Raw genomic sequence first — 113658 nt, 5'->3', positions numbered from 1 at the left:
GCGTGAAGACCAGCCGCGCCTCCGTGACGCCCGGCACCGAGTGCACGACGCGCAACGTCTCCTCGGCCGACAGCGTCTGTTCGAGCATGCCTCGCATCAGCGCCTCGTCCTCGACGATGCCGACCCGTGTGACAGGGGCCACCATGTCGTCGATCCTAGGCAGGGGACCCGCCTGTCCGCCCGGGCGGCGCCGCGCCGGGGCGGACAGCACCGCCGCGCGTCACCGACGGGGCACGAGGACGGGGCACAGCGAGCGGCGCAGCACCGCCTGGCTCGTCGACCCCAGCACCAGCCCCCGGATGCCGCCCCGCCCGCGCGACCCGACGACGAGCAGGTCCGCGTCCCGGGAGGCGGCGACGAGCACGTCGACCGCGTGCCCCTCGACCACGTCGGTGCGGGTCACGACGTCGGGGTAGGTCGTGCGGAGCCGGTCGCGCAGACGGTCGGTGTCGGCCCGCGCGGCCTCCATGACGCTGTCCCGGAAGCCGGTGTCGAGCCACGGCGAGTGGCTCCAGCCCACCATCGTCACGGCACGCGCGACGACGACCTCCGCGCCCCACTCCTGCGCCTGGGCGACCGCGGCCTCGACCGCGGCCTCCGACGACCGTGAGCCGTCCGCACCGACGACGATGCGCCGCCCGCGACGGCCCGGGTCACGGCCATCGGCGCCGTCGTCCCTCGCGTGGAGGGGGACCACGACGGTCGGGCACTGCGCACGGACGGGCAGGTTCGCGGACACCGTGCCGAGCAGGCGCTCCACGAAGCCGCCCGCACCGCGGGCGCCGATCACGACGAACCGGTGGGCGGCCGACCGTTCCGCGAGCACCGTGGTCGCGTCACCGGTCGCGACCTCGGTCGTGGCGGGGACGCCGATCTCCGCGACGCGCTTGTGCGCCCGGTCGAGAAGGTCCTCGACGTAGCGGCGCGCGTACGGGTCGTCGACCATCGGGATGTCGTGGGCGAACGTGTAGCTGCCCGTGAAGCCCGGGAGCATGAAGCTGCTGACGATGTGCAGCGTGCACCCCGTGTCGCGGGCGTACCAGGCGGCCCATTCGAGGGCGTGCATGCTCTCCTGGGTGCCGTCGACGCCGACCATGAGGCTCTGCTGGTCGGCCGGCGGCCGCTGGTTCGTCTGCTGCGCGGTCATCTCGTTCTCCTTGTCGTGGCGGGAGCGTCGCGCTCCGCGATGTTGTCGTTCGTCGTCCACGGTCCCGCGGCGCTCGGGCCCGCAGGGCCGGGCGTGCGTGGTACCTCGCAGAGCGGGCCCCGCTGCCACGGCTCTCGGGTCACGACCACCGGTCACCGGCCGGTCCCGGCGCCGAGCGGGCGACGGGCAGCAGCCCGCCGAGCCCGAGCAGCTCGAGCACGTCCGTGACGGCGGCGGCCGGGTCGAGCAGCGTGACGGGGACGCCGGCGGCGCGGCACCGCCGGCGCACGCGGTCGAGGAGCGTGACGCCCGCCGAGTCCATGAAGGTGACGTCGTGGGCGTCGACCACCACGCGGCGACAGCCCGCCGACGCGAGCAGCGCGAGCGCCCCGCGCGCGTCGTCCAGGCAGGCGGCGTCCAGGGCCCCGGACAGCCGGAGGACGACGCCCTCCGCCTCCTGGCTCGCTGCGACCGCGGCCGGCGCGGCCGGGCGGGTCACGAGGGAGGTCAGGGGACGACCTGCCCGGCGACGGGGGTCCGTCGCGACGGTGCGGAGCTGGATCTCGACCGCGGGGTCGCGGTGGCCCTCGCCGCGCGCCCCGGACACCCGCACGACGAGGCGCAGGGTCCGGTACCCGCCGGGCTCCGGCCCGGAGACGCCGTCGCGCTCCTCCACGAGGGTGACGCCCGGCAGCGCGAGGAGCGCGTCGCGCACGCGCGCCAGGTCGGAGGGGGACGCGCACGTGAAGCGCACTCCCGCCAGGTCGAGCATCCGCTCCCGCAGCGCGTCGGGCGTCAGCGCGATGCCCTCGCGGAGCGCCTTCGCGACGATCGAGTCCCACGGCTTGAGCCGCCAGGAGACGTGCTCGACGGGATCGTGGCGGGCGGCACGGCGGAGCCGCTCCCGCATGCCGTCCATCCGCGACAGGAGGTCCACGAGGGCGAGCTGGTGGTCCAGCACGAGACGGTCGAGCTCGACGGGTCTGCGCGGCGCGACGGCGGGGATCGTCGTCATGCCGACACCCCCCGCCCGTTCCGACGACCGACGGCCTTGGCGGCCTCGGTCGCGAGGAAGACGACGACCGACAGCGCCAGCGCCAGCGCCCACTCCCGGGCGCCGATCGGGGCGACGTCGAACGTGCGCTGCATGAAGGGCAGGTAGAGGAACCCGACCGGAGGAGCACGAGCGCGGCCGCCGACCACCAGATCGCCCCGTTGCCCCGCAGCACGGCGGGCGTGAGGCTCGACCGGTCCAGGAACCGGCAGCTGAACAGGTAGGCGAGCTGGCCGAGAGCCAGCGTCGTCACCGCTGTGGCCTGGGCCTTGGCCAGCGACGCGCCCTGCGCGACCTCGAAGGCGAACATAGGCCGAGGGTGGCGCCTCCGATGAGCACGGACACCAGCGCGATCCGCCGCAGGAACGCGGCGGTGACCAGCGGGGCGGCGGGGTCGCGCGGCGGCCTGGACATCACGTCGGACTCGGCCAGCTCGCGCGCCAGCGGCAGCGAGAGGGTGACCGAGGTCACCATGTTGATCCACAGCACCTGCGTGGGCTGCAGCGGCAGCGCCATGCCGAACAGCACGGCCACCAGCAGCACGAGCGACTGCGCACCGTTCGTCGGCAGCAGGAACAGGATCGCCTTGCGGATGTTGTCGTAGACGCGCCGGCCCTCCACGACGGCGCGCTCGATGGTCGCGAAGTTGTCGTCCGCGAGGACGACGTCGGCCGCCTCCTTGGTGGCCTCCGTGCCCTTGATGCCCATGGCGACCCCGACGTCGGCCTGCGTGAGCGCCGGGGCGTCGTTGACGCCGTCGCCGGTCATGGCCACGACCTCGCCCCGCGCCTGCAGGGCGCGCACGATGCGGAGCTTGTGCTCGGGGCTCGTGCGGGCGAACACGTCGACGTCCGTGACACGCTCCCGCAGCTCGGCGTCGTCCATCCCCTCCAGCTGCGTCCCGGTGAGCACGGCGGCGCACGGCGCGGCCGTCCCGCCGCTGACGTCGCCGTCGGCGATGCCCATCTCGCGGGCGATGGCCAGGGCCGTGCCCGCGTGGTCCCCCGTGACCATCGCGACGCGGACGCCGGCCCCCCGTGCCTCGGCGATCGCGTCGATCGCCTCGGGCCGCGGAGGGTCGACGATGCCCACGAGCCCGACGAGCTCCAGGTCGGCCAGGTCCGACGGCGTCAGGGAGGTCGCGCCGGGACGCGGCCACGCGCGCGCGGCGGCGAGGACGCGCAGTCCCTGCCCGCCGAGCTCCTCCAGCCGGGTGAGCCACAGGTCGGCGTCGAGCGGCTCGGTCCCGCCGTCGGGGCCGGTCTGGACGGTGCAGCGCGGGAGCACGCTGTCGAGCGCCCCCTTGACCATGACGTGCCGGATGCCGTCGGGGTCCTCGTCGAGCGTCGCCATGTACTTCGCGGCCGAGTCGAAGGGGATCTCGGCGAGGCGCCGCCAGCCCTCATCGGTGAAGCCTGCCTTGGCGGCGAGCACCGTGATGGCGCCCTCGGTGGGCTCGCCGAGCACCTGCCAGTGCCCGTCGCGCTCCACGACGAGCGCGTCGTTGCACCGGCCGAAGGCCTCCACGAGGCGCGCCAGGTCGCGCTGCTCCGCGGTGGTGGCGGCGCGCCCGTCGAGCGTGAGGTCGCCGTGCGGGGCGTACCCCGTGCCGTCGACCGCGAACCGGCGCGCCCGTGTCACGACCGTGCGCACGGTCATCTCGTTCTGGGTCAGGGTCCCGGTCTTGTCGGAGCAGATCGTGGAGACCGCGCCCAGCGTCTCGACGGCGGGCAGTCGGCGGGTGATCGCCTTCCTGCGCGCCATCTGCTGCACGGCGAGCGCCAGCGTGATCGTCACGACGGCAGGGAGTCCCTCGGGGATCGCCGCCACGGCGAACCCGATGACGGCGGCCGCCAGCTCGGGCAGGGCCCAGCCGTGCAGCGCCCAGCCGACCGCGACCATGACGGCGGAGGTCGCACCGATGAGCAGGGCCAGCCGCCGGCTGAACCTCGTGAGCGTGCGGGCCAGCGGCGTCTGCAGGGACTCGACGTCCGAGACCATCGACTGGATGCGCCCGAGCTCGGTGTCCGCGCCGGTGGCGACGACCACGCCCGCGCCGCCCCCGGCGACCACGAGGGTCCCCGAGTACAGCATGCTCGCGCGGTCGCCCAGGCCGGCCTCGGCCGGCACCGGGTCCACCTGCTTCGCGGCCGCGAGCGCCTCCCCGGTGAGCGCGGACTCCTCGACCCGCAGCGCGTGCGACTCCAGCAGGCGGACGTCGGCGGGCACCCGGTCTCCCGGCCGGACGCGCACGACGTCGCCGGGCACGACCTCCTGAGCGTCGACGTCGGCCCAGGTACCGCCCCGGCGCACGTGCGAGCGCGTCGAGAGCATCCGCGAGATCGCGTCCAGCGCGCGCCGCGCGCGTCCCTCCTGGACGAGGCCGATGCCCGCGTTGACCACCGCGACGGCGAGGATGACGGCGACGTCGACCCAGTCCCCCAGGACGGCCTTGAGCGCGGCCGCGACCAGGAGGATGTAGATGAGGACGTCGTCGAAGTGCGTCAGGACCCGACGCCACAGCGGGCGACGGCGGCCCTCGGGCACGCGGTTGGGTCCCGCGGCGGCCCGCCGGTGCGCCACCTCGGCGGGGTCGAGTCCGTCCGGGTGCGACCCCAGGGCGTCGAGCACGTCCGACGCGGCCACCGACCACGGCGCCGTGGGCGGCGAGCCGTCGGCGGCGTGCGGGTGTGCCAGCGGCTCGACGGTCGGCGGACGATCGCCGGTCTCGGAGCGGGTGGACGGCGGAACGGTCACGAGGGTGCGTCCTTCCAGGACGTGGTGAGGTGAACGACCCCCATCCCACGCGCGCCCACCCGACCGCCCCGTGCCGCCTGCGTGTTTCCACGCACGTCGGGTCCGGGAGCCCGCAGCGGGAACAGTGGCGTCATGGTGCTCGCGGGTGATTTTCGCGGCTTGGCCGCGCCGCGATGGGAGCGCTTCCCTAGCCTGTGACCCATGACGACACGGGGGTCGTCCTCTGTCGCTCCCGGGCTGGGGACACCGCCCCGCCCGTCACCGACCGCGACCGGCTGCCCGCGGACACACGGCGTTCATCGATTCTCTGCGAGGGGCCACCACCCATGAGCGACATGACCGGAAACAGCGCGCCAGACACCGTCGTCCTCGTCCACGGCTTGTGGATGACCCCGCGGAGCTGGGAGGGCTGGGTGCACCGCTTCCAGCAGCAGGGCTTCACCGTGGTGACGCCCGCCTACCCAGGGTTCGAGGTCGAGGTCGAGGCCCTCCGGGAGAACCCGCAGCTCATCGCCGACCTGACCGTCCCGGAGACCATCGAGCACCTCTCCGACGTCATCACCGCCCTGGACCGACCGCCGATCATCATGGGCCACTCCTTCGGTGGCGCCCTCACCCAGATGCTCCTCGCCCGTGGGCTGGGGGCGGCCGGGGTCGTCATCGACTCGGCGCCCACCGAGGGCGTCCGGGTCAACCCGCCGTCGCAGGCGAAGTCCCTCTTCCCGGCGCTCAAGAACCCCGCGAACCGGCACCGCGCCGTCGGGTTCACGCCCGAGGAGTTCCACTACGCCTTCACCAACACCCTCTCCGCCGAGGAGTCGCGCGCGGTGTGGGACCGGTACGCGATCCCGGCACCGGGACGCTGGGTGTGGGACTACGGCCTCATCGCCAACTTCAAGCCGGGCCACCAGGAGACCTGGGTGGACTTCTCGACCGACCGGGCGCCGCTCCTCTTCATCGCGGGCGGGCAGGACCACATCATGCCGGCGTCGGTGAACCGGTCGAACGCCAAGCACTGGGAGAAGTCTCCGGCGCTCACCGAGTACCACGAGTTCGAGGACCGCGACCACTGGACCTGCGCCGCGCCGGGGTGGGAGCGCGTCGCCGACCACGCCCTGACCTGGGCGCTCGAGCACGCCGCGAGCCCGAGGCCCACCACAGCCTGACCGACGTCTGGCGGCAGGTGGAACGTGCGGACGAGCCGGTCTGTACGCCGGGTTCTGTTCCCGTGCCTGGTTGCCCGGGCACGGGCGACGGTCATCCATCTAGGCCCTGCGTTGCCGCAGGGCTCGAGCGGTCTACCCGACTGTGCTTCTCCGAAGAGAATCGGGCGGGCCGCCCTCGAACACAATCTGTCTGACCTTGCTCCAGGTGGGGTTTACCGAGCCACGACCGTCACCGGCCGTGCTGGTGGTCTCTTACACCACCGTTTCACCCTTACCGCCACCGGTCTCCCGGCGACGGCGGTCTGCTTTCTGTGGCACTGTCCCGCGGGTCACCCCGGGTGGCCGTTAGCCACCACCTCGCCCTTCGGAGCCCGGACGTTCCTCGGCGACGGCGCCCGAGGGCACCGCCGACGCGACCGTCCGACCGACTCGTCCGCGTCGCACAGTCTATGCGCGGTCGAGCCGGTCGGACGCCGCTCACCTCGGTGCGGTCAGACGTCGACCTTGTAGCTCAGCGACAGCTCGTCGCCGGACCGGCCGCGGATGCCCCAGCTCTCGGCCGGCGACTCGAGGACGACCAGCTCCACGTCGTCGGCCGCGACGCCCAGCGCGGGCGCGACGTCGTCGTACACGCGGCGGATCAGCTCCCGCTTGGCCTCCCGCGTGCGGCCCGCGAAGGCGACGATCTCGATCATCAGGTAGTCGTCGGAGCGCGGGGCGACGAGGTCGCCGTCCTCCAGCAGCAGGAACCGGTGGAACCGCTTGTCCTCGGGGATCCGCCAGGCGCCGACCAGCGCCGCGTGCAGCGCGTCGGAGACCTCCCCGCGCCGCTGACCCCACACCCGTCGGTTGCCGTAGACCTTCACGTGGACCATGCCCGACGACGCTAGCGGTGACGGACCGCACCGTCGCCGGGAGGTCCGACTGCCGAGACCCGCCGCGCCCCGCCATAGGGTGTCGGGGTGCTGATCTGCCTGCCGCCCTCCGAGGGCAAGACGTCCGCGCCCGACGGCGCCGCCTCGGTCGACCTGACAGGGCTCACGGGAGCCGGCCACCTGACGGACCAGCGACGGGTCGTGCTGGACGCCCTGGCCGCGGTGAGCGCGCGGCCCGACGCGACGCAGGTCCTCGGGGTGGGCGCGTCGCTCGGCGCGGAGGTCGCGCGCAACACCGAGCTCAAGGACGCGCCGACGGCGCCCGCCGCCCACGTCTACACCGGCGTGCTGTACGCGGCCGCCGGCCTCGCGGACCTGCCCGACGACGCCGCCCGCCGCGCCGCCGACGACGTCCGCGTCTTCTCCGGCCTGTGGGGCGCCGTCTCTCCCGCCGACCGCATCCCCGCGTACCGCCTCTCGATGGGCGTCGACCTGCCCGGCGTCGGCAAGCTCGCCACGGCGTGGCGCCCGCACCTCGCGGCCGCCCTGGACGCGCGGGCCGCGGGCGACGTCGTCGTCGACTGCCGCTCGGCCGCCTACCTCGCCGCGTGGAAGCCCGCCACCACCGGCGACGCCGCGGCCGACTGGGTGACCGTCCGGGTGGTGCGCGAGTCCGGCGGGAAGCGCACGGTGGTGTCGCACAACGCCAAGCACACGCGCGGCGTGCTCACCGGCCACCTGCTGCGCCGCACCGGCCCCGCGCCCACCAGCGCGGCCGAGCTGCTCGACGCCGCCCGCGAGCTCGACGGCCAGGTCATCGGCACCGAGGTCGGGACCGGCCTGTCGTACCGGATGGTCGAGGCGACGCTGCACGACGCCGCCACCCGCCGCGGGCCACGCACCCTCGAGGTCGTCATCGCCTGACGGCGCCCCGCGACACCCTGCGCAGCGTCGGCGGCCGGGCCACACTGGCCGCATGGCCTACGACGAGGCGCTCGCCGCCCGCGTCCGCGACGCCGTCGCCGAGCGCGCGGACTTCGTCGAACGGCAGATGTTCGGCGGCCTGGCGTTCCTGGTGAATACCCGCATGGCCGTCGGGATCACCCGCGACGAGCTGATGGTGCACGTCGGCGCGGAGGGGTACGACGCGGCCCTCGCGGACGGGGGGCACGAGTTGCGGATGGGCGAGCGCGTCATGCGCGGCATGGTCGGGGTGGCGGCATCGGTGACCGACGACGACGACGCGCTGCATGCCTGGGTCGACCGCGGGGTGGCCCTCGCCCTCGCGCTGCCGCCCAAGGCGCCGAAGCGCTGACGCGGCGGAGGCTCAGACGTCGGTCGGGAAGCCTGCCGCGGTGATCTCCGCGAGCGCCGGCTCGCCGTCGTCGCCGAGGCCGAACCGCAGCACGGTGAGCGAGCACGGCGGCACGCGCAGCAGCCGCCACGACGGCACGGGCGCCCCGAGGGACCGCCCCAGCAGGGCGCGGATCGTCACGGTGTGGCTCACGACGACGGTCGTCGCCGCGGGGTCCGCCGCCGTGACCACGTCGCGCAGCCCGGCCCACGCCCGCTCGCCCACGTCCGCGTACGACTCGCCGCCGGGCGCCCGGGCGGTGCCCGTCGTGGAGAACGCGGCGAGCTCGTCGGGCCAGCGGGCGGCGATCGCGTCGGGCGCGAGGCCCTCCCAGTCGCCGAACACGCACTCCACGAACCTGTCGTCGGTGCGCACGTGCTGGCCGGTGCGCCGTCCGACCGCGGCGGCCGTCTCGAGCGTGCGCACCAGCGGCGACGCGACGACGGCGCCGACGCGCGGCAGGTCGGGCCACAGGTCCTTGCCGAGGCGGAAGACCGCGTCCGCGGCCAGGGCCGCCTGGGTGCGCCCGCGCGTCGTCAACGACGGCCCGGGGACGCCGCCGCCCGAGTAGGCGCGCACCTCGGTCAGCTCGGTCACCCCGTGCCGCACCAGGACGACGGTGCGCAGGTCGGCGCCCGCCGCCGGGCTGGCCCCGGACGGACGGGCCATCAGGCGCCGGCGCCGTCGTCCGCCAGGCGCACGAGGATGCGGCCGCACTCCTCGCACCGCACGACCTGCTCCGGCGGGGCGGCCTTGGCGGCGGCGAGGTCGGTGGGGTTGAGGTCGAGGCGGCAGCCCTCGCACCGGCCGCCGCGCAGCGCCGCGGCGCCGACCCCGCCGAGCTGGGCGCGCAGCTTGTCGTACAGGGCGAGCAGCCCGGCGTCGAGACCGGCCGCGACCGCCTCGCGTTCCGCCTTGACCTTCGACCCGGTCGCGTTGATCTCGGCCCAGGCCTCGTCCCGCTCGGCCGTGGCCTTGGCCTTGGCCGCCTCGAGCTCGGCGTGCGCCGACTCGACCTCGGCGAGCGAGCCCTGGTGCGCCTCCAGGCGCTCCATGACCTCGATCTCGGCGTCCTCCAGGACCGACTGGCGGCGGGCGAGGGACTCGAGCTCGCTCACCAGGGCCTGGGAGTCCTTCGCCGAGAGGGCGCCGGAGTCGAGCTTCTGCTGGTCGCGCTCGGCGCGCGTGCGCACCTGCGCGACGTCGGACTCGGCCTTGGCGAGCTCGCGCTCGAGGTCGGCCACGGCGGTGCGCGAGTCGACGAGCGAGGTGTGCAGGTCGCCGATGCGGCCGTCGAGCTCCGCGATGGTCGCGAGCGCCGGGTGGTTGCGGCGCTGGTGGACGAGCTGCTGCATCCGCGTGTCGAGGGCCTGGACCTCGAGCAGTCGGCGCTGGTCCTCGGGGGGTGCAGTGGCCACGGGCGGTCCTCTCGCAGTGATTCAGATGGTGGGGCGGTCGGTCTCGCGCTCGGTGCTCGCCACCCGCGCGGTCCACGGGTCGGTGCCGATCGTGCTCACCCTCGTGGTCACCGTACCTTCTCCGAGAGCCTCCCCGGTGCCCGCTGCGGCCCGCTCCCCCAGCCGCGTGACGACGTCCTCGGCGGCGTAGGCGAGCCACGGCCACTCGCTCGCGAAGTGGGCGACGTCGACGAGGAACGGCGTCGCCGTGCCGCCCGGCCCCGCCTCGAAGTCCGCGCGCTCCTGCAGCTCCGAGGCGGGGTGGTGGCGCAGGTCGGCGGTGACGTACACGTCGACGGCGGCCGCGCGGACGGCGTCGAACAGCGAGTCCCCGGAGCCGCCCACCACGGCGGCGGTCGCGACCGGGGCGTCGAGGTCGCCCGCGACGCGCACGCCCTGCGCCGTCGCGGGCAGGACGGCGGCGACGCGCTCGGCGAACGCGCCCAGCGTCGTGGGCTCGGCGAGCCGGCCGACCCGCCCGATCCCGCGGACCACGCCGTCGCCGTCGTCCCCGACGACCAGCGGGCTCCGGTCGGTGATGCCGACCAGGTCCGCGAGCGCGTCCGCGACGCCCCGGGGAGCCGCGTCGGCGTTCGTGTGCGCCACGTACAGGCCGCAGCCCGCGCTCACCAGCCGGTGCACCACGTCGCCCTTGAACGTCGTCGCCGCGACCGAGTGCACGGGCCGCAGGAACAACGGGTGGTGCGTGACGAGGAGGTCCGCGTCCCAGGCGATCGCCTCGTCGACCACCGCGGCCACCGGGTCGACGGCGAACAGGATCTTGCGCACGGGCGCCGCCGGGTCGCCGACCACCAGGCCGACCGCGTCCCAGCCCTCCGCCGTCGACGGCGGGTAGAGGCCCTCGAGGGCGGTGACGACGTCGCGCAGGACAGGGCTGCTCGGTGCTGTGCTGTCTCCGGTGCCGGTGGTCATGGCCCGACCCTAAAGCCGGGGCCGGTCACTTGGCGTCGGCGTAGGAGTCGACCGCCGCGACCGTGAGGGGGAAGTCGACCGGGAAATCCCCGAACAGCAGGCGGCCCGCCTCCTCGGCGGCCGCGCGCACCTCGGCGGCGACGACGTCGGCCAGCTCGCGGGGGGCGTGCACCACCACCTCGTCGTGCAGGAAGAACGCCAGGTGCGGACGGTCGGCGAACGGGGCGGGCGCCCGGCCCGGCCGCACACTCTCCGCGACCCCGAGCGACCACAGCCGACGGCGGATCGACGCGAGCCAGCACAGCGCCCACTCCGCCGCCGTGCCCTGCACCACGAAGTTGCGGGTGAACCGCCCCCACGACCGCGTCGCCGACCGGGCCCGCGCCGCGGCGTCGGCCCCCGCGTCGTCGGCGAACGCGCCCGCCTGCGCCTCGTCCCACGCCGAGCCCGGCGCCGGGGACGACCGGCCGAGCCACGTCGTCACGACGCCCCCGCGCTCCCCCGTGCGGGCCGCCTCCTCCACGAGCGCGATCGCCCGCGGGTATTCGCGGCCGAGTCGCGGCAGCACCTGGGCGCTCGCCCCCGTGGTGCCGCCGTACATCGCGCCGAGCATGCCCACCTTGGCCAGCTCGCGGGTCGGCACCGCCCCGGACGCGACGATGCCGGCGTACAGGTCGCCGGCGCGGCCCGCGGTCGCCATCGCCTCGTCACCGGCCATGCCCGCCAGGACACGCGGCTCCAGCTGCGCGACGTCCGCCACGACGAGGCACCAGCCCGGGTCGGCCACCACCGCACGTCGCACGCCCTTCGGCAGCTGCAGCGCACCCCCGCCCGTGGACGACCAGCGCCCCGTCACGACGCCGCCCACCACGTACTCGGTGCGGAAGCGGCCGTCGGTCACCCACTCGTCCAGCCAGTGCCAGCCGTTGGCCGTGAGCAACCGGTAGAGGTTCTTGTACTCCAGCAACGGTGCGACGACGGGATGGTCGAGCTTTTCCAGCTCCCACTTGCGCAGGCTGCGCGCCCCGACGCCGGCGTACTGCATCGCCTTGAGCAGGTCCGGGTGCGAGTCGGGGTTGAGGGACGGCGGGGCGTCGAGGGCAGCCCGGATCCGCCCCACGAGCTCCTCGAGCCGCGCGGGACGCTGCCCCTCGCGCGGCCGGGGGCCGAGCGCCTCGGTGAGGATCGCGTCGTGCACGTCGGCGCGCCACGGCAGTCCCGCGTGGTGCATCTCCGCCGCGACGAGCGCGCCCGCCGACTCCCCCGCCGCGAGCAGCCGCAGCCGCCCGGGCACCGCCGAGCCGCCGACCGCCGCCTCCTGGAGCCGCAGCTCCGCGACCGGGTCCGTCCCCGCACCCTCGACCGCCGGTGCGGGGGCGGCCGGCGGCGGCAGCGCAAGGTCGAAGAGCGCGTCGTCCTGCGGCGCCCGGCGGGCGCCGACGGCCGGGGCGACGCCGGCGGGCGTCGGGGCCATCGCGTCCCACGCCCCGGAGGGCGCCGTCGCGAGCGCGGAGCCCGCGGCCGCCGTGGAGTGCCGCAGGATGCGGTGCACGAGCCGCAGGTCGTGCGACCGCTCCACGCGGACGCCCGCGCGAAGCAGGTCGAGGTACCAGCGGTTCGTGTCGTCCCACGTCCACCGCGGGGCGCGGCCGCCGTCCGGGTCGGACTCGCGGGCCGCGACGAGCGCGCGCAGGTCCGCGGCGGGCACGGCGCGAGGCGCGCCGTCGTGCACGCGGACCGTGCCGCCGGGCTCTCGGGTCAGGACGACGTGCACGCCGTCATCCTGCCGTGCGCCACCGACGCGCCGCTCGCCGCGCGGCGACCCCGCCGATGTGGTGCGCTGGCCGCGGGGTCGGCGCACCGGACCGTCGCCTGACCGCGTACCTCAGCAGGCACAGCAGGCACCCATCCAGGAGGACCGCATGACGACCGAGCAGCACGCCGAGACCGTCGACGTCGTGGTGATCGGCACCGGCCCCGGGGGCGAGGACGCGACCGGCCGGCTGGCCCGCGCCGGGCTGGACGTCGTCGCCGTCGAGGCCCGCCTGGTGGGCGGCGAGTGCCCGTACTACGGGTGCATCCCGACCAAGATGATGGTGCGCGCGTCGGACGCGCTCGCGGAGGCCCGTCGTGCCGGCAGGCTCGCCGGCCGGGTGGACGTCACCCCGGACTGGGCGCCCGTCGCCGCGCGCGTGCGCGACGAGGCCACCGCCGACTGGGACGACACGGCCGCCGTCGAACGCCTGGAGAAGGCCGGCGCGCGCGTGGTGCGCGGCCGGGGCCGCGTCGTGGGCCCGGGCGAGGTCGTCGTGGCGACCGCCGACGGCGAGCGCCGGTTCCGGGCGACGCGCGGCATCGTCCTCAACCCGGGCACCGAGCCGGCGGTGCCGCCGGTCGATGGCCTCGCCGACACCCCCTTCTGGACCAACCGCGACGCCGTGCGCGCCACCGAGGCGCCCGCGTCGCTGACCGTGCTGGGCGGCGGGGCCATCGGCTGCGAGCTGGCGCAGGTCTTCGCCCGGTTCGGCACCGCCGTCGAGGTGGTCGAGGCCGGGCCGCGGCTGCTGGCCCTGGACGAGCCGGAGGCGAGCGCGCTGCTCGCCGACCGCTTCGCCGCCGAGGGGATCGGGGTGCGCGCCGACGCCAAGGTCTCGTCCGTCTCGCACGACGGCAGCGGCTTCACCCTGACCCTCGGCGACGGCACGCAGCTGGTGTCCGAACGGCTGCTGGTGGCCGCGGGCCGGCGCACCGACCTCAAGGCGCTCGGCGTCGCGACGGTCGGCATCGACGACACCGGCCGCACGATCCCCGTCGACGACCGGCTGCGTGCGGCGGACGGCGTCTGGGTGATCGGGGACGTCACGGGCAAGGGCGCGTTCACCCACGTGTCCATGTACCAGGCGCGCATCGCCGTGGCGGACATCCTGGCGACCACGGGCAGCGGCGAGGGCGGCGACGAGCAGGAGCGCGCCGACTACCGCGCCGTCCCGCACGTGACGTTCACCGACCCCGAGATCGGCGGGGTGGGCCTCACCGAGGCCGGGGCGCGCGACGCCGGCCTGACGGTCCGCACCGGGAGCACCGACCTCGCGGCGTCGTCGCGCGGGTTCGTGCACGGCCCCGGCAACGAGGGGCTCATCAAGCTGGTCGAGGACGCGGACGCGGGTGTGCTCGTCGGCGCGACGGCGGCAGGACCCGCGGGCGGCGAGATCCTCGCGGTCCTCGCGCTCGCCGTGCAGGCCCGGGTGCCCGTCACCGAGCTGCGCCACCTGATCTACGCCTACCCCACCTTCCACCGGGCCATCGAGAGCGCGCTGGCGGACCTCCAGGAGTCGTGACCGGGCGCACTGCGACACGGTCGACCACCACTTATCCTGTGATGGCCCATGACTGAAATGACCGAGTTCGCCACCCTCACGCCCGTCCGTCCGCCCCTCCGTCACGACGGCCCGCTCGCCCCGCGGTGCACGGCATGACGCCGGAAGAGGTGCCCGCGGGCGGGCACGTCGTGCTCGGCGGCAGGTACGTGCTGGGCGACATCCTCGGCACGGGCGGCACGTACACCGTCTACGAGGCGTCGCTCCTGCCCGGGGCGGAGATCCCGCGGCGAGAGGCCGGCGACGCGGAGCGCACGGTCGAGCCCGCCGCCGAGCCCACGGACGGGCCCACGGACGAGCCCACGGACGAGCCCACGGACGAGCCCACGGACGAGCCCGCCGTCGAGCCCGATGCCCCGGCCGCCCCCGACGTGCCGCCGCTCCTCGTCAAGGTGCTCCACCCGCACCTGGTCGACGACGAGGTGGCGCGAGCGAGTCTCGCCCGCGAGATCGCGGCGTCGGACCTCGTGGACCACCCGGGCGTCTCGAAGGTCCTCGACACCGGAGAGGACGAGGTCGCCGGCGCGACCGTCCCCTGGCTGCTCATGCGGCGCCTGCCCGGCACACCCCTGTCGGAGCTGGCCGCCGGCGCCGGGCTGGTCTGGCCCGAGGCGCTCACCGTGGTCGCCGGGCTGCTGGAGGGGCTCGAGGCCGTGCACGCGGCAGGGCTGGTGCACCGCGACGTCGGCCCGCGCAACGTCGTGGTCGAACGGCGCGACGACGGCGGCATGACGGTCGGCCTGCTGGACCTCGGCCTCACCGCGCCGGGCGGGGGCGACGGCGACGGAGAGCGCGTGGCCGGCTCGGCGTCGTACATGTCGCCCGAGCAGGCCCAGGGCCGTCCGCTCGACGCGCGCAGCGACCTGTACTCGGTCGGGGCGCTCGCGTACTTCGCGCTCACCGGCCACCCGCCGTACGAGCGCGCACGGCCCGGCGACGTGCTGCTCGCCCACGTCGGGGCGCCCGTGCCCGCGCCGTCGGCGCGGAGGGCCGCCGTCCCGACCGCCGTCGACCGGTTCGTGGCCCGCGCGATGGCGAAGAACCCCGCGCGGCGGTTCGCGAACGCCGGCGCGATGGGCGAGACGGTCGCGACCCTGCTCGCGGGTGCGCCGAAGGTGCCCGTGACGCCCGCCGTCACGGGGCCGGCCGAGCCGGACGGCGACCAGACCATGACCATGGGCCAGATCGCCGCCCAGGACCCGCACCGGACGGCGGCGCTGGGGGCGGCGGCCGCGGTCGCCGCTGCCGCCGCCGAGGCGGAGCTCCAGCGCACCCGGATGCTCGGCGCCGTCGACGCGACCGAGCCCCTGACGCCCACGCCGGACGACGCCGCGCCGACGCAGGACCTCTCCGGCGCCGAGGAGGCGCCCACCGAGGTGCTGGGCGGGCCGCCGTCCGAGCCGCCCACCGCGACGCCCGTCGACGGCGTGCCCGCGGCCGAGGAGCCTGAGCCGTCCCGGGCACGCCGCGTCTGGCTGATCGTCCTGGCCGCCCTCCTGGTGCTGGCCCTCGGCGCAGGGGCGTTCTGGCTCTTCCGCGACACCGACGGTTCGGCCCCGGTCGCCCCGGTCACGCAGAGCCCGTCGCCGTCCCCCACGCCGTCGCGGACGCCGACCCCGACCTCCACGCCGACGCAGGCGCCGGCCGAGCCGACCTCCCGCCCCGACCGGACGTCGACGCCCACGCCGACCAGCACGCCCACGCCGACGGAGACGCCGACGGAGACCTCGACGCCCACGCCGACCCCCACGTCCACCCCGACGCCCACCGACGAGCCGACGTCGACCCCGACGCCCACCGACGAACCGACGTCAAACCCGACCCCGACCGACGAGCCGACCGAGCCCGAACCGGAGCCGACGGACGAGGAGACGACCACTCCCCCGGAGCCCGAGCCCACCGGTGAGGCCGCCGGCAGCAACGGCGGAACGGGGTCCGGCACGGCGCCCTGACGTGCGCAGCACGTCGTCGGCGCCGGTCGTGGTCCTCACTCCTTGTGGAGCGCGTCCTTGACGGCGCCGGTGGCCTTCTTGAGCCCCGAGGCACCGGGCACGGTGCCGTGCAGGCGCTCGTCCGGCTTCGTGGGGGCCGGCATCGGGACACCGGCGGGCGGCTCGGGGACGTACTCGAACTCGCCCTTGCCGTCCGGCGTCGGCCCGCTCGCCCAGGTGCCCTCCGACGCCTGCTCGCCGTCGGAGAAGTTGATGTACTGGTAGGCCACGTCACGGTCCTCCTTGCCGAGCGGGAAGGTGCTCGGCACCGGCAGGTCCTCCACCCCTTCGTCGCGCAGCTCCTGCGCCGCGGCGAGCCACTGGTTCTGGTGCATCGTGTCGCGCGCCAGGAGGAACGCCAGCAGGTCCCGCACGCCCGCGTCGTCGGTCATGTGGTAGAGCCGTGCCACCTGCAGCCGGCCCTGCATCTCGGCGTTGGCGTTGGCCGTGAAGTCGGCGAGCAGGTTGCCGCTCGCCGTGACGTACCCGGCCGACCACGGGTTGCCGTTGGAGTCGACCGGGCGCGCGCCCGCGCCGGCGACGATCGCGTGCTGGGGATCGGTACCGCCCACGATCGCGGCGACGGTCGGGTCGTCCTGGACCGCGCCCTCGACGGTGCCGATCGGGGCGTCCTCGAGCAGCTGCGCGATCATCGTCGCGAGCATCTCGACGTGCCCGAACTCCTCGGCCCCGATCCCGTACAGCAGGTCGCGGTACTTGCCCGGCAGGTGGGCGTTCCACGACTGGAAGCCGTACTGCATGGCGACGGTGATCTCGCCGTACTGCCCGCCGAGCACCTCCTGCAGCTTGCGGGCGTACACGGCGTCCGGCTTCTCGGGCTTGGCCGCGTGCTGGAGCTCTTGTCGATGGAAGAACATGGATCGCTCCCGTCCGAGGGGCGGTGCGCCCTCGATCTGGTCGGGGTGCACGCCGCTGCTCGACGCGAACACCACCACCCTGGTCCGGGCCTCTCCTGCACGCACCTGGTCGTGGTTCGTGCCCACCTGTCCCGCCGTGGACGGGCCCTGGCCCGTCGACGGCGCGGGGACCTCAGGTCGTCGTCGGGGCGAGATCCGCGAAAGAGTACGGCGGCCAGGGCCCGACGAAACGGATGCGGGCGGCGGGCTCCTCGTCGCGCACCCGCGCGAGCTCGACCCCCACGCGCTCCACGCCGTCCGACGGCACCAGGAGGGCGACGGCCAGCACGGGCACGACGCCGGCCGGCGGATGCGCGCGGCGGGTCTCCGTCACCTCTTCGGCCGTCGCGGCGAGGCGGCGGCGCAGCGCGGGGTACAGCTCGTCGGCGAGAGCGTCGGTCACCTCGCGCTCGAGCTGCTCCACCCGCTTCGTCAGCAGGCGCCGGACGCCGGGCGGCCGGGACTCGAGCTCGTCGCGCAGCGCGCCGACCCGGGCGTCCCCCGCCGCCGCCTCGTGCTGGTCGATCCCGATCTCCACCTGGAGCTCGCCGCGGCCGGCGAGCTGCGCCAGGCGAGCGTCCAGCCGCTCGGCGTGCTCGCCCAGCCAGGCTTCCAGCCGGTCCCGTGCGGGATCGGCGGTGGTGCCCGCGACGATCACGTTGAAGCTCATCGGCAGCACCGCACCCGCGGCCTGCCACAGACGGTCCACGACGTCGCTGTGCTCCACGACCCACCGGCGCACGTCGTCGTCCGGGCCGGAGTACGGCGTCGCGTCGTGCCGGTGCACGACGGCCGTCAGGCCCTGGACCGTGACCCGCTCCAGCGGGGCCCCGTCGATGCCCGCGCCGAGCTCGTCCGGGGCGCCGCGGGCCACCGCGTACACGTACAGGCCCTCGGTCGAGGTCGCGGTCGCGCTGTCCGTCCCGGCGGTCATGCACGACCCCGCGGCGTGCCCCCGGACTCGTCCTCGACCCACTGCGAGGGGTTCACGAGCTTGTCCAGGACGTCGTCGACGACGTCGTCGAGCCCTCGGCGCAGGTCGGCCACCGAGGCGGTGAGGCCGTGGTCGGCCTTGATGGACTCGAGCGCGTCGTCGAGGTCGAGCAGGGCCTGGCCGAGCCGCTCCTGCTCCTCCTCGGTGAGCTCGCCGCCCTCGAGGCGGCGGAGCGCCTGACCTTCCAGAGCCTCCTGGATCACCTCGACCAGCGTCACCACCAGGGTGAGCACGCCGTTCTTCAGGCTGTGCTCGTCGATCGTCAGCGTCATGCGTCGCCTCCTCGGGGAGCGTGGGCCGCCGCGGCGAGGGCACGCGCCCACGCGGCGTCGCGGGTGGCCAGCCGCACTGTGCCTGTCTCGCCCGTGACCAGCAGCACCTGCCGGCCCACGGGGGCGCGGCCGGTCCGCACCTGCACGTCCCGGACCTCGCGGAGACGGAGAGCGGGCCGCGCGTCGCCTGTCCCCTGCCACGTCAGCCCGCCCGGGCCAAGGCTGCCGGTGCCGCCCCTCCAGACGGACGGGCCGGCGCGCTCCTCCCGGTACCAGACCGGGGCCTGGTGACCCGCGGCGGGTCGCGCGGGGCCGCCGGTGCCGCCGCGGCGCATCAACGCCGCGAGCCGGTCCGGCGCGGCGGCGGACAGCAGCGCGGTGCCCGCGGGCGTCGTGACGGCCAGGCGCTCACGCTCCTCGCCGCCGACCGCGAGCTCGGTGCGCACCTCGACCTCGGTCACGTCGTCCAGCGCGGTCTGCCACAGCAGCTCCCGCGGGTCCGCGCGCCAGACGAACAGGCGCCGCGTCGTGAGGTACACCGTGCCGGGGCGCCAGATGGTCGCAGGCTCGTCCTGGCGGTGCCCGCCCGCCATGCGGGCCACGACCTCCTCGTCCGGCTCCAGCGGTACGTGCCGCGCGAGGGACTGCCGCACCCAGGCACGGGTCTGCTCGTCCCAGCCGCGCATCATCCCGTGCTCGAGCATGGTCTCGATGCCGGCGACGGCGGCCCGGAGGTTCACCCCGATCAGCGGGATGTCCGCCACCGTGATGATGAGGTCGAGGTCGAGGAACACGCCCTTGTTCAGCAGCGCGTCGAGCAGGTCGGGCAGCGTGGCATGCAGGTCGCGGGACGGCTGCAGCGCGCCTGTCTCGTCCGGGGCCGCACGGAGCGACGGCGTGGTGCGGGCGAGCGTCTCCGTCATCGTCGGCCCCTGCCCGAGGCCCGATCGTCGGCCCCGTCGTCGGCCCCGTCGTCGGCCCCGTCGTCGGCCGCGTCGTCGGCCTCGTCGTCGCCGGTGGACGTCGTGCCCTCGACCTCGGCCCGCGGGGCGTCCCCCCGCTGCGTCAGAGCGCTCTGCCACCCGCACCACGGGCAGTACTCCTCGAGCAGCTGCTTCGTCGGGGCGGTCTTGCCGCAGCTCGGGCAGGTCTCCTTGGGCTCGATCGCCTGCTGCCACGCCACCGTGTCCCGGTCCGTGCCTGCCGGGAACTCCAGGCCGTACCGGGCCGCGGTGTCGAACGAGGCGAGCGCGGCCCGGATCCGGATGCCGAGCAGCTCCACGCCCGCGACGGACACCATGATGTCGGCGTTGACCACCAGGCCCTTGTCGAGCAGTGTCTCGACCACCTGCATGAGGGTGCCCTCACGCGCGCGCTGCGGTTCGACCGGGCCGCCTGAGCCGGGGACCACCGTCATGCTGCGTCGCTCCCTCCTGGTTCACCTCGGGACTGGTTCTCCTCGGGACGTCTCGTCGCGGCGGCGGTCACCGTTCCGTCCGCCCGCGGACGTACCGGCGCCCGCGCGTCACGCCACGCAGCCCGCCGTCAGCGTCGAGGCGCACCTCGTACTCCGCGAGGACGTCGGACGTGCTGGGCACGTGCGCGTCCTCCAGGACCTCGACGGTCACCGTCCAGCCCTCCTCGTCGCGGTCGATGCCCACGACCCCCTCGGGCCGGTGGTGGGTGAGCTCCCGCAGGTGCTGGACGGCACGCCGGGCCGCGCCCTGCGCGTCCAGCCCGCCGGACGGCGGCTCGGGTGCTCCCGACGTCGAGTCCTCGTCCTCGTCGTCGCCGGACTCCTCGCCCTCAGGCTCGTCGTCCACGGCTTCGTCGTCCACGGGCTCCTCGCCCTCAGGCTCCTCCTCCGCGGGCTCGTCGTCCGTCGCGTCCTCGCCCTCTGGCTCCTCGTCCGCAGGCTCGTCGTCCGTCGCGTCCTCGCCCTCAGGCTCCTCGCCCTCAGGATCCTCGTCCGCGGGCTCGTCGCCCTCGGGCTGGTCCTCGGGCTGGTCCTCGGGCGACTCGTCCGAGGACGACTCCTGCTGGGCGTCCTCCGGTTCGTGGGTCGCGGGCGGTCGGCGGCGCCGCGCCGGGGTGTCGTGCGCCTGCGCCTTGCGTGCCGGGCTCATGCTCCACCTCCTCGGCGTCGTCGGCTCGACTCCATGAGCCGGGCGACCAGCTCACGCTCGGTCGCGTCGGCCTCGGCGTCGTCGATCGTCCCCTCCTCACGAGCGCGGGCCACCTCGTCGAGGTGGCGCCGGATCGTGCCCGGGTCGTACAGCTCGCGCTCAGCCTCGGAGCGGACCTGCTCGGCCACCCAAACGACGCCGCGCACCGGGGCGAGCGGCAGGGTGACGAGCGCGGAGAGGAGACCCACGGCTCACACCTCCTCGGCGAAGTCGTACGCCGCCTGCGGTCCCACGAGACGCACGCTCACACGGTCGGCGACCTGAGCGGCGAAGGCCTCGAGAGCGTCCTCGAGCGCCCCCACCTCCTCGCGCCGCACCAGCAGCGCGAGCTCCGCCACGTCGCCCGTCCGTGTCACCTCGTGGTCGCTGGTCGCGCGTGCGAACGGCTCCACGGTGCGGGCGAGCAGCTCGGCGTCGGCGGGTCGCCGGGCGTCGAACCCCGCGACGACCAGCTCGCCGAGCCGGATCCGCTCGTCATACGTGGCCATCTCGTCCCGCCCTCGCGTCCGCTCGCGCAGCCGACGGATCTCGGCGTCCTCGGCGACGAGCTCCGCCAGCACGGCCTCCTCGCGGTACCGGGCCGACACGGTCATCTGGACCAGACCCGCGAGGGCGCGGAGGTCCGCGGCGTGGCGGTCCTGCTGGTCGGCCGGCACCGCCTCGTCGAGCGCGCCCGCCGTCGCCAGCGTGCCGAACTGCACGGGCAGCACCGGGACGGTCTCGGCGACCGCGTCGAGGACGCGGGCGTGGTCGCGCACGTCGTCCGGCAAGCCCACCTCCCGGTCGTCGGGGGCCTCCGAGACGACCGCTCGGAGGCTCCCCAACGGCTCGGCACGAACGGCCCGCCCGGCGATCCCGGTCAGCCCGGACGGCAGCCGGGCGTCGCCGGGTGCGAGCCCGTACAGGTAGAGACCGTGCGTCCGGACCACGGGATCCTCGTCGGTCCGCACCGTCACGAGGCCCCCTGGCGGCTGGTCCGGCGGCGGGACCGCTGCGGCTTCTCGTCGTCGTCGCCGTCATCGTCGTCCTTGCCCCCGGTCAACGCCTCCTTGGCGCCGGAGACCATGCCCTTGGTCTTGCCCTTGGAGCCGCTCTCCGAGATGTCGTCGATCAGCTCGGGCAGCTCTCGGCCCCCGGTCTGCTCGAGGTCGAGACGGTTCGTGGCCTCGGCGAAGCGCAGGTACGTGTCGACGCTGGCGATGACGATGCGGGCGTCGATCGTGATCAGCTCGATCCCGACGACGGACACCCGGACGAACGCGTCGATCACCAGCCCCTTGTCGAGAATGATGTTGACGACGTCGGCCAGCGACGACGACTGGGGGCGGTCCAGGTAGCCGCCCGAACGGCGGGTTGCGACCTCACTCATGGTTCCTCCTCGCTGCGTGCTCGGTCAGATGCGGTCCGCGCTCAGCGGGAACGGCGACGCCTGGCCCGCGGCCTCTCCTCCTCGGGCTGCTCGTCCTCGGGCTGCTCGTCCTCGGACTCCTGATCGGACTCCTGATCGGACTCCTGATCGGACTCCTCGTCGGACTCCTCGTCGGACGCCTCGTCCGCGGCGTCCTGGTCGCCCTCGCCCTCCTCCTCGCCCTCGCCCTCTTCGCCCTCGCCCTCCGACTCGCTCTCTTCCTGCTCGGCGACGACGTCCTCGTGGGACCGGACGATCTCCTCGTCCTGGATCTCCGCCCGGTAGCCCTCGAGGTCGTCCGGGTGGAGCACGACGTCGGTCATGACGTGGTGCACGAAGAACTTGAGCTCCAGCCGCAGCCGGCGCCCGACCGGCCGCCACACGTTGGCGACCTTCTCCATGAAGCCGCGCGGGCGGTACTCCACGACCACGACGATGCGGGTCAGATCGTCGGCCAACGGGTGGAAGGTCACCGCGCCGCTGAGCGTCCCCTTGTCGCCGGTCGAGTCCCACACGACCCGCCGGGTGGCGATCTGGTCGACGATCGTCGCCTCCCAGCTGCGGTTCGACCAGAACACCTTGCCCTCGAAGGAGACGGTGCCCTCGTCCTCGTCGAGCTGCGCCTTCTCGACCTTCTTCATGAAGTCGGGCCAGGTGTCGTACTCCGTCCACGCGTTGTAGACCACGTCGATCGGTGCCCCGACGTCGATCGCCTCGACGAAGTTGATGAACCGGTGTCCACCACCGCTGCCTCCGCCGTCGCCCCCGCCGCCGAAGATGCCGGACACCTTGTCCTTCACCGCCGCCACGGCGGACTTCGCCCCCGCCTTGAGCGGCGACCCGCCCTCCGCGAGGGTCTTGGCCCCCTCCGCGACCGCGGAACCGCCCGGGTTCTGGGCGTAGTCGGTCAGCTTGTCCGTGACCGAGCCGACCTTGTCGCTGACGGTGCTGACCGCGCGATCGCCGAACGCCCGCGCGAGGCCGCCGATGGATTCCATCAGGCCGCCGACGCCGTCGGACGTGGCGGACTTGGCACTTTCGCTCATGTCTCTCTCCGCTCCGCTCGAGTTCAGGACGACGTGCGCGAGGATCGCGAGCCGGTCGACTTCGAGCCCGACGACTTCGAGCCGGATGCCTTCGAGCCGGACGAGCGCGAGCCGGACGCCTTCGAGCCGGACGAGCCGGACCCCGACGACGAGCGCGAGCCGGACGAGCGCGAGCCGGACGAGCGTGAACCGGACGAGCGTGAACCGGACGACGCGGAGCGCGTCCGCGTGGAGCCCGAGCCGGAGGAGCTCGCCGCCGACGTCCCGCTCTGGGCGGACGCGGAGGTCTTGCGTCGGCGTGCCGGCGCCTTCTTCTCCTCGGGCTTCTCCTCGGGTTCCTCCGCGGGCTCCTCAGCCTCGTCGTCGGCGCCCTCGTCGCCCTCGTCGTCGGACTGGCCGGCCTCGTCCTCAGGGGCCTCTTCGTCCGCAGGTGCCTCCTCGTCGTCAGGAGCGGCCTCGTCCTCAGGAGCCTTTTCGTCCTCGGCGGCAGCCTCGTCCTCGGGAGCGGCCTCGTCCTCGGGAGCTTCCTCGTCGACGTCGTCGGACTGGTCGGACTCGTCGTCCTTGCCCCGTCGGCCGCCGGCCTCGAGCCGGGAGGTGAGATCGTCGACCCTGCTGGTCACGGCCGCGAGCGCGGCAACCTTCCCCGCATCGACGAGCCGACCTGTCACGTCGCCCGTCAGGCGCTTGATCTCCGGCGAGGACGCGAAGTCGCGCAACCCGCCCAGGCCGTCGAGCAGCGCTCCGCGCGCCGACTCGTCCCGCAGGCGGTTGCCCGCCACGGCCGCGCTGAGCATCACGGCCGTCTTCAACTTCTTGGTCCTGCCGAGGAGATACCCGCCGAGGAGTATCCCTGCAAGCTTCAGCTTGTCGTCCATCGCAACCCCAGGGGTGGTTGGTAGGAAGCCAGCACGCTGCTCGACTGGTTCGAACAACGTGGCACAGACACGACCTGCTCGCCTGATCGTTGCCGCCCGCACCGGAACGGACGGCGAGCGGCGGCAGTCTGTCCCCCGGGCGCCCCGCCCGCCGGGCCGACAGAAGCGCAGGTCACGGCGGCGTCGATGCCCGCGACGCGTCACTTCGACACGTCCCCGCCGCCCGGCTCTCGCCGCCCGTCGACCCGCCGTCGGGCCCGGTCCGGGGGGGGTGGCTCGACGCGCCGGCGCTCACCGGTGCCGGGCGGTTGCGAGCATCAGTGGCGGACCAGATCCTGGCTGCGCGGTACCGGACATCACCTGTGCGGTACCGCGCCAAAGTCTCCTCCTCGACGCACGAGGCGGGGCTCGGACCCTGGTCGTGAACGGCCAGGGTCCGGGCCGATCCCTTGGCCGTGCGGGCCGACGTCGCCTCGGCCTGCGCGCCGTCCCTACCCCTGGCCGCCCTCCGGTGAGGTCGCCGAGGTGCCGTGTCTCGTGAGCTGGCCGAGGAACTCGTGACACCGGTGTGCCCGCTGCGAGTCCTCGGCCATCACCTGCTCGAAGAAGGCCGCGATCTCCTCCTGGCCCGCGTTGCGCGCGTCGCGCACGTACTGCCCGTAGTCGTGGCCCGCCTTGAGCGAGTGGTACTGCACCGACACCAGGTCGTAGGTGACGTCGTCGAAGCCCGTCTCTCCGGTAGCCATGGTCGTCCTCCGATGCGTGAGAGGGGACGGCCCGCTGCTGGACCTCTGTCCACCGTCCCAGCCCGGCCCGTGCTCGCAAACCGACGACCCGGACGCGTCCGGCACCTACCTCGAGGCCGACCCGCCGGTCGGGATCATGCCCTCTCGTCGCGCGCGCGAGCCGTGCGCGTGGCCCAGCGCGTCACGAGATAGACGACGAGCCCCACCGCGACGAGCACGCCGGCGAGCGCCCAGTGCTGTGCCTCCTGCTGGGTCAGGAGCACGACGCAGGTGGCGATCGCGAGCACCGGGAGCGCCGTCGGCGACCGGAAGTGGTCGTGGTCGACGTCGTCGCGGCGCAGGACGAGCACGGCGACGTTCGTGGAGAGGAACACGAACAGCAGCAGGAGGACGACGGTCGAGGCCAGGTCGACCAGCTCCCCTGTCGCGGCCAGCACGACGGCGACGGCGGTGGTCACCAGGATGGCCACACCCGGCGTGCGCCGGCGCGGCAGCACGCGCGCGAGCGGGGCGGGCAGCAGTCCTTGCTTGGCCATGCCGTAGGAGAGCCGGCTGGTCATGATCATGGTCAGCAACGCGCCGTTGGCGACGGCGACGAGAGCGATGACGGCGAACAGCTCGGGCGAGACCGCACCGGCTGCGCGGACCACCTCCAGCAGGGGTCCGGACGACGCGGCGAGCTCGGACGGCGGCACGACCGCCGGCGCGACGAAGCCGAGGAGCACGTACACCGCACCCGCGGTGGCGAGCGCACCGAACAGGGCGCGGGGATAGACCCGCGAGACGTCGCGGACCTCCTCGGCGAGGTTCGCGGACGTCTCGAAACCGACGAACGAGTAGAACGCCACCAGCGCGCTCCCCAGCACGGCGAGGCCCACCGACGAGTCCTCCGGAGGGATGAACGCCCCGCCGAGGTCGGCGTCCCCACGCCCGATCACCCAGGCGCCCAGGACGATGACCAGCACCAGGCCGCTGGCCTCGATCACCGTCATCACGACGTTCGCGCGCAGCGACTCCTTGATGCCCCAGGCGTTGACGAGCGCCACGACCAGCAGGAAGACGACCGCCGCGGGGACCTGAGGGACGTCGAGAAAGGCGGTGAGGTACTCCCCCGTGAACGCCAACGAGAGCCCGGCGGCGCTCACGACTCCCGCGGCCAGCATGCAGAACCCCACGAGGAAGGCGACCAGCGGGCTGCGGAACGCCTTCTCGGCGAAGACCGCCGACCCGCCGGCCCGCGGGTACTTGGTGACGAGCTCGGCGTACGAGAAGGCCGTCAGCAAGGCCATGGCGAGCGCGATCGCGAAGGACAGCCACACGAGGCCGCCCGCCTCGCCGGCCATCTCCCCGATGAGCGCGTACACACCGGCGCCGAGCACGTCGCCGAGGATGAACAGGTAGAGCAGGGGCCCGGTCACGGCACGGCGCAGTCCGGAGGCCTCGGTGGTCGTGGTGCTTGCCATCTGGCGAGTCTGGGGTCGGGTCGACTTCTACGCCCGGCGGCACCCGGCGGCCGAGGCGAGCCCCCGCGACCTCGCGCTCGAGACGGGAGCATCACCACCACCTCGTGGTCTCCCAGGGGGACGCGGCCGAGCCCCTGACAGGCCCACGGAGGCTTGATCCTCCGCGGCTCTCGACCGGCCCAGCGCCCCATACGCCCAGGTCAGCGGTTGCGAGGCACTGCCACCGCCACGACGCTGGGGGCGGTCCAGAGGCGGCCACATCACCGGCACCATCGGAGGACGGCGAGGTCATGCCCGTACGCACCCACCAGACCCCTCTCGGCGCGGGAGGACTTCCTGCACCCGGCGACACGCGGCCGGGCGGCCTGCTGGACGGCGAGGACCTCGCCGTCGTCGGCGGGCTCGGGACAGACGTGCCCGCGACGCTCGCCTGGGTCACCGAGACCGCACGACGCCTGCCCGGTCCGGGCGAGGGGCGGACGGCGGAGCTGTGGGCATCGCTCGCGGCGGTCGCGGCCGTGGACGTCGGCGTCGCGCGGGCGCTCGAGCCGCACCTCGACGCGCTGGCGATCCTCGCCCAGGCCCCGGGATCCGTCGCGCTCGACGTGGTCGGTGCTGGGCAGGACAGCACCTGGGGCGTGTTCGCCGCCGAGGCGCCGACGGCCCGCCTCGAGGCGAGCGGCACCGACGGCGCCGGCTGGTCCCTCGACGGGACCAAGCCGTGGTGCTCGCTCGCGGGCCGGCTCAGCCACGCGCTCGTCACCGCGTGGACCGACGACGGGCGCCGGTTGTTCGCCGTCGACCTGCGCCAGCCTTCGGTGGACCCCGCCGACGGGCCCTGGGTGGCTCGCGGCCTGGCGCAGGTGGTCAGCGCGCCCGTCCGGTTCAGCGCCGCACGAGCAGTCCCCGTGGGGGCGGCAGGCTGGTACCTCGAGCGACCAGGCTTCGCCTGGGGCGGGATCGGGGTCGCGGCATGCTGGTGGGGCGGCGCGGTGGGCCTCGCGCGGACCCTGTGGGAGTCGCTGGGCCGTCGAGAGCCGGACCAGCTCGCGCTCGCCCACCTCGGCGCGGTGGACGTGGCGCTGGGCGCGGCGCGCGCGACGATCGCCGAGGCGGCCGCGGCGGTCGACGACGGTGTGGACGGTGCGGCCGCGGCCGTCATCGCACGCCGGGTGCGGACCGCCGTCGCCGACGCCGTGGAGGAGGTCCAGCGTCGGTGCGCCCACGCCTTGGGTCCCGGCCCGCTCACGACCGACGAGGCGTTCGCCCGCAGGGTCGCGGACCTCAGCCTGTACGTACGCCAGCACCACGCGGAGCGCGACCAGGCCGCGCTGGGCCGCGACCTGCTCGCGGCCGGGGAGCGGCCATGGTGAGCTTCGACCACCGCGAGCCCGGCACGTCGGAGGACGCATGGACGCGAGCCGGCATCCTGGACCGGCCGCGGGACCTCGACCTCGCCGACGTCGGCGCTTGTGTCCTGCTCGCCGCGCACCCCGACGACGAGACGCTGGGCGCGGGAGGTCTCCTGCACCGTCTGGCCGCCCGCGGCGTCCCCGTCACGCTGCTGGTGGCGACCGACGGGGAGGGCTCCCACCCCGGTTCCGAGACGACCCCGAGGCAGCTGCGGGCCACGCGGCGACGGGAGCTGCTCGACGCCCTCGACGTGCTCTCCCAGGACGTGCGCGTCCTGCTGCTCGGACTCCCCGACGGGGGGCTGCGCGAACACCGGGACACGCTCCTCGCCGCCGTCACGTCCGCCGTCGACCTCGCCGGGTCCGACGGGGTGCCTCCCCTCCTCTGCGCCCCGTGGCGCGGAGACGGGCACCGTGACCACCGCATCGCCGGCGAGGTCGCGGCCGAGGTGGCGGGGGCCCGCGCGGTCCGGCTCCTCGAGTACCCCCTCTGGCTCTGGCACTGGGGCGATCCGGCCGGCGACGACGTGCCGTGGGACGCGCTGCGCGGGCTGCGACTCACGGACGAGGAGGCCCTTGCGAAGGAGAAGGCCGTCGCGGCGCACGCCTCGCAGACCCGAGCCCTCTCCGAGCGGCCCGAGGACGCCCCGGTCGTCGGGCACGAGATGGTCCGGCACGCGACGCGGCGCGTCGAGGTGCTCGTGGAGAGCGGCCCGGGTGCCGCCGCCGCACCCTCCCTCGACCGAGGTTTCTTCGACCGTTTCTACGAGGGTCGTACCGACCCGTGGGGGTTCGAGACCCGCTGGTACGAGGAGCGCAAGCGTGCCGTGCTCCTCGCGTCGTTGCCCCGCCCCCGGTTCCGGGCCGTCCTCGAGATCGGCTGCTCGACCGGTGTGCTCACCGCGGAGCTCGCCCGGCGGGCCGACTCGACCGTCGGGGTCGACATCGCGGACGCGCCCCTCGACGCCGCCCGGCGTCGCCTCGGCCCGGGACCACGCCTGCTGCGCCTGGACACCCCCGCGCAGTGGCCTGACGGGACGTTCGACCTCGTCGTCCTCTCAGAAGTCCTCTACTACTACGGCCGCGAGGACCTGGACCGCACCCTCGACCTCGCCGTCGGCTCCCTCGCCGCGGACGGGGTCCTGGTGGCGTGCCACTGGCGGCACCCCGTACCCGAGTACCCGCTCGGCGGCGACGAGGTGCAGGCACGCGTCACGAGCCGGCCGGAGCTGAGCGTCGTCGCGCACCACGAGGAGGAGGACTTCCTCCTCGACGTGCTGGTTCCCGGCCCCGCACGTTCCGTCGCGCGCGAGACGGGTCTCGCATGAACAGCGTGGATCGGGCCCGCGCCGACGCCCCGACCGAGGCCGTTCTGGTCGTCGTCCCCGTGCACGACGAGGAGGACCTCCTCCCGGCGTGCCTGGCCTCGGTCCGAGGCGCCGTCGAGCAGCTGGGGCGCGAACGGCCCGCGCTGCGGGTCGCGACCCTCGTCGTGCTCGACGGGTGCACCGACGCGAGCGCCGACATCGCGCACGGGGCCGGGGTGCCGGCGCTCGTCACGGACCGGACGGGCGTCGGGCGCGCCCGCGCCATGGGGGTGACGGCCGGCCTCGCCCTCCTCGACCCGACCACCCTCGCGCGCGCCTGGATCGCGTGCACGGACGCGGACTCCGTGGTGCCACGGCACTGGCTCGTGCGTCAGGTCGAGCTCGCCGACGCGGGCGCCGACGTGGTGGTCGGCACGGTCCGTCCCCGCCTCGGCGACCTCTCCCCCGACCGTGCCGCCGCCTGGCAGGCACGGCACGTGCCGGGACGGGCGAACGGCCACGTGCACGGCGCCAACCTCGGGATCCGTGCGGCAGCGTACGACGCCGCTGGCGGGTTCCCACCCGTCGACGTGCACGAGGACGTGGACCTCGTCCGCGCCACCCGGCAGGTCGGCGCGCGGGTGGTCGCCGACGCCGGCGCCGAGGTGCTCACCTCGGCCCGCCTCGTCGGGCGCGCTCCGGGTGGCTACGCCCGTCATCTGCGCGAGGACCTCGTGCCGCTCGACCGTCTGGCGTGACAGGCCGCCTTCCCCCCGCCCCGGAACGCCTGTGTCGCCGCGGCGGTCCAGGGACGGTTTGGATTCCGGTGCTTGCGGAGTCCGTGGTTGGCGGGCGCAAAGACCCGATCCTCGGCGCCCGGCGCACCATGCCTACCGCCGCTGGGCTGCTGACAGCCAGACGGTCGAGCTCCGCCCCAAAGGGGCCGACCTCACGCTCTTCCTCACGCGCCGTACGCCGCCGATGTGCCCCAACGCATGCGGGGCTTCCAGGGCATCTCCAGCATCGCCGCGAGGACACCGGTCTTGTTGTCCTCCATGACCGTGCCGTCGGGCATCGGGACGCGATACGAGCGCACCCTGCGCCCCGTGCCGACCTCAACTCGTCCGGCCGCTGCAGCATCAATGATCGCGCGCACCACGACCACGCTCTCCAAGGTCCGCGGCAGATCCCACCCCGGGCACCCGTCCAGTCCGACGGCGACGCTGTTGGCGTCGTGCATCAACCAGACCTCCACCGATCCGTCCGTCGCCGAGCTTACGGTGAGGCCCTCGACCCCGCCGTCGACCGTCGGACCTGAGATCTCCGCGCTGTCACCCAGTTCAGTCCGCAGCGCCGACGCCAGCCGGCGTAGCTCCGTCGTCACCTCATCGTTGGGGAGCTCGCCGCCTCCGCGCTTCATGCAGGAATGATGCCGCAAACGGCCCGAGAGCTCAGGATCCCGCCAGCGCGGACTCGACCAGCCTCGGGCGCCAGACGTGACCCCCCTGGTGGTGGGCCCGGAGGGACTCGAACCCCCGACATCCACGGTGTAAGCGTGGCGCTCTGACCAGCTGAGCTACAGGCCCTGGACAGCGGACGAAAGAATACCCGGCGACAGGCGCCCCGCCGGACGCCGCGCGGCCGGCGACGGATCAGATCTCGGCGAGAGCCTCGCGGTAGGCCTCGAGGTCGCGCCGCTGGCCGCGCGGGTTCACGACCGACCACCGCACGATCCCGTCGGCGTCGACGAGGAAGGTGCCGCGCAGGGCGTGACCGCTGGTCGTGTCGAAGACGCCGTAGGCGTCGGCGACGGCGCCGTGCGGCCAGAAGTCGCTGAGCAGGTCGAAGCCGAAGCCCTCCTTCTCGTGCCAGGCCTTCAGCGTGAAGACCGGGTCAGTGGAGACGGCGAGCAGCCGCACCCCGGCCGCCTCGAAGTCCTCGATGTTGTCGCGCAGCTCGCACAGCTCGCCGGTGCAGATGCCCGAGAACGCGAACGGGAAGAACACCAGCAGCACCGGCTCGCCGCGCAGGTCGGCGAGGTGCACGGGGGTGCCGTGCGTGTCGGGCAGCGTGAAGTCGGGCGCGGGGTCGCCCGCACGCCAGCGCACCTCAGGGGCTGGGGTCGTCACCGGCCGGTCACCGCGTCAGCGGCCGCGGCCACGGTTGGCCAGCTTCGTGGCCGACCAGTCGGGCGCCACGGCGAACGTGCTGGTGGCGTGGAGGCCGGCGGTGGTCGCGGCCTCCTGGATCTCGTCGTGGCCGACGTGGCCGTCACGGCCCGGCTTCGGCGTCAGCAGCCAGATGAGGCCGCCGTCGTCGAGCACCGTCAGGACGTCGACGAGCAGGTCCGTGAGGTCGCCGTCGTCGTCCCGCCACCAGGCGATGACGCCGTCGGTCACGTCGTCGTAGTCCTCGTCGACGAGCTCGCCGCCGACCAGGGCCTCGATGTCGGCCCGCAGCGCGGCGTCGACGTCGTCTCCCCACCCGAACTCCTGCACCACCTGGCCGGTGCTGAACCCGAAGCGTGCTGCCGGGGATTCCGCCTGCTTACCCACTTTGGACCTTCGTTCCTCTCCGTCTGACGTCATGCTGAGCTGCGCGGACCGCGCGCGGGCGGTCGTGTCTTGTGTGCGCCAACGTAGTCCACCGGACGCGGCGGCGCCCGGCAACCCCCTTCGCCCGGTCGTTTTGCCAGTACCCGGGGTATCACCTGGAGATCGCCCCGCTCAGGGAGTGATCTCGGCAACATCCACGGGCCCGGCATGACGTAGATCACGGATCCTTGACCGCCCGATGGTGTTCCCCCGGCCCGTCTGGGGACACAATGAGTGATGACCACCCGTTCGTGGTCCGCACCGTCGCGACCACGCGTCGCGGTGCCCCCACGACGGGATGCCTGACACGGACCCGGAACGGCGACCACGTGCCGTCACCGTCCGAAGATGAGAGAGGTTGCTGGTGGCTTCGTACGACGAGACCGGACCGTTGATCAACGGCCTGCTCAGCGCCGTCCCGGACATCGACCCCGCCGAGACCGGCGAGTGGGTCGAGTCGTTCGACGGTCTGATCGACGACAAGGGTGGCCCGCGGGCCCGCTACGTCATGCTGAACCTGCTGCGCCGCGCGCGGGAGCGCAACGTGCACATCCCCGCCACGCTGGCGACGCCCTACGTCAACACCATCGCCGTGCACGACGAGCCGTACTTCCCCGGCGACGAGGCGATGGAGCGGCGCTACCGCTCGTGGATCCGCTGGAACGCGGCCGTCATGGTGACGCGCGCCCAGCGCCCCGAGATCTCCGTGGGCGGCCACATCTCCTCCTACGCGTCGGTGGCGACGCTGTACGAGGTGGGCCTCAACCACTTCTTCCGCGGCAAGGACCACCCCGGCGGCGGCGACCAGGTGTACTTCCAGGGGCACTCCTCCCCCGGCCAGTACGCCCGCAGCTTCCTCGAGGGCCGCATGTCCGCCGAGACGCTCGACGGGTTCCGCCAGGAGAAGTCGCACGCCGGCGGCGGCCTGCCGTCCTACCCGCACCCGCGCATGCTGCCGGACTTCTGGGAATTCCCGACCGTCTCCATGGGCCTCGGCCCGGCGTCGGCGATCTACCAGGCCTGGACCAACAAGTACCTGCACAACCGCGGCATCAAGGACACGAGCCAGCAGGACGTCTGGGCGTTCCTCGGCGACGGCGAGATGGACGAGCCCGAGTCGCGCGGCATGCTGCAGCAGGCGGCGCACCAGCAGCTCGACAACCTGACCTTCGTCGTGAACTGCAACCTGCAGCGCCTCGACGGGCCGGTCCGCGGAAACGGCAAGATCATCCAGGAGCTGGAGGCCCAGTTCAAGGGCGCCGGCTGGAACGTCATCAAGGTCGTCTGGGGCCGCGAGTGGGACGCCCTGCTCAACGCGGACAAGGACCGCGCCCTGGTCAACCTCATGAACGCCACGCCCGACGGCGACTACCAGACGTACCGTGCGGAGTCCGGCGCGTTCATCCGCGAGCACTTCTTCGGCCGCGACCCGCGGACGAAGGCGCTCGTCCAGAACATGACCGACGACGACATCTGGAACATGAAGCGCGGCGGTCACGACTACCGCAAGATCTACGCGGCGTACTCCGCGGCCCGCGCCCACACGGGCCAGCCGACGGTCATCCTCGCGCAGACGGTCAAGGGCTACGCCCTCGGCTCGAGCTTCGCCGGCCGCAACGCCACGCACCAGATGAAGAAGGTCAAGAACTCCGACCTCAAGGCGCTGCGCGACAACCTGCACATCCCGCTGACGGACGAGCAGATCGACGCCGACCCGTACCTGCCCCCGTACTACCACCCGGGCATGGACGACGAGGCCATCCAGTACATGCTGGAGCGCCGCCGCCACCTGGGCGGATTCCTGCCCGAGCGCCGCTCGACGCCGAAGCCGCTGACGCTCCCGGAGCCGAAGACCTACGAGATCCTCAAGAAGGGCTCGGGCACGCAGCACGTCGCCAGTACGATGGCGTTCGTCCGCCTGCTCAAGGACCTCATCAAGGACAAGGAGTTCGGCAAGCGGATCGTGCCGATCATCCCCGACGAGGCCCGCACGTTCGGTCTGGACGCGATCTTCCCCAGCGCCAAGATCTTCAACACGCAGGGGCAGAACTACCTCGCCGTGGACCGTGAGCTCATGCTGAGCTACAAGGAGTCCGAGGCCGGGCAGATCATGCACACCGGCATCAACGAGGCGGGCTCCGCCGCCGCCTTCCAGTCCGTCGGCACGTCGTACGCGACGCACGGCGAGGCCATGGTGCCGGTCTACATCTTCTACTCGATGTTCGGGTTCCAGCGCACCGGCGACCAGTTCTGGGCGGCCGGCGACCAGCTCGCCCGCGGCTTCATCATCGGCGCGACGGCCGGCCGGACCACCCTGACCGGTGAGGGCCTGCAGCACGCCGACGGACACTCGCCGCTCATCGCCGGGACCAACACGGCGATGGTGCAGTACGACCCGGCGTACGGGTACGAGATCCGCCACATCGTGCGCGACGGCATCGAGCGCATGTACGGCGACGGGTCCGACGGCCGTGAGCAGAACGTCATGTACTACCTCACGGTGTACAACGAGCCGATGATCCAGCCGGCCGAGCCGGAGGACGTGGACGTCGACGGCATCCTGCGCGGCATCCACCGGATCGCGACGTCCGACGTCGACGGCCCCAAGGCCCAGCTCCTCGCCTCCGGCGTGGGCGTGCCGTGGGCGCTCGAGGCGCAGCAGCTCCTCGCCGAGGACTGGGGCGTGTCGGCCGACGTGTGGTCGGTGACCTCCTGGAACGAGCTGCGTCGTGACGCGCTCGCCGCGGAGAAGGACGCGCTGGTCGACCCGGCCGCCGAGCCGCGCACGCCGTACGTGACGCAGAAGCTGTCGGGCGCCCAGGGCCCGTTCGTCGCCACCAGCGACTACGACCACCTGGTGCCGGACCAGATCCGCGCCTGGGTGCCGGGCGACTACGCGGTGCTCGGTGCGGACGGCTTCGGCTTCTCCGACACCCGGGCCGCCGCGCGGCGCTACTTCCTCATCGACGGCCCGTCGATGGTCGTGAAGACGCTGCAGCAGCTCGCCCGTCGCGGCGAGGTCCCGGCCGACGTCGTCGCGAAGGCGGTCGAGAAGTACCGCCTGCGTGACGTCAACGCCGGCACGTCCGGCGTCGCCGGCGGCGACAGCTGACGCCGAGGTGACGCACGAGGAAGCCCCCGTCCGCCGGTCCGGCGGTCGGGGGCTTCCTGCTGTCGCGGCACGCCCGACGGTCAGGTGGGCGAGATCTGCTCCCGGGCGGCGACGACGCGGCCCAGCTCGGCCCGGAGGTCGGCCGTGCCGGGGTGCAGCGCGAGCGACTCGAGGTGCTGGCGCGCCTCGGCGACACGGCCCGCCTCGAGCGCGGCGAGCACGAGCTGCCTGCCCACCTCGGGCGTGTGCTCGCGGGCGCGCCAGTGCCCGATGCCGAGCCCCAGCGCCTCGGTCGGCATGCCGGCCTCGCGCAGGATCGCCAGCCCTTCGGCGAGCGCCTCGCCGCCCGGGTCGCGCTCGGCCGCGGTGGCGAGCCGGCGGGCGGCGCCCTCCGGGTCGTCGGTCACGGAGAGACGCCCGAGCTCGAGCAGGGGGCGCCACCCGCGCGGGTGCCCGGCCAGCTCCTCCGCGAGCGACCACACCGCGAGGTCCGCGGCACGCTGCTGCTCCGCCTCGTCCGCCGGGGCCGTGAGCGGGTCCTCGGCGTTGGGCGACTCGGCCGCGCGCCGGCGCACGATCTCCGCCAGGGCGTGGAAGGCCTGCGCGTCGTTCGGGTCGTCGGTGAGGATCGCCCGCAGGGCGTCCTCCGGCACCGTGTCCCTGGGCTCCTGCGCGGGCGACGGCCTGCGGGCCGCCACCGTCGAGGCGGAGAACGGCCGGCGCAGCAGCTGCCGGAGCCGGGGCATGAGGGCCATGGGACCGACACTATCCAAAGACTCCCGTCGCGGCTGGGGCCCCGCTCCGACGACCCGGACGTTTGTGCACTCCCCACAACCGCGCCCGTATCCTCGACCCATGACGAGCAGCGGCGCCCCGACCTCCACGACCGACGGGACCGACGTCCCCGAGGACGGCACGGACGGTGCCCCCGTCTCCCGGGGCGAGAACGTGCAGCGCGTGCGCGAGGGCATGGGACTGCTCACCTCGACCGCGATGCGCCGGCTCGAGGAGGAGGTGCACTGGTACCGGCAGCTGCCGGCCGAGGACCGGTCGTACGTGGCGCTGGTGGCGCAGTCCGGCATCAACGCGTTCGTGAGCTGGTTCGCCGAGCCCACCCCCACCCCGCACGGCGTGGGCGAGATGTTCGCCGCCGCGCCCCCCGAGCTCACGCGCTCCATCTCCCTGCAGCACACGCTGCAGCTGGTGCGCCTCATGGTGGACGTCGTGGAGCAGCACTCCGACGAGATCGCGGCCCCCGGGTACGAGCGCGAGCTGCGGGAGGCGGTGCTGCGGTACTCGCGCGAGATCGCCTTCTCGGCCGCGGAGGTGTACGCCCGCGCCGCCGAGGTGCGCGGCGCCTGGGACGCCCGGCTCGAGGCCCTGGTCGTGGACGCGCTGGTGCGCGGAGACGGTGACGACTCGCTGCGCTCGCGCGTCTCGGCGCTCGGCTGGAGCGGGCGCGGGCAGGCGCTCGTCGTCGTCGGCGAGGCGACGACCCGGCTCGACGACGTCCGCACGGCCGAGCTGCGCCGCCTCGCCCGCCGCGCCGCGGGCGACGCGCTGGTGGGCATCCACGGGGACCGCCTGGTGCTCGTGCTGGGCGGCGAGGGCGACCTGGTCGCCGCCGCCACGTCCCTGCTGGACCGGTTCGGGCCGGGACCGGTCGTCATCGGTGGCGTCGTGCCCGACGTCTCGGACGCCGCCGCCTCGGCCGCCGCCGCCCTCGCGGGGCTGGCCGCCGCACCCGCCTGGCCGCAGGCCCCGCGCCCCGTCCTGGCCGACGAGATCCTCCCGGAGCGCGTGCTCACCGGCGACGTCACCGCGCGCCGCACCCTCGTGGCCCAGGCGTACCGGCCCCTGCAGGAGGCGTCCGGCTCCGTCCTCGAGACGCTCTCGGCATACCTGGGCACCGGCCGCTCGCTGGAGGCCGCCGCGCGGCGCCTGTACGTGCACCCGAACACCGTGCGCTACCGGCTGCGCAAGGTCTCGGAGATCACCGGCTGGGACCCGCTCGACGCGCGCGAGTCGTTCGTCCTCCAGATCGCCCTGGCCCTCGGGCAGCTCGAGGGCGACCCGGGCGTCGGCTGAGCGTGGCGGGGCGCCGTCCCGGCGCGCGCGACGCACACGGCACGGCCCCCTTGGAGGATTCCCACAATCGCCTTCCGCGAGGTTCGTGCGCGTCGCGACGACGCACCCCCGGCGCGGGGTGACACCGTGGGCACGTGCTCGCCGTCGTCTGCCCTGGACAGGGCTCTCAGACCCCCGGGATGCTCAGCCCCTGGCTGGAGCTGCCCGGCACCGCCGACCTGCTCGACCCCTTCTCGGCCGCCGCCGGGACCGACCTCGCCCAGCACGGGACGACGTCGGACGCGGACACGATCCGCGACACCGCCGTGGCCCAGCCGCTGATCGTCTCGTCGTCGCTGCTCGCCCTGCGCGCCATCCTCGACGGGCGTCCCACGACCGAGGTCGTGGACGTCACCGCCGGGCACTCGGTCGGCGAGCTCAGCGCCGCGGCCGTCGCGGGCGCGCTCGACGACGCCGGCGCGGTCGGCCTGGTCTCGCACCGCGCCCGCGCGATGGCGGAGGCCGCCGCGGCGGCGCCGTCCGGCATGAGCGCCGTCGTCGGCGGCGACCCCGACGAGGTCCTGGCCTCGATCGAGGCCGCGGGCCTGTTCCCGGCCAACGTCAACGGCGGCGGCCAGGTCGTCGCCGCCGGCGACCTCGAGCGCCTGTCCGCGCTGGCCGCCGACCCGCCGACCCGTGCCCGGGTCATCCCGCTGCAGGTCGCGGGCGCGTTCCACACCCCGTTCATGGAGACGGCGCGGGTCGCGTTCGAGCAGGTCGCGACCGGCTGGCTCGCCACCGACCCGCGCCTGCCCCTGCTCTCGGACGCCGACGGCGCGTCCTACGACGCGCTCGCCGCCGGCTCCCACGGGCACGGCACCGCCGCGGACGTCCTCGCGCGGCTGACCGCGCAGGTCACCGCGCCGGTGCGGTGGGACCTGTGCCAGGCGACCCTCGCCGAGCGGGGCGTCACCGGCATCCTCGAGCTCGCCCCGGGCGGCGTCCTCACCGGCCTGGCCAAGCGCGCGCTCAAGGGCGTCGAGTCGGTCGCGGTGAAGTCCCCCGACGACATCGAGGCGGCGCGCGACCTCATCGCGCGCCACTCCGTCGTGGGCGGCGCGGAGGCGTCCGCGTGACGACCACGGGGCGCCGCGCGCTCCGCCAGGCCGAGCCGGTCCGCTTCTCGCGGATCCTCGCGATCGCGGGCGAGCGGGGCGAGCGCGTCGTGACGAACGACGACGTCGCCGGCCCGATCGACTCCTCCGACGAGTGGATCCGGCAGCGCACGGGCATCGTGACGCGCCGGTACGCGCGCCCGGACGTCGACGTGCTCGACCTCGCCGAGGCGGCGGCACGCAAGGCGCTCGACTCCGCCGGCCTGACCGGCGCGGACGTGGACGTGGTGATCCTGTCCACGGTGACGTACTTCCACCAGACGCCGGCGGGCGCCGCCGTCCTCGCCGACCGCCTGGGCGCCACCCCGGCCGCGGCCTACGACGTCTCGGCCGCCTGCGCCGGCTACGCGTACGGGATCGGCCAGGCCGACGCGCTCGTGCGCTCCGGCGCGGCCCGGCACGTGCTGGTGATCGGCGCCGAGAAGATGTCCGACTTCGTCGACCCGACGGACCGCTCCATCTCGTTCCTGCTGGGCGACGGCGCGGGTGCTGCGGTCGTCGGGCCCTCGGACACCCCGGGCATCGGCCCGACGGTCTGGGGCTCGGACGGCGCGAAGTCGCAGGCCATCACGCAGACACGCGCCTGGTCGGACCTGCGGGAGGACCCGACGGCCGGCTGGCCGACGCTGCGCCAGGACGGCCCGACCGTGTTCAAGTGGGCCGGCTTCCAGATGGCGCCGATCGCCGCGAAGGCGATGGCGGAGGCGGGCGTCGAGCCGGAGGACCTCCAGGTCTTCGTGCCGCACCAGGCGAACATGCGCATCATCGACCAGCTCGTCAAGCAGCTGCGCCTGCCCGAGAGCGTCGTCGTCGCGCGCGACATCGCCGACACCGGCAACACGTCCGCCGCGTCGATCCCGCTCGCGACCGAGCGGCTGCTCGCCGAGGGGCAGGCCCGCTCCGGCGACCTGGCCCTGCAGATCGGCTTCGGCGCGGGCCTCGTCTACGCGGCCCAGGTCGTGGTGCTGCCCTAGCCTCAGCTGCGACCCCGGCGCACCGGTCGCGCGAGCGACCACGTGATCACCCCGGGGTCGTGACCGACCCCCGTGGTGCGGGACAATCGCACCGCAACACCCCACGGTGCCGGACGGCCGGTACCCCGTTTCAAGGAGAGACGCACCCCATGGCTTACACCTCCCAGGAGATCCTCGAGGGCCTCGCCGAGATCGTCGCCGAGGAGACCGGTCTGCCCACGGACGCGGTCGTGTCGGAGAAGTCGTTCACGGACGACCTCGACATCGACTCGCTGTCGATGATGACGATCGTGACCCACGCCGAGGACAAGTTCGGTGTCCGCATCCCCGACGACGAGGTCAAGAACCTCACCACGGTCGGCGACGCCGTCTCGTACATCGAGGGTGCGCAGGCCGCGTGACGCCGCGGGGCGCCCGCCCCGTCGCGCGGGCGGGCCGGTGACCCCGGCCCGCCCGGCATCCTGAACCACCCGTACCCGCTCTCACCTCAGGAGTGACCCACCCATGACTGCCGCACCCGCCTCGCGCGACGTCGTCGTCACCGGCCTCGGCGCCACCACCCCTCTCGGTGGCGACGCCCCCAGCACCTGGGCTGCCGCCCTCGCGGGAGAGTCGGGCGCGCGCACCCTCGACAACGACTGGTCGGAGAAGTACGGGATCCCCGTCACCTTCGCCGCCACCATCAAGGTCACCCCCGACCAGGTCCTCTCGCGGCCCGAGACCAAGCGGATGGACCCGTCCACGCAGTACGCGATGGTCGCCGCCCGCGAGGCGTGGCAGGACGCCGGTGCGCCCGAGGTCGACGGCGAGCGGCTCGGGGCCGTGGTGTCGTCCGGCATCGGCGGGATCTGGACCACGCTGGACGGCTGGGACACCCTCAAGGAGCGCGGCGCGCGCCGCATGCTCCCGATGACGGTGCCGATGCTCATGCCCAACTCCCCCGCCGCGTACGTGTCGCTCGAGCTCGGCGCCAAGGCCGGGGCCCACGCGCTGGTGTCCGCCTGCGCGTCGGGCGCCGAGGCCATCGGCTACGGCGTCGACATGATCCGCGCCGGCCGCGCCGACGTCGTCGTCTGCGGCGGCACCGAGGCGACCATCCACCCGATGCCGATCGCCGCGTTCGCCGCCTCCCGCACGCTGTCCCTGCGCAACGACGACCCGCAGGGCGCCTCACGCCCCTACGACGTCGACCGCGACGGCTTCGTCATCGGCGAGGGCGCCGCGATCGTGGTGCTGGAGAGCGCGGAGCACGCGGCCGCCCGCGGGGCGCGCGTGTACGCGAAGATCGCCGGCGTCGGGCTGTCCGCCGACGCCTACCACATCACCTCCCCGGACCCCGAGGGCACCGGTCAGGTCTCCGCCATGCGCCGGTCGCTCCAGGACGCGGGCGTCACCTCCCAGGACGTCGTGCACGTCAACGCGCACGCCACGTCGACCAAGGTCGGCGACCTCACGGAGACCGCGTCGATCCGCACCCTCATGGGCGGCGAGGCCGACCACGTGCGGCTCTCGGCCACCAAGTCGATGACCGGCCACCTGCTGGGCGGCGCCGGGGCCCTCGAGACGCTCTTCACCGTCAAGGCGGTGCACGAGCGCCTCGCCCCGCCCACGATCAACGTCGCGAACCCCGACCCCGAGCTCCAGGTGCCCCTGGTGCGCGACACGCCGGAGAAGCTGCCCGACGGCGACATCGTGGCGCTGAACAACTCGTTCGGCTTCGGCGGGCACAACGTCGCGCTGACCGTCACGAACGCCTGAGTCGCCCCGTCTACCCCTCTCACGCGGTTCGCCTGACCTGTCGGTGATGCCGGGAGATTTCACCCGGCGGATCTTCCCTCTCGGGGTGCCCGCATGACCCGGGCAACTTAGGTTGGCGCCCGAGGCCACCAACGGAGGTGTGCCGCAGTCGAGGTCCAAGGGGGAGACCAGTGGCACGTGCGCGCCGTCATGCGAGGCAGGGTCGATCGACAGCTCGTGCGGCCGGGGCGGCTCCCCCGCCCCGGCCCGGACGGCACGCCCGCCACCACACGCTGCGGAACCTCACCGCCGGGGTGACCTCCGCCGCCGTGCTCGGGGCGCTCGCCTTCGCGGGCGCCCCGAGCGCGTCGGCCGCCCCGACCGACGTGTCCGAGGCGCTCGGCAAGTTCCTCGGCGGCGACGTCGTGCTGGGGAACGTCGACCTCGACGCCCTGGCCGAGATCGCGGGGGCGGACGCCGCCTACCCGTCGGGCACGTCGCCCGAGACGAACCCGCTCTCCGCGGACGTGCTGAGCACCCTCGGGATCGACCTCACGGGCACGCTGCAGCTCTTCGGTCCCGGGGGGATCGTGCAGCTGGGCGCCGTGAACCAGTACGCCGCCGCGGACGCGGACGGCTCGGCCGCCGCGTCGGGGGCCGTCAGCGACCAGGGCGCCATCTCCGTCGGCGGCTCGGAGGAGTTCCCCGCCGACGCCACGGTCTCGCTCACGCCGCTGGTCCCCGCGGAGCTGCAGGGCTCGACGGTCTCCCAGCTCGACCTCTCCCTCGGCGCCCTCTCGGCCACGGCCGAGGCCTCGCCGGGGACCGCGACGGGCGACTACCAGATCGCCGGAGCCACGATCGACCTGACCAGCCCGCTCGTCGGCGGGGTCTACACCCAGCTCCAGGACGCCATCGCGCCGGTGCAGACGTCCCTGGACGGCCTGTCGGGCACCCTGACCAGCGCCGTGGAGGGCACGTTCGGCCTCCTCGACGCCTCGCCGCTCACCCAGGCGACCGCCGCCGTGGACGTGACCGTGCCCGACCTGAGCACGGTGCTCCCGTCGGGGTTCGTCGGCGACGGCGCGGTCCAGGTGAACCTGCAGACCGGCCAGGTGGCCGTCGACCTCGAGCAGCTGCTCGCCGACGACCCCGACCTGCCCGACCTCAACGACCTCCCGCCCAACGCCGAGATCCTCGACGGCGCCGTCGTCGCGGCCATCTCGGACGCCGTGACCAGCACCCTCACCTCGATAGTGCAGGACGTCGCCGACGGCGTCCGCACGGCCGTGGAGAGCGCGGGGGTCTCCCTCGACGTGGAGGTCGGTGCCCGGCTGCTGCCCACCGGCCCGTACGCGGACGTCCTGGCCATCTCCCTGGACGCCCCGCTCTCGGCCATCGACGACGGGACGGCGACGGCGAGCGTCGACGTGCTCGGCACCCAGGCGCTCCTCGACGTCGTCCTGGGCGTGCTCGGCACGTCGACGGACGCACTGGCCGGCACCATCGTCAACGCCCTGCTGGCGCCGGTGGGCGCCGTGTTCTCGCTGGTCGACGCCCTCGAGACCACGCTCGACGGCATCACCGGCCCGCTCGCGACCGAGGTGGTCGGCCCGGTGCTCGACGTCCTGACCGGTGTGGTCTCCCTCACCGGCAACGTGCAGGAGCAGCCCGGCGACCTGCCCGCGCAGGACCCGTCCGGGGTCGAGTCGTTCACCGAGCGCGCGCTGTCGCTCCGCCTGCTGTCGCTCGGCACGGGTGAGGACCTCGCGACCGTGAACCTCGCGTCTGCCACCGTCCGCGCCGCGCAGGCGCCGACGATCGCCGTCGACCCGGCCACGGTCCAGGCCGGTGCGCAGACCAGCGTCTCGGGCACGGGCTTCGCGCCCGACACCGACCTGACCGTGCAGCTCACCGACGCGGACGGTGAGCCGGTCGGCGCCCCGGTCCCCGTGACGACCGACGACGCCGGCGCCTTCACCGTCCCGCTGCCGGTCGCCGCGGGCACCGATCCCGGCGCCTACACCGTCACGGCCGCAGGCGACCCCTCCGGCGTCACGCCGACGGCGCCGCTCGCCGTGACCGCGGCCCCGAGCATCGCCGCCGACCCGGGCACCGTCCCGGCGGGCGGCACGACCACCGTGACGGGCGAGAACTTCACCCCGGGCGGCGAGGTCACCGTCCAGCTCACCGACGCGGGCGGCGACCCCGTCGGGGAACCGGTCACCACCACGGCCGGCGACGACGGCACCATCGAGGTCGACCTGCCCACCGACGCCACCACCACCCCGGGGGACCTCACGGTGGTCGCGACCGACACGAGCACCGGCGCCACGGCGGACGCACCGCTGGTCGTCACCGTCGCACCGGCGCTCGCCCTCTCCCCCACGACCGTCATGCCGGGCGGCAGCACCACCGCCACCGGCTCCGGGTTCACCCCGGGCGGCTCCGTCACCGTGCAGCTCACGGACGACGCCGGCGACCCGGTGGGCGAGCCGGTCACCGTCCCCGCCGGGGAGGACGGGTCGTTCACCACGCCGGTGACGGTCCCGGAGGGCACGGCCCCGGGCGACCACACGGTGGTCGCGACGGACGTCACCGGGGCGGCCGCCCAGGCCGACCTCGTCGTGGTCGTCCCGACCGTGGAGGTCGACCCGGGCACCGTGCCCGCGGGCGGCACCACCACGGTCACCGGCGACGGGTTCACCCCCGGCTCCGAGGTCACCGTCCAGCTCACCGACGCGAACGGTGACCCGGTCGCCGAGCCCGTCACCACCACGGCCGGCGACGACGGCGCCATCGAGGTCGACCTGCCGACCGACCCCGGCACGACCCCGGGCGACTACACCGTCGTGGCGACGGACCCCGCCGGTCTCACGGCGGAGGCTCCGCTCGAGGTGACCGCCGCGCCGACGATCGCCGTCGACCCGGGCACCGTCCCTGCCGGCGGCTCCACCACCGTCACCGGCGACGGCTTCACCCCCGGCTCCGAGGTCACCGTCCAGCTCACCGACACGAACGGCGACCCCGTCGGGGAGCCGGTCACCACCACGGCCGGCGACGACGGCACCATCGAGGTCGACGTCACCGTCCCGGCCGACGCCACCCCGGGCGACCACACGGTCGTCGCGACGGACGTGTCGGGCGCCACGGCGGAGGAGCCCCTGGAGGTCACTGCCGCGCCGACGGTCGCCGTCGACCCGGGCACCGTCCCGGCGGGCGGCACCACCACCGTCACCGGCGACGGGTTCACCCCCGGCTCCGACGTCACCGTCCAGCTGACCGACGCGGGCGGCGACCCGGTCGGCGACCCGGTCACCGTCACCGCCGGGGCCGGCGGGGAGATCACCACTCCGCTGACGGTCCCCGAGGACGCTGCCGCCGGCCCCTACACCGTCGTCGCCACCGACGTCACCGGCGCGACGGCTGACGCAGGGCTCGTCGTGACCGGGGAGCCGGCGATCGAGGCCAACCCCGGCACCGTCCCGGCGGGCGGGAGCACGACCGTCACGGGCGGAGGGTTCACCCCCGGCGCCACGGTCACGGTCCAGCTCACCGACGGCGCCGGCGACCCGGTCGGCGCCCCGGTGTCGGCCATCGCGACGGACGACGGCGTCATCGAGGTCGACCTGCCCACGGACGCCGGTACGACCCCGGGCGACTACACCGTGGTCGCGGAGGACTCCTCCGGCGCCACGGCGGAGGCTCCGCTCGAGGTGACCGCCGCCCCGACGATCGCCGTCGACCCAGGGACGGTCCCCGCCGGCGGCACCACCACCGTCACCGGCGACGGATTCACCCCCGGTTCCGAGGTCACCGTCCAGCTCACCGACACGAACGGCGAGCCGGTCGGCGAGCCCGTGACCACCATCGCGGGCGAGGACGGCACCATCGAGGTCGACGTCACCGTCCCGGCCGACGCCACCCCCGGCGACCTCACCGTGGTCGCCGAGGACTCCACCGGCGCCGCGGCGGAGGCACCTCTCGAGGTGACCGCCGCGCCGACGATCGCCGTCGACCCGGGGACGGTCCCCGCGGGCGGCACCACCACCGTGACTGGCGACGGCTTCACGCCCGGTTCCGAGGTCACCGTCCAGCTCACCGACGCAGACGGTGACCCGGTCGGCGAACCCGTCACCACCACCGCGGGCGAGGACGGCACCATCGAGGTCGACGTCACGGTCCCGGCCGACGCCACGCCGGGCGACCACGCGGTCGTCGCGACGGACGTGTCGGGCGCCACGGCGGAGGAGCCCCTGGAGGTCACTGCCGCGCCGACGGTCGCCGTCGACCCGGGCACCGTGCCCGCCGGCGGCTCCACCACCGTCACCGGCGACGGGTTCACGCCGGGATCAGACGTCGAGCTCCAGCTCACGGACGGTGACGGCGAGCCCATCGGCGACCCCGTCACCGCCACCGCGGGCGAGGACGGCACCATCGAGGTCGCGCTGCCGACGACGGCTGCGACGCCGCCCGGGAGCTACTCGGTCGTGGCATCCGACGTCACCGGCGCCACGGCAGAGGCACCTCTCGAGGTGACCGCCGCCCCGACGATCACCGTCGACCCGGGCACCGTCCCGGCGGGCGGCACCACCACCGTGACCGGCGAGGGGTTCACCCCCGGCTCCGAGGTCACCGTTCAGCTCACGGACGCAAACGGTGACCCGGTCGGCGAGCCCGTGACCACCACCGCGGGCGAGGACGGCGCCATCGAGGTCGACGTCACCGTCCCCGCGGACACCACCCCCGGCGACCTCACCGTCGTCGCCGAGGACTCCACCGGCGCCACGGCGGAGGCACCTCTCGAGGTGACCGCCGCCCCGACCATCGCCGTCGACCCGGGCACCGTGCCCGCCGGCGGCACCACCACCGTCACCGGCGAGGGGTTCACGCCCGGCTCCGAGGTCACCGTCCAGCTCACTGACACGAACGGCGAGCCGGTCGGCGAGCCCGTCACCACCACCGCGGGCGAGGACGGCACCATCGAGGTCGACGTCACCGTCCCCGCGGACACCCCTCCCGGGGAGCTGACCGTCGAGGCGACGGACACCGGCGGGGCCACCGCGGAGGCCCCGCTCGCCGTGGCCGCTCCCGAGCAGCCGACGCTCACCGCCGACCCGGGCAGCGTCCCGGCCGGCGGCTCCACGACGGTCTCGGGCGGCGGGTTCGTGCCGGGGGACGCGGTCACGGTGCAGCTGGAGGACGCCACGGGAGCCCCGGTGGGCGACCCGATCGACGTCACCGTGAACCCTGACGGCACCTTCACCGTCGTCCTCGCCGTACCGGACGACGCCGTGCCCGGCGACCACACCGTCGTGGCGACCGCCTCCGACGGCAGCACCGTGGAGGCGCCGCTGGCCGTCACCGTGGCGGCACCCCAGGAGCCGACGATCGAGGTGGATCCGGGCACGGCCGCCCCGGGAGACACGGTCACCGTCACCTGCGACGGGTTCGGCGACGGGACCGTGAGCGTCCAGCTCGTCGGGCCGGACGGGGAGCCGGTCGGCGACCCGGTCGAGTGCGAGCCCGGCGACGACGGGTCCGGCACGGTCGAGCTGCAGGTGCCCGACGACGCCGAGCCCGGCGACTACACCGTGATCGGCACGGGACCGGGCGGCGCGACCGCCGAGGCCCCGCTGACGGTGACGGAGCCGGGCACCGGGCCCGGCGAGCGAGAGCTGCTCGCCTGGTTCGACGAGGACGAGGTCGGCCGCGGCGCCGTCCAGACGTTCCGGGCCTCCGGCTTCGAGCCGGGCGAGCAGGTGCGCGCGGTCGTCGCGTCCGAGCCGGTGACGCTGCCGGTGACCGTCGCGGACGCCGACGGGGTCGCGACCTGGACGTTCGTGGTCCCCTCGGACTTCGAGCTCGGGATCCACACCGGCACCGCCACGAGCGTCGAGGTGGGCGACTCCGCCGAGTCGACCTTCCGGGTCGTGCTCACGGACGCCGGGCTCGACCCCGAGACCGGCGGCGGTCCCACCACGGGCGGCGGTCCCACGACGGGCGCCGGGCCCACGACGGGCGGCGGCACGTTGCCGCAGACCGGCGCCGGCGACCTGGTCGCGCTGTCGTTCCTCGCGCTGCTCCTCCTCGCGGCCGGCGCGGGCACGGTCGCGGCGACCCGACGGAGGGCGACCACCGAGGGCTGACGCCGGGAACGTCACCGGGATCCGGCCACCGGACGACGACGCCCCCTTCCTCTCGAACCCGAGAGGAAGGGGCGCCGTCGTCGGTACGGAGGGCGTGGTGGGTGCTCAGCCCACGCGGTGCAGCCAGCGCACGGGAGCGCCGGCGCCGGCGTAGCGGAAGGGCTCGAGCTCGTCGTCCCAGGCGGTGCCGAGGGCCAGGTCGAGCGCCTCGCGCACGCCGCGGCCGTCGTGCGCGGACTCCATCGCTGCCCGGACCCGGTCCTCGGGCACGACGACGTTGCCGTGCACGTCCGTCATGGCGTGGAAGATGCCGAGGTCGGGGGTGTGCGACCAGCGCGCGCCGTCGGCGCCGTGGCTCGCCTCCTCCGTCACCTCGTAGCGCAGGTGGTCCCAGCCCCGCAGGGCAGAGGCCAGCCGGGCACCCGTTCCCTGGGCGCCCTGCCACGAGTACTCAGCACGGAACAGGCCGCGTCCCGCCGGCTGGGCAGTCCAGTCCAGCGACACGCGCCCTCCGAGCACGTTGCCCGCCGCCCACTCGAGGTGAGGGCAGAGCGCACGGGGTGCCGAGTGCACGAACAGCACACCGCGGGTGATCGCACCAGCCATGTTGTCCTCCCTGGTTCCGAGGTCCGTCTTCCCCTACGTCCTCGAACCGGTCGGCCTGCTGGTCGGCGAGCTCCGACGGTGTGTCGTCTTGACACATCCTGCCCGATGCCGGGCCAGGGTGCGAGAGGAAACGCAGACTTCGGCGCACCTCTTGAGCACCCCTTGAGGAAGTCAGAGCCGTTCGCGGAGCTCGCGCATGGCCTTCTTGCGCACGGAGCGCTCGAGACGGTCCAGGTAAAGGTGACCGTCCAGGTGGTCGACCTCGTGCTGGAGGCAGCGCGCCATGAGACCGGTGCCCTCGACCACGAGCTCGTTGCCGTCGAGGTCCGTCCCCACCACGCGGGCGTACCACGCACGGGTGGTGGGGTACCAGAGACCCGGCACCGACAGGCAGCCCTCGTCGCCGTCCTGGGTCTCGTCCGAGAGGTCCACGATCCGCGGGTTGAGCACGTAGCCGATCTCGTCCTCGACGTTCCAGGAGAACGCCCGCAGGTTCACGCCGATCTGGTTGGCCGCAAGTCCCGCCCGTCCGTCGGCGTCGACCGTCTCGACCAGGTCCTCCACCAGGGACCGGACGCGGTCGTCCACGGTGGTGATCTCGTCGCAGGGTGTGCGCAGCACGGGGTCGGGCAGCACCCGGATCTCTCGCATCGCCATGGCCCGCATTCTCCCACGTCGTGAGGCGCTGGGAGCGCCGATTATCACAGTTTGATAACGTGCCCAGCGATGCCCCGACAGATGACCGAGTCAACGACGACCCCTGCCCTCGACCCGGGCCGGGTCGCCGCCCCGACCGCGGGACGCCCGCGCCTGGCCGCCCTCGACGGGCTGAGATTCCTGGCCGCGATGGCCGTGCTCGCGTACCACTACGTGGCCGTGAACCACTCCGCCTGGGGCGCCCGCACGGAGGACTCGTTCCCTCACCTGCAGCCCGTGGCCGTGTTCGGCTCGTTCGGCGTCCAGCTGTTCTTCGTGGTCAGCGGCTTCGTGATCCTCATGTCCGCCTGGGGCCGGGACGTGCGGTCGTTCACCGCGTCCCGCGTGGGGCGGCTGTTCCCCGCCTACTGGCTGTCCGTCGCCGCCGTGGTGCTCCTGCTCGTCGTGGTCGCACCCGGGCACAAGGACGTCGGGATCCCCGAGACCGCGGCCAACCTCACGATGGTCCAGCGGGCCTTCGGCGTCCAGGACATCGAGTCCGTCTACTGGACCCTGTGGGCCGAGCTGCGCTTCTACGTCCTCGTCGGGGTGCTCCTCGCGTTCGGGATGACGCGCAACCGGCTCGTCGCGTTCGCCGCGGTGTGGCCGGTCGCGGCCGCCGTCGCCGTCCAGTCCGGCAGCACCCTGGGGGCCACCGTGCTGGTCGGCACGGACGCGCCCCTCTTCGCGGGCGGCATGGTGCTCTTCCTGCTCACCAAGGAACGCCGGTCCCTCGTGCTGTGGCTCGTGCTCGGCCTCAACGTCGCCCTCGCCGGCGTGATGTCGGGCCGCAGCCAGTCGCTGCGGATCGCCACCAGCACCGACGTCACCGTGGGCCCGCAGACGTACTGGATCGCGATCCTCGTCTGCTTCGCGCTCGTCGCCGCCGTCGCGCTCACCCGCCTCGACCGGCTCTCGTGGCGATGGCTCACCCTCGCGGGCGCCCTGACCTACCCGCTGTACCTGCTGCACTCCTCCTGGGGGCAGTGGATGATCGGCAAGACGAGCCCGTACCTGCCCGCGGGCGTCACCTTCGCGCTCGTCACGGCCGTCATGCTCGCCGTCGCCTATCTCGTGCACCGGTTCGTCGAGCGACCCCTCGGGCCTCGCCTGCGCCGGGCCGTCGCGCGCGACCTGGAGCTGGCCGGACGCGCGCTCGGGCGCACGTCACGCACCGCGGCCCGGGGTCAGGCGTCCGAGCCGGACGTCGCGTCCTCCAGGTAGGACTCGAGCACGTCGCGCAGCACCAGCGCCTGGTTGTGCTCCGTGTCGCGCGCCGAGTACAGGAGCGTGAGACGCCGGTCTCCCGCCCCGAGCGCTGCCAGCTCGGCCACCTCGGGCGTGCCGGCGAGCTCTGCCCGGTACCGCCGCTCGAACTCCTCGAACCTCTCCGGGGAGTGGTGGAACCAGGTGCGCAGGCCGGACGACGGAGCGACCTCCTTGCACCACCGGTCGAGGTGCGCGCGCTCCTTGGAGATCCCGCGCGGCCAAAGCCGGTCCACCAGCACCCGAGTGCCGTCGTCCGGGGAGGGCTCCTCGTACACGCGCTTGACGGTGATGGCCACTCCCCCATGACACCGCGGCCTGCGGGCCACCGCACGCCCGACCGCCCGCGCCGGTATGCTCGCCGCGCGCCCCGTTAGCTCAGCTGGTCAGAGCAGGAGACTCATAATCTCTCGGTCGCGGGTTCAAGTCCTGCACGGGGCACGGACGGCGGCGACCCGGGCGCCGGTCAAGGCGAGACGACGACGAGGAGTGAGCGCGTGGACGGCAGTGCCGGCGGAGCGACCGTCGCGGACAACGGCAGGACCTGGACGTTGTGGGGTGAGATCGACGTCGCGGTCGCCCAGGCCGTCGGCGACGAGCTGAAGGCGTCCCTGGACGGCAGGCCCAAGGTCGTCGACCTGCACCAGGTCACGTTCCTCGACTCGTCGGGCCTGCGCCTGCTCCTCCTCGCGGGCACCCCGGACGAAGGACCACTTCTTGTCGGCGCGCCGCAGGGCGTCCGCGAGGTCGTCTCGCTGGCGGGGCTCGAGCACGCGGTCCGGTTCGCCGATGCCGACCCCTCGCCGCGCCCGGACCACGACGCCTGACGAGGACGCCTGACGAGGACGCGCGACGACGTCGCACGCTCGACCCGGCCGAAGCGCCCCGGCGCCCCGCGGCCGGCACCCGAGGTCGCCCTGACCTCTCCCACGCCCTGGAGGAAGCCCCTTGGACGACGCCGCCACCCCGTCCGGCACGTCGACGGTCCCGATGGCACCACCACGACCCGGCTATGCCCCGGTCGCGGAATGGGTGCTCGCCGACGCCGAGCAGCTCAGCCGGTTGCGGTCGTCGCTCGCGCGCATCGTCGGGCCGGCGGACGCCGCCGCGTCCGGGATGCACGACACCGCCGAGAAGCTCGTGCTGATCGCCTCGGAGCTCGCGACCAACGCCTTGCTGCACGGCCGCCCGCCCACCGTCGTCCGGCTGCTGCGGAACGACAGCTCCTGGCTCCTGGACGTCGTCGACCACGACGTCGAGGGGGTGCCCGTGCTCGACGGCGGCCGGCCACCGGGCCACGGCGGGCTCGGCCTCCTCATCGCGGAACGGCTGTCCGCCCAGGTCGGCTGGTACACGTCGGGAACCGCCAAGCACGTGTGGGCGACCTTTCCCGTGACGCAGTCCGACTGACCTGGCCGGACGCCGGCGACCGCACGACGCTCCGGCCCCCCGCCACCCCTGCCCCGGCACGACGGCCCGACGCACCCGCGTCGGGCCGTCGGTCGCTACGGTGGCGCCATGTGGTTTCGCCGCTCAGCCCTCCCGGACGACGTCCGCCGCGCCCTCCCCCTGGCCTGCGGCGAACGGATCCTCGCGTCCGCCGAGCTCGCCGGCGACGGTTGGGCCGTGGCGACCACGGCCGACCTCGTCGTCGCCGGCCCCGCCCCACGGGACGTCGTCACGCGACGGCCGTGGTGCGACGTCGACCGCGGTGTGTTCGACCCCGAGCGCTCCGAGCTGGTGATCGAGTGGGTCGACGCCGCGTCGGACACCGTGCTCCGGCTCGTGGACGCCGAGCGCACGTCGTTCCCCCAGGCCCTGCGCGAGCGGGTCCAGTGGTCCGTGGTGCTGGCCGAGACGGTGGCGGTGCCCGGCGGGGACGTCAAGGTCGCCGTCCGGAGGACGGCGAACGGTGAGCTCTTCTCCCAGGCGATCGCCGGAGAGGGCGTGGACCTCGACGACCCGCGCGTCGCCGGGGTGGTGGACGCCACGGAGTCCCGGGTCCGAGGAGCGTCCGGACTACCCGTGTGAGCCTGGTATTGTTCTTCCCGGTTCGAAGGCCAAAGGCCGGACGACCACGCGATCCCGCGTAGCTCAGCTGGCAGAGCATCCGACTGTTAATCGGACGGTCGTTGGTTCAAGTCCAACCGCGGGAGCCGAGATGAGGCCCTGAAACCCTGGTGACCCGGGTTTCAGGGCCTCGGTCGTTTCCCGGCCTTCTTCCCTGACGCCAGGAGGGACGCGACGCGTCCGCCACGCGGGACCAGGGCTGAGCCGTGGCGGAGGTCAGTCCTCGTGTCGCAGCGACTCGTTGTACTTGGCGGCGGCGATCGAGTCGAGGTTGCGTACGGCGCGGTGCACGCCGAACACGAGCGCGAGCCCGCCGCCCGCGAACGCCATGAGTCCGACCACGGCGAGAGGCGACACCATTCCGGCTGAGGTCAGCACCAAGCCGACCAGGATGAGGAGCAGACCCATCCCCACCAGGGACGCGGCCTGCTGCGGACGGGGAACGTGGACCGGGATCGTGGGTGCGTTCGGGGGGCTCGCGGGGCTCTGCGGGGTGGTCATGGTGCGGACAGTAGCGGTCGCGCAGCCCACTGACGTGCGGCGTTCACGCTGTCACGACGCGCCCCCGAGGTGCGTGGAAGGCCGCACGATGCCCATGGTCGGACCAGGACGACGAGCACCCAGTCCCGCTCGGGCCGCTCGCCCCGCCGCGGGTGCGAGCATCCGGGCACCGTGCCATCGTCATTTCTCGGCGGTTCGGAGAAATATCCGAAACGTCGGGAACATGCACGAGCGACTGGAGAGACTCTTGAGCATCATCGGCTGGATCCTCATCGGCCTGATCATGGGCGCCCTGGCACGCGCGATCGTTCCCGGGGCCCAGAAGGGTGGCTGGATCGTCACCCTCCTCCTCGGGATCGTGGGAGCGATCGTGGGTGGTTTCATCGCGTCCGCGGTCTTCGGCACGGACGTGAACGAGGAGTTCTTCGACCTGGGGACCTGGGCGTTTGCTCTCATCGGCTCGATCATCGTCGTCCTGATCTGGTCGTGGGCGACCGGACGCCGGCGTTCCTGACCCCTGGCGCTCAAGACGCGGGCGCGAACGGGCCGGGGTTCCTGCCGCCGGCCCGTCGAGTAGGCACCACCAAGGAGGCATCACATGGGCATCGGAGACAAGGCCAAGCACAGCGCTGAGGAGGCCGCCGGCAAGGTCAAGGAGGGCGCCGGCAAGGCCACCGACAACGAGCGGCTCGAAGCCGAGGGCAAGAAGGACCAGGCCGCCGCCAACCTGAAGCAGGCCGGCGACGACGCCAAGGACGCCTTCGACAAGTAGCAGCACCGCGAGACGCGGCGAAGGGCGGGGTCGTCGACCCCGCCCTTCGCTCGTCCCGCGCACCGCCCGTGCGCCCGCGCCGACAGTCGTTCCCGACAGCGCGCGGCGGCGCTACTCCGAACCGGCGGTCACGTCCTCACGCTGCTCGCCGGAAGGTTCCGCCGCGTCGTCGTCCACGAGGTCGACCAGCATGTCGAAGCTCATCATCTCGAAGATCTCGCGCACGGTGGAGGACGCTCCGACGACCCGCGGGCGGGCACCGTCCTCGCAGGCCAGGATCACGAGGCGCAGGCCGGAGGAGTCGATGAACGTGACCCTCCGCATGTCGAGGGTCTTGCGGCCGTCGCCCGCGGCCTCCAGCGTGGCGTGGACCTCGTGGGCGACCGCGACGTCGATCTCGCCCCACATCTCCCACACGAGACCGTCGTCGCTCAGGTTGATGCCTCCGCTGGTGCCCACGTCTCGTCCCTCGTCTCGCGCGATTCCTGCCGGGTGACCATGGCTCGATCGCAGGCAACAGCCACTCTAGGCGAACTCCACCCTCCCCGCGCCCGCGTCGACGTCGCGACCGTCAGGGCAGGTCGTCCCCGGCCCACGGGTACGACGGCTGCGCGCCGGGACCCCGGACGGCGAAGGCGCCGACGCGGACGGCGACCCGGGCGGCGTCGACGAGGCCGCTCCCCCGCGCGAGCTCGGCCGCCAGCGCGCCGACGAACGCGTCTCCGGCCCCGGTCGTGTCGACGGCCTCCACGTGCGGCGCGGGGACGGCGACGACCTCGTCGTCGAGGTCCGCGGCGGCGGCCAGCGCGCCGTGCGCCCCGCGAGTGAGCACCACGGAGGGCACGCCCGCGGCGCGCAGCCTGGCGACGACCGCGTCGTCCGTCACGTCACCGTCCGTCACGCCGCCGAGGTTCACTCCCCCGGACTCCAGGAGCCCGAGAGCGCCGTGCGCCTCGTGCTCGTTGACCACCAGCGGGTCGGCGCGCCGCAGCACCCCGGGCTCGACGTCGATCACCGGCGCCAGGTTCATCACCACGCGCCCGCCGGCCAGCTGGGCGGCGGCCTCGATCCCGGCGCGCGGGATCTCGCCCTGGAGCACCACGACGTCGGCCGTCGCGAGCAGGTCCGCGTGCCGGCGCACCACGTCGGGGCCCACCGACGCGTTCGCACCGGGGATGACGACGATCGAGTTCTCCCCGTCCGCCGCGACGGTGACCACGGCGACCCCCGTGCCGCCCGGCACGACGACCAGACGTTCGAGGTCGACACCGGCCTCCCGCAGCCCCGACGTGGCGGCGTCGGCGAACTCGTCGTCACCCACGGCACCGACGAACGCCACGCGAGCCCCTAGCCGCGCGGCCGCCACCGCCTGGTTGGCGCCCTTCCCACCGGGCAGCACCGCCAGGTCGCGACCCAGCACCGTCTCCCCCGGCGCCGGGTGCACCGCGGTGCGTGCCAGGAGGTCGGCGTTCGCGGAGCCCACCACCACCAAGGACGGAGCCGATGGGGCCGACAGGGCGGACGGGGCCGACGGGGCGGGGTCGGACGGCGGCGGTGTCGCGGGCATCGGTCTCTCCGGGCTCTCGGTGTCTCGGGCGGGCGTCGTCGGGGGTCAGAGGGTGAGCAGGCGCTCGAGGAGTTGCGGGGTGAGGGGCGCGTCGGTCGCGAGGACGACCCGGGTGCGCGCGCCGGGCACGTCGGGGTACCCGGCGTACCGGCCGCGCAGGTCGCACACCGTCTGGCCGCGTCCGGGCCCGTCGGTGGTGTCGACGACGACGGGCACCCGCGGCGCCAGCGTCGGGGTCACGCCGCCGACCGCGACGGCCGCGGCCAGCGGGTCGTGCAGGGCGGAGCAGCGGCGGCCGAACGTGGGCACGTGGAACCCGAAGTAGAGGTCGAGCACCTCGCCGAGCCACGGCGCCAGGGTGGTGCCCGCCTCGAGGAGCGTCTTGCGGTCGGTCTCCTCGAGCAGGTGGGCCATCGTGACGTCGAGCGGCACGAGGGTGACGTCCCAGTCGGCGGAGAGCACCTCGGCGGCCGCCTCGGGGTCGTTCGCGATGTTCGCCTCGCCGACGGGCGTGACGTTGCCCGGGTGCAGGGCGGCCCCGCCCATGACGGTCACGTCGACGACGCGCTTGGTCAGCGTCGGGTCCGCGCGGAGCGCGAGGGCGAGGTTGGTCAGCGGGCCGACCGCGACGACGCGCAGGCGGCCGGCGTGCTCGTGCGACAGCCGCAGGAGCAGGTCCACCGCGGTCCCCGCCGCGGGCGAGCGGCCCGACGCCGGGAGCACGACGTCGCCCACGCCGTTGCGGCCGTGGACGTGCGGCACGCCGCCGTCGTAGGAGCCCGCGAGGGGGTCGTGGGCCCCGACGGCGACGGGCACGTCGTCACGGCCCGCGAGCGCCAGCAGGTCGAGGGTGTTGGTCGCGCCCTGCGGCGCGTCGACGTTGCCGTGCACGGTCCCCACGCCCACCAGGTCGATCTCGGGCGAGGCCAGCAGGTACGCGAGGGCGAGCGCGTCGTCGACGCCGGTGTCGCAGTCGAGGTACAGCGGGGCGGGCGGCGCGCAGGTCTGGCTCACGGACGATCCTTCGTGGGGGTGTCGGGGGGCGTCCAGTGTCTCGCACCGCCACCGTCGCACCGGCACCTTCGCCGGCACCGTCGCGCCGGCACCCCTGCCCGCCCCGGGAATACGCGCCGCCCGCGGTGGGCTTGTGCCTCACGTGCCCACGACCGGTCATGCCTCCGTCGGCCTGCGCTCCGAGCGTGGCCCCATCCTGCTGTCGCTGATGCTCTCGACGGCGCTCGTCGCGCTCGACGCGACGATCATCGCCACCGCGTCGGCCACGATCGCCGGGGAGCTCGGCGGCTTCAGCCAGCTGCCCTGGTTGTTCTCCACGTACCTGCTCGCCCAGGCGGTGAGCACCCCGGTGTTCGGGCGGCTGGCCGACGTCCTGGGCCGCAAGCGGCTGATGCTCGCGGGGGTGGCCCTGTTCTTTGCCGGGTCGGTGCTCGCCGGCGCCGCGCCGACGATGGGGGTGCTGATCGCCGGTCGCGCTCTCCAGGGGCTCGGCGCGGGCGCCGTCATGCCCGTGTCGATGACGATCGCCGCGGACATCTACACCCTCGAGGAGCGGGCGAAGACGCAGGGCTACCTCGCGTCGGTGTGGGCGATCTCCGCCGTCGTCGGCCCGACCCTGGGCGGGGTGTTCTCCCAGTTCACCAGCTGGCGCTGGATCTTCTGGGTCAACATCCCCCTCTGCGCGCTCGCCGCGTGGATGCTGGCGCGCCGCTATCACGAGGCCCCGCGCACGGCCGGGCGGGAGCCGATCGACTACCTCGGCGCGGCGCTCCTCGCGGGCGGCAGCACGATGCTGCTGCTGGGCCTGCTCGAGGGCGGCACGCGCTGGGGCTGGGGCTCCCTGCCGTCGGTGGTGATCTTCTCCGTCGCGGTGCTGCTGCTGGCCGCGTTCGCCGTGCAGGCGCGCCGCACCCGGCACCCGATCGTCGACCTCGCCATCCTGCGCCGCCGGGTGGTGGGCGTCTCGACGACGGTCTCGCTGCTCGTGGGCGTCGTCGTGCTCGCGCTGTCCACGTACGTGCCGATCTACGCGCAGGGCGTGCTGGGCACCGGGCCGCTCGTCGCCGGGTTCGCCCTGGCGGCGATGACGGTGGGCTGGCCGCTGTCCGCCTCCAACGCGGGCCGCCTCTACCTGCGGATCGGCTTCCGGTACACGGCCATGATCGGGACGTCGCTCGTCGTGGTCGGCACCGCCCTCACGCTGCTGCTCGCGTCCGGGTCGTCGGTGCTCGCCGTCGCCGCCGCGTGCTTCGTCATCGGTGCGGGCATGGGCCTGACCGCCGTGCCGACGCTCATCGCCGCGCAGTCGCAGGCCTCGTTCACCGAGCGCGGCGCCGTGACGGGGACGAACATGTTCGCGCGGTCGCTCGGGTCGGCCGTCGGCGTGGCCGTGTGCGGCGCGATCGTCAACGCCCGCACCACGCTCGGCCCGGACGGCACGCCGGCGGGCCCGGGGCTGATGTCGGCGATCCATCTCGTCTTCGTCCTGCTGGTCGCCGTGGCCGTGGTGCTGGTCGTGCTCGCCGCGCTCATGCCGGCCGACCTCCAGGAGGCGCGCGAGCGGCGCGCCCGGGCCGGGGCGGCCGCGTGAGCGAAAACGCCTGGAGGAGGCCGGGCGCCCCCGGCTAGCATCCCGGTGGCCGCGCGCGAGCGGCCAGGGAGGCGGTATCGATGGGCACCACCATGAGCCCTGTCCCGGGCCCGACGCCGAACGCCGCGCTGACCTTCACGGCCGAGCAGCAGCTCGACGACGGCGTCCTCGAGCGCCGCTTCGTCCTCGACGGCGTCCGCGGCGTCCTGTGGACCCCCGCGACGGCCACGCCGTCCCGGCCCGCGCCGCTGATCCTGCTCGGCCAGCCCGGCGGCCTCGGCCTGGACCGCATGTATCCCCGGCTGGCGGGGCGCGCCCGGCACGCCGCCCGTGACGGCATCGCGTCGGCCACCCTCGAGACCCCTGGCAGCGGCGAGCGGTCGCCGCTGCCCGGTGCCGACCGGGCGCGCGCGGACCTGCGCGGCGCGCTCGCCTCCGGCCGTCCGGTCCCCGACGACGTCGTCGACCGGCTCGTCCTCCCGCTCGTGGACCGGTCCGTCCCGGAGTGGCGGTCCGCCCTGGACGCCCTGCTCGCCCTGCCCGACGTCGGCGGGCCCGTCGGGTTCTCCGGGGGCGTGATCGCCGTCGGCGTGCGGCTGGCGGTGGTCGAGCCACGCGTCGTGGCCGCCGGCCTCTTCGCCGGGAGCTACGTGCCGCGGTCCACGTTCGAGGAGGCCCGGCGGGTCACGGTGCCGGTGCACGTGCTGCTGCAGTGGGACGACGAGGGCAACGACCGCCAGGCGGCCCTCGCCCTGTTCGACGCCTTCGGCTCGTCCGAGAAGACCCTGCAGGCCAACCTGGGCGGTCATACCGGCGTCCCGGCGTTCGCCGGCCAGGACGCGGCGCGGTTCTTCGCGCGGCACCTCCGACGACCGTCCCCGGGGGCCGCGCCCACCGGCGGCTAGGGTCGGCGGATGGGAGTGCTGTCGACGCGAGGGGCGGAGCTCGCCCTGGAGACCGAGCGCCTGCTGCTGCGCCCGTGGCGCGAGCACGAGGCCGGCGTCCACCGCGCGCTGTGGACCGAGCGCGACCCCCGTGTCCCGCCGCACCGCCGGCTCGACGAGGCCGACCGTCCCACGGTCGCCGAGATCGAGGGGTGGATCCGCGACGGACACCGCGCCCCCGGGCTCGGGCTGCTCGCCGTGCAGCGTCGGGAGCAGGGCGACGTGATCGGCTACTGCGGGCTGGTCGACGGCGCCCTCGGGCCCGACGAGCCGGAGCTCGCGTACGAGCTGCTCCGCCGGGCCTGGGGCGCGGGCCACGCGACGGAGGCCGCCGGGGCCGTGGTGGCGTGGGCGCGCGAGGCGGGCCACCGCCGCCTGTGGGCCACCGTCCGCGCCTGGAACGTCGCCTCGCTCCGCGTGCTGGCGAAGGTGGGCTTCGCGGAGTCCGGGCGCGTCGAGCCGGACGCCGTCCACGGGGACTCGGTGTTCCTCACGCGGAGCCTGTGAGGGACGCGGACCGCCGTCAGGAGCCGGCGCGCTCGCGCAGCGTGCGCCGCTGCTGCTCGATGGCGAGCAGGTCGGTGAAGGCCTGCTGGTAGGCCGCCGGGTCCTTCTCCTGGTCGAGGCGCTGCAGGCGGCTCTTCGCGTCCGCGATGCGGCGGGTGAGCCCCAGGTCCACGAGCGCGCGGACGACGTCGGCCACATACGCGCCGATCACGGACTCGCGGTCCTCCGGCACCGGGGCGACCGCCAGCTCGGTGACCAGCGGCGCGACGGTCTCCGGCGCCTGCTCGGTCACGGCCTCCACCCACCGGCCGCCGCCCACCTCGCGGCCGGCCGCGACGCCGCCGGCGGCGCGCACGGCGTCGTGCACCGCACGCCAGGCGGGGACGCCGAACGCGTCCTCGCCCAGCTCGTCGAACGTCGCGGGCACGTGCTGGGGATACTGCAGGACGACGACGAGGGCCTGGCGCTCCAGCCGGGCCACGGGGTCGCGCGGGTCGGGGGCCGAGAGCACCGCCGGCGCCGGGGCGGCCTCGGGCTCGGCGCGCGCGTCGCGGCGCTGGTCCGGGCGCTGGTCCTGGCGCGTGCCGCGCGACGGCGTCGAGGCGGCGCGCGCGACCTCCCGGCGGACGTCCTCCGTGTCGATCCCGATCCAGCGCGCCAGCGAGCGCGAGTAGCCGAGCTGCATCGAACGGTCGCGGATCCCCGCGACCAGCGGCGCGGCCGCGCGCAGCGCCCCGACGCGCCCCTCGACGGTGTCGAGGTCGAACGTGTCGAGCGTGGTGCGGATGACGAACTCGAACAGCGGCTGCCGACCGTCGACCAGGGCCCGCACGGCCTCGGGGCCGCGTGCCATCCGCAGCTCGCAGGGGTCCATGCCGCCGGGCTCGACGGCGACGAACGTCTGGGCGTGGAACCGCTGGTCCTCACCGAACGCGCGCACGGCGGCCTTCTGCCCGGCCGCGTCGCCGTCGAACGTGAAGATCACCTCGCCGCCCAGGGAGGCGCCCGACGCGAGCTGCAGGCCCCCGCCCGCCGTGGTGTCGCCGAGCAGGCGGCGCACCACCTTGGCGTGGTCGCCGCCGAACGCGGTGCCGCAGGTCGCCACCGCCGAGTCCACCCCCGACAGGTGGGCGGCCATGACGTCCGTGTACCCCTCGACGATCACGACCCGCTTGCCCTGCGCGATGGACTTCTTGGCCAGGTCGATCCCGTACAGCACCTGGGACTTCTTGTAGAGCGACGTCTCGGGGGTGTTGAGGTACTTGGGGCCCTGGTCCTCGTCGTACAGGCGGCGGGCGCCGAAGCCGATCACCGCGCCCGTGACGTCGCGGATCGGCCACACGAGGCGGCCGCGGAACCGGTCGTAGATGCCGCGCTGCCCCTGGCTCACCAGCCCGGACGCGACGAGCTCCGCCTGCGTGAACCCGCGCCCCTGGAGGTGGCGCAGCAGGGCGTCCCAGCCCGTCGGGGCGTAGCCCACGCCGAAGTGCTCGGCGTCGGCGCGGTCGAAGCTGCGCTCCGCGAGGAACGCCCGTCCCGCCTGCGCCCCCGGGCCGAAGAGCTGCTCGGAGTAGAACTCGGCGGCCACCTTGTGCGCCTCGATCAGTCGCTGGCGCCGGCCCGGCTCCTCGCGGGGGCCGCGGTCCGCGGCCGCACCCGTGCGGGAGTCCTCGTAGCGCAGTTGGACACCGGCGCGGTCGGCGAGGTACTCGACGGCGTCGGTGAACCCCATGCCGTCGATCTTCTGCACGAACGAGATGACGTCGCCGCCCTCGCCGCAGCCGAAGCAGTGCCAGCGCCCGACGCCGGGCCGCACGTGGAACGACGGTGTGCGCTCGTCGTGGAACGGGCACAGCCCCTTGAGGGACCCGACCCCGGCGGGCTTGAGGGTGACGTGGGCGGAGACGATCTCCTCGATCCGTGCGCGTTCCCGTACCGCCTCGACGTCCTCGCGCTTGATCAGTCCCGCCACGGGCCCGAGTCTATGCGCGCCCGGAGGTGACCAGGGCGGCCCTCCCCAGGGAGGGGTCGACGGGCGGACCGGGCGCCGCCCCGAGGGCTGCCCGGGACGCGGCGCAGCGGCGCGCGTAGGCGGCAGGCGTCGTCCCGAGCGCGCGGGCGAAGTCGACGCCGAGGTGAGCCTGGTCGTAGTAGCCGACGGCGGCGGCGAGCCCGGCGAGGGGACGCCCCGGGTCCGCCGCCAGCAGCTCGGCCGCCAGGTGCACGCGGTGGCGCTGCAGCACCCACTTGGGGCTGACGCCCACCCACCCCGCGAACAGCCGCTGGAGCGACCGGGGCGTCGTCCCGACCAGGGCGGCGAGGTCCGCGACCCCGGCGTCCGGGCCGAGCTCCCCCGCGACCACCGCGCCGAGCACCCGGGCGACCCGGTCGAGGGCCAGGCCTGCCCGCGGCGTGCGCCGGGCGGTCGCCGCCTCTCGGAGCACCGGGGTCACGGCCGCGACCGCCCCGAGGTCGTCCCCCGCCCGCGCGGCGGCTGCGGCGCGTCGGCCGGCTCGCTCGACGTCGGGCCCGGACGGGCCGCGCGAGCCGGGCAGCGCGGCCGCGGCCGGCAGGACCAGCCCGGGGCGCAGCGCGCCGGGTCCCCCGGCCAGCACCCGCAGCGCGCCCGGCCGCAGCTTGGTGCCCAGCACCGCGCCCGACCCTTGCAGGGTCCGCGCGAACAACCCGCCCGGGATCCCGTGGACGGCGAACCCGTCCGCCTCCGCGACGACGTTCGCGTTCGGGTGCGGGATCACCACCTGCGTGAACTCCGTCCCCGGCGGCAGGTCCCAGCGCACCACCCAGTGGCGCTCCACGAGGTCCGCCAGGTCGGGTGCCGGGTCCAGGCGCACCAGCTCGAACCCGCTGCGCGCCGCCGCGGGGTCGACCAGCCCCCGGGTGGTCGCCGTCGGGCCCCGTGCCCCGGCCCGGGACGCCGCCGGCTCGAACACCTGTCGCATTCCTCCAAGACTGCCCCCACCCGCCGACACCAGCATGGGGAGGGAACGCCGGGACCACCCGGACGCACGCTGGAGGGAGAGCCATGGACCTGTCACCGCTGCACCCGAACCTCACGGTCGCCGACCCGCGCGCCGCGATCGACTTCTACGTCGCCGGTCTCGGCGCCGAGGTGATCGACACGATCACCGCGGGGGACGCGATCATCCACTCCGACCTGCGGATCTCGACCGCCCGGGGCGCCTCGACGTTCACCGTGGCCGCCGCCTTCCCCGCCGAGGGCGCGGTGGCGCCGGAGCCGGACGGCGCGACCACCGGCTCGTTCACGCTCTACGTGGACGACGCCGACGCCGCGCACGCCCGCGCGGTCGCCGCGGGCGCGCGGAGCACGCAGGAGCCCGGCGACTGGTTCCCCGGCTTCCGGCAGGCCGCCGTGCGCTGCCCGGCCGGGCACCGGTGGTTCTTCGCGCAGGTCGCGGACGACGTCACCCCCGCGGACGTCCAGCGCGCGAGCGACGCGTGGATGGCCGAGCAGGAATCCTGAGTAGGAGCGACGGCCAGTCCGCAATTCTCCAGATCAACACTGGATGCGAGGCCATGTCCCAAGTATCGTCTCGACATGGCCGCACACGCTCGCAAGATTGATTGGGTCAAGGAGGGCTGGGGGCTCCGATGCGAAACGGTAGATTCTCTCCTTCGCGCAGTAAGCCGCATCGGGACTTTTCAACTTGGACGCCGATACGTATGGCGCGGCGTTCGGAATGCGGGCTGGCCAATCCAGAGCTCATTGCAGCGAAACATAGGGCGTCTAATGCCGTCCTTCGACTATTCCTCCGAGGCCAACATCCGGGAAGCCGAACGTGTCCTAATCAAGGCGGCGAGAGAGTGGCGCCTGGACGCGGCAGGAACTCTCACCGACCAAGCACTGCTTGCTCTAATGCAACATCACGATTCTCCAACGCGACTACTCGATGTCACTTCCGACCCCATGACAGCCCTTTGGTTTGCGACCGAGTCGTCGACCAATGGTGAACGCAACACGTCTGGCGCGCTCTTCGCCTTCGACGTGACCGACGCGCCGTCGCTACACACGAGCGCGGCCCTAAACCCTGCCACGTATGGATCAATCGATAACCCTGGATGGCACCTTGCTCGCGCCATCGTTGACACGTGCGAGACCCGACAGCCATGCGTGCTCGACCCGAGCATCCGGGACGATCGGATGGCCTCCCAGCAGGGCCTATTCCTTTTCGGTTCGACACCAGATCATCCCATTATTGACGGCATTGACGCGTTCGAGTTCGATCCGCGCGCCAAAGCCCCCGGGAGCGAAACCTTGACCCACACCCTGACGACTAATAGGCGCCAAGGAAGGCCGCCGCGCCTACCATTCGTGGCTCTCGTATTTCCACCAGGCATCAAGCGAACCTTGCGCATACATCTTGAGACGACATACAATCGGTCTCGGCCCGTGCTCTTTCCAGATTTTGCAGGACTTGCCGCGGCCGTTCGACTCAATGCCATCTCATGGCCCGCTCTGGGGCCCGATGCCAAACTCACTGTCTAGTTAGCGGGGAACACCTTCCCGCGGCGTGACATCTTTCCCTCGGACGAGCCGCTCGTGCCACTGCAAGGCGGAGACGTCCGTGAGCGACGCGACCTGGTCGACGACGACGCGCAGCCGGGCGCCGTCGTCGGCCGCCGCGCGCCAGTCGGCCGCGAACGGCGCCTCCAGGGCGTCGGGCGCGCGGTCCGTCAGGACCTCGACGAGCTCCGCGACGATCTCGCGCTGGTGCCCGTACACGGGCTCGGACTCGCGGGGCGCCATGACGTACGCGACCGCGACCCCCTTGAGGGCCAGGATCTCGTCCGCGGTCTCCTGCGGCACGACGAGCCGCGCCACGTAGCGGGTGAGGGGGCCGTCGCCGAAGACCTCGCGCGTCGCGTCCTGCGCCGCCCCGCTGAACCGGCCGATGAGCTGGCTGGTCGCGTCCTTGAGGCGGGCGAGCGCGCGCCGCGAGCCGTCGAAGTCCGTCACCAGGTAGCCCGTGTCGCGCAGCCGGCGCAGGGCCGCGTCGATGGCCTCCGGCTCGTGCCAGCTCCCGTACCAGGCGCGCACGTGCGCCGCGACGCGGGCCCGCTCGTCCGCGTCGTCCAGCACCCGCAGGTCGAGCCGGCCGCCGACGACGGCGTCCTCGACGTCGTGCACCGAGTAGCTGATGTCGTCGGCGAGGTCCATGACCTGCGCCTCCATGCACCGCGCCCGGCTGCCGAGCGCACCGCGCCGCAGCCACTCGAACACCGGGCGGTCGTCGGGGTAGACGCCGAACTTCGGCGTGGGCGCGCCGTCGGGACGCGCGGGGCCGGCGCCGAACGCCCAGGGGTACTTCACGCTCGCGTCCAGGCTGGCGCGCGTGAGGTTCAGGCCCCGGGGCGAACCGTCGCCGGCGAAGATCTTGGGCTCCAGGCGCGTGAGCAGCCGCAGGGTCTGGGCGTTCCCCTCGAAGCCGCCGATGCCCGCCGCGACCTCTGCGAGCGCCCGCTCGCCGTTGTGCCCGAAGGGCGGGTGGCCGAGGTCGTGCGTGAGGCAGGCGGTGTCCACCAGGTCCGGGTCGCAGCCGAGCGCGCGCCCCATCTCCCGGCCCACCTGCGCCACCTCGAGGGAGTGCGTGAGCCGCGTGCGCACGAAGTCGTCGCTGCCGGGCCCCAGCACCTGCGTCTTCGCGCCCAGCCGCCGCAGGCCCGAGGAGTGCACCACGCGGGCGCGGTCGCGCTCGAACGCCGTGCGGTGCTTGGACTTCGGGGGCTCGGGGTACCAGCGCTCGGTGTCCGCGTCCGTGTACGACCCGAGCCACTCCTCCCCCGTGTCGGGGCGCGCCGCGGGACCCAGCACGTCGGCGTCGAATGCGCCCTGCTCGAACGTCTGCACGGGGGCAGCCTAGCCATCCCCGCCGACGCCCCGGCCTCACGACGAGACGGTCATCCGTCCGCGGTACTCCGCCGTCCGCAGCTCGTGCTCCCACTCGACGTTCCTGGGCATGCCGGCCTCGCGCGCGACGGCGAGCTCCGCCTCGACGTCGTAGGGCACGCGCACGTGCTGGATGCCGAAGGGCGCCGGGTCCGGCGAGTCCGGGACGCCCTCCAGGATCGCGTACACCGGGGTCGGGTCGTCCAGCGGGTTGCCCACGCTGCCCGTGTTGAACAGGGTGCGGCCGCGGCACGTCTCGAGGTAGGCGTCGTGCACGTCCCCGTAGCCGACGACCGTGGGCTCGGCCCCGGGGCCGGTCAGCTCGGTCGCGGCGAACATGCCGGCGAACTCCTCCGGCGTGTGGTGGAAGTGCACGCGCGTGTGCACGTCGGCCGCCGAGGCGTGGAACAGCCGGACCCGGCGGCCGGACAGCAGCAGGTCGTGGGACAGGGGCTTGGCGCCGAGCCACGCGCGCTGGTCGGGCCGCAGCTCGTCGCGCCACCACACCATCTCGGGCGGCGCCTCGGCCCCGAGGCGCGGCAGGAAGTCGTCCCAGTTGCCGCGCACGTCCGCCTCGCACACCTCGCGCAGCCGGTCGACGACGGCGCTGCCCCGCGGCCCCTTGCCCGCGTCGTCGCCGAGGTTGATCACGCGGGTGATCCCGCGCGCCCCGATGTCCGCGAGCACGGCCTCGAGCGCGCCGAGGTTGCCGTGGACGTCGGAGACGACGGCGATGCGTTCCAGGTCTCGGGTCACGCCCCCGATGGTGCCACGCGCGCAGGCTGCGACAGGTGCTCGGTCAGGTGATCGGTCAGGTGCTCGGCCCCGTGATCGAGGTGCGCGTCAGGCGAGGCGCACGACGGCGACCCCCGGCCCGTCGCCGGCGACGTCCAGGCCGTCGCGGCTCCGGGTGACGGCGAGCCCGCCGTACAGCACCTCCGGCTCGCCGCCCGCCGCCAGCAGGTGCCCCGGCAGCCGCACGCCCGGCCACGGCGCCCGGGCGAGCACGACGAGCACGCGCTCGTCGGGCGTCTCGCGCAGGTAGGCCACGGCGTCGTCGTGCACGGCGGCCCAGCGCAGGCCGCCGTCGCGCAGCGCGGCCGACGACGAGCGCAGCGCGGACAGCCGCCGGTAGACGTCCAGCGTCGCGGCGTCCCACCGCGGGCCGCCGCGGGCGGCCTGGTCCCACGCCATCGTCGTCCGGGCGTGCTCCCCGTTCGTGCCGGTGGCGCCCACCTCGTCGCCCGCGAAGACGACCGGGGCCCCCGGGTAGGTGAACAGCAGGGCCGCCGCGACCTCGACCAGCTCGCGCGAGCCCACGATCGACCGCAACCGGGGCGTGTCGTGCGAGCCCAGCATGTTCCACTGCGTGGCCGTCACGCCCCAGGGCACCAGGGCCGCGACCTCGCGCATCGTCTCGACCATGGCGGCCGCCGGGCGCCGCGGCACCGGAACGGGCAGGTCGAGGAACGGCACGTCGGACCCGGCGGGCACCAGCCACGACCAGGCGGGCCGCGTGAAGCCGGCGTAGTTCATGTTCGCGTGCCAGCCGTCGCCGGCCAGGTCCGCCGCCGCGTCGTGGAAGTGCTCCGCGACGAGCGCGCCGTCGGGCCGCTCGGCCACGATGCGCTCGCGCAGCGCACGCGCGACGGCGTGGGCACGGTCCGCGCTCCCCCGCCGCCCGGTCATGTTGGCGACGTCCACGCGCCAGCCGTCGAGGGCGAACGGCTCGCGCAGGTACCGGGCGATCACGGCGTCGTCGCCGGTGACCATGCGCCGCCACGTCTCCTCGGCCGCCCAGTCGAGCTTCGGCAGGGACCCGTGGCCGAGCCAGCCGACGTACCCGTCCCCCGCGCGGCGCGACGTGGCCGGGCGCACGACGTCCGGCCCGCCGTCGTCCCACAGGTACAGGTCGCGCTCGGGCGACGCCGGGTCCGCCACCGCCCGGGCGAACCACTCGTGCCCGTCGCCGGTGTGGTTGGTCGTGATGTCGCCCATGAGCCGCATCCCGCGCGCGTGCACGGCCCGGGCCAGGCGCGCGTACGCGGCGTCGCCACCGAGCAAGGGGTCGACGTGGTCGAACGTCGCCGCGTCGTAGCGGTGGTTCGACCGGCCCGGGAAGACGGGCGTCAGGTACAGGGTGCGCACGCCGAGCGCCTCGAGGTGGTCGAGGTGCTCGGCCACGCCGTCGAGGTCGCCGCCGAACAACTGCGTGCCCGCGAGCGGGCCGGAGCCGGCGGGCTCGTCCTCCCACCCGGCGCGCACGGCCCACCCCGGCGTGTCCCGGCCCTCGGCCGCGGCCGAGCGCGCGAAGCGGTCGGGGAAGACCTGGTAGGCGAGGCCGTCGCGCAGCCAGCCCGGGGCGGGGGCGTGCGTCGTGAGCCGGAAGCTCGCGGCGTCCGGCACCTCGCGGTCGTGCACCCCGCGCCCGTCGAGCCAGCGGTAGCCGCCCGGCACGTCGAGGAAGAAGCGGTAGGAGGTGACGGGGTGGTGCACGACGACGTCGGCCGCGTACCAGTCCTCGTGCGCGTCACCGCCGTCGCGCCGGGCGGGCAGGAGGCGGGGCTCGCCGTCGTGCACGGTCCGGACGCGGACGTCGCGCACGCCGCTGCCCCGCGGCACCCGCACCCGCACGGTGACCTCGTCGCCGAGCGCGGGCGTCGTCGTCGGGGCGTACAGCGCGGAGCCGTCGTGGTGCGCCGCGCCCAGGAGCGTGCGCACGGCCGCGGGTGCGGCCGTCAGGGTCTGCGGGGTCATGTCGTCCTCTCGTCGGTCCGGCGGCGCTCCGCCGGACCGGCGCGGGGACGGTCAGCGGCGGCGGCGCCCGATCGCCCACCCGGCGGCGAGCGCGATGGCGATCCCGACGGCCTGCCCGCCGAGGATCACCTTGTTGAGGTCCAGCACCGGCTTCCAGCGCGTGCCCTCCGCGGAGACCACGAAGACGCCCACGGGCTTGACGCGCAGGCCGTAGCCGCCGCCCCCGCCGCCGCCCTCGCCGTGCCCCTCACCGTGGGCCTCGCCCTGCAGCTCGCCCTTGGCGTCGCCCTGCGCCTCGCCGGAGGCGTCCCCGTGCGCGGAGCCGGCGCCGCGCGGCGCGTCCTGGTTCTCCGCCGTGCCGGCGGGCTCGGCGGCGGCGTCGGACCCGCCCGACCCGACGCTGAACGACCGGCGCCACCCGGGCGAGCTGCCGTCGCCCTTGCCCTGGCCGGTCCCCCGGCCGGAGCCGCTGCCCGAGCCGGTGCCGGCGCCGTTGGCGGCGCCGTTGCCCGCGCCGCCGCCGGAGCCGGTGCCGATCCCGCCCCACACCTTGGCGACGGGGACGATCAGCTGGCCCTGGTGCTCGTAGGGCTCGCCGTACGCGCGGCGCACGGAGAACGAGTCGTCGGCGGCGTCGGTGAGACGCGCGAGGTCCGGTGCGTAGGTGCGCGGGTCGTCGGTCATGACGCCCAGGCTAGGACCCTGCTGTGACGGCCGCCACAAGGATCGCGGGTGGATCCGCGCGAACCTCGTGGCGGCCGGGCCAGCCCTGGCCGGCTCAGCCCTTGACGGAGCCCGCCGTCAGGCCGCCCACGATGTACTTCTGCAGGAAGAGGAACAGCGCGAGCACCGGGATCGCCGACAGGACGGCGCCCGCGGCGAAGAGGCCCCAGTTGGCCTCGAGCAGCGACGACACCCAGCCGTAGAGCCCCACGGCCAGGGTCCAGTTGGACTCCGACTGGAGCACCACCCGGGCGATGATGAACTCGCCGAACGTGCTGATGAAGCTCAGCAGCGCCACGACGGCGAGGATGGGCGTCACGAGGCGCAGGATGATCGTCCAGTACACCTGCGCGTGCGAGGCACCGTCGATCTTGGCGGCCTCGTCGAGCTCCCGCGGCACGGTGTTGAAGAACCCGTACATGAGGAACGTGTTCACGCCGAGGGCGCCGCCGAGGTAGACGCAGATGAGCGCCAGCTTGGAGTTCAGCCCCAGCACCGGCACGACCTCGCCGAGCGAGATGAGCAGCAGGAAGATCGCGACGAACGCGAGCATCTGCGGGAACATCTGGATGATCAGCAGCGACGTCAGGCCCAGGCGCCGGCCGGCGAAACGGAAGCGCGAGAACGCGTACGCCGCGGCCGCTCCCATGAGCACCGTGCCCACGGCCGTCGAGACGCCGATGACCAGCGTGTTGCCCATCCAGGTCCAGAACCTCGTGTCGCCCAGCTCGGCGTAGTTGACGCCGCTGACCTCGGCGAACAGCTCGTTGGACCCCGTGAGGGTGCCGCTCGGCGAGAGCGACGCCGACACCACGTACACGATCGGGAAGACGGCGTACAGCACCGCCACGACCCCCACCACGTGCCGCCAGCCCAGCTCCCGGGCCCACCGGCCCGGCTTCATCCGGTGCCGCAGCACCTGCTCCCCGGCCCCGGTCGCCGCGGGCCGGCGCGAGGTGGCGCGTTCGGTCGGCGTCGTCATCAGCTCAGCTCCTCGAGCTTGCGGGTCTGGCGGAACGCGATGGCGGAGATGACCCCGACCACCACGAAGATCACGATGGACAGCGCGCTGGCGAGCCCGTAGTCACGCGGCGCGGAGCCGTCCAGCCCGGACACGTTGTAGACCATCGAGATGAGGATGTCCGTGTGCCCCAGCGGCACCGACGCGTCGTCGAACCGTGGCCCGCCGTTCGTCAGCATCTTGATCAGCGTGAAGTTGTTGAAGTTGAAGGCGAAGCTCGAGATGAGCAGCGGCGCGGTCGCCACCAGCAGCAGCGGCATCGTGATCGAGCGCCACGTGCGCCACTTCCCGGCACCGTCGATCCGCGCGGCCTCGTACACGTCGCCCGGGAGCGACTGCAGCGCACCCGTGCAGATGAGGAACATGTACGGGAAGCCCAGCCACAGGTTGACGCCCAGCACCGACAGCTTCGCGAGCCACGGGTCGGTGAGCCACGGGATCGCCGCCCCGCCGAGCAGCACCTGGTTGATCACGCCGAAGCTCTTGTTGAGCATGCCTGACCACAGCAGGGCCGCGAGGAACCCCGGCATCGCGTAGGGCAGGATCATCAGGGTGCGGTAGATCTTGCGCCCGCGCAGCCGCGGGTCGTTGAAGACCATCGCGAGGAACATGCCGAGCGCGAAGGTCGTGACCACCGACAGCACCGCGAACGCGAACGTCCACAGCAGGATCTTGACGAAGGGGCCCGCGTACCGCTCGTCGCCGAACGCCGTCGCGAAGTTCTCGAAGCCCACCGTGACCCGCCACCCGACGGGCAGCGTCTCTCCGTCGGCGGACTCGAACTGACCGTCGTCGTTCGGCGTGTACACCACGCCGGTCGACGTGTCCGTCATCGTGCCCGCGGCCTCGTCGTACTCCAGCACCGGCTGGAAGACGTAGCCCGTGCGGGCGTCCTGGGTGCGCACCGAGCCGTCGGCGGCGTCGTCGGACACGGGCACGCGCAGCGTGGTGACCTCGTCCTGCCGCTGGAGCACGGTCGCGCGGTCGAGCACCGTCCAGCCCGGCACCTCGGTCACGCTGCCGCCGTCGAGCGTCGCGTCGGGAGCGGCCTCGAGCGGCTCGTCGGCGGAACCGACCTCCGCGACCCCGTCCTCGACGACGGCGAACCCGAGCTCGCCGTCCCCGTTCTCCACGACCGTCAGCGGCAGGGCCGGGGACCCCTCGAGCCGGCGCTCGTTCTGCACCAGGAGGGCGTCGACCGCCTGCTCCTTGGTGGAGTTGTGGCCGTCGCCGTAGTTGGTGAAGGCCACGTAGCCGGTGTAGCCGACGACGTACACCTGGTAGACGAGCAGGAACGCCAGCCCCGGCAGGATGTACTTCAGCGGCAGCGAGCGCTTGGTGAAGTACACCCAGTTCGCGGCGACGAGCAGCGCCACCATGGCCGCGAGGATCCCCCACGAGCCGGCACGCCACGCGGCGAGCACGCCGAAGACGCCCAGGGCGTCCACGAGCGCGATGAGCACGAGCTTGACGGCGAAGCCGGCTCCGGAGAAGGTCCCGGAGCCGGCCTCGGCGCCCTTGTAGCGGGCACGCGACATCAGCCGAGCGCACCCTCGATGTCGGAGACCATCTTGTTCCAGGCCTTGACCGGGTCGGCGGCCTTGCCCGAGATGATGCTGGCCTCGGTGACGCCCCAGAAGGACCACACCGAACCCATCTCCGGGATCGACGGCATCGGCACGGCCGAGGCGCCGACCTCACGGAAGCCCGCGACCAGCGGGTCCGCGGACGCGGCGTCGGCGGCCTCGACGAGCGCCGGCGGGCGGCCGCCGGCCTCGAACAGCGCCGTCTGGGCCTCGGACGTCGACATGTAGTTGACGAGGAAGTCGTTCGCGAGCAGCGCGTTCTTGCTCTGCGCGCTCACGTAGAAGCCCTGGACGCCGACGAACGGCTGCGCGGGCTGGTCGCCCGGGGCCGGGATCGGGTCGACGGCGAGGTCGAGGTCCTTGAACTGCTCGAGCATCCACGGACCACCGATCACGAAGGGCGACTCGCCCTTGGCGAACGCCTCGACCGCGATGTCGTAGCTGATGTCGATGCTGAGGTTGCCCTCGTCGCCCTGCTCACCGAGCCACGTGGCGAAGGCCTCGCCGTTCTCGCCGCCGAGGGCGAGCTCCGGGCGGTAGGACCCGTCGTCGTTCTGCTCGAAGACCGGCGCCCCGAACGACGTCTGGAACGGGTAGTAGGTGTACGGGTCGCCCTTGTCGCCGTCCGACTGGATGAGGAACGGGAACTTGGTGCCGGCCTTCTTGCCCGCGGCGACCATGTCGTCGAAGGTCGCCGGGGCCTCGGGGGCGAGCTCCGTGTTGCGGATCAGCGCGATGTTCTCGATGGCGTACGGCAGGCCGTAGACCTGGCCGTCCTGGGTGAACGCCTGCACCGAGACCGGGATGAAGTCGCCCGCCTTGTCGCCGAGCTCGATCGGCGCGACCACGCCGTTCGAGGTGAACTCGCCGAGCCAGTCGTGGGCGCCGACGGTGATGTCGGGGCCCTCGCCCGTGGGCACCTGCGCGAGGAAGTCGGCGCGGATGTCCTCGAAGTTCTTCTGGACGATCTCGACGTCGACGCCGGACTCCGCCTCGTACGCCTCGGCGGCCGTGGTCACCGCGGCCTCGCGGGTCTCGTCGACCCAGACCGTGAGCGAGCCCGAGGCCGCGGGCGTGGCGCTCGCGTCCGCGTCGGCGTTCGAGTCGCCGCTCGGCTCGCCGCTGCCGCACGCCGTCAGGGCCAGGGTGGTGGCCAGGGCCGAGGCGAGAAGGATGCTCCTTCGCATCGTGGTTACTCCCAGCTGTCATCGGGTGGACGGCCTCGCGACGCGCTCGTCGCGGGGCCCTTGATGCCCACAACGTACGGACCGTTGCAGCATGATGCAAGATCTTGCGATAACTTTTCAGCAACGCGCGGCAACGACGAGGCGACGCGCAGACGACCGGCGGCGGAACCGCCGGCGTCCCACCTCAGGACGAGGAGGTCCCGTGTCCCCTACGATTCCTCGGGTGCGAACCCGACTGAGCGACCTGGCGGAGCAGGCAGGCGTGTCGACCGCCACGGTGTCGCGCGTGCTCAACGGCAAGCCCGGGGTGGCCAGCTCCACCCGGCAGGCCGTGCTCGCCGCGCTCGACGTCCTCGGGTACGAGCGACCCTCGGTGCTCCGCGGTCGCTCCGCCGGCCTCGTCGGCCTCATCGTCCCCGAGCTGACCAACCCCGTCTTCCCCGCCTTCGCCCAGGCGATCGAGTCGATCCTGGCCCAGCGCGGCTACACGCCGTTGCTGTGCACCCAGGCGCCGGGCGGCACCACCGAGGACGAGTACGTCAGCACGCTCGTGGACCACTCCGTCGACGGCATCGTCTTCGTCTCCGGCCTGCACGCGGACACCCGCGCCGACCACACGCGCTACTCCATGCTGCGCAGCCAGGGCGTGCCGATCGTGCTGGTCAACGGCTACGCGCCCGGGATCGACGCGCCCTTCGTCTCGCCCGACGACGCGGCCAGCGTGGACGTCGCGGTCCAGCACCTCCTCACCCTCGGGCACCGCCGCATCGGCCTCGCGATCGGACCGGAGCGCTACGTGCCCTCGCGCCGCAAGCTCGCGGCGTTCCTCGCCGCGCTGGTGCGGCACGGCCTGGCGGACGACGAGGCGGCCGCCCGGGAGCACGTGCGCTCCAGCCTGTACACCCTCGAGGGCGGCCAGGCCGCCGCGGCCGAGCTCGTCGACGCCGGGCACACGGCGATCGTCTGCGCCTCCGACCTCATGGCTCTCGGCGCCGTGCGCGCCGCGCGGTCGCGGGGGCTGTCGGTGCCCGACGACATCTCCGTCGTCGGGTACGACGACGCTCCGCTCATCGCGTTCACCGAGCCGCCGCTGACCACGGTGCGCCAGCCCGTGGAGGCGATGGCCCGGGCGACGGTGAGCGCCCTGCTCACCGAGATCCAGGGCGAGCGGGCCACCCGCACCGAGCTGCTGTTCGCGCCGGAGCTGGTCGTGCGGGGCTCCACGGGGGCCGCGCCGAAGGCCTGAGGGTCGCATTTCGGGGGTCGTTGCTGCAACCGTTGCAGCAACGCTTACACTCGACGGTCTGGCACGGATCGACCGACCGTGCCGACCCCAGACCCCGATCAGGTGAGGAAGCCAGCGATGACCTCCACCCAGTCCGTCCCCGCCGCGACGCCGGCCGACGACACGGCCGACGGCGGCGGCGTCCTGCGCCGCGCCGGCGCCGTCGTGCACGCGGGGAGCGGCGCCGCGCGGCAGTGGTGGCGCGACGCCGTGATCTACCAGGTCTACCCGCGGTCGTTCGCCGACGCGAACGGCGACGGCATCGGTGACATCCCCGGCGTGACGGCGCGGCTGGACCACCTCGAGACGCTCGGCGTGGACGCCGTCTGGCTGTCCCCGTTCTACCGGTCCCCGCAGAACGACGCGGGCTACGACGTCGCCGACTACCGCGACGTCGACCCGCTGTTCGGCACGCTGGCCGACTTCGACGAGCTGCTCGCCGGCGCCCACGCCCGCGGCATCCGCGTCATCGTCGACCTCGTCCCGAACCACACCTCCGACCAGCACGCCTGGTTCCAGGAGGCGCTCGCCACCGCACCCGGGTCCCCGGAGCGGGCGCGGTACATGTTCCGCGACGGCCGCGGCGCCGACGGCTCGCAGGAGCCGAACAACTGGCAGTCGATCTTCGGCGGCCCCGCCTGGACGCGCGTCACCGAGCCGGACGGCACCCCGGGCCAGTGGTACCTGCACCTGTTCGACTCGACGCAGCCCGACCTCGACTGGACCAACCCGGAGGTGCGCTCCGAGTTCGAGAACGTGCTGCGCTTCTGGCTCGACCGGGGCGTGGACGGGTTCCGCGTCGACGTCGCGCACGGGATGATCAAGGCCGAGGGCCTGCCCGACTGGGACGGGCACGTCGAGATGGTCGCCGGCTCCGCCGACGACGCGGCCGGCGAGAGCACCGGGGACGTGGACCCGGGTGCGCCCGAGGACGGTTCCACGGGTGCCGGCAACCAGGGCCCGATGTTCGACCAGGACGGCGTGCACGAGATCTACCGCGCGTGGCACCAGGTGCTCGCCGAGTACGACGGCGACCGCTGCCTCGTCGCCGAGGCGTGGGTGGAGCCGCTGAGCCGCCTCGCCCGCTACGTGCGCCCGGACGAGATGCACCAGGCGTTCAACTTCTCCTTCCTCACCACCGGCTGGGACGCCGCCGCGCTGCGGACCGTCATCGAGGCGTCCTACCGCGCGAACGACGAGGTCGGCGCGCCCACCACCTGGGTGCTGTCCAACCACGACGTCGTGCGTCACCCGTCTCGCCTCGGCTCCGCCGACCCGTCGCTCAAGGTCAACGGCGTCTTCGCCACCGACCCGCAGCCCGACGAGGAGCTCGGCCTGCGGCGCGCCCGCGCCGCGAGCCTCCTCATGCTCGGCCTGCCCGGGTCCGCCTACCTCTTCCAGGGCGAGGAGCTCGGCCTGCCCGAGCACACCTCCCTGCCGAACGACGTCCGCCAGGACCCGGGGCACTTCCGCACCGGCGGTGCCGAGGCCGGCCGCGACGGCTGCCGCGTGCCGCTGCCCTGGGCGGCCGACGCCCCCGGGTTCGGCTTCGGCCCGGCCGGCGAGCCGTGGCTGCCGCAGCCCGCGTCGTTCGCCCGCTACGCCGCCGACGTGCAGTACGGCGTCCCCGGGTCGACGTTCGAGACGTACCGGGCCGCGCTCGCCCTGCGCAAGGCCGAGGGGCTGGGCCAGGGCGCGCTCGCCTGGCTGGACGCGTGGGCCGACTCCCCGGACGTCGTCGCGCTGCGCAACCAGGACGTCGTCGTGCTGGCGAACCTGGGCACCGAGCCTGTGCTCCTGCCCCGCGGCGCCGAGGTGCTGCTCTCCTCCGGGCCGGTGCTCACCGACCGCTCCGCCGACCCGCAGACGCGCGTCCCCGCCGACACCACCGTCTGGCTCCGCGCCTGACGGCATCCCCACCCGCCGAGGTAGTTCGAGTCCCGCCGAGGTCGGAACTACCTCGGCGGGGGTGGGACTACCTCGGCGGTGTCAGCCGCCGCTGACGCTGAGCTCGGCCTCGCGCAGCTTCGCCTCGAAGTCGGCGTCGAGGTCGCGGGAGTCGAGCCATCCGTACGGCAGGTGCGGCTGCTTCGGGGAACCGGCGCGGCCGCGCGGGCCCTCGGCGTCCTCGCCCGGGTAGCCCTGCTCGAGGTCGAGCGCGTCGAGCCGCTCGCGCAGCTCGGCCAGCGTGGACACCATCGCGAGCGCGTGCCGCGCGTCTCCCCCGACGACGTACCCCTTGAGGTACCAGGCCATGTGCTTGCGCAGGTCGCGCATGCCCTTGCCCTCGTCCCCGTCGAAGTAGTCGATCATCAGCTCGCCGTGGCGGTAGATCGTGTCGGCGACCTCGCGCAGGCCCGGGCGCACGCGCGTCGTGACGCCGTGGAACGCGGCGGCGAGGTCGGCGAAGAGCCACGGGCGGCCCTGGCACCCGCGCCCGACGACGACGCCGTCGGCCCCGGTCTCGCGGACCATGCGCAGCGCGTCCTCGGCGGACCAGATGTCGCCGTTGCCGAGCACGGGGACGCCGCGCACCTCCTCCTTGAGCCGCGCGATCGCGGTCCAGTCGGCCGTGCCCGAGTAGTACTCGGCCGCGGTGCGGGCGTGCAGCGCCACCGCCGCGACGCCGAGCGACTCGGCGATCCGGCCCGCCTCGAGGTACGTGAGGTGGTCGTCGTCGATGCCCTTGCGCATCTTCACGGTGACCGGCACGCCGTGCGGCTCGGCCGCCTCGACGGCCGCCCGGACGATGTCGGTGAACAGCTGGCGCTTCCACGGCAGCGCGGAGCCGCCGCCCTTGCGCGTCACCTTGGGCACGGGGCAGCCGAAGTTGAGGTCGACGTGGTCGGCCCGGTCCTCCCCGGCGATGATCTTCACCGCGGCGCCGACGGTGGCGGGGTCGACGCCGTACACCTGCGCGGAGCGCGGCGTCTCGTCGTCGCCGAACGTGACGATCCGCAACGACTCGACGTTGCGCTCCACGAGGGCGCGGCTGGTCACCATCTCCGCGACGTACAGCCCGGGGTCGTAGCCCTGCGACGCCCCGGCCTCCCGGCACAGGGTGCGGAAGGCGCGGTTGGTGACGCCTGCCATCGGCGCCAGCACCACCGGGGTGTCCACGGTGATCGGCCCGATCTGCAGCGGCGGCAGGACGCGTGCGGCGTCGGTGCTGACGGGATCGAGGGTGGAAGTCACGTCCCCCATTGTCGCAAACCCCGCCGGGTGCCCCGTCAGAGCCAACCGTTGTCCTGCGCGATCCGCACGGCCTCGGCCGCGAGCGCCAGTGTTGTGAGCGCGATTTCGGGGACTATTCGAGGGCATATAGTCCCCGAAATCGCGCTCACAGCATCAGCCGAAGTTCACGCCCTGCGCGAGGGGCAGCTCGGTCGAGTAGTTCACGGTGTTGGTGACGCGCCGCATGTACTGCTTCCACGAGTCGGAGCCGGACTCGCGGCCGCCGCCGGTGGACTTCTCGCCGCCGAACGCGCCGCCGATCTCCGCCCCGGACGTGCCGATGTTGACGTTGACGATGCCGCAGTCGGACCCGACCTCCGACAGGAACGTCTCCGCCTCGCGCACGTCGAGCGTGAAGATGGCGCTGCTCAGCCCCTGCGGGACGTCGTTGTGCAGCGCCATGGCCTCCTCCAGGGTCTCGTAGGTGAGCACGTAGAGGATCGGCGCGAACGTCTCGCGGCGCACGACGTCCGTCTGTGCCGGCATCCGCACGAGGGCGGGCGAGACGTACGCGGCGCCGGGCGCGCCGTCGACCTCCACGGCGTCGCCCCCGACGACGACGGAGCCGCCGTCGGCGCGCGCCTCGTCGAGCGCCGCGAGCATGCGGTCGCGCGATCCCGCGTCCGTGAGCGGCCCGACGAGCGTCCCGTCGGCGCGCGGGTCGCCGACCGGCAGCCCGGCGTAGGCGCGCTCCAGCCGTCCTACCAGGTCGTCCACGACCGACGAGTGCACGATGAGCCGGCGCAGGCTGGTGCACCGCTGGCCGGCCGTGCCCGCCGCCGCGAACACGATGCCTCGCACCGCGAGGTCGAGGTCGGCCGACGGGGCGACGACCGCCGCGTTGTTGCCGCCGAGCTCCAGCAGGTACCGGCCGCCGCGTCCGGCGACGACGGGCGCCACCTGCTGGCCCATGCGCTCCGAGCCGGTCGCGGACAGCAGGGCGACGCGGCGGTCCGCGACGAGCGCCTCCCCCGCCTCGCGGGCGCCGAGCACCACCTGGCTCACGGCCTCGGGGAACCCGGCCTCCGCGAGCGCCCGCCGCAGCAGGGCGTTGGACGCGAGGGCGCTCAGCGGCGTCTTCTCGCTCGGCTTCCACACGACGGTGTCGCCGCAGACCAGCGCGACGGCCGTGTTCCACGACCACACCGCGACCGGGAAGTTGAACGCGCTCACCACGCCGACGACGCCGAGCGGGTGCCACTGCTCCATGAGCCGATGGCCGGGACGTTCCGACGGCATCGTGCGACCGCCGAGCGACCGCGACAGGCCGACCGCGTAGTCGCAGACGTCGATCATCTCCTGCACCTCGCCGAGGGCCTCCGAGGTGATCTTGCCCGCCTCGATCGTCACGAGCTCGGCCAGGTCGGCCTTGTGCTCGGTGAGCAGCTCGCCGAGCCGCCGCACGACGCCGCCGCGCACGGGCCCGGGTACCGAGCGCCAGGTGCGGAAGGCCTCCGCGGCGGCGGTCACGGCGGCGTCGACGTCGGCCGCGCCCGCCACGGGCAGGGTGAGCAGGGCCTCGCCGGCGAGCGGGGAGACGACGTCGAGGCCCGCGGTCGCCGGGCCGCCGGCCGCGGCGTCGACGAGCTCGACGGACGGTACGTCGGCGCCGATCCGGCGCAGCGCGGCGAGCGCCGCCTCGCGCAGCTCGACGGCGAGGGTGCCCGCGCCGGTGGGGGTCGTGGTCGGGTCGGTGGTGGTCATGCGTCGGCTCCCGTGCTCGCTTCGGTGGGGACGGTGGTGGGGACGGCAGGCGTCGCGGCCAGGGCCTCCGGCGCGACGCCGAGGCGGTGCGCGGCGGCGGCGAGGGAGGCCGCCACCTGCGCCGCGTACAGGTCGAAGGGGTCGAACAGCTCGCGCCCGACGGCGCCGGCCATCCAGTCGGCGTCGCGCTCCTCGCCTGCGTGACCGGCGTCCTTGGAGCCTTCCTCCGTGAGGTTCGACTGGAAGATGCCGGCGGCCGAGCGGGGCAGGAAGTCCTCGTAGACGACCGGCTCCCGGTGCACGACGGGACGTCCCGCGTCGTCGTCGCCCACCTCGTAGGTGAACCAGCCCAGATCCTGCTCCACGAGCCCGGCCTCGGTCGCCGGGAAGGTACGACGCCACACCTCCGGGGTCGCGCCCTCCGCGATCGCGGCGTCGTACCGCGCCCGTCCCTCGCGGGTCAGGGCGATGCCGCGCGCCTCGACCTCGCCGAACCGCACGCGCAGGGAGTCCTGGACGACCTCGCCGTCCGGGGTGCGGAAGGTGCGCGGCTCCGCGAGCGCCCGGAACGACGTCTGCCGCAGCAGCACGTCGGGCCCCTCCCACGCCGGCGGGCCCTGGATCGCGTCGATCATCGTGATGCCGCGCGCCTCCATGCGGGCGTACAGGTCGTCGATGTCGAGCACCCGGGGGGTGAGGTGGTTGATGTGCGTCGTGGGCACCCCGCCGATGTCCGCCGCGACGGCCGACACGGCCTCCAGCTCCCGGTACCAGGCCTGGTCGACCGGCTCGCGCCCCAGCTCGAACGCCGCGGTGGCGAGGCGCAGGAACTGCGCGGCGTCGTCGGCGCCGAGCCCGCCGTCGGCCTCCGCCCGGTCCGCGAGCGCCAGCAGCTCCGGTCCGAACAGCGTCCGCCCCGCCAGGAACGTCTCGAGCCGCGCCTGCAGGTCGGCGCTGAAGAACCGCCGGTCGGAGGGCACGAGCATGGACGTGAACACGCGGAACGGGTTGCGCGCCAGCTCGGCGCGGTCGGTGGGCCGGAACGCCGTGGAGATCACGGGCACGGACGACGACGACGCGTCGCGCAGGTCGTAGAAGCCGACGGGGTGCATGCCCATCGCGCCGAAGACGCGGGCGACCTGCTGCAGCTCCGCCGGCGTGCCCACGCGGATGGCGCCGTGCCGCTCGGCCGTGACCCGGTCGATCGAGCCCAGCCGCTCGGCGTCGGCGCCGCGGGCGCGCACGACGTCGGCGTTGACGTCGTGGGACACCTCGAGCAGCGTGGTGTAGGCGGGCACCTCCCGCCCGTACATGTCGGACAGCGAGCGCGCGAACGCGGCCCGGAGCTGCCACGGTTCGCGGAAGTCGGTCGTCAGGTCGGTCGTCACCTGCGTGCGTCCTCTCTCAGATGATGTTGGCCTCGGTGCGCGTCCGTCGCGCCCCGAACCGTCCGGCGTCGAACGCGGACACGTCGACACCGCGGGCGGCGGGGGTCCCTGCCCGTCCCAGGTACAGGTCGGCGACGGCCTCGCCCACGGCGGGCGCCTGCAGGAAGCCGTGCCCGGAGAACCCGCAGGCGTACAGCACCCGCGCGCCTCCCGGCGCGCCGGGCGCCTCGCCGATCAGCGCGTCGTGGTCGGGCGTGAGCTCGTACAGGCCCGCCCAGCCGCCGGTCAGCGGTGCGTCGGCGAGCGCCGGGGTGGCGCGCGCGGCGAGCTCGCGCAACCACGGCTCCCACGCCCGGTCGTAGGTGGTGTCGAAGCCGACCGGGGTGTCCGGCTCCGAGGCTCCCAGCAGCAGGGAGCCGCGGGCGTCGGCGTTGTGCAGGTAGAAGGTGGTGCCGAAGTCGATGGTGAACGGGAGCGCCGGCGGCACGGGCTCCAGCGGCCCGGTGAACGCGATCTGCCGGCGCACGGGGTCCACCGGGAGGTCGACGTCCGCGAGCGCGCCGACGGCGCGCGACCAGGCGCCCGCGCACACGACGACGGCGGGCGCCGCGACGGCGCCGCGGGGGGTGACCACGGCCAGCCGGCCACCGGGGGCGGGCTCGACGGCGGTCACCGGCGCGGAGGTGACGACGGACGCCCCGCACCGGCGCGCGCCGTCGGCGTACCCCGCGACGACGGCGGCCGGGCGGGCCCAGCCGTCGCGCGGGGCGTAGGCGGCGCCGGCGTACGTCGTGGCGGACAGGTAGGGGTTGAGGCGCCGGGCCTCGGCGACCGTGAGCAGGCGGCTGTCGACGCCGAGCTCGCGCTGCATCGCGACGGACCGGCCGAACAGCGCGACGTCGTCGTCGGTGGGCAGCACGAAGAGGTAGCCGGTCTGGCGCAGCCCGACGTCGCTGCCGGGGCGCCGCCGGAACTCCTCGAACAGCTCGAGGCTGCGATGGCCCAGCGCCACGTTCGCCGGGTCGGAGAACTGCGCGCGCACGCCGCCGAGGGGCTTGCCGGAGCTGCCGCGACCCAGCTCGCCGGACTCGAGGAGCACGACGTCGGCCCCCGCCTCCGCGAGGTGGAACGCGACCGACGTGCCCATCACGCCGCCGCCGACCACCACCACGTCCGCCTGCGGCGGGACCGCCTGGGTCCGCTCCACCCGACCTCCTCGTCGCGCTCGCCGCCCGCTCGCCGGTGCGGCGGGCCTGCGCCCATCGTGGCCCCCGCCGAGCGTCCAGCACCATCGAAGGTTCGTCGCCAGAACCGTCCAGCATCTCTGCACGGTTGTAGCCTGGCCGCATGGACACCGGTGCGGCCGAACCGCCGGGACGCGACCTGCCGTGGTCGGGCCTGCGCGCGCTGCGCGCCCTGGCCGACCACCGCACGATGACGGCGGCCGCGCAGGCCCTGGGCTACACGACGGGCGCGGTCTCCCACCAGCTCGCGGCGCTGACCCGGGCGGTGGGCACGGAGGTCGTCCGGCCGCACGGGCGCGGGGTGGCGCTCACCGAGGCCGGCCTCGCGCTCGCGGAGCGCGCCGAGCCCCTGCTGGCGGCCCAGCGCGATGCCGTCGACGCGGCCCGGGCCGCGAGCGGCGACGCGTCCGGCACCGTGCGCGTGGGCGCGTTCGCCACGGTCGCGGCGAGCCTGCTGCCCCAGCTCGTCGCCCGGCTGGCGGCGTCCCACCCGCGGATCAGCCTGGTGGGGATCGAGCTCACGGTCGACGACGTCGCGGGTGCGGTGCGCCGCGGCGACGTCGACCTGGGGCTCGGGCTCGACTACCCCGGCGCGCCCATCCCCCGCCTCCCCGGCACGGCCCTGCGCCCCCTGCGGACCGAGCGGTTCGAGCTGGTCTCCACGCCCACCTCGGACCTCCCCGCCCGGCTCCACCTCGCGGACCTCGCGGACGAGCCCTGGATCCTGCCGCCGCTGCCCACGCACTACGGCGCCGCCGTGCGCGGGGCGTGTCGCGCCGCCGGGTTCGAGCCGCGCGCGGCGCACGAGGTGAACGACACCTCCACCACGCTCGCCCTGGTGGCGCAGGGCCTCGGCGTGACGCTCGCCACGCCCATCATGCTCACGCTGCGCCCTGCCGGGGACCTGCGGACCACCACCCTGTTCGACCTCGTGGAGCGCGAGATCGTGCTGCTCGAGCCGTCGACGGCGCCGCGGCGCCCCGCCGTCGAGGCGGTGTCCCGGACCATCGAGGCCGTGGTGCACGGCACCGGCAGGCCTTTCACGACCGGCATGTGAGGCATCACGGGCGTAGCCGACAACGTGCGTGCATCGGACCTTCGTGGCACGTTCGGGCTACGGCCGCCAACGGGGCGGCACGGAGAGACTGGAGGTTCCCATGCCCGCATGGCTCATCCTCATCCTGGTCGGGGTCGTCCTCGTGATCCTCGGCATCGCGACGAACATCGGCCAGTTCCTCATCTGGATCGGTGTGATCGTCCTGGTGGTCAGCCTGGTGCTCGCACTGGTGCGCCGAAGCCGCACCTGAGCTCGGGACGCCTCAGCACGACGGGGCCCGGTCCGCCGTGGCGGACCGGGCCCCGTCGTGTCGCAGGGCGAGGGTGCGTGTCAGAACGCGGCGAGGTGCTCCGCGAGGTACCCGGTGACCTTGGCGAGCGACACGCGCTCCTGCGCCATGGTGTCCCGGTGGCGGATCGTCACGGCGTCGTCGTCCAGGGTGTCGAAGTCGACCGTGACGCAGAACGGGGTGCCGATCTCGTCCTGGCGGCGGTAGCGGCGGCCGATGGCGCCGGCGTCGTCGAAGTCGACGTTCCAGCTCCGGCGCAGCTCGGCGGCCAGGTCTCGCGCCTTCGGCGACAGGGCCTCGTTGCGGCTCAGCGGCAGGACGGCGGCCTTGACGGGCGCGAGGCGCGGGTCCAGGCGCAGCACCGTGCGCTTGTCGACGCCGCCCTTGGTGTTGGGCGCCTCGTCCTCGGCGTACGCCTCGACGAGGAACGCCATGAGCGAGCGGGTCAGGCCCGCGGCCGGCTCGATGACGTACGGCAGCCACCGCTCGTTCGTCGTCTGGTCGAAGAACGACAGGTCCTTGCCCGAGTGCTCCGAGTGCGTCTTGAGGTCGAAGTCGGTGCGGTTCGCGATGCCTTCGAGCTCGCCCCACTCGCTGCCGGTGAAGCCGAAGCGGTACTCGATGTCCACCGTGCGGGTGGAGTAGTGCGAGAGCTTCTCGGCCGGGTGCTCGTAGAGGCGCAGGTTCTCCGGGTCGATGCCGAGGTCGGTGTACCAGGCCATGCGGGTGTCGATCCAGTACTGGTGCCACTCGGCGTCCGTGCCCGGCGCGACGAAGAACTCCATCTCCATCTGCTCGAACTCGCGGGTGCGGAAGATGAAGTTGCCCGGCGTGATCTCGTTGCGGAACGACTTGCCGATCTGCGCGATGCCGAACGGCGGCTTCTTGCGCGACGCCGCGGCCACGTTGGAGAAGTTCACGAAGATGCCCTGCGCCGTCTCCGGGCGCAGGTAGTGCACGCCGGACTCGTCCTCGACGGGGCCGAGGTACGTCTTGAGCATCATGTTGAAGTCGCGCGGCTCGGTCCACTGCCCGCGGGTGCCGCAGTTCGGGCAGGCGATCTCGGCGAGGCCGCCCTCGGGCGCGCGGCCCTTCTTCTCCTCGAACTCCTCGATCATGTGGTCCTCGCGGAACCGCTTGTGGCACGAGAGGCACTCGGTCAGCGGGTCGTTGAACGCGCCGAGGTGGCCGGACGCGTGCCACACGGGGGTCGGCAGGATGACGGCGGAGTCGAGGCCCACGACGTCGTCGCGACGCGTCATCGCGCGCCACCACTGCTGCTTGATGTTCTCCTTCAGCTCCACGCCGAGGGGCCCGTAGTCCCACGCGGAGCGCGTGCCGCCGTAGATCTCGCCGGACTGGAACACGAAACCTCGCCGCTTGGCGAGGGAGACGACGGCGTCGAGCTTGGCGGTCGGGGACGGTGCTGCCACGGATCACTCCTGGGTGTCGGGCCGCCACGTGGCTCGTGGGGCCGGTGCGGGGAACGCCGCAGCGGCTGCACGTCGGCATGTCGGAGGCCGACGTCGACCGGCTGCGGTGCCCTCAGCCTACCGGGGCGCGTCGAGCCGCCCGGGCGGTCGTCACTCCTGGGCCTCTGCCACCGAGCGCGGCAGGACGCCCGGGCCCGCGACAACCGTCCCGGCCGGCGTCAGCCAGGCCGTGCACTCGGCCACGAACCGGCCCGCCAGCACGCCCGGGTCCTGGGCCCACAGCTCCTGCGCCTCCTCGACGCGGCACGTCATGACGGCGAAGCCCCGCACCCGCTCGTCGCCGCCCGCGGCCGGGCCCGCGGCGAGCAGCAGTCCGCGGTCGCGCAGGTCCGCGACGGCCGCCAGGTGCGCGTCCTGGACCGCCAGGACGTCGTCCTCGGGCAGCGGCGCCCAGTCGTCCGGGCGCACCAGCCGCACCAGCACCAGCTCGTCGAAGCGCATCGCGCCCTCCTGCCGGGCCGCTCCCGGACGGTCGTCGCCACCGCGGCTCGACCTTCAGGGTACGGAGTCCTCCGGCCTGGCGCGGGTCCGCCACGGACGGCCGGTTTGACAACGGTTCTCAATCTCCTGAGAATCGTTCTCATGCTTCGCCGACGCGCGGCCCTCGCCGCCCTGCCCGCTCTCGTCCTGCCCGCCGTGCTCGCCGGGTGCTCGACCGACGACGGCGGGTCCGACGGCACGCTCGAGGTGCTCGCGTCGTTCTACCCGCTGCAGTACGTGGCCGAGCAGGTGGGCGGTGACCTCGTCACGGTCTCCAACCTCACCCCGCCGGCCGCGGAGCCGCACGACCTCGAGCTCTCGCCCGCCCAGGTGCGCCAGATCGGCACCGCGGACCTCGTCGTGTACTCCTCCGGCTTCCAGGCGGCCGTCGACGAGGCCGTCACGACGCAGTCGCCGGAGCACGTCGTGGACACCAGCGACGTCGTGACGCTCGAGCAGCACCCCGGCACCCCGGCCGGCGCGGAGACCGACGAGCACGCCGACGAGCACGCCGAGGAGGACGGTCACGAGCACGCCGACGACGACGGTCACGAGCACGCCGAGGGCGCGGCCGACCCGCACTTCTGGCTCGACCCGACGCGCGTGATCGACGTCGGCCACGCGGTCGCGGCGTCGCTCGGCGAGGCGGACCCGGAGCACGCGGCCACCTACGCGGAGAACGCGCGCGCCCTGGCGAAGTCGCTCACGGAGCTGGACGGCGAGTTCGAGGCCGGCCTCCAGGAGTGCGCGTCGCGCACGCTCGTCACGTCGCACGAGGCGTTCGGCTACCTCGCGGAGCGCTACGACCTCGAGCAGGTCGGCATCGTCGGCCTCGACCCGGAGGCGGAGCCCTCCCCCGCGCGACTGCGCGAGGTGGGCGCCGTCGTCAAGGAGAACGGCGTCAGCACGATCTTCACCGAGACGCTGACCAGCCCCAAGGTGGCGGAGACGCTCGCGAGCGACATCGGTGTCACCACCGCCGTCCTCGACCCGCTCGAGGGCCTGTCGAAGTCCGCGTCCGAGGCCGGCGACGACTACGTCTCGGTCATGCGGGACAACCTGGCCGCGCTCACCGAAGGGCTGCAGTGCTCATGACCACGCTCGCCACCGACTCCCCGAACGAGGCCTCGACCCCGCCGCGCGACGACGCCGTCCCCGCCATCGAGGCGCGCGACGTGCACGTCCGCCTCGGCGTCAGCCCCGTGCTGCGCGGCGTGGACCTCACGGTGCGGCGCGGCGAGGTCGTCGCCCTGCTGGGCGCCAACGGCTCGGGCAAGTCCACCCTGGTGCGCACCCTCGTCGGCGTGCTGCCGGCCACGGCGGGCAGCGTGCGCCTGTTCGGCCACGCGCTCGGCAACGACGTGCCGTGGGGCCGCGTGGGCTACGTGCCGCAGCGCGTCAGCGCCGCGGCGGGTGTCCCGTCCACGGCGGCCGAGGTGGTCGCGTCGGGCCTGCTGCACGGCCGGCGCCTGCGGCTGCCGCGCGGCTGGCGCGCCCGGGTCCGCGACGCGCTCGACCTGGTCGGCCTCGGCGACCGTGCCCGCCACGCCACCCACGAGCTCTCCGGCGGCCAGCAGCAGCGCGTGCTCATCGCCCGCGCCCTGGTCCGCCGGCCCGACCTGCTCGTGCTCGACGAGCCCGTCGCGGGAGTCGACCGCCCCAGCCAGGAGGCCTTCGCCGCCACCATGACGCGGCTCGTGGCCGAGGGCATGACGGTGCTCGTCGTGCTGCACGAGCTCGGCGAGCTCGCCCCGCTCGTGCAGCGGTGCGTCGTCCTGCGGCACGGTCGCGTCGTGCACGACGGCGCCCCGCCGACCCCGCAGCCCGCCCACGGCGGCGAGGCCCACGAGCACGTGCACCCGCACGCGCGCCCGCGGGCCGTGCAGCGGCCCGAGAACGTCCGGCTCTCGGAAGGGCCCTTCGAGCGACCCGACGACACCGACGAGGAGCTGGCGCGATGAGCGGCCTGTGGGAGATGGTCACCGACCCGTTCATGCAGCGGGCGCTCGTCGCGGCCCTGCTGGTCGGCGTCAGCGCACCGGTCGTCGGCACCTACCTGGTGCAGAAGCGCCTCGCCCTGCTGGGCGACGGGATCGGGCACGTCGCGCTGACGGGGGTCGCGCTCGGCTGGCTGGTCGGCGCGGCCATGGGGCTGGTCCCCGACGACGTGCTGGCCGTGCCGGGCGCGGTGCTGGCCGCCGTGGCCGGCTCGGTCCTCATCGAGGTCGTGCGCCGCCGCGGTCGCACGTCGGGCGACCTGGCGCTCGCCATCCTGTTCTACGGGGGCATCGCCGGCGGCGTGCTGCTCATCGGGCTGGCCGGCGGCTCGTCCGGCAGCCTCATGGCCTACCTGTTCGGCTCTATCTCGTCGGTCACGCTGTCCGACGTCTGGGTCACCGTCGCCCTGTGCGGCCTCATCCTGCTCATCGGGCTCGGGCTGCGCGCGGCGCTGTTCTCGGTGAGCCACGACGAGGAGTTCGCCATGTCGTCCGGGCTGCCCGTCTGGGCCCTGAACATGGCCGTCGCCGTGCTCGCCGCGCTCACCGTGACGGTGGCGATGCGGGTGGTCGGCCTGCTGCTCGTCTCCGCGCTGATGATCGTGCCGGTCGCCATCGGCCAGCTCGTCACCCGGTCCTTCCGGCGCACGATGCTCGTCGCCTCGCTCGTGGGGGTGACCGTCTGCGTCACCGGTCTGTCGATCACCTACTGGCACAACGTCTCGCCCGGCGCGCTCATCGTGGTGCTCGCGATCGCCGTCTACGCCGTGGTCGCCGCGCTGCACCCGCTGCTGGCCCGCCGCCGCGTGCCCGTCGACCCGCATCCGGACATCCCCGACGACGTCGCCGTCTCCCCGGCCCCCGCCGGCCGGGCCGCACCTCAGGAGGAGTGCACGCCGTGAACGAGACCACCCGCACCGCCCGCACCTCCGCGCCGCCGCGGATGACGCGGCAACGGGCGGCCGTGGCGGACGCCCTCGGCGACACGGACGAGTTCCGCAGCGCCCAGCAGCTGCACGAGCTGCTGCGCTCCCGCGGCGACGCCGTCGGCCTCGCCACCGTGTACCGGACGTTGCAGACCCTCGCGGACGGCGGCGACGTCGACGTGCTGCGCAGCGAGGACGGCGAGAGCCTGTACCGCCGCTGCGCCCGGCGCGAGCACCACCACCACCTGGTGTGCCGGGACTGCGGGCGCGCCGTCGAGATCGACGGGCCGACGGTCGAGCAGTGGTCCGTGTCGGTCGGCGCCGCGCACGGCTTCGCCGACATCGAGCACACGGTGGAGCTGTGGGGACGATGCTCCGACTGCGGGGCCTCCGACGGCCGCTGAGCTCGGTCGCCAGATTAGGGCAGGCATACCTCAGTCGGGCACAATGAGGCCGTGCACCTGATCACCGCCGCGCCCACAGCGCCCGCCGCGGAGCCCGCCGGCGTGTTCACGATCGCCGGCGTGCCGTTCTGGGTCGTCTACGCGGCCGCGTTCGGGATCGTGCTCGTGCGCGCGCAGGCCACCTACTGGGCGGGGCGCGGCGTGGCGCGGGGCACCGCGAACGGCCGGGTCGCGGACGCCCTCTCCCGTCCGGGCGCGACGGCCGTCGTCGAGCGCGTGAACCGCTGGGGGCCGCCCGCGGTGACGCTGTCCTTCTTCACGGTCGGGGTGCAGACCCTCGTCAACCTCGCCGCGGGCTACCTGCGCATGCCCTACGGGCGCTACCTCGTGGCGCTGCTCGCCGGCTGCGCCGTCTGGGCGGGCATCTGGACCACGGTCGGCACCGCCGCCGTGAACGCCGCGATCGCCGTCGGCCTGCGCCACCCCGTCACGCTCGTCGCGGTCGGCCTCGGCGCGGTGGCCCTGGTCTCCTGGGTGGTCCACCGCCTGACGCGGCGCACGCCCGCGGACGCGAGCGCGCCCGCCGCGAGCGAGGACGCCTCGTGAGCACCGCGACCACCGCCGTCGCGCCCGCCCGGCCGTCCGCGTCCCACCTCCTCGCCCGGCGGGTCCGTGGCCGCGTCCTGGTCGTCCTGGCCGCCGTCGCGGTCCTCGCGGTCGTCGTGCTGGCGAGCCTGGCCCTGGGCGTGCGTGACATCGACGTCGCGACCGTCTGGCAGGCGCTCACCCACCCGGTCGCGGGGAACGTCGACCACGACGTCGTGCGGGACCAGCGCGTGCCGCGCACGCTCATCGGCCTCGCCGCGGGTGCGGCCCTCGGCATCGCGGGCACCCTCGTGCAGGGCGTCACGCGCAACCCGATCGCGGACCCGGGGCTGCTCGGCCTCAACTCCGGGGCGTCGCTCGCCGTGGTGATCGCCGTGTCGATGCTCGGCGTGGCCTCCCCGCTCGGCTTCGTCTGGTTCGCGTTCGCGGGCACCGCCGCCGCCGCGCTGCTGGTCTTCTCCATCGGCGCCGGGCAACCGGTCAAGCTCGCGCTCGTCGGCGCGACCGTCACCGCGCTCATCACGCCCCTGATCACCCTGGTGCTGCTGCGCGACCCCGAGGCCTTCAACATGTACCGCTTCTGGGCCGTGGGCTCCCTCACCGGGCGCGGCACCGAGACGCTGTCGGTGCTGTGGCCCTTCGTCGTGGTCGGCATCGTGCTCGCGGGCGCGCTCGCCCACCGGCTCTCCATGCTCGCGCTCGGCGACGACGTCGCCTCCGCGCTCGGTCAGCGGGTCGGGGTGACCCGCGGCCTCACGGCGGTCGCCGTCATCCTGCTCGCCGGCACGGCGACGGCCCTGGCCGGCCCGATCGCGCTCGTCGGGCTGGCCGTGCCGCACGCCGCCCGCCGCCTGGTCGGCACCGACTACCGGTGGATCGTGCCGCTGACGACCGTCCTCGGCCCCGTGATGCTGCTGGGCGCCGACGTCATCGGGCGGCTCGTGCTGCCGCACTCCGAGCTCGAGGCCGGCGTCGTCGCCGCCGCGATCGGGGCCCCCGTGCTCGTGGCCGTGGCCCGCGGCCGGACCGTGGCGGGGGTGTGAGATGACCGCCGACCTCGACGCCCGCCCCGCGGGCCCGGACGCTCCCGCCGACCCCGTCGTCGCCCTGCGCCGCCGACGCCGACGCCGGCTCACGCTCGTCGTGAGCACGCTCGCCGTCCTGCTCGTGGCCTGCGCCACCCTCGCCCTCACGCTCGGCGAGGCCTCGCTCGCCCCCGGCCGCGCCCTGGCGGCGCTGTTCGGCGTCGGCTCGGACGCCGACCTGTTCGTCGTGCAGCGCCTGCGGCTGCCCCGCATCGAGACGGCCGTGCTCGCCGGGGCGGCGTTCGGGCTCGCGGGCGCGCTGTTCCAGACGACGCTGCGCAACCCGTTGGCCAGCCCCGACATCCTCGGCATCGCCAGCGGCGCCAGTCTCGGGGCCGTCACCGCGATGCTCGTGCTGGGCCTGACCGGCCTGGCCGTGTCCGGGGCGGCGTTCCTCGGCGCCCTGCTCGTCGCGCTGGCGATCTGGCTGTTCGCGTGGCGCCAGGGCCTGCACTCCATCCGCTTCGTGCTGGTCGGCGTCGGCTTCGCGTACCTGTGCTCGTCGATCCTGGCCTGGCTGCTGGCGAGCGTCGAGATCCGCGCCGCCCAGTCCGCGCTCGTGTGGACCGTCGGGAGCGTGGCCGACGTGCGCGGCGCAGACCTCGTCACGTTCGCCGCGGCCGTGCTGGTGCTCGGCGCCGGGATCGCGGTCGTCTCGCGCTGGCAGGGACCGCTCGCCCTCGGGGACGACAACGCGCGCGCCCTCGGCGTACCCGTCGATGCCGCGCGCGTCGTGTCGCTGCTGCTCGCCGTCGGCCTGGTGGGGGTCGCGACCTCGTTCGTCGGCCCGCTCGCGTTCGTCGCCCTCGTGGCCCCCGCGATCGCACGCCGGCTGCTGTCCGACGGCGGGGCCGCGCTCGCCGTGTCGGTGCTGACCGGCGCCGTCCTCGTGCTCGCGGCCGACGTCGTGGGCCAGCACCTGCTGTTCGGGCTCGAGGCGCCCACCGGCATCGTGACCGGCCTCATCGGCGCCCCCTACCTGCTGTGGCTCCTGGCCACCGACCGAAGGAAGAGGCTCGCATGACCGACGTGCACCGGCCCGCAGCGGCGCCCGCGCGTCCCGACACGACCCCCGCCCCGTCGCAGGGGGCGGCCCGGGACGTCACGCTCCGCGCGCACGGCGTGTGCCTCGGCTACGACGGGCGTCGCGTGATCGACGGGCTCGACCTGGAGCTCCCCGCCGGTCGCGTCACCGCGATCGTCGGCCCGAACGCCTGCGGCAAGTCGACGCTGCTGCGCGGACTGGCCCGGCTGCACCCGCTCGACGGCGGCCGCGTGACGCTGGGCGGCGAGGACGTGGGCGGCCTGTCGCGCAAGGAGCTGGCGAAGCGGGTCGGCGTGCTGCCGCAGTCGTCGATCGCGCCCGACGGCGTCCGGGTCGCGGAGCTCGTGGGCCGCGGGCGGTACCCGCACCAGGGCTGGTTCGGGCGGCACAGCTCGACGGACGACGGCGCGGTGCTGCGGGCCCTCGAGGCCACGGGCGTCGCGGACCTCGCCGACCGCCCCGTGGCCGAGCTCTCGGGCGGCCAGCGCCAACGGGTGTGGATCGCGATGGTGCTGGCGCAGGAGACGGACATCGTGCTGCTCGACGAGCCCACGACGTACCTCGACCTCGCCCACCAGGTCGACCTGCTCGACCTGCTGACCGAGCTGAACCGAACCCAAGGCACCACCGTCGTCATGGTGCTGCACGAGCTCAACCTCGCCGCCCGGTACGCCGACCACCTCGTGGTGATGAGCGGCGGGCAGGTCGTGGCCGAGGGCCGGCCGGGCGACGTCCTCACCGCCGCCTCCGTGCACGCGGCGTTCGGCCTGCGGGCACAGGTCGTGCCGGACCCGGTGTCCGGGACGCCACTCGTCGTCCCCCTCGGGCGCACGCACGGCGGCACGGCGGGATAGGTTAGGCTCTCCTCACTCAATGTTCCTCTCGCGCCGCCGGCGCGAGCACACCGAGGAGAACCCGTGCGTCTTCGCCGCCCTCTCGCCGCTGCCGCCGCCCTCGCGGCGACGGCTGCCCTCACCCTCGCCGGCTGCGCCTCCGACGACGCCCCGGAGAGCGACCAGTCGGCCGCCTCGGGCAACGTCCGGTCCGAGCCCACGGACGAGTTCCCGATCACGATCGAGCACGCGCTCGGCGAGACCGTGATCGAGAAGGCTCCGCAGCGCGTCGCCACCTGGGGCTGGGGCTCCACCGAGGCCGCCATCGCGGCGGGCGTCTACCCCGTCGCGGTCGCCGAGCAGATCTACACCGTCGGCGAGGACGCGCTGCTGCCGTGGGTCGAGGAGGCCTACGACGAGGAGGGCGTCGACAAGCCCGCCATCCTGTCCGACCCCGAGGGCGGCTCGACGGTGCCCTACGAGGAGTTCGTCGAGGCGAAGCCCGACCTCATCGTGGCGCCCTACTCCGGGCTCACCCAGGAGCAGTACGACGTGCTGAGCGACATCGCCCCCGTCGTCGCCTACCCCGACGCCCCGTGGACCACGACGTGGCAGGACACGATCACGCTCACGGCCCAGGCTCTCGGCCGCTCCGACGCGGGCGACCAGGTGCTCGGCGACATCGACGACTTCGTCGCCGAGAAGGCCTCCGAGCACCCCGAGTTCGCCGGCAAGACGTTCGCGGCGATCTACGACGACCCGACGAAGGGCATCGTCTCCGTGTACACGCCGAACGACCCGCGGACCGTGTTCCTCGAGGGCCTGGGCGTCAAGAACGCGCCCTCGGTCTCGGAGCTCGACACGTCGAACGGCAGCTTCTACTACGACCTGTCCTACGAGGAGCTCGACAAGCTCGACTCGGACTTCGTCATCTCCTACTCGGCCAGCGAGGAGGCCGCCCAGGCCTTCGACGACAACAAGGACCTCCAGGCGATCCCCGCGGTCAAGGCCGGGAAGGTCGTGAAGGTGGTCGGGACCGCGGAGGTCTCTGCCGTGTCGCCGCCCACCGCGCTGTCGGTGTACTGGGATGGCGGCCTGCCCGCCCTCGTCGACTCCATGGCCGAGGTCCTCGGCGACTGACCGCCACCTCGTCGCCCCTCGTCACAGCGAACCCCCGTCCGGTCGTCACGACCGGGCGGGGTTTCGTGCTGGATCAGTCGGCGTTCGGGGTGTCGACGGCGCCGCCGTACCGCCGGTCGCGGCGCGCGAACTCCTCCACGGCGCGCCACAGGTGCCGGCGGTCGACGTCGGGCCACGGCTCCTCGAGGAAGACCATCTCGGCGTACGCGGCCTGCCAGATCATGAAGTTGGACGTGCGCTGCTCCCCCGAGGAGCGCAGGAACAGGTCGACGTCGGGCAGGTCGGGCTCGTCCAGGTAGCTCTGCACCGTCTTCTCCGTGACGCGCGCCGGGTTGAGCTTCCCGGCGGCGGCGTCGCGGGCGATGGCGGCCGCGGCGTCGGCGATCTCGGCCCGCCCGCCGTAGTTGACGCACATCGTCAGGGTGCAGCGGTCGTTCTCCTTGGTCATCTCCTCGGCGACCCGCAGCTCCTTGATCACCGACCCCCAGAGCTTCGGCCGGCGCCCCGCCCAGCGGATGCGCACGCCCCACGACGACATCTCGTCGCGGCGCCGCCGGATGACGTCGCGGTTGAAGTTCATGAGGAACCGGACCTCGTCCGGCGACCGCTTCCAGTTCTCGGTGCTGAACGCGTACGCCGAGACGTGCTTGACGCCGATCTGCACCGCGCCCGCGACGACGTCCAGCAGGGACTTCTCCCCCTGCTTGTGCCCCTCCACGCGCGGCAGCCCGCGCGCGTTGGCCCACCGGCCGTTGCCGTCCATGACGATCGCCACGTGGTTCGGCACGAACTGCGCCGGGATGTTCGGCGGCGTCGCACCCGACGGGTGCGGGTAGGGCTCGGCGTACTCGCCGGACGAACGGGGCATCGGGCCTCTCTTCGGTCGTGCGCGCAGGCGGCTGCGCAGGTCAGGGACGTCGGCGCGCGGGGTCAGGTGCGCTCGATCATGCGCAGCGAGCGCAGCGTGCGCTCCAGGTAGTACTGCGAGTAGGCAGCGACCAGCCCGGACGCCTCGGTGCGGTGCCGGGCGTCGGAGGCGTCCGCCGTCTCCCAGTCGCCGCCGAGCAGCGCGCCCAGCAGCGCGAACGTCTCCGGGGCGGGAGCCGTCGATCCCGGCGGGCGGCAGCGCGAGCAGACGGCCCCGCCCTGCCCCACCGAGAACGCGTGGTGCGGGCCGGGCTCGCCGCAGCGGGCGCAGTCGGTGAACGACGGCGCCCAGCCCGCGACGGCGAGGCCGCGCAGCAGGTAGGAGTCGAGCACGAGCCCCGGGGCGTGCGTGCGCTCGGCCAGCGCCCGCAACGCCCCCGCGAGCAGCCAGTACTGCTGCACGGCGGGCTCGTGCTCCGCCGCGACGAGGCGGTCGGCGGCCTCGAGCATCGCCGCGCCCGACGTGTACAGCGCGTAGTCCTCGCAGATCGCACGCGCGTACGGCCCGATCGTCTCCACCTGCGTCACGGTGTCGAGGTTGCGCCCGGTGTGCAGCTGCACGTCGACCACCATGAACGGCTCCAGCCGGGCCCCGAAGCGCGACGACGTGCGCCGCACCCCGCGCCCGACCCCGCGCACCTTGCCGTGCTCGCGGGTGAGGAACGTGACGATCCGGTCGGCCTCGCCCAGCTTGTGGGTGCGCAGCACGATCGCGTCGTCTCGGTACAGGGGCACGGGCCCATTCTCTCAGCCCCCACCCACGAGAGCCGTCACGCGGAGTTGTCAGGACCAGCGCGCGGTATGCGCGGCGCTGGTCCTGACAGCTCGCGGGGTGGGGTCAGGCGCGGGCGGCCCGGTTCACGGCGGAGACGATCGCCTTGAGCGACGCCGTCGTGATGGACGGGTCGATGCCGACGCCCCACAGCACGTCGTCGCCCACCTGGCACTCGACGTAGGCCGCGGCGGTGGCGTCGCCGCCCTCGGACAGCGCGTGCTCGGCGTAGTCCAGCACCCGCACGTCCACGCCGACCTTCGAGATCGCGTCCACGAACGCGGCGAGCGGGCCGTTGCCTGTGCCCTCCAGCGTGTGCTCGACGCCCTGGTCGAGGACGTCGACGGCGAGCGCGGTGGCGCCGCCCTCGGCCGACGTCGTGCGGGTCTCCCGCAGCCGCAGGCGGCCCCACGGCTCCAGGCCGCGCGGGTCGTGGACCTCGACGGGCAGGTACTCGTCGCTGAAGATCCGCCAGATGTCGGAGCCGGTGACCTCGCTGCCCTCGGCGTCGGTGAACCGCTGCACGACGCCGGAGAACTCGATCTGCAGGCGGCGCGGCAGGTCCAGCGAGTGCTCGGTGGACAGCAGGTAGGCGATGCCGCCCTTGCCGGACTGGGAGTTGACGCGGATGACCGCCTCGTACGACCGGCCGACGTCCTTCGGGTCGATCGGCAGGTACGGCACGCCCCAGGTGAGCTCGTCGACCGGCTTGCCCTCGGCCTCGGCCCGGGCGGCCATGTGCTCGAAGCCCTTCTTGATCGCGTCCTGGTGGGAGCCCGAGAACGCGGTGAAGACCAGGTCCCCGACGTACGGGTGGCGCTCGTGCACGGGGATCTGGTTGCAGTGCTCGACGGTGCGGCGGATGCCGTCGATGCCGCCGCCGACCGTGAAGTCGATCTGCGGGTCGACCCCCTGGCTGAAGAGGTTCATGCCGAGGGTCACCAGGTCGACGTTGCCGGTGCGCTCGCCGTTGCCGAACAGGCAGCCCTCGATGCGGTCGGCGCCGGCCTGGTAGCCCAGCTCGGCGGCCGCGACGGCGGTGCCACGGTCGTTGTGCGGGTGCAGGGACAGCACCACGTGCTCGCGGAACGCGAGGTTCCGGTTCATCCACTCGATCGAGTCCGCGTACACGTTCGGGGTGGCCATCTCGACGGTCGCGGGCAGGTTGACGATCACCGGGCGCTCCGCCGTGGGCTCCAGCACCTCCAGCACCTCGTTGCAGATGCGGGCGGCGAACTCGAGCTCGGTGCCGGTGTACGACTCGGGCGAGTACTCGTAGTACACGGTCGTCTCGGGGATGGTCTCCTCGAGCTTGCGGCACAGCCGCGCGCCCTGGAGGGCGATGTCGACGATGCCGTCCATGTCGCTGCGGAAGACCACCTCGCGCTGCAGGATCGAGGTCGAGTTGTAGAGGTGCACGATGGCCTGCTTGGCGCCGCGGATGGCGTCGTAGGTGCGCTCGATGAGGTGGTCGCGGCACTGCGTGAGCACCTGGATGACGACGTCGTCGGGGATGCGGCCCGTGTCGATGAGCTGGCGGACGAAGTCGAAGTCCGTCTGCGAGGCGGACGGGAAGCCGACCTCGATCTCCTTGTAGCCCATCTGGACGAGCAGGTCGAACATGCGCAGCTTGCGCTCGGCGTCCATCGGCTCGATGAGGGCCTGGTTGCCGTCACGCAGGTCGACGGCGCACCAGCGGGGGGCCTTCGTGATGCGCTTGTCGGGCCAGGTCCGGTCCGGCAGGTCGACGGCGATCTGCTCGTGGAACGGGAGGTAGCGCGTGTACGGCATCCCGGAGGGGCGCTGGGGGTTGGCGCCGGCGATGCCCTGGGGGTGATGGTTCTGCATGGTGTCGCGTCCTTCGGTGGGGGCTCGGCGACCGCCGTCCCGGGTGGGGACGTCGGTCATGACCAGTCGGCCGGCGCGCCACAACCTCCGCGACGGGGGTCCGGCCTCAGTAGGCCCCGCCGCGGCACCGAAGGAGAAGGTTCACCGTGCGCTGCACGCTGCCACCGTACACCTTCGTCAGGGCGTCGCCCCGGGCGTCCAGGATCCGACCGGACGCCCGCCTCGCCGCAGCGTACGGACCTAGCGCCGGGCGCGCAGCGCGGCGTCCACGGCCGGGTCGCCGAGGGCGCCGAGCCAGTCCAGGAGCGCCGGGTAGGTGGACGGGTTCGCGGCGACGTACGAGCGCAGGTGCGGCGCCTCGGCCGAGATGCGGGCCAGGTCGGCGAGCGGCGTCGACGGGTCCATCGCCTGGGCCACCGACCAGCCCGACACCTGGGCGGGCGCCTGCACGGGCGGGAGCACCTGCGTGGAGTCCGGCGCCTGGGTGGCCCGCACGGGCTCCATCTGCTGGGTGGCGTCCATGGGGCGCGCGGCCGGCCGGGACGCGGCCGCCTCGGGCGCCGACACGCTGGGCGTCGGCCTGCTGGGCGCGGGCGCGCCGGGCCCCGACGTCACCGCCTCGGTCGCCCCGGACCGCGCGGCGCCGGGGGTCCCGGCGTCCGACGGAGCAGGCTGGACCGGAGCAGGCTGGACCGGCATGGGCTGCGACGGCGCCGGCTCGGACGCCGTGGGCTCGGGCGACTCGGGCGACTCCGGCGACTCCGGCTCGGGCGCGGACGCGACGAGCGCGCGGACCGACGGCGGGACGAGCAGCACCGCCAGGGCGATCGCCGGCAGGCCGAACGCCACCAGCAGCTCCTCCACGCTGGACTGCGTGCCGAGGCCGGCGCGGGCGACCACGATCACCAGGCCGAGCACCACGATGACGCACGCGGCGCCCACGGCGGTGGCGTGCCCGGCGCGCGGGTCGCGCGCGAGCGACCGCCGCGCGGCGATCGCGACCCCGACCATCAGCACGCCGACGACGAGCCGCAGCACGCGGCCCACGCGCACGCCGTCGGCCACGATCAGCACCAGCGCGACGAGGGCGACGAACGCCGCGACCAGGGAGACGATGGCCAGCGCCCGCAGCGCGACGGCCACCCAGCGCGCCGCACGCACGTCGTCGGGCTCCCCCACGGTGACCGCGGCGTCGTCGACGACGCGTCGCGCGGTGACCGCCGCGACGACCGGGAGCAGCAGGAGGCCGAGACGCTGGCCGTGCACGCTCTCGAACCACGGGTCGGTGTTGCCCCCGGCGAAGAGCACGAGCTCGAGCGCGACGGCGCCGCCGAGGGCCAGCAGGACGTAGCCGGCGGCGAGGTCGCCCGAGCGCAGGTAGGTGCCGACGGTGAACCAGAGCACGCCCAGCACCACGAGGGCGTTCAGCAGCCCGACGACCCACACGGCCCACGGGGCGCCCTGGACGAGCGCGGCGACCGGGGTGGCGAGCGTGCCGAGGGCGACGACGACCGCGACGACGGCGGGCAGGTGCGTCCACCGGGGCGCGGCCGCGAGCGCCGCGCCCGCGAGGCCGACCGCGAGGCCGGCGCCGACGCCTCCGGCGGCGTCCGCCGGGGCGAGCGCGTCGAGGACGAGGTAGACCACGGCGACGACCACGTACGGGACGCAGGCGAGGGACACCGTGCGCCGTGAGGTCAGGACGTCCCACGACGACGGCCCGACGCCGCCACGCCGCAGGTACGGGGCCGCGATGGCGAGCAGCGCGAGGACGGTCGCCAGGACGATCTCGAGCCGGTCGCTGCCGCGGTGGGCGTGGTCCCACGGGAGCGGCAGCGCGACGAGCAGCGCGAACGCGGCCACCACGTCGCGCACGAGCTCGCGGACCGCCACCCCGCCGAACGGCGAGCGCTCCTGCTCGGGGGCGTCGAGGGTGTCGGGGTCGGTCATGCGTGCGTCTCCAGGGCTGGGATCCGAAGGGGGCCGGGCCATGGCCCCCCGCCCCCGTTTCTACCCGACGCCGGCCCTCTGCGTCGTCTCCCGCGCGGACGGGTCGGTCACACCGTCGCGGCACCCGCACGGCATGCTCACCGACCGCCCGCAGTCGCGGCCCGGTCATGGCCCGGTCGCCGGCTCAGATGCCGAGCTGGTACACGCCCCAGTACGCGAGGGTGCCCAGGAGCGCGAGCGACCCCGCGACGGTGCACCAGAACGTGAGGACGGCGGGCCAGCCGCGCGCCACGACGACGACGTCGGCACCCGCACGCCGCTCGGCCCGGGCGTCGGCCACCCTCCGGATCACCAGCGCGGCGGCGACGGCGGCCGCGACCCCCAGGAGGCGCACCACGATCCAGCCCCCCTGCACGACGAGGTCGTCCCGCTGGTAGTCGAGGGCCAGGCGCGCGACCGCCAGCAGGTAGACCACGAGCGCGACCATCGTCGCCACCGACCCGAGGCCGAGGCCCAGCAGCGCCCACCGCAGCCCCCGCGCGAGGCGCGGCGCGGCCGCCGACGACCGGCGCAGCACGACCCGCCGCACCAGGGAGTGCACGCCCCACACCAGCGGCCCGAGCACGAGCAGCGCCGCACCCGCGACCACCGCGCCCACCACGATGTCCCCGTTGCCCCACCACCGCGGCTGCGGCACGGCGGAGGCGAGGTAGAGCTGGTTGGGCGTGTCGCCGGCGACCCGCGGGGCCGCGTCGGCGGTGCCGGGCATGCCCTGGACCCAGGTGGCGACGTCGCGGGCGAAGTCCGGGTGCAGGTGCATCCCGCCGTCCAGCGGGACGTGGATGCCGTGGTTGGCCCCGGCGTAGTAGCGCACCGTCACCGGGGCGTCGTCGCCGCTCACGGCCGTGTCCGCGATGACCTGGCGGGCGCCCTGCTCGATCGGCATCGACGGGTCGGCGGTGCCGTAGACGACGAGGACCGGGGCGGTCTGCCGCTCCAGCCACGGGCGCACGTCGAAGTCCGCGTACTCGAAGCCGCCGCCGGGCAGCTGCATGCCGACGGCGCGCGGGATGGCGCGGAAGACCTGCTGGGGCACCCCGGTGTTGCGCAGGTAGCTGTCTACCGCGAACGCGGCCTGCTGGCGGGGCGGCACCACCGGCGCCGACACGAGGACCGTGTAGGCGATCGTCGGGTCCTCCGCCTGCATGACGGGCACGATCCAGGTCCCCTCGGACTCCCCGTAGACGCCGACCTGCTCCGGGTCGACACCGTCGATGGTGCGCAGCAGGTCGACGGAGTGCTGGTAGTCGGCGGCCATGGCCACGTAGTCCCGGTCACGCGTGGTGTAGGTGTCGAGCCGCTTGTCGGGGACCAGGGTGACGACGCCGGCGCTCGCGAGCTCGGTGGCCGACTCGGTGAACGCCTCGGAGGCCTTGCCCGTGCCCGCACCGTGCACGTAGACGACGCCCGGCCGGTCGGTCAGCACCGCGCCGTCGTCACCGAGGGGCTGGCGGAGCAGGCCGCCGACGACGGCGCCCTCGAGCGGGATGGTCACGGCCGTCTCCCGGACCTCGAACTCGCCGACCTCGCCGATGTCCGCGCCGGGCGCGACCCCGCCGATCGCCGTGTCGTCGGTGGCGGGCACCAGGTGGTCGGTGACGGGCACGGGGTCCCACTGCGGGCCGGCCACCGCCCCGGTCAGTGCCAGGCCCACCAGGATCGCCGCCGTCGTCGCAATAGTCCGGAACACCACGCAGCGATGCTACTCGGCGCCCTGCCCCGCGACCGCCGGGTTTTCCGCCGCGACCTCGGGGGACGTCCCCCTGGTCGCGCGCCGATCACCCCCGGTCGCCGCCGGCCGGGCGACGCGGGGTCAGAAGCCCAGGCGCTGCAGCTGCTTGGGGTCGCGCTGCCAGTCCTTGGCCACCTTCACGTGCAGGTCGAGGTACACGCGCGTGCCGAGCAGTTTCTCGATCCCCTTGCGGGCGTTGGTCCCGACCTCCCGCAGGCGTGAGCCGCCCTTGCCGATGACGATCGCCTTCTGGCTCTCGCGCTCGACGAACAGGTTGACGCGCACGTCCAGCAGCGCCGGCTTCCCCCTGTCCGGGTCGCCGCTGCCCTCGCGCTCCAGGATCTCCTCGACGACGACGGCCAGCGAGTGCGGCAGCTCGTCGCGCACGCCCTCGAGCGCGGCCTCCCGCACCAGCTCGGCGACCATCACCTGCTCGGGCTCGTCGGTGAGCTCTCCGCCCGGGTAGAGCTCGGGCCCGGCGGGGAGGTGTGCGACGAGGACGTCGGTGAGCTCGTCCACCTGGAAGCCGTCGCGCGCCGACACGGGCACGATGGCGGACCAGTCCCGGTCGACGGACCGGGCGAGCTGGTCGACCGCCATCAGGTGCTCCGCGAGCCGGCCCCGGTCCACCAGGTCCGACTTCGTCACCACCGCGACCACGGGCACCGCGCGCCGCCCCTCCATCAGGGGGGCGAGCTGCGACGCGATGTAGCGGTCGCCGGGGCCGATCTTCTGGTCGGCGGGCAGGCAGAACGCGATGACGTCGACCTCGCCGAGGGTGTCCTGCACCAGCGCGTTGAGCCGCTCGCCCAGCAGGGTGCGCGGGCGGTGCAGGCCGGGGGTGTCGACGAGCACCAGCTGGGCGTCGTCGCGGTGCACGATGCCGCGGATGGTGTGCCGGGTGGTCTGCGGCCGCGCGGACATGATCGCGACCTTCTCCCCCACCAGCGCGTTGGTGAGCGTCGACTTGCCGACGTTCGGCCGGCCCACGAGGCAGGCGAAGCCGGAACGGTGGGCGTCGCCCTCGTCGTGCGGGCCGACGAGGGAGGGATGGTGGCGCTCGGTGGTCATGCGTGTGCTTCCTTCTGGTCTGGCGGCGTGGCGTGCTCGCCACCCGCTGCTGGGTCGTCGTCGTGCGGGGAGGTGGAGGCGCGGGACACCCGCAGGGTGGCGAGCTGCTTGCGGCGGCCCTCGACCCGGTCGGCCACGAGGTGCAGCCCGCCGACGTCCGCCGTCGCCCCCGGGAGCGGCACCTTGCCGAGAGCCTTGGCGAGCAGGCCGCCCGCGGTGTCCACGTCGTCGTCGTCGAGGCGCAGGTCGAACAGCTCGCCGAGCTCGTCGACCGGCATCCGGGCCGAGACGAGGAACGTGCCGTCGCCGAGGTCCTCCGGCTCGAGCTCCGGGGCGGTGTCGTGCTCGTCGGTGAGCTCGCCGACGAGCTCCTCGATGACGTCCTCGACGGTGACGAGGCCGGCGATGCCGCCGTACTCGTCGACGACGACGGCGATGTGCGAGCGGGAGGCCTGCATCTCGCGCAGCAGCTCGTCCGCGGGCTTCGACTCGGGCACGAAGACGGCGTCCCGGGCCACGTCGACGACCGGGCGGTCGGCGGCGGCCGTCTCGTTCTCCAGCACCCGCGCGACGTCCTTGAGGTAGGCCACGCCCACGAGGTCGTCGACCTCCTCACCGACGACGGGGACCCGCGAGTACCCCGACCGGAGGAAGAGCCGCATGGCCTTGCGCAGCGGCGTCGCCGCGGAGACCGTCACCATGTCCGTGCGCGGCACCATGACCTCGCGCGTCAGCGTGCCGCCGAGCTCGACGACCGAGCGGATGAGCTCGCGCTCGGCGTCCTCGATCGCCTCGTTGTCGCGGACCCGCTCGGCGACCTCGCGCAGCGCGTCCTCGCCGGGGTCGTGCTCGCCGTCGCGCTCGGGGCCGCGGGCGGCCGTCCGCTCCGAGGTGCGGTCGGTGAGCCACGCGGCGCCGCGGTGCACGGCCGACAGGGGGCCGGCGAGCGCCACCAGCACCGGCAGCGGCCGGCGCAGGCCGAGCGCGCGCGGGCTGAGCCGGACGAAGACCACCCCCGCGAGGAGGCCGACGACGCCCGCGACGAGGAGCACCTGCCACCAGGCGTCGAACCAGTCCGCGATCATCAGCGTCGCCGCCGCCAGGGCGACCGTCTCCGCGAACACGCGCACCAGCGCGAACGCCGCCACCGCCGCCGGCGGGTCGACGACGAGGCCCTGCACGGCACGCAGCCGGGCGAGGCGGGTGCGCCGCGCCGTGGCCGTGAGGTCGTCCGTGGTCTCCGCCTCGATCACGGCGTCCGCGACGGAGGTGCGGGTGATCCGCAGCACCGCGGCCTCGCCCGCCGAGAGCATCCCCGCGAGGGCGAGCGCGACGACGGCCACCAGGGCCAGGAGCAGCTCGGGTCCGTCCATCAGCCGGTCGCCGCCCTCACCGGCCGGCGAGGAAGGTGAGCAGGAGGCGCCGCTGCAGCGCGAACATCTCCTTCTCCTCCTCCGGCTCGGCGTGGTCGTAGCCGAGCAGGTGCAGGATGCCGTGCGTCGTGAGCAGCAGCAGCTCCTCGGCCGTGGAGTGCCCCGCGACCTTCGCCTGCTCGGCCGCCACCTCCGGGCACAGCACGACGTCGCCCAGGGTGCCCGGCGGCGTCTCCTCGCCCTCGCGCCCGGGCCGCAGCTCGTCCATGGGGAAGGAGAGCACGTCCGTGGGCCCCGGCTCGTCCATCCACTGCACGTGGAGCTCGGTCATGACCGCCGTGTCGACGAACATGATCGACAGCTCGCTGCGCGGGTGGACGTGCAGGGTGTCCAGCACGAAGCGGCCGAGCGCGGCGAACTCCGCCTCGTCCACCTCGACACCGGACTCGTTCGCTACTTCGATGCTCATGACCTGCGCGTCCCTCGCTCGTGCGGGCCGCGGCCCTGCCGTCCCTGCCCCTGCTTGCCCTGGTCCGGTCGCGCGGTGGCGACGTCCCAGCGCGCGTACGCGTCGATGATGTCGCTGACCAGCCGGTGCCGTACGACGTCCGCCGACGTCAGGCGGCAGAACTCGACGTCGTCCACCCCGGTGAGGATGTCCTCGACCACCCGCAGGCCCGACGTCGTGCCGCCGGGCAGGTCCACCTGCGTGGCGTCGCCCGTGATGACCATCGTCGAGCCGAAACCCAGGCGCGTGAGGAACATCTTCATCTGCTCGGCGGAGGTGTTCTGCGCCTCGTCGAGGATGAGGAACGAGTCGTTGACCGTGTTGTGCGTGACCAGGAAGTCGTCCGTCACGTACAGCGAGTCCGCCGCCGCGACCTGGATGCACATCGTCTCCTTCTCCCCGGCGGGAAGGATCGAATCGATGAACCGCATCGGCCGGCCGCCGCCGAGCTCGGCATACTTCTGCGCCTTGCGCATGAGGCGGAACGGCGGCACGCCCTCGGGCAGCCGGATCTCGACGACGAACGCGTCGGACCGGTACGGCACAGGGCGGCCGTTCGCGAACCCGGGCTTGCGGCCCTCGGCCTCCCGCAGGCGCGTTGTCGCGGTACCGCCCAGCGACTGGACGAGGCGCACGACGTCCTTGTGGAGCCGTGGAGATGTCGTCACGTACTGCACCCGGCAGGTGCGCCCCGCCTGCGTGACGGGGCCGCCATCGGTGTCGAGGAGCCCCTGGAGCACGGCAAGCCGCACGTCACGGCTGTTGTTCAGGTAGGCCTCGGGCACGAACTTGGTCCGCGACTTCTTGCCGTCCAGGCCGAGCTCTCGCAACGCGACCTTGACCGGGTTCGCGACGATGACCCCGCCGCGGTGACCGTCGACGTGCCGGAGCACATAGCTGTACCGGCCCTTGTCAACAAGTTCGATCCCGGGCAGCGCCGCTTCGAGCGACTCAGCAAGCTCAGGGTCCGCCGTCGCGAAGGAGGGAGTCGCGTGCGAGGCACTGCTCCCGTCGCCCAGCATGAGGCCGAGCGCGTAAGGGTCCATCGGCACGTCGCGGGGCTCGAGCTCCACCGGGTCGACCATCGGGAGCTCGAACCGCCGCGTGTGGCCGTACCACTCCTGCCCGAGCATCTCCCGGGTCTCGAGGGTCCGGGACTTGCCGCGCCGCTTGTCGGAGGCGGTCCGGACTGTCCACAGGTGCTCGCCGCAGCAGACCGTCGACGATCCGTCGGACGCGGTCACCCGGTAGACCTGCTTGACGCCCTGCGGATAGATCCCGAGCACCGGCGTAGGACGCCCGTCCGATCCGACGACCAGATCGCCCACCCGGAGGCTGCCCATCTCGCGGAAGCCGGCCGGCGTGAGGACCTTCGCGTCGTAGGGCTGCGCACGGCCCCTCATATAGGCCAGCGGCGCCACCTCGATCGTCCCGGCCTCGATGAGCCGCGGGATCGCGTCGGGGTCCATCATGTCGTGGAGCGCGTCGTACAGCGGGCGCAGGTACGGGTCGATCTTGTCGCTCAGCGAGCCGGGCAGGTAGCCGAGCTTCTCCCCCGCCTCCACGGCCGGGCGCGTGAGCACGATGCGGTTGACGCGCTTGGCCTGCAGCGCCTGCACGGCCTTGGCCATCGCGAGGTACGTCTTGCCGGTGCCCGCGGGGCCGATGCCGAACGTGATCGTGTTGGCGTCGATCGCCTCGACGTAGCGCTTCTGCCCCACCGTCTTGGGCCGGATCGTGCGGCCACGGTTGGACAGGATGTTGAAGGTCAGCACCTCCGCCGGGCGCTGCACCGACGCCGCCGTGAGCATCTGCACGGACCGGGCCACCACCTCGGGCGTCAGCGGGGTCCCCGACTCGACCACCTCGACCAGCTCGTCGAGGAGGCGGGAGACCAGGGCGACGTCGCCCGCCGGCCCGCTGACGACGATCTCGTTGCCGCGCGCGTGCACGTCGACGCCGGGGAAGCCGTCCTCCACGGCCCGCAGCACGGAGTCCCTGCTGCCCAGCAGAGCCACCATCGGCACGTGCGGCGGCACCACGATGCGGTGCTCGGTGGACCGTTCGGCGTGCGAGCCGGATGCGGTGTGAGGTGTCGATGTCATGGGCCGGCTGCCGCCGGGGCCCTCCTTCGGAAGACGGTGCGAGGGACGGTGCTGAGAACGGGCTGCGGACCCGAGTCTATCGAGCGGCGGCGGACGGGACAGCCCAATTCAGGCCGGCGTCCAGCCCAGCTGCGCACCGGCGAGCACGTGCCCGTGCACGTGGAACACGCTCTGCCCGGCGCGCGGGCCGGAGTTGAACACGAACCGGTACTGGCCGTCGGCGAGGTCGCCGGCCACCCGGTCGGCCATCGCCACCACCTCGGCGAGCAGCGCCGGGTCGGCCGCGGCGAGCGTCGCGACGTCGCCGTGGTGCTCCCGCGGCACCACCAGCACGTGCACGGGCGCCTTCGGGTCGATGTCGCGGAACGCGATCACGCGGTCGGTGCTGGCGACCACGTCCGCCGGCAGGTCGCCGGCGACGATCTTGCAGAACAGGCAGTCGGTGCTGGGCGCGCTCGTCATGCCCCGGACGTTACCGCCGCCCGTCCGGTCAGGCCCAGCGGCCGAGCCGCTCGCTGAGCAGCGCCACCGCGACGGGGCCGGCCGTGGACGTGCGCAGCACGTGCGGCCCGAGCCGCGCGGTCACAGCCCCGGCCTCCGCGAGCGCGGCGACCTCCGCGTCGGAGATCCCGCCCTCGGGCCCGACGACGACGAGCAGCGCCGGCGGTGCCGACGGCGCCTCCGGGCCCGGCGCCGGTGCGGGGAGCACGACGTCCGCGAGCGCCGTCGTCGCGTCCTCGTGCAGCACCACGGCGGCGCCGCCGCCGGCGACGACCTCACGCACCCGGCCGGCGAGCTGCCGGGTGGTGACGGGCTCCGCCACCGGCGGCAGGCACGCGCGCCGCGCCTGCTTCACCGCCGAGCGCACGGTCGCCACCCACTTGGCGCGCGACTTCGCCGCCCGCTGCCCGCGCCACACGACGACGGACCGGTCCGCCTGCCACGGCACCACCGCGTCCACGCCGACCTCGACCGCGGCCTCGACGGCCAGCTCGTCGCGGTCCCCCTTCGCGAGGGCCTGGACGAGCGTCAGCACGACGCCGGGCGGCGGCTCGGAGACGACGTCCTCGACCCGCAGGCGCACCTCGCCGTCCTCGACCGCGTCGACCACGCAGCGCAGCCGCGTGCCCGCGCCGTCGACGACGTCCAGGCGCTCGCCCGGGCCGCGACGCTGCACGACGCCCGCGTGCCGTCCCTCGGCGCCGTCCAGCACGTAGACGTCACCCGGGCCGAGCGCGCCCAGCGCGCCGCCGTCGGCGAGGAACACGGGCGCGCTCACGCCGTCCCGCCCCTCCGCGAGGCCCCCGGTGCAGCGCCCACGTCAGCGACCGCTCAGCTTGTCCCGCAGCCGCGAGAACACGCCCGGGTGGGCGGCGGAGAGCCGGGGCTCGGGCCGCTCCTCGCCGCGCAGCGCGGCCAGCGAGCGCAGCAGCTCGGTCTGCTCGTCGTCCAGGGCGGTGGGCACCTGGACCTCGACGTGCACGTTGAGGTCGCCGCGCCCCCCGGCGTGCAGGTGCCCGACGCCCAGACCCTTGAGGGTCACGACCTGGCCCGGCTGCGTGCCCGGACGCAGGTCGATCTCCTGCTCGCCGTCCAGGGTCTCCAGGTCGAGCACGGTGCCGAGCGCGGCCGCCGTCATCGGCACCTGGAGCGTGCAGTGCAGGTCGTCGCCGCGCCGCACGAACGTGTCGTGGGGCTTCTCGCGGATCTCGACGTAGAGGTCGCCGGCGGGGCCGCCGCCGGGGCCGACCTCGCCCTGCGAGGTGAGCTTGATGCGCGTGCCGGTGTCGACCCCGGCGGGCACGTTGACGGTGAGGGTGCGGCGGGAGCGGACGCGGCCCTCCCCGGAGCAGTCGGCGCACGGCTCGGGGATGACGGTGCCGAAGCCCTGGCAGGCGGCGCACGGCGCGGTCGTCATGACCTGGCCGAGGAACGAGCGCGCCACGCGCTGGACGTTGCCGCGCCCGTGGCAGACGTCGCAGGTCTTCAGGTCGGTGCCGGGCCGGCAGCCGTTGCCGCCGCAGGTGCCGCACACGACGGCGGTGTCCACCTGGAGCTCGCGCTTGGCGCCGAACGCCGCCTCCGCCAGGTCGATGTCCACCCGCACGAGGGCGTCCTGGCCGCGACGGGCGCGCGGCACCGGGCCCGCGGGCTGGCCGCCGCCGCCGAAGAACGTCTCGAAGATGTCCTGGAAGCCGAAGCCGTTGCCGAACCCGGCGCCCGCGCCGCCCGACGGCGAGCTCGGGTCCACGCCCATGTCGTACTGCTGGCGCTTGTCCGGGTTGGACAGCACCTCGTAGGCGCGGGCGACGTCCTTGAAGCGTTCCTCGCCGGCCTCCCCGGCGACGTCGGGGTGCAGCTCGCGAGCGAGCTTGCGGTACGACTTCTTGATCTGCTCGGCCGAAGCGTCGCGGGGGACGCCCAGGATCTCGTAGTAGTCGGTCACAGGTCTCTCTTCGGTGACGTGTCGGTGACGTGCACGGTCAGGTCGGCTGGTTCGGGAGGGTGCCGCCGCGGCGCGGTCAGCTGGGCAGCACCCGGGACAGGTAGCGGGCGACGGCGCGGACGGAGGCGATCGTCCCCGGGTAGTCCATCCGGGTGGGGCCGATCGACCCCAGGATCGCCACGGTGTCGCCGTCGCTGCCGTAGCCGGAGGCGACGACGGAGGTCTCGGCGAGTCCGTCGAGACGGTTCTCGTGCCCGATGCGGACCCCGACGCCGCCGCCCACGCGGCCGCCGGGCTCGGACGCGAGCTCGGTGAGCAGCCCGAGGAGCACGACCTGCTCCTCGAGCGCCTCCAGGACGGGGCTCAGCCCCTGCTCGAACCGCATCTCGGCCCGGGCGAGGTTGGCGGTGCCCGCCAGCACGATGCGCTCCTCGCGCTGCGCGCCGAGGGTGTCGACCACGAGGTCGGCGATGCCGCGCGCCAGCGGGGCCAGAGACGCGTCCACCCCGGCCACGACGCGGGCGAACGCGTCGGGAAGTTCGGCGAGGCCCTTGCCGGCGGCGGCCGTGTTGAGGCGGGCGCGCAGCAGGCCCAGCGTGCCCTCGTCGAGGGCGTCGGGGTCGGGCGCCGGGCCGGCGGGGGTGTCCACGGCGACGACGGAGGGCTCCGCACCGGGGCCCACGCCGACGTCGAGGAACCGCTGCTCGACCCTGCCGGTGTCGGTGATCACCACGACCAGCAGCCGCGCGCCGCCCACGGGGACGAGCTCGAGGTGCCGCAGCCCGGACAGCCGGAGCGAGGGGTACTGGACCACGGCCACCTGGCCCGTGAGCTGGGCGATGAGGCGCCCGGCACGGCCGAGGACGTCGTCCAGGTCGATCGCCTCGGACAGGAACGTCTCGATCGCACGGCGCTGCGGGCTGGTGAGCGGACGCACCTCGGCGAGCCTGTCGACGAAGAGGCGGTACCCCTTGTCGGTCGGGATGCGGCCCGCGGACGTGTGCGGCTGGGCGATGTACCCGGCCTCCTCCAGCGCCGCCATGTCGTTGCGGATCGTGGCCGGCGAGACCCCGAGACCGTGCCGCTCCGTGAGCACGCGCGACCCCACGGGCTCGCGCGTGTGGACGTAGTCCTCCACGATCGCGCGGAGCACGGCCAGGCGACGTTCCTCGCTCACGGTCCTCCTCGGGTCGGGTCGGTGCGGGACGTGCCGAACCCTCCGGCACCGAGCGCTCTCACCCTTAGCACTCTCGTGTCCCGAGTGCCATCCTACGCGGGCTCCGCGGGGGTCCGCGGGACCCGCCCCCGACACGCCGGGCAGGGCGGCAGGATCGGCCGCCGACCTGGTCGGTGCCCGGGGCTGAGGTACCCCGACGGCCGTCTGAGGTACCCCCGCCCGCGAAGATCCGGCACCTGACCGATCCGCCCCGCTACCTCAGGAACCGAGGCTGGAACCACCGGCGGTCGTCCGGACCGGACGACGCCGAGCGGAGAAGGAGACCGGTGATGAACGAGTACCTGTACTACGACGAGTTCCGCGCCCGCCAGGCGGACCTGGAGCAGGCCGTGCGCTGGGCGGACGCCCGCGCTGCCGCGCGCCAGGCACGACGCACGAGCCGCCGGGCCGCGACGCGGCGCCGGCGCGCGCCCCGCCGCCCCTGGGAGCTGCCCGCTGGCCTCGTGCGGCCCTGGCCGCAGTGACCGCCGCACCCGGCACCACGCCAGGTACCGCGCCGGGCACCGTGCCGGGCACCACGCCCGACATCCTGGCCGGGGCGGGCGCGACGACGTCCCGACCCGCCTGGCACGATGGCGGCGTGCCCACCGGAAGCGCCCCCTCACCCCTCGTCGGCCGGGCCGCCGAGCTGACCTCCCTGCGCGAGGCGTACGCGGCCGCCCGCGACGGCGCCGGCAGCGTGGTCCTCGTCGGGGGCGAGGCGGGCATCGGCAAGACGCGCCTCGTGGCCGAGTTCCTCGCCGAGGTCGGCGCCGCGGCCTCCCCTCCGCTCGTGCTGCACGGGCAGTGCGCCGACTCGGGCTCCGGCCCCCTCCCCTACGCCGCTCTCACGGGGGTCCTGTCCGACGTCGTCGACACCCTCGGCCCGGAGGCCACCCTGGCCGCGGCCGGTCCCGCCGCGGACGCCCTCGGCCTCCTCGCGCCCCGCCTGGTGGACGTGCGTCGCGACGTCGACTCCGGGCGCCTGCCCGAGGTGCTGGCCGACCTGACGACCACGCTCGCGTCGGGGCGCCCCGTCGTCCTCGTCCTCGAGGACCTGCACTGGTCCGACGACGTGACGCGCACGGTGCTCGCCCGGCTGGCGCGCACGGCCCCCACCGCCACCCTCCTCGTGGTCGCCACCTACCGCAGCGACGACGTCGGCCGGCGGCACCCGCTGCGCACCACCCTGGCCGAGCTGGAGCGTGCCCGGCTCGTCACCCGCGTCGACGTGCCGCGCCTGGCCGCGACCGAGGCGACGCGCCTGTTCTCGTCCCTCGTCTCGAGGCGTCCCGACGCCCCCGACCTCTCCGGCACGCAGCTGGGCGAGCTCGTCGAGCGCAGCGAGGGCGTGCCCTTCTACGCCGAGGAGCTGGCGGACTTCGCGGGCGAGGCCCTGCCCGACTCGCTGCGCGAGCTGCTCCTGCTGCGCTACTCGTCCCTGAGCGAGGCCGCCCAGCGCTTCTGCCGCACGGTCGCCGCGGCCGGCCAGCGGGCCCCGCACGAGCTGCTGGTGGCCATGCTCGGCGAGGACGGGCTCGACGACGCCGAGCCCGCCGCCAGGGAGGCGGTCGAGGCGCACGTGCTCGTCGCCGACACCGACGGGTTCCGCTTCCGGCACGCCCTCATCCAGGAGTCCGTCGACGCGGAGCTGCTGCCCGGCGAGTCCCGCCGTCTGCACGCCGCGTGCGCGAGCGCGCTCGAGGACGGCGAGCGCACCCTGGCCCGGGTCGCGGCCGCGGCCGACCACTGGTGGCGGGCGCGCCTCCCCGATCGCGCGCTCGCCACCGCGGTCGAGGTCGTCTCGGTGCCCGAGACCTACGGCCAGGCGTCCTCCGCCGTCGTCGCCGCGGCGGGCGAGCGCGCGCTCGATCTCTGGGAGCTGGTGCCCGACGCGCAGGAGGTCGCCGGGCTGCACCACGCCGCGCTGCTGCGGCACGTGTCGGTCGCCCTGCAGGACGCCGCGCAGATCGAGCGCGCCGCCGGGCTGGCGCGCGAGGCGGCGGCGGAGTGGCCCGCCGACGACCCGGCCGGGCGGGCGCAGGCGCTGTCGACCCTCGCCCACATCCTGGGCAAGGCGGGCGACCCCCGCTCCGACCAGATGCTCGACGAGGCGCTGGCGCTGCTCCCCGTGGACGACCACGCCGGCCGCGCCCCGCTGCTCCGGCTCAAGGCGCGGAACGCCATGATGGACCACCGGCACGCCGAGGCGGTCGCGGCCGCGAGCGAGGCCATCGCCGCCGCGACCGCGGTCGGCGACGACCAGAACGCCTCCCTCGCCCTCAACCTCCGGGCCATGAGCCGCCTGGACCGAGGCGACCTCGACGCCCTCGACGAGCTCGAGCGGTCCCACGAGGTGGCGGGCGACGACTGGCGCGCCCAGTGCCACTACTACACCAACGCGTCCGACACCCGCCTCAAGCTCGGGCAGTTCGCCGAGGCGGAGCACCTCGCCGAGTCGGGGGCACGCATCGCCCGGGCGCTCGGCGCGGGCTGGGCCACCCGGGCGATGCTCGAGGGGAACGTCGCGGAGGCCTGGATCGGGTCCGGCCGGTGGTCCGACGCCGAGGAGTGGTACGCGCGGTCCGTCCCGCTCGTCGACCCGAGCGACTACGCGGTGTACCTGGGTGAGCGGTGGACGTGGCTCGCGATGTGGCGCGGTGACGTCGACACCGCCCAGGCACGGGCGCGGGTGCACCGCGCGACCTGGGAGCGCTACGGGCGGGTGGAGGAGCAGATCCGGGCGCGGGTGTCCACGACGCTGGCCGAGCTCGCCCTGCTGCGCGACGACCTGGACGACGCGCTCGACCTCGTGACGATCGCCGTCCGGCCCGAGGCCCTGGGCCCGTACTACCGGCTCACGACGCTCGCGGTGGCCGCGCGGGTGCTCGACCGCGCCCGCCGGGCCGGGCGCGAGGTCGACGTCGCGCCGTACCGCGAGGTGCTCGCGTCGTGCCGGCTGTGGCCGACCTACCCGACGTGGGCGGCGCTCTTCGCCGCCGAGCTCGGCGACGGGTCCTGGGAGGCGGTGGTCGCGGCGGACGGCCCCGCGCACCTGCGGCCCTACGCGCTGTACCGCGACGGGGCGTCGCTGCTGGAGGCCGGCGACCGCGTCGCGGCCCGCGAGCGCCTCACCGCCGCCGTCGAGGCGGCGGACGCCCTCGGGTGCGGGCTGGTGGCCGACCAGGCGCGCGCGCTGCTCGAGGGCGCCGGTCTCGCCCGCGGCGCCGGCCGGGCGCGGCAGGCCGACCGCACGCCGGTCGACCGCGCGCTGACCGACCGCGAGCGCCAGGTGCTCGCGCTCGTCGCCGAGGGCCTGACGAACGGGCAGATCGCCGAACGGTTGTTCATCAGCCGCAAGACGGCGTCCGTCCACGTCTCCGCCATCCTGCGCAAGCTGGGCGTCGCCACCCGCACGGAGGCGGCCGTCGTGGCACGGTCCGACGGCTCCTGGCAGTGATGACGTGAGCGGGTCCCGCACCCTGCCGGCGTCGCCCGGCGCACCCGTTCCCATGCCCTGAGCAGTCGTGTACGGACCCCGGGGGACCGTCCTCCCTAGCCGTGTCACGACACCCCGGCTGGAGGACACCATGGATCCGCACGTGTACGACATGCTCTTCGAGCGCCGTCAGGAGGAGCTCGAGCGCGAGGTGGCGCTGCGCCGGCTGGCCCAGCGCCTGCGCGCCTCGCGCCGCGCGCTCCGGGCCGCCGTGCCGGGCCCGGAACCGGCCGCTCAGGAGCCGTCCCGGCGGCGCCCCGCGGCGAGCACCCCGCTGCACCGCCCGCGGCACGCGTGAGCCGGGCGAGCGCGCCCGCCCACGGGTCCGCCCGCCTGCTCGTCCCCTCGGGCGCCACCCCTCAGGCACCGCCTCCCGCGCCGTCCGGTCCCGACCGGGCGGCGCGCGGCGCGTGTCGGGCCGCCCTGTCCTGCGGCGGCGACCGTAGGCTCACGGCCGTGCACGACCGCTACGGCTCCGACGTCCTGTCCTCCGGCTCCCGCGCCCCGGGTGCCCCCGACGGCTCCGCCCACCACCGCCGCCGGCCGGTGTCCCGGCCCCGCGCGGCGGACCACGGCCTCGTGGTCGAGGAGGTCACGACCGGCTGGGTGGGCGCCGTGGTGCGCGTGGAGAAGTCGGGCGGCGTCCACCTCGTGGTGCTCGAGGACCGGCGCGGGCGCACCCGCTCGTTCCCGCTCGGCCCGGGCTTCTGGGTGGACGGGCAGCCGGTGGAGCTCACCGCACCCGTGACCACCCGCGCCCCCGCGCGCCCGGCCCGGACGGCGTCGGGCTCCGTCGCGGTGCACGACCAGCGCGCCCGGGTGGCCCGCGGCTCGCGCATCTGGGTGGAGGGCAAGCACGACGCCGAGCTGGTCGAGAAGGTGTGGGGCGACGACCTGCGCGTCGAGGGCGTCGTGGTCGAGATGCTCGACGGCGTGGACAACCTCGCGGACGCCCTCGACGAGTTCGGCCCCACGCCCGAGCGGCGGGTGGGCGTGCTCGTCGACCACCTGGTGCCCGGGTCGAAGGAGCGGCGCCTCGCCGACGATGCCCTGCGGCGCGTGCCGCGCGGCACCGTGCTGGTGCTGGGCCACCCGTACGTCGACGTGTGGCAGGCCGTGAAGGCGGAACGTCTGGGGCTGGCGTCGTGGCCCACCATCGAGCGGGGCACCGAGTGGAAGCGCGGGATCCTGCGCGAGCTGGGCTGGCCGGCGTCGTCCACCGAGGACGTCGGCCGTGCGTGGCAGCGGATACTCGCGACCGTGCGCGACTACCGTGACCTCGACCCGGCCCTGCTGGGCCGGGTCGAGGAGCTGATCGACTTCGTGACGGCCTGAACGCGCCGCGCGACGGTCAGCGCGTCGTGATCCCGTCGCGCTGCGCGTAGGCGTTGACCTTCTCCGACACCGAGATGACGGCCATGAAGAACTCCAGGGTGATGCGCGCCAGCGCGAGGTACACGAGCGCGATGATCCACCCGAACACCAGGTAGAGGATCCCGCCCCAGATGGACTGGGAGAACGTCGCGACGAGGCCGGAGAGCCAGACCAGCGCGACCAGCACCGTGACGATGATGTAGACGACCTTCACGACGCTGGGCGTGATGTAGTGGCTGAACGAGTAGTCGAACAGCGCGCTCAGGAAGCCGCTGCCCTCGCCGTGCGGCGTGAACGGTCCCGCCGACCGGTCCGGCGGGTACTCGGAGCCCGGGTACAGCCCCGGGTCCGGCATCCGGCCCTCGTAGGGCTGCTGCGGCTGGGCGTACGGCTGGTCGCCGTAGGGGGGCTGGCCGCCGTGCGGGGGCGGGGACACCGGGGGCTGCTGCCCGTACGGTTCCTGGGGTGCCGACCGGCCCGGCGGCGGCTGGTACCCGGGCTGCTGCGGCGGCTGCTGCGGGTCGCCGGGCTGCTGGGGCGTGTTCTCGCTCATCGTTCCTCCTGGCTGGTCCGGGCGACGCACCGGCGGGGTCGGCGCCTTCGCCCACTCTCGCCGCACCCGATCGCCTCCGCCACCGCACGTGACCACGGGAGATGCGCAAGGATGGAGCCATGAGCACGCCGCCGTACGGACCCCCGCCGCAGCAGCCACCGGCGGGCCCCCCGCCGGGCCAGCCGCCCTACGGCGGGCCGCCCCCGGGCCAGCCGCCCTACGGGTACGGCCCCCAGCCCCTCTCGCCGTCGGACGAGCGCACCTGGGCCATGGTCGCGCACCTGGGGCCGCCGGTGCTGTCGTTGCTCAGCCTGGGTCTCCTCGGCTTCCTCACCCCGCTGCTGGTCTGGCTGTTCCTGCGCGACCGCAGCGGGTACGTGGGCGATCAGGCCAAGGAGTCGCTGAACTTCCAGATCACCCTGCTCATCGGGTACGCCATCGGCTGGATCACGACGTTCCTGCTGATCGGCTTCGCGATCCTCTTCGCGGTCTGGGTCCTGTCGATCGTGTTCGGCATCATGGCCGCGGTCGCCGTCAACCGCCACGAGGCGTACCGCTACCCGATCAACATCCGCATGGTCTCCTGACACCACCCGAGAGTGCTGTGAGCGGGGGGGGGGGGCGGGGGGGGGGGGGGGGCGGGGCCGCCCCCCCCCCCCCCCCCGCGCCGGGGGGGGGGGGGCGGGGGGCGGCCCCCCGCGGCCCCCGCCCCCCCCCCCGGGGGGACCGCCC

At 74.3% G+C, this 113658-nt stretch carries 106 protein-coding genes, 3 tRNA genes, 1 other RNA gene and 3 pseudogenes (1 of these 113 running past the window's edge); 46 read left to right on the top strand and 67 right to left on the bottom strand.

Annotation, left to right across the window (positions count from 1 at the left end; genetic code table 11):
• From ACH436_RS02085 to ACH436_RS02065, 5 genes are all read right to left on the bottom strand, one after another.
• On the bottom strand, positions 1-145 hold the start of the coding sequence (locus ACH436_RS02085) for a response regulator transcription factor (protein WP_430558516.1). 521 nt of this gene lie to the left of the window's left edge; the window shows 145 of its 666 coding nt (coding positions 1-145); its start codon is at positions 143-145; its stop codon lies beyond the left edge, outside the window.
• A 75-nt stretch (positions 146-220) separates the two neighbouring features.
• On the bottom strand, positions 221-1147 hold the full coding sequence (locus tag ACH436_RS02080; RefSeq protein WP_430558515.1) for a universal stress protein: 927 nt from the start codon (positions 1145-1147) through the stop codon (positions 221-223).
• Between the two features lie 139 nt (positions 1148-1286).
• Positions 1287-2162, bottom strand: coding sequence for an STAS domain-containing protein (locus ACH436_RS02075; RefSeq protein WP_430558514.1), 876 nt, complete (start codon positions 2160-2162; stop codon positions 1287-1289).
• Positions 2159-2296 carry a hypothetical protein gene (locus ACH436_RS02070; protein WP_430558513.1) on the bottom strand — a complete coding sequence of 46 codons (138 nt, stop codon included), beginning with the start codon at positions 2294-2296 and terminating at the stop codon, positions 2159-2161. Before ACH436_RS02070 ends, ACH436_RS02075 begins: the two co-directional genes overlap by 4 nt.
• Before the next feature lie 154 nt (positions 2297-2450).
• The gene (locus ACH436_RS02065) at positions 2451-4958 is read right to left on the bottom strand and encodes a cation-translocating P-type ATPase (protein WP_430558512.1); all 2508 of its coding nucleotides are present in this window, start codon (positions 4956-4958) and stop codon (positions 2451-2453) included.
• A gap of 326 nt (positions 4959-5284) precedes the next feature.
• Here ACH436_RS02065 and ACH436_RS02060 point away from each other — a divergent pair, with 326 nt between their 5' ends.
• Entirely contained in the window at positions 5285-6124 is an 840-nt protein-coding gene (locus tag ACH436_RS02060) for an alpha/beta hydrolase (protein ID WP_430558511.1), read from the top strand.
• A gap of 27 nt (positions 6125-6151) precedes the next feature.
• On the opposite strand, the gene rnpB is transcribed toward ACH436_RS02060, so the two are convergent.
• Both rnpB and ACH436_RS02050 read right to left on the bottom strand, forming a co-directional pair.
• An RNA gene (gene rnpB / locus ACH436_RS02055) (RNase P RNA component class A) lies at positions 6152-6556 on the bottom strand.
• A gap of 59 nt (positions 6557-6615) precedes the next feature.
• Positions 6616-6999: a tautomerase family protein gene (locus tag ACH436_RS02050; RefSeq protein WP_430558510.1), complete on the bottom strand. Its 384-nt coding sequence runs from the start codon at positions 6997-6999 to the stop codon at positions 6616-6618.
• Positions 7000-7086: 87 nt separating this feature from the next.
• Between ACH436_RS02050 and ACH436_RS02045 the strand changes: the two genes are divergently transcribed.
• Both ACH436_RS02045 and ACH436_RS02040 read left to right on the top strand, forming a co-directional pair.
• Entirely contained in the window at positions 7087-7923 is an 837-nt protein-coding gene (locus tag ACH436_RS02045; protein WP_430558509.1) for a YaaA family protein, read from the top strand.
• A gap of 52 nt (positions 7924-7975) precedes the next feature.
• Complete coding sequence (locus ACH436_RS02040) at positions 7976-8314, top strand: TfoX/Sxy family protein (protein WP_430558508.1); 339 nt, start codon at positions 7976-7978, stop codon at positions 8312-8314.
• 12 nt (positions 8315-8326) lie between these two features.
• On the opposite strand, the gene ACH436_RS02035 is transcribed toward ACH436_RS02040, so the two are convergent.
• The 4 genes from ACH436_RS02035 to ACH436_RS02020 are packed head-to-tail and all read right to left on the bottom strand — an operon-like array spanning position 8327 to position 12517.
• On the bottom strand, positions 8327-9022 hold the full coding sequence (locus ACH436_RS02035) for a histidine phosphatase family protein (protein ID WP_430558507.1): 696 nt from the start codon (positions 9020-9022) through the stop codon (positions 8327-8329).
• The gene (locus tag ACH436_RS02030; protein WP_430558506.1) at positions 9022-9771 is read right to left on the bottom strand and encodes a zinc ribbon domain-containing protein; all 750 of its coding nucleotides are present in this window, start codon (positions 9769-9771) and stop codon (positions 9022-9024) included. The genes ACH436_RS02035 and ACH436_RS02030 overlap by 1 nt, the downstream gene beginning before the upstream one ends.
• Positions 9772-9792: 21 nt before the next feature.
• On the bottom strand, positions 9793-10743 hold the full coding sequence (locus ACH436_RS02025) for a Nif3-like dinuclear metal center hexameric protein (RefSeq protein ID WP_430558505.1): 951 nt from the start codon (positions 10741-10743) through the stop codon (positions 9793-9795).
• 25 nt (positions 10744-10768) lie between these two features.
• Positions 10769-12517 (bottom strand): bifunctional 3'-5' exonuclease/DNA polymerase, encoded by a 1749-nt coding sequence (locus tag ACH436_RS02020; protein ID WP_430558504.1) that lies wholly within the window; start codon positions 12515-12517, stop codon positions 10769-10771.
• Between the two features lie 148 nt (positions 12518-12665).
• On the opposite strand from ACH436_RS02020, the gene ACH436_RS02015 reads away from it, so the two are divergent.
• Positions 12666-14081, top strand: a complete 1416-nt coding sequence (locus tag ACH436_RS02015) for a dihydrolipoyl dehydrogenase family protein (RefSeq protein ID WP_430558503.1) — start codon at positions 12666-12668, stop codon at positions 14079-14081.
• A 134-nt stretch (positions 14082-14215) separates the two neighbouring features.
• Positions 14216-16072, top strand: coding sequence for a protein kinase (locus ACH436_RS02010; RefSeq protein WP_430558502.1), 1857 nt, complete (start codon positions 14216-14218; stop codon positions 16070-16072).
• Positions 16073-16107: 35 nt separating this feature from the next.
• On the opposite strand, the gene ACH436_RS02005 is transcribed toward ACH436_RS02010, so the two are convergent.
• The 13 genes from ACH436_RS02005 to ACH436_RS01945 form a co-directional block, all read right to left on the bottom strand.
• Positions 16108-16989, bottom strand: coding sequence for a manganese catalase family protein (locus ACH436_RS02005; protein WP_430559133.1), 882 nt, complete (start codon positions 16987-16989; stop codon positions 16108-16110).
• Between the two features lie 172 nt (positions 16990-17161).
• Positions 17162-17962, bottom strand: coding sequence for a GvpL/GvpF family gas vesicle protein (locus ACH436_RS02000; protein ID WP_430558501.1), 801 nt, complete (start codon positions 17960-17962; stop codon positions 17162-17164).
• The gene (gene gvpK, locus ACH436_RS01995) at positions 17959-18294 is read right to left on the bottom strand and encodes a gas vesicle protein GvpK (RefSeq protein ID WP_430558500.1); all 336 of its coding nucleotides are present in this window, start codon (positions 18292-18294) and stop codon (positions 17959-17961) included. Before gvpK ends, ACH436_RS02000 begins: the two co-directional genes overlap by 4 nt.
• The gene (locus ACH436_RS01990) at positions 18291-19217 is read right to left on the bottom strand and encodes a gas vesicle protein (RefSeq protein WP_430558499.1); all 927 of its coding nucleotides are present in this window, start codon (positions 19215-19217) and stop codon (positions 18291-18293) included. The genes gvpK and ACH436_RS01990 overlap by 4 nt, the downstream gene beginning before the upstream one ends.
• On the bottom strand, positions 19214-19642 hold the full coding sequence (locus tag ACH436_RS01985; protein ID WP_430558498.1) for a gas vesicle protein: 429 nt from the start codon (positions 19640-19642) through the stop codon (positions 19214-19216). The genes ACH436_RS01990 and ACH436_RS01985 overlap by 4 nt, the downstream gene beginning before the upstream one ends.
• A gap of 136 nt (positions 19643-19778) precedes the next feature.
• Complete coding sequence (gene gvpO / locus ACH436_RS01980; protein WP_430558497.1) at positions 19779-20420, bottom strand: gas vesicle protein GvpO; 642 nt, start codon at positions 20418-20420, stop codon at positions 19779-19781.
• On the bottom strand, positions 20417-20668 hold the full coding sequence (locus ACH436_RS01975) for a gas vesicle protein GvpG (RefSeq protein ID WP_430558496.1): 252 nt from the start codon (positions 20666-20668) through the stop codon (positions 20417-20419). Before ACH436_RS01975 ends, gvpO begins: the two co-directional genes overlap by 4 nt.
• A gap of 3 nt (positions 20669-20671) precedes the next feature.
• Positions 20672-21409, bottom strand: coding sequence for a GvpL/GvpF family gas vesicle protein (locus ACH436_RS01970; RefSeq protein ID WP_430558495.1), 738 nt, complete (start codon positions 21407-21409; stop codon positions 20672-20674).
• A gap of 23 nt (positions 21410-21432) precedes the next feature.
• The gene (gene gvpJ / locus ACH436_RS01965) at positions 21433-21849 is read right to left on the bottom strand and encodes a gas vesicle protein GvpJ (protein ID WP_430558494.1); all 417 of its coding nucleotides are present in this window, start codon (positions 21847-21849) and stop codon (positions 21433-21435) included.
• Between the two features lie 41 nt (positions 21850-21890).
• The gene (locus ACH436_RS01960) at positions 21891-22934 is read right to left on the bottom strand and encodes an SRPBCC family protein (RefSeq protein WP_430558493.1); all 1044 of its coding nucleotides are present in this window, start codon (positions 22932-22934) and stop codon (positions 21891-21893) included.
• Positions 22935-22957: 23 nt separating this feature from the next.
• Positions 22958-23812, bottom strand: a complete 855-nt coding sequence (locus tag ACH436_RS01955; protein WP_430558492.1) for a hypothetical protein — start codon at positions 23810-23812, stop codon at positions 22958-22960.
• Positions 23813-24303: 491 nt separating this feature from the next.
• Positions 24304-24558 carry an acyl carrier protein gene (locus ACH436_RS01950; RefSeq protein ID WP_430558491.1) on the bottom strand — a complete coding sequence of 85 codons (255 nt, stop codon included), beginning with the start codon at positions 24556-24558 and terminating at the stop codon, positions 24304-24306.
• A 134-nt stretch (positions 24559-24692) separates the two neighbouring features.
• Positions 24693-26021, bottom strand: coding sequence for an APC family permease (locus ACH436_RS01945; protein ID WP_430558490.1), 1329 nt, complete (start codon positions 26019-26021; stop codon positions 24693-24695).
• A 290-nt stretch (positions 26022-26311) separates the two neighbouring features.
• On the opposite strand from ACH436_RS01945, the gene ACH436_RS01940 reads away from it, so the two are divergent.
• The 3 genes from ACH436_RS01940 to ACH436_RS01930 are packed head-to-tail and all read left to right on the top strand — an operon-like array spanning position 26312 to position 29498.
• Complete coding sequence (locus ACH436_RS01940; protein WP_430558489.1) at positions 26312-27394, top strand: acyl-CoA dehydrogenase; 1083 nt, start codon at positions 26312-26314, stop codon at positions 27392-27394.
• On the top strand, positions 27388-28761 hold the full coding sequence (locus tag ACH436_RS01935; RefSeq protein ID WP_430558488.1) for a PIG-L family deacetylase: 1374 nt from the start codon (positions 27388-27390) through the stop codon (positions 28759-28761). Before ACH436_RS01940 ends, ACH436_RS01935 begins: the two co-directional genes overlap by 7 nt.
• Positions 28758-29498: a glycosyltransferase gene (locus tag ACH436_RS01930; RefSeq protein ID WP_430558487.1), complete on the top strand. Its 741-nt coding sequence runs from the start codon at positions 28758-28760 to the stop codon at positions 29496-29498. Before ACH436_RS01935 ends, ACH436_RS01930 begins: the two co-directional genes overlap by 4 nt.
• A gap of 203 nt (positions 29499-29701) precedes the next feature.
• Here ACH436_RS01930 and ACH436_RS01925 read toward each other — a convergent pair whose 3' ends face one another.
• The 4 genes from ACH436_RS01925 to ACH436_RS01910 form a co-directional block, all read right to left on the bottom strand.
• On the bottom strand, positions 29702-30160 hold the full coding sequence (locus ACH436_RS01925) for a hypothetical protein (protein WP_430558486.1): 459 nt from the start codon (positions 30158-30160) through the stop codon (positions 29702-29704).
• Between the two features lie 89 nt (positions 30161-30249).
• A tRNA-Val gene (locus tag ACH436_RS01920) sits at positions 30250-30326 on the bottom strand.
• Between the two features lie 66 nt (positions 30327-30392).
• Positions 30393-30869: a peroxiredoxin gene (locus ACH436_RS01915; RefSeq protein ID WP_430558485.1), complete on the bottom strand. Its 477-nt coding sequence runs from the start codon at positions 30867-30869 to the stop codon at positions 30393-30395.
• Positions 30870-30884: 15 nt separating this feature from the next.
• Complete coding sequence (locus ACH436_RS01910; protein WP_430558484.1) at positions 30885-31328, bottom strand: DUF3052 domain-containing protein; 444 nt, start codon at positions 31326-31328, stop codon at positions 30885-30887.
• A gap of 370 nt (positions 31329-31698) precedes the next feature.
• On the opposite strand from ACH436_RS01910, the gene aceE reads away from it, so the two are divergent.
• Positions 31699-34446 carry a pyruvate dehydrogenase (acetyl-transferring), homodimeric type gene (gene aceE, locus ACH436_RS01905; protein WP_430558483.1) on the top strand — a complete coding sequence of 916 codons (2748 nt, stop codon included), beginning with the start codon at positions 31699-31701 and terminating at the stop codon, positions 34444-34446.
• Positions 34447-34526: 80 nt separating this feature from the next.
• Here aceE and ACH436_RS01900 read toward each other — a convergent pair whose 3' ends face one another.
• Positions 34527-35201: a tetratricopeptide repeat protein gene (locus ACH436_RS01900; protein ID WP_430558482.1), complete on the bottom strand. Its 675-nt coding sequence runs from the start codon at positions 35199-35201 to the stop codon at positions 34527-34529.
• Between the two features lie 100 nt (positions 35202-35301).
• Here ACH436_RS01900 and ACH436_RS01895 point away from each other — a divergent pair, with 100 nt between their 5' ends.
• From ACH436_RS01895 to ACH436_RS01870, 6 genes are all read left to right on the top strand, one after another.
• Positions 35302-36534, top strand: coding sequence for a PucR family transcriptional regulator (locus ACH436_RS01895; protein ID WP_430558481.1), 1233 nt, complete (start codon positions 35302-35304; stop codon positions 36532-36534).
• 134 nt (positions 36535-36668) lie between these two features.
• Entirely contained in the window at positions 36669-37649 is a 981-nt protein-coding gene (locus ACH436_RS01890; RefSeq protein WP_430558480.1) for an ACP S-malonyltransferase, read from the top strand.
• Positions 37646-38662: a beta-ketoacyl-ACP synthase III gene (locus ACH436_RS01885; RefSeq protein WP_430558479.1), complete on the top strand. Its 1017-nt coding sequence runs from the start codon at positions 37646-37648 to the stop codon at positions 38660-38662. Before ACH436_RS01890 ends, ACH436_RS01885 begins: the two co-directional genes overlap by 4 nt.
• Positions 38663-38811: 149 nt before the next feature.
• On the top strand, positions 38812-39063 hold the full coding sequence (locus ACH436_RS01880; protein ID WP_079574895.1) for an acyl carrier protein: 252 nt from the start codon (positions 38812-38814) through the stop codon (positions 39061-39063).
• A gap of 103 nt (positions 39064-39166) precedes the next feature.
• Complete coding sequence (locus tag ACH436_RS01875) at positions 39167-40420, top strand: beta-ketoacyl-[acyl-carrier-protein] synthase family protein (RefSeq protein WP_430558478.1); 1254 nt, start codon at positions 39167-39169, stop codon at positions 40418-40420.
• Positions 40421-40713: 293 nt separating this feature from the next.
• Positions 40714-46548, top strand: coding sequence for a choice-of-anchor G family protein (locus ACH436_RS01870; RefSeq protein ID WP_430558477.1), 5835 nt, complete (start codon positions 40714-40716; stop codon positions 46546-46548).
• A gap of 105 nt (positions 46549-46653) precedes the next feature.
• Here ACH436_RS01870 and ACH436_RS01865 read toward each other — a convergent pair whose 3' ends face one another.
• Together ACH436_RS01865 and def are read right to left on the bottom strand one after the other, a co-directional pair.
• On the bottom strand, positions 46654-47154 hold the full coding sequence (locus ACH436_RS01865; RefSeq protein WP_430558476.1) for a DUF3145 domain-containing protein: 501 nt from the start codon (positions 47152-47154) through the stop codon (positions 46654-46656).
• 171 nt (positions 47155-47325) lie between these two features.
• Positions 47326-47811: a peptide deformylase gene (gene def / locus ACH436_RS01860; protein WP_430558475.1), complete on the bottom strand. Its 486-nt coding sequence runs from the start codon at positions 47809-47811 to the stop codon at positions 47326-47328.
• A gap of 81 nt (positions 47812-47892) precedes the next feature.
• On the opposite strand from def, the gene ACH436_RS01855 reads away from it, so the two are divergent.
• Complete coding sequence (locus tag ACH436_RS01855) at positions 47893-49074, top strand: acyltransferase family protein (RefSeq protein ID WP_430558474.1); 1182 nt, start codon at positions 47893-47895, stop codon at positions 49072-49074.
• Here ACH436_RS01855 and ACH436_RS01850 read toward each other — a convergent pair.
• Positions 49038-49415 (bottom strand): DUF488 domain-containing protein, encoded by a 378-nt coding sequence (locus ACH436_RS01850; RefSeq protein WP_430558473.1) that lies wholly within the window; start codon positions 49413-49415, stop codon positions 49038-49040. The two genes, ACH436_RS01855 and ACH436_RS01850, sit on opposite strands and share 37 nt — an antisense overlap.
• 68 nt (positions 49416-49483) lie before the next feature.
• Here ACH436_RS01850 and ACH436_RS01845 point away from each other — a divergent pair.
• The 5 genes from ACH436_RS01845 to ACH436_RS01825 all read left to right on the top strand — a co-directional run bounded on the left by ACH436_RS01845 (position 49484) and on the right by ACH436_RS01825 (position 51272).
• Positions 49484-49557: transfer RNA gene (locus tag ACH436_RS01845), tRNA-Ile, on the top strand.
• A 56-nt stretch (positions 49558-49613) separates the two neighbouring features.
• Complete coding sequence (locus ACH436_RS01840; RefSeq protein WP_430558472.1) at positions 49614-49943, top strand: STAS domain-containing protein; 330 nt, start codon at positions 49614-49616, stop codon at positions 49941-49943.
• A 121-nt stretch (positions 49944-50064) separates the two neighbouring features.
• A complete protein-coding gene (locus ACH436_RS01835; protein WP_430558471.1) occupies positions 50065-50526 on the top strand; it encodes an ATP-binding protein in 462 nt (153 codons plus the stop codon).
• 108 nt (positions 50527-50634) lie between these two features.
• Positions 50635-51147, top strand: coding sequence for a hypothetical protein (locus ACH436_RS01830; protein WP_430558470.1), 513 nt, complete (start codon positions 50635-50637; stop codon positions 51145-51147).
• Between the two features lie 52 nt (positions 51148-51199).
• Positions 51200-51272 (top strand) — tRNA-Asn (locus ACH436_RS01825).
• A gap of 130 nt (positions 51273-51402) precedes the next feature.
• Here the strand turns inward: ACH436_RS01825 and ACH436_RS01820 are convergent.
• The gene (locus ACH436_RS01820; RefSeq protein WP_430558469.1) at positions 51403-51687 is read right to left on the bottom strand and encodes a hypothetical protein; all 285 of its coding nucleotides are present in this window, start codon (positions 51685-51687) and stop codon (positions 51403-51405) included.
• Between the two features lie 247 nt (positions 51688-51934).
• Between ACH436_RS01820 and ACH436_RS01815 the strand changes: the two genes are divergently transcribed.
• The gene (locus ACH436_RS01815) at positions 51935-52201 is read left to right on the top strand and encodes a GlsB/YeaQ/YmgE family stress response membrane protein (RefSeq protein ID WP_430558468.1); all 267 of its coding nucleotides are present in this window, start codon (positions 51935-51937) and stop codon (positions 52199-52201) included.
• A gap of 84 nt (positions 52202-52285) precedes the next feature.
• A complete protein-coding gene (locus ACH436_RS01810; RefSeq protein WP_430558467.1) occupies positions 52286-52459 on the top strand; it encodes a CsbD family protein in 174 nt (57 codons plus the stop codon).
• 111 nt (positions 52460-52570) lie between these two features.
• Here the strand turns inward: ACH436_RS01810 and ACH436_RS01805 are convergent, their stop codons facing one another.
• The 3 genes from ACH436_RS01805 to ACH436_RS01795 form a co-directional block, all read right to left on the bottom strand.
• Entirely contained in the window at positions 52571-52918 is a 348-nt protein-coding gene (locus ACH436_RS01805; protein ID WP_430558466.1) for an STAS domain-containing protein, read from the bottom strand.
• 112 nt (positions 52919-53030) lie between these two features.
• On the bottom strand, positions 53031-53948 hold the full coding sequence (locus ACH436_RS01800; protein ID WP_430559132.1) for a ribokinase: 918 nt from the start codon (positions 53946-53948) through the stop codon (positions 53031-53033).
• Positions 53949-54071: 123 nt separating this feature from the next.
• Positions 54072-55040, bottom strand: coding sequence for a nucleoside hydrolase (locus tag ACH436_RS01795; RefSeq protein WP_430558465.1), 969 nt, complete (start codon positions 55038-55040; stop codon positions 54072-54074).
• A gap of 142 nt (positions 55041-55182) precedes the next feature.
• Between ACH436_RS01795 and ACH436_RS01790 the strand changes: the two genes are divergently transcribed.
• The 3 genes from ACH436_RS01790 to ACH436_RS01780 all read left to right on the top strand — a co-directional run bounded on the left by ACH436_RS01790 (position 55183) and on the right by ACH436_RS01780 (position 58082).
• Entirely contained in the window at positions 55183-56631 is a 1449-nt protein-coding gene (locus tag ACH436_RS01790) for an MDR family MFS transporter (protein ID WP_430558464.1), read from the top strand.
• Positions 56632-56711: 80 nt separating this feature from the next.
• A complete protein-coding gene (locus ACH436_RS01785; RefSeq protein ID WP_430558463.1) occupies positions 56712-57536 on the top strand; it encodes an alpha/beta hydrolase in 825 nt (274 codons plus the stop codon).
• A gap of 9 nt (positions 57537-57545) precedes the next feature.
• Positions 57546-58082, top strand: coding sequence for a GNAT family N-acetyltransferase (locus tag ACH436_RS01780; RefSeq protein WP_430558462.1), 537 nt, complete (start codon positions 57546-57548; stop codon positions 58080-58082).
• A gap of 16 nt (positions 58083-58098) precedes the next feature.
• Here the strand turns inward: ACH436_RS01780 and dnaG are convergent, their stop codons facing one another.
• Positions 58099-60054, bottom strand: a complete 1956-nt coding sequence (gene dnaG, locus ACH436_RS01775) for a DNA primase (RefSeq protein ID WP_430558461.1) — start codon at positions 60052-60054, stop codon at positions 58099-58101.
• A gap of 10 nt (positions 60055-60064) precedes the next feature.
• The gene (locus ACH436_RS01770; RefSeq protein WP_430558460.1) at positions 60065-61042 is read right to left on the bottom strand and encodes a helix-turn-helix domain-containing protein; all 978 of its coding nucleotides are present in this window, start codon (positions 61040-61042) and stop codon (positions 60065-60067) included.
• 83 nt (positions 61043-61125) lie between these two features.
• Between ACH436_RS01770 and ACH436_RS01765 the strand changes: the two genes are divergently transcribed.
• Together ACH436_RS01765 and ACH436_RS01760 are read left to right on the top strand one after the other, a co-directional pair.
• The gene (locus ACH436_RS01765; protein ID WP_430558459.1) at positions 61126-61584 is read left to right on the top strand and encodes a VOC family protein; all 459 of its coding nucleotides are present in this window, start codon (positions 61126-61128) and stop codon (positions 61582-61584) included.
• A 75-nt stretch (positions 61585-61659) separates the two neighbouring features.
• Entirely contained in the window at positions 61660-62607 is a 948-nt protein-coding gene (locus ACH436_RS01760) for an FRG domain-containing protein (RefSeq protein ID WP_430558458.1), read from the top strand.
• Here the strand turns inward: ACH436_RS01760 and ACH436_RS01755 are convergent, their stop codons facing one another.
• From ACH436_RS01755 to ACH436_RS01725, 7 genes are all read right to left on the bottom strand, one after another.
• Positions 62608-63930, bottom strand: a complete 1323-nt coding sequence (locus tag ACH436_RS01755) for a deoxyguanosinetriphosphate triphosphohydrolase (protein ID WP_430559131.1) — start codon at positions 63928-63930, stop codon at positions 62608-62610.
• A gap of 75 nt (positions 63931-64005) precedes the next feature.
• A complete protein-coding gene (locus ACH436_RS01750; RefSeq protein WP_430558457.1) occupies positions 64006-64764 on the bottom strand; it encodes a metallophosphoesterase family protein in 759 nt (252 codons plus the stop codon).
• 87 nt (positions 64765-64851) lie between these two features.
• Positions 64852-66765, bottom strand: coding sequence for a glycoside hydrolase family 13 protein (locus ACH436_RS01745; protein ID WP_430558456.1), 1914 nt, complete (start codon positions 66763-66765; stop codon positions 64852-64854).
• 51 nt (positions 66766-66816) lie between these two features.
• Entirely contained in the window at positions 66817-67449 is a 633-nt protein-coding gene (locus ACH436_RS01740; protein WP_430558455.1) for a hypothetical protein, read from the bottom strand.
• 94 nt (positions 67450-67543) lie between these two features.
• Positions 67544-68470, bottom strand: coding sequence for a sugar ABC transporter permease (locus tag ACH436_RS01735; protein WP_430558454.1), 927 nt, complete (start codon positions 68468-68470; stop codon positions 67544-67546).
• Entirely contained in the window at positions 68470-70047 is a 1578-nt protein-coding gene (locus ACH436_RS01730) for an ABC transporter permease subunit (protein WP_430558453.1), read from the bottom strand. The genes ACH436_RS01735 and ACH436_RS01730 overlap by 1 nt, the downstream gene beginning before the upstream one ends.
• A complete protein-coding gene (locus ACH436_RS01725; protein ID WP_430558452.1) occupies positions 70047-71282 on the bottom strand; it encodes an extracellular solute-binding protein in 1236 nt (411 codons plus the stop codon). Before ACH436_RS01725 ends, ACH436_RS01730 begins: the two co-directional genes overlap by 1 nt.
• 223 nt (positions 71283-71505) lie before the next feature.
• Here ACH436_RS01725 and ACH436_RS01720 point away from each other — a divergent pair, with 223 nt between their 5' ends.
• Both ACH436_RS01720 and ACH436_RS01715 read left to right on the top strand, forming a co-directional pair.
• A complete protein-coding gene (locus ACH436_RS01720; protein WP_430558451.1) occupies positions 71506-72528 on the top strand; it encodes a LacI family DNA-binding transcriptional regulator in 1023 nt (340 codons plus the stop codon).
• 117 nt (positions 72529-72645) lie between these two features.
• Complete coding sequence (locus tag ACH436_RS01715; RefSeq protein ID WP_430558450.1) at positions 72646-74475, top strand: glycoside hydrolase family 13 protein; 1830 nt, start codon at positions 72646-72648, stop codon at positions 74473-74475.
• Between the two features lie 81 nt (positions 74476-74556).
• On the opposite strand, the gene dusB is transcribed toward ACH436_RS01715, so the two are convergent.
• The 4 genes from dusB to ACH436_RS01695 form a co-directional block, all read right to left on the bottom strand.
• Positions 74557-75771: a tRNA dihydrouridine synthase DusB gene (gene dusB / locus ACH436_RS01710; RefSeq protein WP_430558449.1), complete on the bottom strand. Its 1215-nt coding sequence runs from the start codon at positions 75769-75771 to the stop codon at positions 74557-74559.
• 144 nt (positions 75772-75915) lie between these two features.
• Positions 75916-77505, bottom strand: a complete 1590-nt coding sequence (locus ACH436_RS01705; RefSeq protein ID WP_430558448.1) for an aldehyde dehydrogenase family protein — start codon at positions 77503-77505, stop codon at positions 75916-75918.
• Positions 77502-78893, bottom strand: coding sequence for a 2-oxoadipate dioxygenase/decarboxylase family protein (locus ACH436_RS01700; RefSeq protein WP_430558447.1), 1392 nt, complete (start codon positions 78891-78893; stop codon positions 77502-77504). The genes ACH436_RS01705 and ACH436_RS01700 overlap by 4 nt, the downstream gene beginning before the upstream one ends.
• Before the next feature lie 16 nt (positions 78894-78909).
• A complete protein-coding gene (locus ACH436_RS01695) occupies positions 78910-80100 on the bottom strand; it encodes an NAD(P)/FAD-dependent oxidoreductase (protein ID WP_430558446.1) in 1191 nt (396 codons plus the stop codon).
• A 140-nt stretch (positions 80101-80240) separates the two neighbouring features.
• On the opposite strand from ACH436_RS01695, the gene ACH436_RS01690 reads away from it, so the two are divergent.
• Both ACH436_RS01690 and ACH436_RS01685 read left to right on the top strand, forming a co-directional pair.
• Positions 80241-81194, top strand: a complete 954-nt coding sequence (locus tag ACH436_RS01690) for a LysR family transcriptional regulator (protein ID WP_430558445.1) — start codon at positions 80241-80243, stop codon at positions 81192-81194.
• Between the two features lie 100 nt (positions 81195-81294).
• The gene (locus ACH436_RS01685; protein ID WP_430558444.1) at positions 81295-81444 is read left to right on the top strand and encodes a hypothetical protein; all 150 of its coding nucleotides are present in this window, start codon (positions 81295-81297) and stop codon (positions 81442-81444) included.
• Between the two features lie 80 nt (positions 81445-81524).
• Here the strand turns inward: ACH436_RS01685 and ACH436_RS01680 are convergent, their stop codons facing one another.
• Positions 81525-82916, bottom strand: a complete 1392-nt coding sequence (locus ACH436_RS01680; RefSeq protein ID WP_430558443.1) for a glycine--tRNA ligase — start codon at positions 82914-82916, stop codon at positions 81525-81527.
• Between the two features lie 150 nt (positions 82917-83066).
• Positions 83067-83417 carry a YciI family protein gene (locus ACH436_RS01675; protein WP_430558442.1) on the bottom strand — a complete coding sequence of 117 codons (351 nt, stop codon included), beginning with the start codon at positions 83415-83417 and terminating at the stop codon, positions 83067-83069.
• Positions 83418-83558: 141 nt separating this feature from the next.
• On the opposite strand from ACH436_RS01675, the gene ACH436_RS01670 reads away from it, so the two are divergent.
• The 9 genes from ACH436_RS01670 (at position 83559) to ACH436_RS01630 (ending at position 91492) form a co-directional block, all read left to right on the top strand.
• The gene (locus ACH436_RS01670) at positions 83559-84551 is read left to right on the top strand and encodes a metal ABC transporter substrate-binding protein (RefSeq protein ID WP_430558441.1); all 993 of its coding nucleotides are present in this window, start codon (positions 83559-83561) and stop codon (positions 84549-84551) included.
• On the top strand, positions 84548-85417 hold the full coding sequence (locus tag ACH436_RS01665) for a metal ABC transporter ATP-binding protein (protein WP_430558440.1): 870 nt from the start codon (positions 84548-84550) through the stop codon (positions 85415-85417). Before ACH436_RS01670 ends, ACH436_RS01665 begins: the two co-directional genes overlap by 4 nt.
• On the top strand, positions 85414-86355 hold the full coding sequence (locus ACH436_RS01660; protein ID WP_430558439.1) for a metal ABC transporter permease: 942 nt from the start codon (positions 85414-85416) through the stop codon (positions 86353-86355). The genes ACH436_RS01665 and ACH436_RS01660 overlap by 4 nt, the downstream gene beginning before the upstream one ends.
• A gap of 41 nt (positions 86356-86396) precedes the next feature.
• Entirely contained in the window at positions 86397-86783 is a 387-nt protein-coding gene (locus tag ACH436_RS01655; protein ID WP_430559130.1) for a Fur family transcriptional regulator, read from the top strand.
• Positions 86784-86834: 51 nt separating this feature from the next.
• A complete protein-coding gene (locus ACH436_RS01650) occupies positions 86835-87389 on the top strand; it encodes a DedA family protein (protein WP_430558438.1) in 555 nt (184 codons plus the stop codon).
• Positions 87386-88432 carry a FecCD family ABC transporter permease gene (locus ACH436_RS01645; protein ID WP_430558437.1) on the top strand — a complete coding sequence of 349 codons (1047 nt, stop codon included), beginning with the start codon at positions 87386-87388 and terminating at the stop codon, positions 88430-88432. Before ACH436_RS01650 ends, ACH436_RS01645 begins: the two co-directional genes overlap by 4 nt.
• Before the next feature lies 1 nt (position 88433).
• Positions 88434-89498: a FecCD family ABC transporter permease gene (locus tag ACH436_RS01640; protein WP_430558436.1), complete on the top strand. Its 1065-nt coding sequence runs from the start codon at positions 88434-88436 to the stop codon at positions 89496-89498.
• Complete coding sequence (locus ACH436_RS01635) at positions 89495-90373, top strand: ABC transporter ATP-binding protein (RefSeq protein WP_430558435.1); 879 nt, start codon at positions 89495-89497, stop codon at positions 90371-90373. Before ACH436_RS01640 ends, ACH436_RS01635 begins: the two co-directional genes overlap by 4 nt.
• 63 nt (positions 90374-90436) lie before the next feature.
• A complete protein-coding gene (locus ACH436_RS01630) occupies positions 90437-91492 on the top strand; it encodes an iron-siderophore ABC transporter substrate-binding protein (protein WP_430558434.1) in 1056 nt (351 codons plus the stop codon).
• 73 nt (positions 91493-91565) lie between these two features.
• Here the strand turns inward: ACH436_RS01630 and ACH436_RS01625 are convergent, their stop codons facing one another.
• From ACH436_RS01625 to ACH436_RS01555, 15 genes and pseudogenes are all read right to left on the bottom strand, one after another.
• The gene (locus ACH436_RS01625; RefSeq protein ID WP_430558433.1) at positions 91566-92360 is read right to left on the bottom strand and encodes an isoprenyl transferase; all 795 of its coding nucleotides are present in this window, start codon (positions 92358-92360) and stop codon (positions 91566-91568) included.
• A 62-nt stretch (positions 92361-92422) separates the two neighbouring features.
• Entirely contained in the window at positions 92423-93154 is a 732-nt protein-coding gene (recO, locus tag ACH436_RS01620; protein WP_430558432.1) for a DNA repair protein RecO, read from the bottom strand.
• A gap of 103 nt (positions 93155-93257) precedes the next feature.
• Entirely contained in the window at positions 93258-95039 is a 1782-nt protein-coding gene (leuA, locus tag ACH436_RS01615) for a 2-isopropylmalate synthase (protein ID WP_430558431.1), read from the bottom strand.
• Between the two features lie 240 nt (positions 95040-95279).
• Positions 95280-96989, bottom strand: coding sequence for a hypothetical protein (locus tag ACH436_RS01610; protein WP_430558430.1), 1710 nt, complete (start codon positions 96987-96989; stop codon positions 95280-95282).
• A gap of 184 nt (positions 96990-97173) precedes the next feature.
• Positions 97174-98742 carry an alpha/beta hydrolase family protein gene (locus ACH436_RS01605; protein ID WP_430558429.1) on the bottom strand — a complete coding sequence of 523 codons (1569 nt, stop codon included), beginning with the start codon at positions 98740-98742 and terminating at the stop codon, positions 97174-97176.
• A 120-nt stretch (positions 98743-98862) separates the two neighbouring features.
• A complete protein-coding gene (gene era, locus ACH436_RS01600) occupies positions 98863-99852 on the bottom strand; it encodes a GTPase Era (RefSeq protein ID WP_430558428.1) in 990 nt (329 codons plus the stop codon).
• Complete coding sequence (locus ACH436_RS01595) at positions 99849-101225, bottom strand: hemolysin family protein (protein WP_430558427.1); 1377 nt, start codon at positions 101223-101225, stop codon at positions 99849-99851. Before ACH436_RS01595 ends, era begins: the two co-directional genes overlap by 4 nt.
• 16 nt (positions 101226-101241) lie before the next feature.
• The gene (gene ybeY / locus ACH436_RS01590) at positions 101242-101694 is read right to left on the bottom strand and encodes an rRNA maturation RNase YbeY (RefSeq protein WP_430558426.1); all 453 of its coding nucleotides are present in this window, start codon (positions 101692-101694) and stop codon (positions 101242-101244) included.
• Positions 101691-102053 (bottom strand): annotated as a pseudogene (locus ACH436_RS01585) (PhoH family protein); the annotation flags it as partial. The pseudogene ACH436_RS01585 and the gene ybeY, both read right to left, overlap by 4 nt.
• Positions 102054-102314: 261 nt before the next feature.
• A pseudogene (locus ACH436_RS01580) lies at positions 102315-102755 on the bottom strand (LAGLIDADG family homing endonuclease); the annotation flags it as partial.
• Between the two features lie 369 nt (positions 102756-103124).
• Positions 103125-103838: pseudogene (locus ACH436_RS01575) on the bottom strand (PhoH family protein); the annotation flags it as partial.
• Between the two features lie 108 nt (positions 103839-103946).
• Positions 103947-104300 (bottom strand): HIT domain-containing protein, encoded by a 354-nt coding sequence (locus ACH436_RS01570; protein ID WP_430558425.1) that lies wholly within the window; start codon positions 104298-104300, stop codon positions 103947-103949.
• 28 nt (positions 104301-104328) lie between these two features.
• Positions 104329-105117: a 16S rRNA (uracil(1498)-N(3))-methyltransferase gene (locus tag ACH436_RS01565; protein WP_430558424.1), complete on the bottom strand. Its 789-nt coding sequence runs from the start codon at positions 105115-105117 to the stop codon at positions 104329-104331.
• 42 nt (positions 105118-105159) lie between these two features.
• Positions 105160-106284, bottom strand: a complete 1125-nt coding sequence (gene dnaJ, locus ACH436_RS01560; protein ID WP_430558423.1) for a molecular chaperone DnaJ — start codon at positions 106282-106284, stop codon at positions 105160-105162.
• A gap of 76 nt (positions 106285-106360) precedes the next feature.
• Positions 106361-107461 (bottom strand): HrcA family transcriptional regulator, encoded by a 1101-nt coding sequence (locus ACH436_RS01555; RefSeq protein ID WP_430558422.1) that lies wholly within the window; start codon positions 107459-107461, stop codon positions 106361-106363.
• Positions 107462-107790: 329 nt separating this feature from the next.
• Between ACH436_RS01555 and ACH436_RS01550 the strand changes: the two genes are divergently transcribed.
• The 4 genes from ACH436_RS01550 to ACH436_RS01535 all read left to right on the top strand — a co-directional run bounded on the left by ACH436_RS01550 (position 107791) and on the right by ACH436_RS01535 (position 112334).
• The gene (locus ACH436_RS01550) at positions 107791-107985 is read left to right on the top strand and encodes a hypothetical protein (RefSeq protein ID WP_430558421.1); all 195 of its coding nucleotides are present in this window, start codon (positions 107791-107793) and stop codon (positions 107983-107985) included.
• Between the two features lie 116 nt (positions 107986-108101).
• Positions 108102-110960: an ATP-binding protein gene (locus ACH436_RS01545; protein ID WP_430558420.1), complete on the top strand. Its 2859-nt coding sequence runs from the start codon at positions 108102-108104 to the stop codon at positions 110958-110960.
• Between the two features lie 130 nt (positions 110961-111090).
• Positions 111091-111297, top strand: a complete 207-nt coding sequence (locus tag ACH436_RS01540; RefSeq protein WP_430558419.1) for a hypothetical protein — start codon at positions 111091-111093, stop codon at positions 111295-111297.
• A 158-nt stretch (positions 111298-111455) separates the two neighbouring features.
• Positions 111456-112334, top strand: a complete 879-nt coding sequence (locus ACH436_RS01535) for a DUF3097 domain-containing protein (protein ID WP_430558418.1) — start codon at positions 111456-111458, stop codon at positions 112332-112334.
• Between the two features lie 16 nt (positions 112335-112350).
• Here ACH436_RS01535 and ACH436_RS01530 read toward each other — a convergent pair whose 3' ends face one another.
• Positions 112351-112926 (bottom strand): DUF4282 domain-containing protein, encoded by a 576-nt coding sequence (locus tag ACH436_RS01530; RefSeq protein ID WP_430558417.1) that lies wholly within the window; start codon positions 112924-112926, stop codon positions 112351-112353.
• A gap of 119 nt (positions 112927-113045) precedes the next feature.
• On the opposite strand from ACH436_RS01530, the gene ACH436_RS01525 reads away from it, so the two are divergent.
• Positions 113046-113513, top strand: a complete 468-nt coding sequence (locus ACH436_RS01525) for a DUF4870 domain-containing protein (RefSeq protein WP_430558416.1) — start codon at positions 113046-113048, stop codon at positions 113511-113513.
• The last annotated feature ends 145 nt before the right edge of the window (positions 113514-113658 follow it).

Source organism: Isoptericola sp. NPDC019693 (assembly GCF_044389085.1).
Classification (GTDB): Bacteria; Actinomycetota; Actinomycetes; order Actinomycetales; family Cellulomonadaceae; genus Isoptericola.
This window is presented reverse-complemented; position numbering and strand designations above follow the sequence as displayed.

Coding starts and splice junctions, on each gene's coding strand:
- ACH436_RS02080 (WP_430558515.1), bottom strand. CDS start 1,147: ATGACCGCGCAGCAGACGAACCAGCGGCCGCCGGCCGACCAGCAGAGC.
- ACH436_RS02075 (WP_430558514.1), bottom strand. CDS start 2,162: ATGACGACGATCCCCGCCGTCGCGCCGCGCAGACCCGTCGAGCTCGAC.
- ACH436_RS02070 (WP_430558513.1), bottom strand. CDS start 2,296: ATGCAGCGCACGTTCGACGTCGCCCCGATCGGCGCCCGGGAGTGGGCG.
- ACH436_RS02060 (WP_430558511.1), top strand. CDS start 5,285: ATGAGCGACATGACCGGAAACAGCGCGCCAGACACCGTCGTCCTCGTC.
- ACH436_RS02050 (WP_430558510.1), bottom strand. CDS start 6,999: ATGGTCCACGTGAAGGTCTACGGCAACCGACGGGTGTGGGGTCAGCGG.
- ACH436_RS02040 (WP_430558508.1), top strand. CDS start 7,976: ATGGCCTACGACGAGGCGCTCGCCGCCCGCGTCCGCGACGCCGTCGCC.
- ACH436_RS02035 (WP_430558507.1), bottom strand. CDS start 9,022: ATGGCCCGTCCGTCCGGGGCCAGCCCGGCGGCGGGCGCCGACCTGCGC.
- ACH436_RS02025 (WP_430558505.1), bottom strand. CDS start 10,743: ATGACCACCGGCACCGGAGACAGCACAGCACCGAGCAGCCCTGTCCTG.
- ACH436_RS02015 (WP_430558503.1), top strand. CDS start 12,666: ATGACGACCGAGCAGCACGCCGAGACCGTCGACGTCGTGGTGATCGGC.
- ACH436_RS02010 (WP_430558502.1), top strand. CDS start 14,216: ATGACGCCGGAAGAGGTGCCCGCGGGCGGGCACGTCGTGCTCGGCGGC.
- ACH436_RS02005 (WP_430559133.1), bottom strand. CDS start 16,989: ATGTTCTTCCATCGACAAGAGCTCCAGCACGCGGCCAAGCCCGAGAAG.
- ACH436_RS02000 (WP_430558501.1), bottom strand. CDS start 17,962: ATGACCGCCGGGACGGACAGCGCGACCGCGACCTCGACCGAGGGCCTG.
- gvpK (WP_430558500.1), bottom strand. CDS start 18,294: ATGACGCTGACGATCGACGAGCACAGCCTGAAGAACGGCGTGCTCACC.
- ACH436_RS01990 (WP_430558499.1), bottom strand. CDS start 19,217: ATGACGGAGACGCTCGCCCGCACCACGCCGTCGCTCCGTGCGGCCCCG.
- gvpO (WP_430558497.1), bottom strand. CDS start 20,420: ATGAGCCCGGCACGCAAGGCGCAGGCGCACGACACCCCGGCGCGGCGC.
- gvpJ (WP_430558494.1), bottom strand. CDS start 21,849: ATGAGTGAGGTCGCAACCCGCCGTTCGGGCGGCTACCTGGACCGCCCC.
- ACH436_RS01960 (WP_430558493.1), bottom strand. CDS start 22,934: ATGAGCGAAAGTGCCAAGTCCGCCACGTCCGACGGCGTCGGCGGCCTG.
- ACH436_RS01955 (WP_430558492.1), bottom strand. CDS start 23,812: ATGGACGACAAGCTGAAGCTTGCAGGGATACTCCTCGGCGGGTATCTC.
- ACH436_RS01950 (WP_430558491.1), bottom strand. CDS start 24,558: ATGGCTACCGGAGAGACGGGCTTCGACGACGTCACCTACGACCTGGTG.
- ACH436_RS01945 (WP_430558490.1), bottom strand. CDS start 26,021: ATGGCAAGCACCACGACCACCGAGGCCTCCGGACTGCGCCGTGCCGTG.
- ACH436_RS01940 (WP_430558489.1), top strand. CDS start 26,312: ATGCCCGTACGCACCCACCAGACCCCTCTCGGCGCGGGAGGACTTCCT.
- ACH436_RS01935 (WP_430558488.1), top strand. CDS start 27,388: ATGGTGAGCTTCGACCACCGCGAGCCCGGCACGTCGGAGGACGCATGG.
- ACH436_RS01930 (WP_430558487.1), top strand. CDS start 28,758: ATGAACAGCGTGGATCGGGCCCGCGCCGACGCCCCGACCGAGGCCGTT.
- ACH436_RS01925 (WP_430558486.1), bottom strand. CDS start 30,160: ATGAAGCGCGGAGGCGGCGAGCTCCCCAACGATGAGGTGACGACGGAG.
- ACH436_RS01910 (WP_430558484.1), bottom strand. CDS start 31,328: ATGACGTCAGACGGAGAGGAACGAAGGTCCAAAGTGGGTAAGCAGGCG.
- ACH436_RS01900 (WP_430558482.1), bottom strand. CDS start 35,201: ATGGCCCTCATGCCCCGGCTCCGGCAGCTGCTGCGCCGGCCGTTCTCC.
- ACH436_RS01895 (WP_430558481.1), top strand. CDS start 35,302: ATGACGAGCAGCGGCGCCCCGACCTCCACGACCGACGGGACCGACGTC.
- ACH436_RS01880 (WP_079574895.1), top strand. CDS start 38,812: ATGGCTTACACCTCCCAGGAGATCCTCGAGGGCCTCGCCGAGATCGTC.
- ACH436_RS01875 (WP_430558478.1), top strand. CDS start 39,167: ATGACTGCCGCACCCGCCTCGCGCGACGTCGTCGTCACCGGCCTCGGC.
- ACH436_RS01865 (WP_430558476.1), bottom strand. CDS start 47,154: ATGGCTGGTGCGATCACCCGCGGTGTGCTGTTCGTGCACTCGGCACCC.
- def (WP_430558475.1), bottom strand. CDS start 47,811: ATGGCGATGCGAGAGATCCGGGTGCTGCCCGACCCCGTGCTGCGCACA.
- ACH436_RS01855 (WP_430558474.1), top strand. CDS start 47,893: ATGACCGAGTCAACGACGACCCCTGCCCTCGACCCGGGCCGGGTCGCC.
- ACH436_RS01830 (WP_430558470.1), top strand. CDS start 50,635: ATGTGGTTTCGCCGCTCAGCCCTCCCGGACGACGTCCGCCGCGCCCTC.
- ACH436_RS01820 (WP_430558469.1), bottom strand. CDS start 51,687: ATGACCACCCCGCAGAGCCCCGCGAGCCCCCCGAACGCACCCACGATC.
- ACH436_RS01810 (WP_430558467.1), top strand. CDS start 52,286: ATGGGCATCGGAGACAAGGCCAAGCACAGCGCTGAGGAGGCCGCCGGC.
- ACH436_RS01785 (WP_430558463.1), top strand. CDS start 56,712: ATGGGCACCACCATGAGCCCTGTCCCGGGCCCGACGCCGAACGCCGCG.
- ACH436_RS01780 (WP_430558462.1), top strand. CDS start 57,546: ATGGGAGTGCTGTCGACGCGAGGGGCGGAGCTCGCCCTGGAGACCGAG.
- ACH436_RS01770 (WP_430558460.1), bottom strand. CDS start 61,042: ATGCGACAGGTGTTCGAGCCGGCGGCGTCCCGGGCCGGGGCACGGGGC.
- ACH436_RS01765 (WP_430558459.1), top strand. CDS start 61,126: ATGGACCTGTCACCGCTGCACCCGAACCTCACGGTCGCCGACCCGCGC.
- ACH436_RS01760 (WP_430558458.1), top strand. CDS start 61,660: ATGGCCGCACACGCTCGCAAGATTGATTGGGTCAAGGAGGGCTGGGGG.
- ACH436_RS01745 (WP_430558456.1), bottom strand. CDS start 66,765: ATGACCCCGCAGACCCTGACGGCCGCACCCGCGGCCGTGCGCACGCTC.
- ACH436_RS01740 (WP_430558455.1), bottom strand. CDS start 67,449: ATGACCGACGACCCGCGCACCTACGCACCGGACCTCGCGCGTCTCACC.
- ACH436_RS01735 (WP_430558454.1), bottom strand. CDS start 68,470: ATGACGACGCCGACCGAACGCGCCACCTCGCGCCGGCCCGCGGCGACC.
- ACH436_RS01730 (WP_430558453.1), bottom strand. CDS start 70,047: ATGTCGCGTGCCCGCTACAAGGGCGCCGAGGCCGGCTCCGGGACCTTC.
- ACH436_RS01725 (WP_430558452.1), bottom strand. CDS start 71,282: ATGCGAAGGAGCATCCTTCTCGCCTCGGCCCTGGCCACCACCCTGGCC.
- ACH436_RS01715 (WP_430558450.1), top strand. CDS start 72,646: ATGACCTCCACCCAGTCCGTCCCCGCCGCGACGCCGGCCGACGACACG.
- dusB (WP_430558449.1), bottom strand. CDS start 75,771: ATGGGGGACGTGACTTCCACCCTCGATCCCGTCAGCACCGACGCCGCA.
- ACH436_RS01705 (WP_430558448.1), bottom strand. CDS start 77,505: ATGACCACCACCGACCCGACCACGACCCCCACCGGCGCGGGCACCCTC.
- ACH436_RS01690 (WP_430558445.1), top strand. CDS start 80,241: ATGGACACCGGTGCGGCCGAACCGCCGGGACGCGACCTGCCGTGGTCG.
- ACH436_RS01685 (WP_430558444.1), top strand. CDS start 81,295: ATGCCCGCATGGCTCATCCTCATCCTGGTCGGGGTCGTCCTCGTGATC.
- ACH436_RS01675 (WP_430558442.1), bottom strand. CDS start 83,417: ATGCGCTTCGACGAGCTGGTGCTGGTGCGGCTGGTGCGCCCGGACGAC.
- ACH436_RS01670 (WP_430558441.1), top strand. CDS start 83,559: ATGCTTCGCCGACGCGCGGCCCTCGCCGCCCTGCCCGCTCTCGTCCTG.
- ACH436_RS01665 (WP_430558440.1), top strand. CDS start 84,548: ATGACCACGCTCGCCACCGACTCCCCGAACGAGGCCTCGACCCCGCCG.
- ACH436_RS01660 (WP_430558439.1), top strand. CDS start 85,414: ATGAGCGGCCTGTGGGAGATGGTCACCGACCCGTTCATGCAGCGGGCG.
- ACH436_RS01655 (WP_430559130.1), top strand. CDS start 86,397: ATGACGCGGCAACGGGCGGCCGTGGCGGACGCCCTCGGCGACACGGAC.
- ACH436_RS01640 (WP_430558436.1), top strand. CDS start 88,434: ATGACCGCCGACCTCGACGCCCGCCCCGCGGGCCCGGACGCTCCCGCC.
- ACH436_RS01635 (WP_430558435.1), top strand. CDS start 89,495: ATGACCGACGTGCACCGGCCCGCAGCGGCGCCCGCGCGTCCCGACACG.
- ACH436_RS01625 (WP_430558433.1), bottom strand. CDS start 92,360: ATGCCCCGTTCGTCCGGCGAGTACGCCGAGCCCTACCCGCACCCGTCG.
- leuA (WP_430558431.1), bottom strand. CDS start 95,039: ATGCAGAACCATCACCCCCAGGGCATCGCCGGCGCCAACCCCCAGCGC.
- ACH436_RS01610 (WP_430558430.1), bottom strand. CDS start 96,989: ATGACCGACCCCGACACCCTCGACGCCCCCGAGCAGGAGCGCTCGCCG.
- era (WP_430558428.1), bottom strand. CDS start 99,852: ATGACCACCGAGCGCCACCATCCCTCCCTCGTCGGCCCGCACGACGAG.
- ACH436_RS01595 (WP_430558427.1), bottom strand. CDS start 101,225: ATGGACGGACCCGAGCTGCTCCTGGCCCTGGTGGCCGTCGTCGCGCTC.
- ybeY (WP_430558426.1), bottom strand. CDS start 101,694: ATGAGCATCGAAGTAGCGAACGAGTCCGGTGTCGAGGTGGACGAGGCG.
- ACH436_RS01570 (WP_430558425.1), bottom strand. CDS start 104,300: ATGACGAGCGCGCCCAGCACCGACTGCCTGTTCTGCAAGATCGTCGCC.
- ACH436_RS01550 (WP_430558421.1), top strand. CDS start 107,791: ATGAACGAGTACCTGTACTACGACGAGTTCCGCGCCCGCCAGGCGGAC.
- ACH436_RS01540 (WP_430558419.1), top strand. CDS start 111,091: ATGGATCCGCACGTGTACGACATGCTCTTCGAGCGCCGTCAGGAGGAG.
- ACH436_RS01530 (WP_430558417.1), bottom strand. CDS start 112,926: ATGAGCGAGAACACGCCCCAGCAGCCCGGCGACCCGCAGCAGCCGCCG.
- ACH436_RS01525 (WP_430558416.1), top strand. CDS start 113,046: ATGAGCACGCCGCCGTACGGACCCCCGCCGCAGCAGCCACCGGCGGGC.